At 58.8% G+C, this 115,343-nt stretch carries 101 protein-coding genes and 2 riboswitches (2 of these 103 cut by a window edge); of the genes, 35 read left to right on the top strand and 66 right to left on the bottom strand.

Annotated elements, in window-relative coordinates:
- The 16 genes from cas1c to K5554_RS04985 all read right to left on the bottom strand — a co-directional run.
- Positions 1-1,024: the 5' portion of a type I-C CRISPR-associated endonuclease Cas1c gene (gene cas1c / locus K5554_RS05060; RefSeq protein ID WP_221040053.1), read on the bottom strand. The gene continues 8 nt to the left of window position 1, outside the view; 1,024 of the gene's 1,032 nt are visible here — the first part of the coding sequence; it begins with the start codon at positions 1,022-1,024; its stop codon lies beyond the left edge, outside the window.
- 25 nt (positions 1,025-1,049) lie between these two features.
- Positions 1,050-1,688, bottom strand: a complete 639-nt coding sequence (gene cas4, locus K5554_RS05055; RefSeq protein WP_221040052.1) for a CRISPR-associated protein Cas4 — start codon at positions 1,686-1,688, stop codon at positions 1,050-1,052.
- 1 nt (position 1,689) lies between these two features.
- Entirely contained in the window at positions 1,690-2,598 is a 909-nt protein-coding gene (gene cas7c / locus K5554_RS05050; RefSeq protein WP_221040051.1) for a type I-C CRISPR-associated protein Cas7/Csd2, read from the bottom strand.
- 15 nt (positions 2,599-2,613) lie between these two features.
- Positions 2,614-4,296, bottom strand: coding sequence for a type I-C CRISPR-associated protein Cas8c/Csd1 (gene cas8c / locus K5554_RS05045; protein ID WP_221040050.1), 1,683 nt, complete (start codon positions 4,294-4,296; stop codon positions 2,614-2,616).
- Positions 4,297-4,320: 24 nt separating this feature from the next.
- Positions 4,321-4,959 carry a type I-C CRISPR-associated protein Cas5c gene (cas5c, locus tag K5554_RS05040; protein ID WP_221040049.1) on the bottom strand — a complete coding sequence of 213 codons (639 nt, stop codon included), beginning with the start codon at positions 4,957-4,959 and terminating at the stop codon, positions 4,321-4,323.
- A gap of 27 nt (positions 4,960-4,986) precedes the next feature.
- Positions 4,987-7,137, bottom strand: coding sequence for a CRISPR-associated helicase Cas3' (cas3, locus tag K5554_RS05035; RefSeq protein ID WP_221040048.1), 2,151 nt, complete (start codon positions 7,135-7,137; stop codon positions 4,987-4,989).
- Positions 7,138-11,859: 4,722 nt separating this feature from the next.
- Positions 11,860-12,582, bottom strand: a complete 723-nt coding sequence (cas6, locus tag K5554_RS05030; RefSeq protein WP_370636964.1) for a CRISPR-associated endoribonuclease Cas6 — start codon at positions 12,580-12,582, stop codon at positions 11,860-11,862.
- 33 nt (positions 12,583-12,615) lie between these two features.
- Entirely contained in the window at positions 12,616-12,879 is a 264-nt protein-coding gene (cas2, locus tag K5554_RS05025; protein WP_221040046.1) for a CRISPR-associated endonuclease Cas2, read from the bottom strand.
- 2 nt (positions 12,880-12,881) lie between these two features.
- Positions 12,882-13,874, bottom strand: coding sequence for a type I-B CRISPR-associated endonuclease Cas1b (gene cas1b / locus K5554_RS05020; RefSeq protein ID WP_221040045.1), 993 nt, complete (start codon positions 13,872-13,874; stop codon positions 12,882-12,884).
- A gap of 18 nt (positions 13,875-13,892) precedes the next feature.
- On the bottom strand, positions 13,893-14,399 hold the full coding sequence (cas4, locus tag K5554_RS05015; RefSeq protein ID WP_221040044.1) for a CRISPR-associated protein Cas4: 507 nt from the start codon (positions 14,397-14,399) through the stop codon (positions 13,893-13,895).
- A 3-nt stretch (positions 14,400-14,402) separates the two neighbouring features.
- Positions 14,403-14,582, bottom strand: a complete 180-nt coding sequence (locus tag K5554_RS05010) for a hypothetical protein (protein ID WP_221040043.1) — start codon at positions 14,580-14,582, stop codon at positions 14,403-14,405.
- Between the two features lie 72 nt (positions 14,583-14,654).
- Positions 14,655-17,090, bottom strand: coding sequence for a CRISPR-associated helicase Cas3' (gene cas3, locus K5554_RS05005; protein ID WP_255565586.1), 2,436 nt, complete (start codon positions 17,088-17,090; stop codon positions 14,655-14,657).
- Entirely contained in the window at positions 17,084-17,782 is a 699-nt protein-coding gene (gene cas5 / locus K5554_RS14675; protein ID WP_370636963.1) for a CRISPR-associated protein Cas5, read from the bottom strand. Before cas5 ends, cas3 (K5554_RS05005) begins: the two co-directional genes overlap by 7 nt.
- Before the next feature lie 81 nt (positions 17,783-17,863).
- Positions 17,864-18,823: a CRISPR-associated protein gene (locus tag K5554_RS04995; protein ID WP_221040040.1), complete on the bottom strand. Its 960-nt coding sequence runs from the start codon at positions 18,821-18,823 to the stop codon at positions 17,864-17,866.
- A 132-nt stretch (positions 18,824-18,955) separates the two neighbouring features.
- Complete coding sequence (locus K5554_RS04990; RefSeq protein WP_221040039.1) at positions 18,956-21,202, bottom strand: hypothetical protein; 2,247 nt, start codon at positions 21,200-21,202, stop codon at positions 18,956-18,958.
- Positions 21,203-21,508: 306 nt separating this feature from the next.
- A complete protein-coding gene (locus K5554_RS04985; RefSeq protein WP_221040038.1) occupies positions 21,509-22,255 on the bottom strand; it encodes an HIRAN domain-containing protein in 747 nt (248 codons plus the stop codon).
- 303 nt (positions 22,256-22,558) lie between these two features.
- Here K5554_RS04985 and K5554_RS04980 point away from each other — a divergent pair, with 303 nt between their 5' ends.
- The 10 genes from K5554_RS04980 (at position 22,559) to K5554_RS04935 (ending at position 31,979) form a co-directional block, all read left to right on the top strand.
- Positions 22,559-22,768, top strand: coding sequence for a helix-turn-helix transcriptional regulator (locus K5554_RS04980; protein ID WP_255565585.1), 210 nt, complete (start codon positions 22,559-22,561; stop codon positions 22,766-22,768).
- 277 nt (positions 22,769-23,045) lie between these two features.
- Complete coding sequence (locus K5554_RS04975) at positions 23,046-24,716, top strand: FAD-dependent oxidoreductase (RefSeq protein WP_221040037.1); 1,671 nt, start codon at positions 23,046-23,048, stop codon at positions 24,714-24,716.
- 19 nt (positions 24,717-24,735) lie between these two features.
- Positions 24,736-24,960 carry a sulfurtransferase TusA family protein gene (locus K5554_RS04970; RefSeq protein ID WP_221040036.1) on the top strand — a complete coding sequence of 75 codons (225 nt, stop codon included), beginning with the start codon at positions 24,736-24,738 and terminating at the stop codon, positions 24,958-24,960.
- 13 nt (positions 24,961-24,973) lie between these two features.
- Positions 24,974-25,453, top strand: a complete 480-nt coding sequence (locus tag K5554_RS04965) for a DsrE/DsrF/DrsH-like family protein (protein ID WP_221040035.1) — start codon at positions 24,974-24,976, stop codon at positions 25,451-25,453.
- Positions 25,454-25,743: 290 nt separating this feature from the next.
- Positions 25,744-27,516 carry an ABC transporter ATP-binding protein gene (locus K5554_RS04960; RefSeq protein ID WP_221040034.1) on the top strand — a complete coding sequence of 591 codons (1,773 nt, stop codon included), beginning with the start codon at positions 25,744-25,746 and terminating at the stop codon, positions 27,514-27,516.
- Complete coding sequence (locus K5554_RS04955) at positions 27,482-28,333, top strand: energy-coupling factor transporter transmembrane protein EcfT (RefSeq protein WP_221040033.1); 852 nt, start codon at positions 27,482-27,484, stop codon at positions 28,331-28,333. Before K5554_RS04960 ends, K5554_RS04955 begins: the two co-directional genes overlap by 35 nt.
- A gap of 37 nt (positions 28,334-28,370) precedes the next feature.
- Positions 28,371-28,925, top strand: a complete 555-nt coding sequence (locus tag K5554_RS04950; RefSeq protein WP_221040032.1) for a hypothetical protein — start codon at positions 28,371-28,373, stop codon at positions 28,923-28,925.
- 23 nt (positions 28,926-28,948) lie between these two features.
- Positions 28,949-29,716 carry a creatininase family protein gene (locus tag K5554_RS04945; protein WP_221040031.1) on the top strand — a complete coding sequence of 256 codons (768 nt, stop codon included), beginning with the start codon at positions 28,949-28,951 and terminating at the stop codon, positions 29,714-29,716.
- 456 nt (positions 29,717-30,172) lie between these two features.
- Complete coding sequence (locus K5554_RS04940) at positions 30,173-31,615, top strand: flavocytochrome c (protein WP_221040030.1); 1,443 nt, start codon at positions 30,173-30,175, stop codon at positions 31,613-31,615.
- A gap of 19 nt (positions 31,616-31,634) precedes the next feature.
- The gene (locus K5554_RS04935) at positions 31,635-31,979 is read left to right on the top strand and encodes an FMN-binding protein (RefSeq protein WP_221040029.1); all 345 of its coding nucleotides are present in this window, start codon (positions 31,635-31,637) and stop codon (positions 31,977-31,979) included.
- A gap of 235 nt (positions 31,980-32,214) precedes the next feature.
- On the opposite strand, the gene K5554_RS04930 is transcribed toward K5554_RS04935, so the two are convergent.
- Positions 32,215-33,867 (bottom strand): amidohydrolase, encoded by a 1,653-nt coding sequence (locus K5554_RS04930; RefSeq protein ID WP_221040028.1) that lies wholly within the window; start codon positions 33,865-33,867, stop codon positions 32,215-32,217.
- Positions 33,868-33,905: 38 nt separating this feature from the next.
- A complete protein-coding gene (locus K5554_RS04925) occupies positions 33,906-35,291 on the bottom strand; it encodes an APC family permease (protein WP_221040027.1) in 1,386 nt (461 codons plus the stop codon).
- 188 nt (positions 35,292-35,479) lie between these two features.
- Positions 35,480-35,665: riboswitch (Lysine riboswitch) on the bottom strand.
- Between the two features lie 225 nt (positions 35,666-35,890).
- Here K5554_RS04925 and K5554_RS04920 point away from each other — a divergent pair.
- The 6 genes from K5554_RS04920 to K5554_RS04895 all read left to right on the top strand — a co-directional run bounded on the left by K5554_RS04920 (position 35,891) and on the right by K5554_RS04895 (position 41,094).
- Positions 35,891-36,556: a GntR family transcriptional regulator gene (locus K5554_RS04920; protein WP_221040026.1), complete on the top strand. Its 666-nt coding sequence runs from the start codon at positions 35,891-35,893 to the stop codon at positions 36,554-36,556.
- Between the two features lie 80 nt (positions 36,557-36,636).
- The gene (locus K5554_RS04915) at positions 36,637-37,449 is read left to right on the top strand and encodes a carbon-nitrogen family hydrolase (RefSeq protein WP_221040025.1); all 813 of its coding nucleotides are present in this window, start codon (positions 36,637-36,639) and stop codon (positions 37,447-37,449) included.
- A gap of 18 nt (positions 37,450-37,467) precedes the next feature.
- Positions 37,468-38,154, top strand: a complete 687-nt coding sequence (locus K5554_RS04910) for a DUF2848 family protein (protein WP_221040024.1) — start codon at positions 37,468-37,470, stop codon at positions 38,152-38,154.
- Positions 38,155-38,229: 75 nt separating this feature from the next.
- Positions 38,230-39,264, top strand: coding sequence for a DctP family TRAP transporter solute-binding subunit (locus K5554_RS04905; protein ID WP_221040023.1), 1,035 nt, complete (start codon positions 38,230-38,232; stop codon positions 39,262-39,264).
- Between the two features lie 69 nt (positions 39,265-39,333).
- Complete coding sequence (locus K5554_RS04900; RefSeq protein ID WP_221040022.1) at positions 39,334-39,810, top strand: TRAP transporter small permease; 477 nt, start codon at positions 39,334-39,336, stop codon at positions 39,808-39,810.
- 3 nt (positions 39,811-39,813) lie between these two features.
- Positions 39,814-41,094 carry a TRAP transporter large permease gene (locus tag K5554_RS04895; protein WP_221040021.1) on the top strand — a complete coding sequence of 427 codons (1,281 nt, stop codon included), beginning with the start codon at positions 39,814-39,816 and terminating at the stop codon, positions 41,092-41,094.
- A 62-nt stretch (positions 41,095-41,156) separates the two neighbouring features.
- Here the strand turns inward: K5554_RS04895 and thiC are convergent, their stop codons facing one another.
- From thiC to thiD, 4 genes are all read right to left on the bottom strand, one after another.
- Entirely contained in the window at positions 41,157-42,464 is a 1,308-nt protein-coding gene (gene thiC, locus K5554_RS04890; protein WP_221040020.1) for a phosphomethylpyrimidine synthase ThiC, read from the bottom strand.
- A gap of 31 nt (positions 42,465-42,495) precedes the next feature.
- Positions 42,496-43,011 carry an energy coupling factor transporter S component ThiW gene (gene thiW, locus K5554_RS04885; protein WP_255565513.1) on the bottom strand — a complete coding sequence of 172 codons (516 nt, stop codon included), beginning with the start codon at positions 43,009-43,011 and terminating at the stop codon, positions 42,496-42,498.
- A gap of 67 nt (positions 43,012-43,078) precedes the next feature.
- Positions 43,079-43,903 carry a hydroxyethylthiazole kinase gene (thiM, locus tag K5554_RS04880; RefSeq protein WP_221040019.1) on the bottom strand — a complete coding sequence of 275 codons (825 nt, stop codon included), beginning with the start codon at positions 43,901-43,903 and terminating at the stop codon, positions 43,079-43,081.
- A gap of 34 nt (positions 43,904-43,937) precedes the next feature.
- Positions 43,938-44,732 carry a bifunctional hydroxymethylpyrimidine kinase/phosphomethylpyrimidine kinase gene (thiD, locus tag K5554_RS04875; protein WP_221040018.1) on the bottom strand — a complete coding sequence of 265 codons (795 nt, stop codon included), beginning with the start codon at positions 44,730-44,732 and terminating at the stop codon, positions 43,938-43,940.
- Positions 44,733-44,805: 73 nt separating this feature from the next.
- Positions 44,806-44,910: riboswitch (TPP riboswitch) on the bottom strand.
- A gap of 493 nt (positions 44,911-45,403) precedes the next feature.
- On the opposite strand from thiD, the gene K5554_RS04870 reads away from it, so the two are divergent.
- The 6 genes from K5554_RS04870 (at position 45,404) to hydF (ending at position 50,713) form a co-directional block, all read left to right on the top strand.
- Positions 45,404-46,285, top strand: coding sequence for an ABC transporter permease (locus K5554_RS04870; protein ID WP_221040017.1), 882 nt, complete (start codon positions 45,404-45,406; stop codon positions 46,283-46,285).
- Entirely contained in the window at positions 46,267-47,004 is a 738-nt protein-coding gene (locus K5554_RS04865) for an ABC transporter ATP-binding protein (protein WP_221040016.1), read from the top strand. The genes K5554_RS04870 and K5554_RS04865 overlap by 19 nt, the downstream gene beginning before the upstream one ends.
- Before the next feature lie 3 nt (positions 47,005-47,007).
- Positions 47,008-48,006, top strand: a complete 999-nt coding sequence (locus K5554_RS04860; protein ID WP_221040015.1) for an NrtA/SsuA/CpmA family ABC transporter substrate-binding protein — start codon at positions 47,008-47,010, stop codon at positions 48,004-48,006.
- Positions 48,007-48,039: 33 nt separating this feature from the next.
- Positions 48,040-48,288: a TM1266 family iron-only hydrogenase system putative regulator gene (locus tag K5554_RS04855; RefSeq protein ID WP_221040014.1), complete on the top strand. Its 249-nt coding sequence runs from the start codon at positions 48,040-48,042 to the stop codon at positions 48,286-48,288.
- Between the two features lie 10 nt (positions 48,289-48,298).
- A complete protein-coding gene (gene hydE, locus K5554_RS04850; protein WP_221040013.1) occupies positions 48,299-49,375 on the top strand; it encodes a [FeFe] hydrogenase H-cluster radical SAM maturase HydE in 1,077 nt (358 codons plus the stop codon).
- Positions 49,376-49,444: 69 nt separating this feature from the next.
- The gene (gene hydF, locus K5554_RS04845) at positions 49,445-50,713 is read left to right on the top strand and encodes a [FeFe] hydrogenase H-cluster maturation GTPase HydF (protein WP_255565511.1); all 1,269 of its coding nucleotides are present in this window, start codon (positions 49,445-49,447) and stop codon (positions 50,711-50,713) included.
- A 24-nt stretch (positions 50,714-50,737) separates the two neighbouring features.
- On the opposite strand, the gene K5554_RS04840 is transcribed toward hydF, so the two are convergent.
- The 3 genes from K5554_RS04840 to K5554_RS04830 all read right to left on the bottom strand — a co-directional run bounded on the left by K5554_RS04840 (position 50,738) and on the right by K5554_RS04830 (position 54,465).
- Positions 50,738-51,490 (bottom strand): IclR family transcriptional regulator, encoded by a 753-nt coding sequence (locus K5554_RS04840; protein WP_255565584.1) that lies wholly within the window; start codon positions 51,488-51,490, stop codon positions 50,738-50,740.
- 23 nt (positions 51,491-51,513) lie between these two features.
- On the bottom strand, positions 51,514-52,986 hold the full coding sequence (locus K5554_RS04835; protein ID WP_221040010.1) for a four-carbon acid sugar kinase family protein: 1,473 nt from the start codon (positions 52,984-52,986) through the stop codon (positions 51,514-51,516).
- Between the two features lie 174 nt (positions 52,987-53,160).
- Positions 53,161-54,465, bottom strand: a complete 1,305-nt coding sequence (locus K5554_RS04830; RefSeq protein WP_221040009.1) for a DUF362 domain-containing protein — start codon at positions 54,463-54,465, stop codon at positions 53,161-53,163.
- Positions 54,466-54,690: 225 nt separating this feature from the next.
- Here K5554_RS04830 and K5554_RS04825 point away from each other — a divergent pair, with 225 nt between their 5' ends.
- Positions 54,691-54,972 carry an AbrB/MazE/SpoVT family DNA-binding domain-containing protein gene (locus K5554_RS04825; RefSeq protein ID WP_221040008.1) on the top strand — a complete coding sequence of 94 codons (282 nt, stop codon included), beginning with the start codon at positions 54,691-54,693 and terminating at the stop codon, positions 54,970-54,972.
- A gap of 309 nt (positions 54,973-55,281) precedes the next feature.
- Here K5554_RS04825 and K5554_RS04820 read toward each other — a convergent pair whose 3' ends face one another.
- The 3 genes from K5554_RS04820 to K5554_RS04810 all read right to left on the bottom strand — a co-directional run bounded on the left by K5554_RS04820 (position 55,282) and on the right by K5554_RS04810 (position 58,548).
- Positions 55,282-56,265: a D-glycerate dehydrogenase gene (locus K5554_RS04820; RefSeq protein ID WP_221040007.1), complete on the bottom strand. Its 984-nt coding sequence runs from the start codon at positions 56,263-56,265 to the stop codon at positions 55,282-55,284.
- Between the two features lie 493 nt (positions 56,266-56,758).
- Positions 56,759-57,685 carry a hydroxyacid dehydrogenase gene (locus tag K5554_RS04815; RefSeq protein WP_255565583.1) on the bottom strand — a complete coding sequence of 309 codons (927 nt, stop codon included), beginning with the start codon at positions 57,683-57,685 and terminating at the stop codon, positions 56,759-56,761.
- A 116-nt stretch (positions 57,686-57,801) separates the two neighbouring features.
- A complete protein-coding gene (locus tag K5554_RS04810; protein ID WP_221040005.1) occupies positions 57,802-58,548 on the bottom strand; it encodes an MBL fold metallo-hydrolase in 747 nt (248 codons plus the stop codon).
- Positions 58,549-58,698: 150 nt separating this feature from the next.
- Between K5554_RS04810 and K5554_RS04805 the strand changes: the two genes are divergently transcribed.
- The 7 genes from K5554_RS04805 (at position 58,699) to K5554_RS04775 (ending at position 65,790) form a co-directional block, all read left to right on the top strand.
- Complete coding sequence (locus K5554_RS04805; RefSeq protein WP_370636951.1) at positions 58,699-60,108, top strand: sigma-54 interaction domain-containing protein; 1,410 nt, start codon at positions 58,699-58,701, stop codon at positions 60,106-60,108.
- 133 nt (positions 60,109-60,241) lie between these two features.
- Positions 60,242-61,513, top strand: a complete 1,272-nt coding sequence (locus K5554_RS04800; RefSeq protein ID WP_221040003.1) for an Nramp family divalent metal transporter — start codon at positions 60,242-60,244, stop codon at positions 61,511-61,513.
- A 3-nt stretch (positions 61,514-61,516) separates the two neighbouring features.
- Positions 61,517-62,380 carry a DUF6282 family protein gene (locus tag K5554_RS04795; protein WP_221040002.1) on the top strand — a complete coding sequence of 288 codons (864 nt, stop codon included), beginning with the start codon at positions 61,517-61,519 and terminating at the stop codon, positions 62,378-62,380.
- 627 nt (positions 62,381-63,007) lie between these two features.
- The gene (locus K5554_RS04790) at positions 63,008-63,649 is read left to right on the top strand and encodes an isoprenylcysteine carboxylmethyltransferase family protein (protein ID WP_221040001.1); all 642 of its coding nucleotides are present in this window, start codon (positions 63,008-63,010) and stop codon (positions 63,647-63,649) included.
- Positions 63,650-63,688: 39 nt separating this feature from the next.
- Complete coding sequence (gene lgt / locus K5554_RS04785; protein ID WP_221040000.1) at positions 63,689-64,522, top strand: prolipoprotein diacylglyceryl transferase; 834 nt, start codon at positions 63,689-63,691, stop codon at positions 64,520-64,522.
- 21 nt (positions 64,523-64,543) lie between these two features.
- Positions 64,544-65,065, top strand: a complete 522-nt coding sequence (locus K5554_RS04780) for a hypothetical protein (protein ID WP_221039999.1) — start codon at positions 64,544-64,546, stop codon at positions 65,063-65,065.
- On the top strand, positions 65,062-65,790 hold the full coding sequence (locus tag K5554_RS04775) for a cytochrome c biogenesis CcdA family protein (protein ID WP_221039998.1): 729 nt from the start codon (positions 65,062-65,064) through the stop codon (positions 65,788-65,790). Before K5554_RS04780 ends, K5554_RS04775 begins: the two co-directional genes overlap by 4 nt.
- Positions 65,791-65,899: 109 nt before the next feature.
- Here K5554_RS04775 and K5554_RS04770 read toward each other — a convergent pair whose 3' ends face one another.
- The 13 genes from K5554_RS04770 to K5554_RS04710 form a co-directional block, all read right to left on the bottom strand.
- Positions 65,900-67,060, bottom strand: coding sequence for an aminotransferase class V-fold PLP-dependent enzyme (locus K5554_RS04770; protein WP_221039997.1), 1,161 nt, complete (start codon positions 67,058-67,060; stop codon positions 65,900-65,902).
- Positions 67,053-68,078 (bottom strand): ThiF family adenylyltransferase, encoded by a 1,026-nt coding sequence (locus K5554_RS04765; protein ID WP_221039996.1) that lies wholly within the window; start codon positions 68,076-68,078, stop codon positions 67,053-67,055. Before K5554_RS04765 ends, K5554_RS04770 begins: the two co-directional genes overlap by 8 nt.
- Positions 68,079-68,602: 524 nt before the next feature.
- Positions 68,603-70,963, bottom strand: coding sequence for an aldehyde ferredoxin oxidoreductase C-terminal domain-containing protein (locus K5554_RS04760; RefSeq protein ID WP_255565509.1), 2,361 nt, complete (start codon positions 70,961-70,963; stop codon positions 68,603-68,605).
- Between the two features lie 93 nt (positions 70,964-71,056).
- Positions 71,057-72,337, bottom strand: coding sequence for an aspartate aminotransferase family protein (locus tag K5554_RS04755; RefSeq protein ID WP_221039994.1), 1,281 nt, complete (start codon positions 72,335-72,337; stop codon positions 71,057-71,059).
- Positions 72,338-72,355: 18 nt separating this feature from the next.
- A complete protein-coding gene (locus K5554_RS04750) occupies positions 72,356-73,336 on the bottom strand; it encodes a 2-hydroxyacid dehydrogenase (RefSeq protein ID WP_221039993.1) in 981 nt (326 codons plus the stop codon).
- A 203-nt stretch (positions 73,337-73,539) separates the two neighbouring features.
- Positions 73,540-74,817, bottom strand: a complete 1,278-nt coding sequence (larA, locus tag K5554_RS04745; RefSeq protein WP_221039992.1) for a nickel-dependent lactate racemase — start codon at positions 74,815-74,817, stop codon at positions 73,540-73,542.
- The gene (locus K5554_RS04740) at positions 74,818-75,666 is read right to left on the bottom strand and encodes a dimethylarginine dimethylaminohydrolase family protein (protein WP_221039991.1); all 849 of its coding nucleotides are present in this window, start codon (positions 75,664-75,666) and stop codon (positions 74,818-74,820) included. It abuts the gene before it with no gap.
- Between the two features lie 18 nt (positions 75,667-75,684).
- Positions 75,685-76,626, bottom strand: a complete 942-nt coding sequence (gene arcC / locus K5554_RS04735; protein WP_221039990.1) for a carbamate kinase — start codon at positions 76,624-76,626, stop codon at positions 75,685-75,687.
- A gap of 14 nt (positions 76,627-76,640) precedes the next feature.
- Positions 76,641-77,579 carry an ornithine carbamoyltransferase gene (argF, locus tag K5554_RS04730; protein ID WP_221039989.1) on the bottom strand — a complete coding sequence of 313 codons (939 nt, stop codon included), beginning with the start codon at positions 77,577-77,579 and terminating at the stop codon, positions 76,641-76,643.
- Between the two features lie 49 nt (positions 77,580-77,628).
- Positions 77,629-79,005, bottom strand: coding sequence for a YjiH family protein (locus tag K5554_RS04725; protein WP_221039988.1), 1,377 nt, complete (start codon positions 79,003-79,005; stop codon positions 77,629-77,631).
- Positions 79,006-79,200: 195 nt separating this feature from the next.
- Positions 79,201-79,875: a GntR family transcriptional regulator gene (locus K5554_RS04720; RefSeq protein ID WP_221039987.1), complete on the bottom strand. Its 675-nt coding sequence runs from the start codon at positions 79,873-79,875 to the stop codon at positions 79,201-79,203.
- Positions 79,876-80,628: 753 nt separating this feature from the next.
- On the bottom strand, positions 80,629-81,039 hold the full coding sequence (locus K5554_RS14670; RefSeq protein WP_221039986.1) for an FCD domain-containing protein: 411 nt from the start codon (positions 81,037-81,039) through the stop codon (positions 80,629-80,631).
- On the bottom strand, positions 81,008-82,075 hold the full coding sequence (locus K5554_RS04710) for an Ldh family oxidoreductase (RefSeq protein ID WP_221039985.1): 1,068 nt from the start codon (positions 82,073-82,075) through the stop codon (positions 81,008-81,010). Before K5554_RS04710 ends, K5554_RS14670 begins: the two co-directional genes overlap by 32 nt.
- 316 nt (positions 82,076-82,391) lie before the next feature.
- Between K5554_RS04710 and K5554_RS04705 the strand changes: the two genes are divergently transcribed.
- Positions 82,392-83,435 (top strand): TAXI family TRAP transporter solute-binding subunit, encoded by a 1,044-nt coding sequence (locus tag K5554_RS04705; RefSeq protein ID WP_221039984.1) that lies wholly within the window; start codon positions 82,392-82,394, stop codon positions 83,433-83,435.
- A 141-nt stretch (positions 83,436-83,576) separates the two neighbouring features.
- Positions 83,577-85,529: a TRAP transporter permease gene (locus tag K5554_RS04700; RefSeq protein ID WP_221039983.1), complete on the top strand. Its 1,953-nt coding sequence runs from the start codon at positions 83,577-83,579 to the stop codon at positions 85,527-85,529.
- 79 nt (positions 85,530-85,608) lie between these two features.
- Here K5554_RS04700 and K5554_RS04695 read toward each other — a convergent pair whose 3' ends face one another.
- Together K5554_RS04695 and K5554_RS04690 are read right to left on the bottom strand one after the other, a co-directional pair.
- Positions 85,609-86,805 carry an alanine--glyoxylate aminotransferase family protein gene (locus K5554_RS04695; protein ID WP_221039982.1) on the bottom strand — a complete coding sequence of 399 codons (1,197 nt, stop codon included), beginning with the start codon at positions 86,803-86,805 and terminating at the stop codon, positions 85,609-85,611.
- A gap of 106 nt (positions 86,806-86,911) precedes the next feature.
- A complete protein-coding gene (locus K5554_RS04690; protein ID WP_221039981.1) occupies positions 86,912-87,637 on the bottom strand; it encodes an HAD family hydrolase in 726 nt (241 codons plus the stop codon).
- A 177-nt stretch (positions 87,638-87,814) separates the two neighbouring features.
- Between K5554_RS04690 and K5554_RS04685 the strand changes: the two genes are divergently transcribed.
- Positions 87,815-87,973, top strand: coding sequence for a hypothetical protein (locus tag K5554_RS04685; RefSeq protein WP_221039980.1), 159 nt, complete (start codon positions 87,815-87,817; stop codon positions 87,971-87,973).
- 97 nt (positions 87,974-88,070) lie between these two features.
- Here K5554_RS04685 and K5554_RS04680 read toward each other — a convergent pair whose 3' ends face one another.
- From K5554_RS04680 to K5554_RS04660, 5 genes are all read right to left on the bottom strand, one after another.
- Positions 88,071-88,778 carry a zinc metallopeptidase gene (locus K5554_RS04680; protein ID WP_221039979.1) on the bottom strand — a complete coding sequence of 236 codons (708 nt, stop codon included), beginning with the start codon at positions 88,776-88,778 and terminating at the stop codon, positions 88,071-88,073.
- Positions 88,779-88,907: 129 nt separating this feature from the next.
- Positions 88,908-89,153, bottom strand: a complete 246-nt coding sequence (locus tag K5554_RS04675) for a hypothetical protein (protein WP_221039978.1) — start codon at positions 89,151-89,153, stop codon at positions 88,908-88,910.
- A gap of 96 nt (positions 89,154-89,249) precedes the next feature.
- Entirely contained in the window at positions 89,250-89,396 is a 147-nt protein-coding gene (locus K5554_RS04670; RefSeq protein ID WP_221039977.1) for a hypothetical protein, read from the bottom strand.
- A gap of 17 nt (positions 89,397-89,413) precedes the next feature.
- Positions 89,414-90,229 (bottom strand): lipid II flippase Amj family protein, encoded by an 816-nt coding sequence (locus tag K5554_RS04665; protein ID WP_221040520.1) that lies wholly within the window; start codon positions 90,227-90,229, stop codon positions 89,414-89,416.
- A 92-nt stretch (positions 90,230-90,321) separates the two neighbouring features.
- Positions 90,322-93,117 (bottom strand): phosphodiester glycosidase family protein, encoded by a 2,796-nt coding sequence (locus K5554_RS04660; protein ID WP_221039976.1) that lies wholly within the window; start codon positions 93,115-93,117, stop codon positions 90,322-90,324.
- A 170-nt stretch (positions 93,118-93,287) separates the two neighbouring features.
- Between K5554_RS04660 and K5554_RS04655 the strand changes: the two genes are divergently transcribed.
- A complete protein-coding gene (locus K5554_RS04655) occupies positions 93,288-93,749 on the top strand; it encodes a YbaK/EbsC family protein (RefSeq protein WP_221039975.1) in 462 nt (153 codons plus the stop codon).
- A gap of 13 nt (positions 93,750-93,762) precedes the next feature.
- Positions 93,763-95,019, top strand: a complete 1,257-nt coding sequence (locus K5554_RS04650; protein ID WP_221039974.1) for an MFS transporter — start codon at positions 93,763-93,765, stop codon at positions 95,017-95,019.
- Positions 95,020-95,204: 185 nt separating this feature from the next.
- Here K5554_RS04650 and K5554_RS04645 read toward each other — a convergent pair whose 3' ends face one another.
- From K5554_RS04645 to K5554_RS04560, 18 genes are all read right to left on the bottom strand, one after another.
- Complete coding sequence (locus K5554_RS04645; RefSeq protein WP_255565581.1) at positions 95,205-96,413, bottom strand: IS110 family transposase; 1,209 nt, start codon at positions 96,411-96,413, stop codon at positions 95,205-95,207.
- 310 nt (positions 96,414-96,723) lie between these two features.
- Positions 96,724-97,980 (bottom strand): group II intron reverse transcriptase/maturase, encoded by a 1,257-nt coding sequence (ltrA, locus tag K5554_RS04640; protein WP_370636950.1) that lies wholly within the window; start codon positions 97,978-97,980, stop codon positions 96,724-96,726.
- Between the two features lie 775 nt (positions 97,981-98,755).
- Positions 98,756-99,463, bottom strand: a complete 708-nt coding sequence (locus tag K5554_RS04635; RefSeq protein WP_221039972.1) for a B3/4 domain-containing protein — start codon at positions 99,461-99,463, stop codon at positions 98,756-98,758.
- 86 nt (positions 99,464-99,549) lie between these two features.
- Entirely contained in the window at positions 99,550-100,827 is a 1,278-nt protein-coding gene (locus K5554_RS04630; protein WP_221039971.1) for a TRAP transporter large permease, read from the bottom strand.
- A gap of 56 nt (positions 100,828-100,883) precedes the next feature.
- Positions 100,884-101,360, bottom strand: a complete 477-nt coding sequence (locus K5554_RS04625) for a TRAP transporter small permease (RefSeq protein ID WP_221039970.1) — start codon at positions 101,358-101,360, stop codon at positions 100,884-100,886.
- Positions 101,361-101,445: 85 nt separating this feature from the next.
- Complete coding sequence (locus K5554_RS04620; protein ID WP_221039969.1) at positions 101,446-102,474, bottom strand: TRAP transporter substrate-binding protein; 1,029 nt, start codon at positions 102,472-102,474, stop codon at positions 101,446-101,448.
- An 18-nt stretch (positions 102,475-102,492) separates the two neighbouring features.
- Positions 102,493-103,518, bottom strand: a complete 1,026-nt coding sequence (locus K5554_RS04615; RefSeq protein ID WP_221039968.1) for a zinc-binding dehydrogenase — start codon at positions 103,516-103,518, stop codon at positions 102,493-102,495.
- A gap of 106 nt (positions 103,519-103,624) precedes the next feature.
- Complete coding sequence (locus K5554_RS04610; protein WP_221039967.1) at positions 103,625-104,566, bottom strand: transketolase family protein; 942 nt, start codon at positions 104,564-104,566, stop codon at positions 103,625-103,627.
- Between the two features lie 3 nt (positions 104,567-104,569).
- Positions 104,570-105,400 carry a transketolase gene (locus K5554_RS04605; protein ID WP_221039966.1) on the bottom strand — a complete coding sequence of 277 codons (831 nt, stop codon included), beginning with the start codon at positions 105,398-105,400 and terminating at the stop codon, positions 104,570-104,572.
- Positions 105,390-106,463, bottom strand: a complete 1,074-nt coding sequence (locus K5554_RS04600; protein WP_221039965.1) for a LacI family DNA-binding transcriptional regulator — start codon at positions 106,461-106,463, stop codon at positions 105,390-105,392. Before K5554_RS04600 ends, K5554_RS04605 begins: the two co-directional genes overlap by 11 nt.
- Before the next feature lie 37 nt (positions 106,464-106,500).
- The gene (locus K5554_RS04595) at positions 106,501-107,499 is read right to left on the bottom strand and encodes an ATP-dependent 6-phosphofructokinase (protein ID WP_255565506.1); all 999 of its coding nucleotides are present in this window, start codon (positions 107,497-107,499) and stop codon (positions 106,501-106,503) included.
- 245 nt (positions 107,500-107,744) lie between these two features.
- Positions 107,745-108,392: a stage II sporulation protein R gene (gene spoIIR / locus K5554_RS04590; protein WP_221039964.1), complete on the bottom strand. Its 648-nt coding sequence runs from the start codon at positions 108,390-108,392 to the stop codon at positions 107,745-107,747.
- Between the two features lie 303 nt (positions 108,393-108,695).
- Positions 108,696-109,802 carry a fructose-1,6-bisphosphate aldolase/phosphatase gene (gene fbp / locus K5554_RS04585; RefSeq protein ID WP_221039963.1) on the bottom strand — a complete coding sequence of 369 codons (1,107 nt, stop codon included), beginning with the start codon at positions 109,800-109,802 and terminating at the stop codon, positions 108,696-108,698.
- 148 nt (positions 109,803-109,950) lie between these two features.
- Positions 109,951-112,173, bottom strand: a complete 2,223-nt coding sequence (locus K5554_RS04580; protein WP_221039962.1) for an ATP-dependent RecD-like DNA helicase — start codon at positions 112,171-112,173, stop codon at positions 109,951-109,953.
- Between the two features lie 14 nt (positions 112,174-112,187).
- A complete protein-coding gene (locus tag K5554_RS04575; RefSeq protein ID WP_221039961.1) occupies positions 112,188-113,609 on the bottom strand; it encodes an MbcA/ParS/Xre antitoxin family protein in 1,422 nt (473 codons plus the stop codon).
- A gap of 75 nt (positions 113,610-113,684) precedes the next feature.
- Entirely contained in the window at positions 113,685-114,113 is a 429-nt protein-coding gene (gene fabZ, locus K5554_RS04570) for a 3-hydroxyacyl-ACP dehydratase FabZ (RefSeq protein ID WP_221039960.1), read from the bottom strand.
- Between the two features lie 211 nt (positions 114,114-114,324).
- Complete coding sequence (locus K5554_RS04565) at positions 114,325-114,966, bottom strand: histidine phosphatase family protein (protein WP_221039959.1); 642 nt, start codon at positions 114,964-114,966, stop codon at positions 114,325-114,327.
- A gap of 14 nt (positions 114,967-114,980) precedes the next feature.
- On the bottom strand, positions 114,981-115,343 hold the 3' end of the coding sequence (locus K5554_RS04560; RefSeq protein ID WP_221039958.1) for a hydroxyacid dehydrogenase. The gene runs 618 nt beyond the window's last position; only the last 363 of its 981 coding nucleotides appear in the window; its start codon lies off the right edge, out of view; it ends in the stop codon at positions 114,981-114,983.

The following is a 115,343-nucleotide window of genomic DNA, read 5'->3' as shown; positions in this document are numbered from 1 at the left end:
AAGTAAATGGCGGGTACTCTGGTAAATCACCCCGTAGTGTCCGGGCCAGCAGGCGCGCTTGGATATGCGGCATCATTCCCAGCGGCTCCGCTCGCTCCAACAAAGGGTGCGTAACCGTTTCCTGCTTCCTCTTTTGATAAGCCACCGCCACCTCCCTTCGCCCACTGTCGTTTAAGTAGACCGAACCACCGGGTCGCTCTTCGAAGTGATCGGGTGTAATCTGCCGCCGGTTCACGAGGGTTAAGGCGACGCGGTCGGCCAGAACAGTGCGGAACTCCTCCATTAAGTCTAGGGCCAAGGCAGGGCGCCCCGGACGCAGCGTGTGGAGGTACCCTACCTGCGGATCAAGTCCAACTCCTTCCGCCGCGGCCAGGCAATCAGTTAAAACAAGCGCGTACAAAAAGGAAAGCAAAGCATTGATGCGGTCCCGTGGCGGGCGTCGGGTTCGTCCCTTAGGGGTAAATGCAGCCCGGTCGGCACGAATGAGTCGGGCAAAAGAGCTAAAGTAGGTCCGTGCAGCCTCACCTTCAATGCCGCGCACCTCTTCTATTGCGGTGCTTCGTTCTAGATGCGACAAGGAACACGCCAGCCTATTGGCGGTTTCCCGCAAACCAGCTTCGTCTTCTTTTTCTTCTGCCTCTCGCGCCCCCCGCAGTACTATCGTTCGCGCGTTCCTTATTTTACCCGCCACCAAGTTGCGCGCAATGGCCAAGGTCTTTTGTGAATCGTCAAGGGCCTTATGTTGAGCGCGTCGCAATAGTACGTTGCCGGTAGTAGGTCCCACTACACGGGCTTTAAAGCGTCCGACATGATCCAGCATGACGATAAAGCGGCCATCGTCGGCACAGGCGTGTATGACCCCTGGGCTAATCAAAACGTTCCCTAAACAGATAATCCCGCCCAAATGGTGCAAGGGTACCTGCACCTGCGTTGATCCTTCGACCTCTACCTTGAGGGTTTCGTGATCCAAACGCACGTAGGCACCCTGTGTCATTACGTAAAGTGTGTTTAAGAGCTGCTCCATGTCCTTCAACCCTTTTCCGTTGGTCCTAAAGCCGGAAAAGGCCGGCCACAAGGGAACGCGCTTTGGACCCGTCCCCAATGGCCGACGGCATGCAGACGGCATTTAAAGAGCAGTTCCGGCAGCGTTTATCGTTTGCAGGAGGTGGCAACTCTCCAGCAAGCAGCATGGCACGTACGGCAGCAGTTATCGCCTGTACTTTGCTGCGCAGCTCTGACGTAATGGTAATCTCATACCGCCGGTGTGAGTTGTGGCAGTAGACCGCCCCCTTCGGTACGGCAATCCCCGTCATTTCCTCCAGGCAGATGGCCTGCCCGCCCAATTGTACAGCCGCGTGCTCGATGTCCCGTTCCCGGTACTTACCATACTTATACTCGACCGGGTAGGGTACACCCTCGTGAAATTCAACCAGATCCGCCTGCCCTACGAGCCCCAGCCGGTTACTCCACAAGGCCAGCGAATGCTCTACTCGCACACCCTCTTCCGAAAAAGAGTCAACCTCATGCACGCGTTGGTGCACAGCCCTGCCCCGCAAGGTGTAGATGTTTTCATCGAAGGTTTGCTCAACGTGAATGAGGGCACATTGGCGCGGACAGTAGCTGTAATGCTCTAGAGCAGAGAGAAAGACGGGTTCAAAGCCCGCAATGGTATAATCCTCGTCTTCCATGTCAGCCCACCAGGCGAGTCAAGGTCACACCAGCAGGCAGGTTCTCCTCCTCCACAGTAACATGGTAGTCCGCAAACGTCCTGGGAGGAGTCGTGGAAACGCGCTTAACCTTGACACGTTCAAAGAGGTCCTGCGCCGGCGCATTACCCACAGGTTTTTCATGGCTGAAGACGTAGAGCCCCCGGCAGGCCATAAGTCCCCGGCTGGCAGAACGGTCTAGCTCCCACATATGTTCTAACGCTTCCCACAGAACCTCCAGGTCTTCGCTGTTCATGCCGGTATCTTGAGCAAAGAAGGGGCTAAAAAAGCCATACCCCAGATAAAGCCCGTAGGGAACTACGGCTTTGCGCCCCATTTCCGTAACCTTGCCTTTTCCTTCCTTACCATCTTCACTGACTTGAACTTCAGCATCTTCAGGGCGGGTAACAGCAACTCTGGTAATCGAAAGATCGAGAGGAACAATAGGATCAATAGAGCGGGCAAAGGTAAGCTGCACGGGACCCAGGACTTGGCCACAGTTCACCTCCGTGGTCATCACAGCACCGAAGGTACGAACATCAAAGAAGTTTTCGCACATCCAGGCCCGGGCCTCGCTGACCGTGGCACGATCTTGTTTGCTACCGGAAGGTTTTTTGCCAATGGCCTTGTAGGCGCGCTCGTGCTGGAGATTGAGAATGCCATGATGTTCTACGTAAATCTTCATGCGCTCTTCATTGCCCCGCGTAAGGTCCACCCAATCGCGAATCTTCCGCTTCAGGCACACATCGGTTACAAGCCCTTGCATGGTTTCAGGGTCAACGCGCGGCAGGTTCCCGGCATCAGGGTCACCATTTGGGTTCCCATCTTTAACATCGAACAACAGTACAAAGTCGTGGCGCCGGTTCGTATCCAAATACACCTTCTCTGTCATCTGCCTTCTTCCTCCTTATTCTTCATCTTCAGGATGGTCTTTGGCCGCTGCCGTGACACCCGCCGACCACCCGGCTGCACGCTGATGGTAGTAGCCAAGTGCAAACAGGGCCTGGTCCTGCAGGTTCAGGGTTGCCGGGAACATCTTCAGCCCGGCTAAGACTTCTTCCAAAAGGCGCTGCAGAACTGTGTAAGCACCCTTCTTATCCTTGCGCAGTTTGGCCAGATGGGATTGCGCCGTTCTAAGCAGGCGGCCGTAAACAGAAGCCGGGGCGGAAGACGCAGTGCCGTAGTAACGGTCCACGATAGTAGCCTTGATGCCCGGCAAGGCCGCCTCCTGAATAAACTCCAGGACGGCAAGGAGCCTGCCACTCAGATACGCCGGGTTACGGTTAGCAAGGTCGAGCTGTTCCATATAACCATCCTCCCTCGTCCCCTTTTCTTGACTGAGCAGCGCCATTTTAATAACGCAGGCGCGTGGTCGTGTAACTCGTTGCTCCACTGCCGACCGGCGCACGGCTTCGTAAAGGATCCACCTGGGCAGAGGCGTACCTTTAAGCGCCAGGTTGACAAAGGCTTCTGGAATGTTCACTCGAATGTCTTTGCTGGCTGCTACCAAGCTGGCCGTTAACGGGAATAGGCCCACCGGTCGGCCATCGCGGTCGGCCAGGCGTTGCAACCGGAAGTACCAGGCCAGGTTTTGCTGCACTTCACCTACCGTCGTGACCAGCCAATCACGTACTGCTACCCGGCCACCACTGCTGGAAAGGGCTATAGCATAGAAATCCATCGGGTTGAGTGGCATGGCACCCCGGGTGCCGTACACCGAACGTAGAAGGGCTTTAACATCACCAGGCTCGGGCGACGCAAGGATACTCACCGGTGAGAACCCCTGGTCTTCTCGAGTCCAAAACAGGTAGACGCAAGGGCCGATGGTAAGATGGGTATCTTCACCACGAATCAGTTGTTCCAGCGCCCGCCCGTAGCCTTCCGCGCACTCCCGGCAGATAGGAGCAACCAATGACGCCTCTAGCCCATACGATTCAAAAGCAGCCGCGTTTGCCGAAACCAGCGCCATTCCGGAGGGCTGTCCGCCCGGGATGCCTTTAACCTTAATGGGCTGGCGCTTCATGGGAGGTTTAAGCTGTCCGCAGACCAGGCACTGCGCCAGTTCTTCGGATGATGCCTGCGTCTGGGCCCAGAATTCCCGTACCCTCTGAAGGTCTATGGGCATGGTCCCATCGACAACAAAGGTGACATTGTCGCCGGAGGAAATGTCGGCCGGAAGGGACAGCGTTGTCAAGTCCAAGTTGTCCAAGAACTTCTCCACGGCTAGGACCTCAGGCACGCGCGTAGCCCGCACACACTCCTTGATCAAGGCAACGAAGGCATTATGGCAGTCCTGCGCTCGTTTCTTATCTTTAGGCTTGGCGTCTTCCTCAATAAAGCCGAGCACATAATCCGCCCGGTCAGCCAGCAGCTTGGGCTTGATACCATAGGCACGAACCAACGAGGGAGCAGGGTACTCTTTTCCCCGGTCGTTCTTCTTTTTCGTTCCGCTCGAGGTAGAGACAAAGCCCAGAAACTTCCCTTCCTGGTCGAGATGAATCAACCATTTGATCGGGGTGGCCAGGTACATGGGTGGTAGATCGGCCGCCGGCGACCGGGCGGCATACTCTTTGAGCTTCTGCAGCAGCATACCCGCTCACACCTCCTTCCCTTCTTATAGTTCCTGCGGTATATCAAGGATGCCGCCTACCAGCTTTGCTCGAAAGAAGCGCGGCTTCCCGCGCCCGGATCCGTCCGGAGCATAGTCGATGTCAAAAAGCATCAGCCCCAGGTCCTCGGTAAGCGGGAAAGGTTGCTCACGCCCGTCCGGTGGGCTAAAGAAGGCGGCAAATTCGCGGCAGCCCAAGTACGGCTGGTGACGACACTGCCCCCGGGCAACGCGCCGCCGGAACTGGTCACGGTACTTGGCCGGATCAATCCCGCTCGCATGATGTGCCAGGTCCACGTCTGCCCACACCAAGTAAGCCACGTCCCTGAGCGCCAGGGTGTGCCGCTGGGCCCGATCCAGGTCGGCATAATAGCCGTGGTCCGGGCCCCAGCCCTTGACCGAAGAAACTGCCACCTTATTGTTGACCTCGTTGCGCAGCAGAGAAAAATAGCGAATGGGTTTGAGAACATCAATCCTCTTCACCCGCCAGCGAAACTCCGGTTTCCAAAAGATGGCTTCCAAAGCCCCGCGAGCGGCGGAAGGGGTCAGCACTGGGTAGCTTACGCGTTCCACTTTCATTTCCGGCCGGGTAAAGCAAGCAAAATCTCCCCACAACTTGACAACCAGCGGAGCATCTTCGTACATCCTTTCACCTCCTTTCAGTGTGCCAACCTATCCAATCAACTCGGCCGGGTCATGGTGGGACATGGTTAAGCCGCGTAGGCTGTCATACCCACCCAACCACTGCCAAAGACCCGGCGCCAGAGGAGCAACCTCCCCTTCGCTCTGAAGGCGCGGGAGCAGGTGCCGGTTAACCGCCACCAGGTACGGTTGGAGCAGCCGCAGCAGGCGCCGGCTGGGGCCGCTGTGTTTTATGGCTTCAATGTGACTGTTCACTTCCTCTACATCGCCGTAGCGCACGATTACCTGTTCCGTGTCATCAGCTATCAAACGAAAGCGATGGGCAACCTCGGGGTAATTTAACTGCCGGCGAAGCTCTTCAATACCGTAGCTATCGAGTTCCGCCGCCTGGTACAGCAAGCGGAAGTAGGCTGTGACAACGTCGAGCCGGGACAGGTCCATCTCTTTATCATTTCTCAACATGGTAGTAAAGGTTTCCATGCCCGCCCGGTAAGCGCCCCGCGGCATGCCACCGGCTTCGGGGTTGAAGATAATCACTCGCCCTGTGGGCCTTTTACCTTCCCGGTTGCACCGGCCAGCGGCCTGAATGATTCTATCCAGAGGCCCTACAGCCCTAAGAACAGTGGGAAAGTCTAAGTCCACACCGGCTTCCACCACCTGGGTGGAAACAACCCGGCACGGGTCACCAGCCGCAAGCCGTTTTCGAATATTTTGTAAGACGTCACGGCGATGAGCGCCGCAAAGAAGCGTTGAGAGGTGATACAGTCCCTCTTCCTCACCCAGGGCATCCAGCAGAGCAACAGCGTCTTTCTTGGTGTTGACTACCGCCAAAACTTGTTCCTCTTCACGCATTACTTCCGCGACCCGTTCCCAGCTCCACGTCTCCTCAGCCGACGGGAACTCATAGGAAACCCTTTGGAGAGACGTAAAGTAATGCTGCGGATTGCGTACGATCTCGCGGACGTTGCGAAGTCCCCGGCGTAGTGGTCCTTCCGCCAGGGCTGGTTGTGTAGCTGTGCACAATACAATGCTAACATGGTAATAATCAACCAGTTGCTGCAGTACCTCCAGAATGGGCGATAAGAGGTTGGTGGGAAGCGTCTGGACCTCATCTAGGATGAGGACGCTGTCCGCGATATTATGCAGTTTACGGCAGTGTGTGCCCTTGTTGGCAAAGAGGCTTTCGAAAAGCTGCACTGTGGTGGTAACAATAATCCGGGCATCCCAGTTTTCAGCGGCCAAGCGCGCCCTGAGCTCAGCCAATGAATTCTCGTCGTCCTCATTTACAGGTACCGCACTGTGATGTTCCAAAACCGCCTCCGGCCCAAAAATCTCGCGGTAGACATCTGCCGTTTGTTCTATGATGGAGGTATAGGGGATGGCAACGATCACCCGTTCGAAGTGGTGGGCAAGAGCATGGCGCAGGGCAAACGCCATTGCCGAGCGCGTTTTCCCACCCCCCGTGGGCACGGTTAGCGAAAAAGCACCTGGTTCCCAGCCGGCAGCCTCGACACAGTATTCATAAATCTCGCGGCGTGCTTTATTCACTGGGCCGTCCTTGCGCCCCATAAGGTGGGCCTGGTTTTGGGCAAAGCGGTCCCACAGCTCCGCAATGTCCAGAACCGATCCGCGTTCCTCAGCTTTTTCCGGTTCAAAGTGAGCCTCCGTATCAAGGAAGTCAGCATCCACCAATGCGCTGTAAAGAAAGCGGATGAAGAGCTCTGTCTTAAGCCGGGCGTCGCCCCCTGGTTGCAGCAAAAAAGATGGCAGTAAATGCTTGGCGTCTGGTACCTGTGGCAGTTCCCCTGCATCTTTTTTAGCAGAAGCCAAAGCTTCTTGAGCAAGCTTCTGCTCGGCGGGTTGGCTTAAACGTTCTTTTAGTTCGGAAGCAGCCGGCAAACCACCATGGTGTCCGGCAATGATAAACGCCAAAAGATCCAAGAAGCGCGACGCGTAAATGGCGCCAACCGCTGAGTGCTTGGGGCCATGCCGCCGTAAACCTTGCAGATATTCTTGAAATTGCGGATGATACTTGCCAAGGTCATGAAGCAACCCCGCTACATAGGCCAACTGCGGAGCACCCAGGGAAAGAGCAAAGGAACGAGCAAGGGCAGCCGTAGCGGTCAAGTGCTGTCTCAGGTCGTGGGTCTTGTGGTATTTATTGCCGGAATGAGCCAGCACAAGTCTGCCTCCTTTGAACTTACTTCGTTATACTAGTACTTCGACATATTTGAGGTAAATCCTTCTTCATCAGGAAGTCTTTTCTGACTAGGTCAATCTTTCAGCCAAAGTCGCTTTGGGCTTAGGTTATTTAGCTGGACTCCTTTCTCTTTTTCTTCAATATAACAAACTCACCCCGTCATCTGCGGACGGGGTGAAAAACTTTTGGGGTAAACTTTTGAGTCTGGAGAACGAGGCCGGTGAAATTGCGGCCCGGCAGGACCCGCGTTTCCATCCCTCGTAGGTAGGCCCAGAACCAAAAGTATTACGGTTGCCAGGAATCTTGGGTAGGCTCAGAACGTTGGGCCGCAGGTGGGTTATAGCAGATACAGTGAGGGTTTCCATTCCTCGTAGGTAGGCTCAGAACACATTGCTACCGTAGCTATGGAAGCTCGTTTATCCGGTTTCCATTCCTCGTAGGTAGGCTGAAGACAGGTACGCCGAGCAGCTCCCCACCATCATTACTTCGTTTCGGATTCCTCGTAGGTAGGCTGAAGACGCCCTCCTGGACATGGTGGTCCAGGGGCTTAACCCAGGTTTCCATTCCTCGTAGGTAGGCTGAAGACCACCTCCAACGCATCCCAGGTGAGGGCCAGGCCGTGTTTCCATTCCTCCGTAGGTAGGCTGAAGACTTGGGCCGCAGGTGGGTTATGGTAGGTACAGCGATGGTTTCCATTCCTCGTAGGTAGGCTCAGAACGGGCTTCATGCCGGCAGACACTGTAGAGCAGCGAAGGTTTCCATTCCTCGTAGGTAGGCTCAGAACTCCGGACGAGGTATGGGAGCAAGTGAGACCACACATGTTTCCATTCCTCGTAGGTAGGCTCAGAACGCCACGGCAAAAAGCTCGGTCTTGGAGCTTGCCAGGGGTTTCCATTCCTCGTAGGTAGGCTCAGAACACAGCAGCTGGAGAGGGGCCGAGGTAAATGCCATAGGTTTCCATTCCTCGTAGGTAGGCTCAGAACGGACGGTCAGGATTGACCGGGATGGCCTCTTCTACGTTTCCATTCCTCGTAGGTAGGCTCAGAACCACCCATTGTTTGAAAAACCGGTAGCTACCCATCTCAGGTTTCCATTCCTCGTAGGTAGGCTCAGAACTTCCAGCGCATGGGGATTACCCCTGACGAGTTCTACTGGTTCCAGTCCTCGTAGGTAGGCTCAGAACCACCTAGCGAACTGCGTGAGGCTGTTATTTTGGCTGGTTTCCAGTCCTCGTAGGTAGGCTCAGAACGCGCGGTCGGTTGCTCTTGGGATTGCGGTTGTAAGTGTTTCCAGTCCTCGTAGGTAGGCTCAGAACCTGCATCCCGCAGAATCTGCGCCTTGACGAACGCAGTTTCCAGTCCTCGTAGGTAGGCTCAGAACATCCGCGCCGTAGTAGTCGGAGACCTGCGAGCCAAGTTTCCAGTCTTCGTAGGTAGGCTCAGAACGTTGACATTCAAGGATGAACGCCCCCAGTTGGTGTGGTTTCCAGTCCTCGTAGGTAGGCTCAGAACCATTCCTGGTGTCAGGATTTTCGAGACTGAAACGCGTTTCCAGTCCTCGTAGGTAGGCTCAGAACGGAGAGGCGGCCACACCGCGAGAGGCGCGCCAGCGGAGTTTCCAGTCCTCGTAGGTAGGCTCAGAACCACAACACGACCACCAAAACCAGCTACAGAAGACCGTTTCCAGTCCTCGTAGGTAGGCTCAGAACCTTTTCCCGACCAGCGCTCCAGAACCTCAGCCCCTGGTTTCCAGTCCTCGTAGGTAGGCTCAGAACCTGGAGCTGACACTGTGCCATGGACTGGTGTGAGTGGGTTTCCATTCCTTGTAGGTAGGCTCAGAACGACACGACGTCGAATCTTGTCATTTTCTGCACCGTAGTTTCCATTCCTCGTAGGTAGGCTCAGAACATGTAAATCATAATCATGGTAAACACGGTTGCTGCGTTTCCATTCCTCGTAGGTAGGCTCAGAACTGCCTTTGCGGTTATCAGGAACATTCGCATTACGAAGTTTCCATTCCTCGTAGGTAGGCTCAGAACTCACGCCCCCAGCGCTTCCGGCTGAACATATGCGCGTTTCCATTCCTCGTAGGTAGGCTCAGAACCAATTACAGCGCAAAAAAGAAAATGGTCGAAAAATGTTTCCATTCCTCGTAGGTAGGCTCAGAACTCCGGGTCCGCGTCCCCAACCCGCTCCCAGCTTTCGCGTTTCCATTCCTCGTAGGCAGGCTCAGAACTAACTGATTCGCCGGACTTCCTAGCAAAAGAAACACGTTTCCATTCCTCGTAGGTAGGCTCAGAACGGTCGGCTTTCGATGGCCAGGGGTGAGAGGGGTGAGTTTCCATTCCTCGTAGGTAGGCTCAGAACTGCGGGTGGGGGCGTGGCGGGCGATTTCCACCCCCCGGTTTCCATTCCTCGTAGGTAGGCTCAGAACCCGCGCCCGCCGCGCCCTCCGCGCCTGTTCCCGCCGCGTTTCCATTCCTCGTAGGTAGGCTCAGAACCCTCAGTATGCGCGAAGCATTCGGGGCCATGCCCAATTTCCATTCCTCGTAGGTAGGCTCAGAACCTCGCTTGCTCGTGCCAGTCGTACTCGTCCTTACCAATTTCCATTCCTCGTAGGTAGGCTCAGAACTCCCAGTCCTGGACGATGATATATCCGTCCCCATGGATTTCCATTCCTCGTAGGTAGGCTCAGAACGTCGCAGGGCTGGTCCTGCGGCTGGAGAGCCTCATCGAGTTTCCATTCCTCGTAGGTAGGCTCAGAACGATGAGAAGCCACTAAGTTTTGTGTGTGGTGTCAGGATTTCCATTCCTCGTAGGTAGGCTCAGAACGAACACGATGGGCGTTGAGAGCGTAACAGATGCCGGGGTTTCCATTCCTCGTAGGTAGGCTCAGAACCCGCTGGGGCAACTTGCCTAAGCGCGGGCGCTCCCGGTTTCCATTCCTCGTAGGTAGGCTCAGAACAGGGAAACTACAATCGAGGAGGACTTTCAGACCTAGTTTCCATTCCCCGTAGGTAGGCTCAGAACATAGGGTACCAAACCACAGCCATCACAACGAAAAAGGTTTCCATTCCTCGTAGGTAGGCTCAGAACGCGAGGAGCATTAAAGAGGCAAAGAAAATGGGAGTTAGTTTCCATTCCTCGTAGGTAGGCTCAGAACCCGCGCCGAGTACGTAGGGCGCGGCGGCGAGGAGCATGCTTCCATTCCTCGTAGGTAGGCTCAGAACTCACCGATGCTCAGCTAAAGCAAATTATCGACACCAGTTTCCATTCCTCGTAGGTAGGCTCAGAACTACTGGTTCCAGAAACCGAACCAGGCCCGCGGGCCGGGTTTCCATTCCTCGTAGGTAGGCTCAGAACGAGGCGAAAGGAGAAATGACAATGCTTCTTGATGCGTGTTTCCATTCCTCGTAGGTAGGCTCAGAACGGTTGTTATGGGAGCTACGACAATTGGGAGGTATGGTTTCCATTCCTCGTAGGTAGGCTCAGAACTAGCCTCCCTCGCCAAACGTTCCTGTTGCCTGTAAGGTTTCCATTCCTCGTAGGTAGGCTCAGAACACTCCTTTATCTACCCCTTATATGAGGCTGGGATGGAGTTTCCATTCCTCGTAGGTAGGCTCAGAACCAGATTCGTGGCCTCAGTCATGCTGGCCGCATCCGGTTTCCATTCCTCGTAGGTAGGCTCAGAACGCAGCGGACGTTGCCAACTTCGCGATGATGATTGCAGAGTTTCCATTCCTCGTAGGTAGGCTCAGAACGTGGATGCACTGGGGGAAAACGCCCTAGACGTTATCCGGTTTCCATTCCTCGTAGGTAGGCTCAGAACCTTCCAGCATGGCCCTTTCCGATGGTACTGCACATGTTTCCATTCCTCGTAGGTAGGCTCAGAACGGGGTGACGGCCGTCACCAACACCGCTGCTTTCGCGTTTCCATTCCTCGTAGGTAGGCTCAGAACGGCCAGGTGGTGGACACGATGCTACGAACCTTTTTCAGTTTCCATTCCTCGTAGGTAGGCTCAGAACCAGGCGCGGCTAGAGAAGTTGGAGGTGCAGGTAGCGGGTTTCCATTCCTCGTAGGTAGGCTCAGAACGAGCGAAAGAACGCATTGATTTCCTTGACCTTTTTGTTGTTTCCATTCCTCGTAGGTAGGCTCAGAACGGGCAAATAGATGGATCGGGCGAAAATGTCATGCCAGTTTCCATTCCTCGTAGGTAGGCTCAGAACCTACGGCACTATCCCCTATTTGGGGGGCGAATGGAGTTTCCATTCCTCGTAGGTAGGCTCAGAACGCTGTATGCGCAGAAACTGGCCGCTGGGCGGGCCGAGTTTCCATTCCTCGTAGGTAGGCTCAGAACAAGCTGCAGCCTCTTTGGCATAAGTCTCTTTGAGCTGTTTCCATTCCTCGTAGGTAGGCTCAGAACTAGGGGAGCGCAAGGGCCGGGTAGTAGTGCGTAGGGGGTTTCCATTCCTCGTAGGTAGGCTCAGAACGCGTGCCCGGAGCGAAAGCGCCCCCGCCCGGGACGAGTTTCCATTCCTCGTAGGTAGGCTCAGAACCCGTCGCGGGGCTGAAAATACTGGCCTTTTCCTTACGCCTTCTCGGCTCTTTTGAGTCAGTCTGCTTGGGAAAAGGCCGTAACTCCGGTGTTTGTGCTGGTGTCGATCCCCCCGGTTCTTGACACTACTGAGGATCGACGACAAGGGCTAAATCAGCTCCAGCATCCCAAAGCCCTGGCTGTTCTTGGCGCCGATACCGCAATCGAGTGCCACCTGCAGCATAGCGGGGTCACCTTCAAATACATATTGTCCCAGCCAGCCTTTGACCACGGTATCTTTGAAGTAAAGCACCTTTTGATCACTGCTTCGTACCCGGACGGACTTGAGGGCGATGCTTTCGGTAATCTTGGGACCGAGGCCGAGGAGGGCCGCCTTTCTCCCCAGGTTTACTTTTATCTGCTGGGCGAACTCAGGTTCTGAAGGGTGGTAGTAATACGTTTTCTTCTTACCTTCGGAAGTAAAAAGAGTTGAGTAGACGGTCACGGGCGAGATGGCTGTGAACAGTGCACAGTTGCTTGGGAAACCGGCGGCCTTTTGTACAGATAGGCCGCTGAATACGAGCTTCACACCTGCAAGGTCGATGGTAGGCGTACGCAGAAGCCCTTCAGCCAGCGCTTCGATAAAACTGTCATGGGGACTGGCGACCTTGACGGCGACAGGGGCGCGGAAGACCAGGCAGCCATTCTTAACCTCAATCACCTTTCCCAGCAGGCGCGAAAACACGAACAACCTCATTGCGCGGCCGCTGCTGGTGTAACCTTCATCGTGCAAGTGAGGCAGTGTCGGCCGAATCAGTGCGTAGATAAGGCCCTGCACCGCCTTGTTGTAATGCAGGGGTACCCCTACGTGCTCACGGCCATCCGCCGGCACGAACTCTATTTGGACCCGCACAAACACCGCTCCTCAGTAGATTTTTTCTTCCCCACCTTTGACGATCCCCATGGACTCCCGCTCAGAATACTTCGTGGTGCGAAAGGTATAGAAGATTATTGAATCCTCTTCATTATTAATCGTCCGCGCCAGCTCGGCCTTCAGCATTCTAAAATAGGCTTCCGTGATCTCCCCTTCTAAGACGGAGTTCTGGACCCAGTACAGGTACTTACGGCTGATTTTAAGAACCTTGGCAACGCGCTTCTGGTTAACGTCATACACCTCGATGACAAACACGTTTACCACCTAGCCACAAAGGGCTCATACTTGCGCTCGCCCATCAGGTGCTTCTCCAACTTATACAACTCCATCCGCACCAGGCGGCGGTAAGTTACTTCACGCCCCAAGTCACGGTGTTTGAGGGTGGTCAGCATCTTCTGCTCGAACTCTTTGATGAACGTGGTCCGCCCCTTTTGGGTCAACGCCATACCGTTAAGATGCTTCTCAAAGTCGGTTTTCTTCAGCATGTGCTTTCCTAGTAAGGTGAAGATGACTCGATCTACTATGATTGGTTTAAAGATCTCAGCGACATCGAGCTGGAGGGAAAAACGGCGGAAATTGGACGCGTGCAAGAACCCGATTCTCGGATCAAGATGAGTACGATATATCTCGCTCAGTGTAGTGGTGTACATGAGGGAATTACCGAAACTGATTAAGGCATTGAGCTCGTTGCCGGGCGGGCGTTTGCTCCGTTCCACAAAAGGGAAATCCGGGTCCCCGATGATGGTGTCGAAACTGCCGTAATAAGCGTCCCGAATATTACCCTCAACGGCCATAAGCTGTTCAATGGTACTTGTCGACTCCAAGGCGCTTCCCAAATCATCTATGTGCGCGATGGTGGCACCCACCTGCTTCTCCCGTCGTTCGTAGTACACGAGAACCTGTCTGATGTTCTTATAAGCTCCGGTCACGAAAGAGCGGGCCAGTTCTAACCGCCGCACGGGGTCAGTATAGTGCTCCACCTGCTTGACGATCATGAAACCGGAATTGAGGTGTTGCCGGGGGTAGTAAGTCCCAGTGTAGTAACCATAGTGGTTATAGAAGTGCAGGATAACCTCTTTCTCAGCGAGGAATTCCAAAAGCCGTTTGTTTAAGTCCATTTCGCCTAGGATGTGTACCTCACTGATATCTTCAATAGGGAGAAAGCGTTTCCCTTCCTCCGTTATGAGGCAAAGGGTGTTGGATTCCCGCTTCAATTGGCCGTCCTTAAAGATATAAATAGACTTCTTCATGCCTTCTACCCCCGGCTGCTACGCCCAGCAGAATTCCGCATACGCACAATGGTTACACCGCCGCGTTTTCACCGGTGGATCTGGAGCAGGCATGGAAACAATTCTCTTCACCCCGGCTATGGCGTTCTCGACTTCTCTGATGCCTTCTTCATCCAGTACGATCTCTTCGTTGCGTTTCTCCTCCGGGAAGAACAGCATCCCCTTGATGTCCACTCCGTACTGTTTAAGGACATAGAGGTAGTACTTGAGCTGCAACCGAGCACTTGCCTCTGACCGGGATGATTTCTTGATTTCACCGACGAGAGCGCTGCCTTTAGCCCCGCGTACCAGGTCAATCTTGATGTTGCCGATGAGGATCTCATGCTTGTCGCGTTGATAGGTGCTTTCATGTATAAAGCGTCCCAGGACAACATTGTCGTCCTGTTCATCGGGGGTGAGGTGACGCGCCATCAGCCAAACCTGGCGGTGACACACTGTGTAGTACCAGATCAGGGTACCGTTTACCGGCAGATCGTGGTCGGTCACCACTCACCCCTCCAGCAGCTCAGCCATTTCCGGCGGCACAAACCCCACATCTGGCCGGTAAATCTGCCCGATCCCGGCGCCACGCACCACCCACTGGCCCGGTCCGGCAGGATAAACCTCTTCCTCATCCATAACCATCGAGCCGGTGCGCTGAAACCACTCGTCCAACAACTTTGGCGGCACCGGGACTGCCCGCATAGACAGTTTGCGAAAAATCCTCCGTACAAGAAAGCCCTGCTCACAGAACGCCTGTACTTACAAGATACTATCTGACACATCGTATCCATGTCCGACTTTGTGGGCGAGTCCAGTCTCAGGGCTATAAATCTTCACATCCACTATCCGGCATATGCCGATTTCCGGAGCTGGAACCACAATATGTCCCGCCACTCTTGGATCTAGCGAGACGACGAAATGTTGGAGGAGACCTATGAACCTTTTCCGTTCCGCAAAACTGAGCTTTGCCCAGTACCGTTTGTCCAGATACTTCTCATAGAGCTCCTCACATCCGCCGGGTGCAAAACTAAGAAGGAGATCCCACATCCGCGGCGACAGAAACTGCTCACCATATGGTACAAACGTATCAATGTGAGGGTAGTCAGGACCAAACGGGTCCTGGCTAGCCAGCGCACTCCATTTCCCGCAGGCCGCCTCGACTAGTGCCTCAAGCGCGGCAGTGTTCGTGTTGCGTGTCATGACATTGTGGTAAAACTCTTGTACCACTTCCAGTGTCTGAGGTTCCTCCCATGAAGGGTGGCGGGAAAGGCTCTCGTCTGTTTCCTGTGCTGCGGCCCCCGTTCCATACACATACCTCCGTGTATCTAGTTCGCCACCGCGCAGGAATCTAAAAACCATTACGCGAGCCAGACCCCCTTCCGCATGCCTGTTTACCCTTCCGGCAGACTGAACAATAGAGGGAATCGTCGACGTTGCTCTCAACATGGAACGAAAACTCAGGTCTACACCACATTCCAGAACCTGTGTAGAGATCACCATTACCTTGTCACCGGACTCTAGCCGGGAGGCGATCTCTTGAATACGGTGGGCCTTATGCAACGGCGTCATACAACCGGTAAGGTTGTAGCAGGCAACGTCTGCGGGAAGGCTTTCCTTCACTCTGGAGTAGATAGACGCAGCATCCGCTACGGTGTTCATGATTACCGCTACACTGCCGGACCGTTCGAGTTCTTCGATAGCTGCATGCGTCACACCTTCCTCATCAAGCGGGTCAGGAACGCTGCAAATCTCATATCTGCTCGGCGATTCCACGTCCGGCGCGAGTGGGATGATGTTGCGGCTAATTCCAGATTCCAATGGCGGTAATGTAGCGGTCGAAAGGAGTATCTGGCACCCATAAACCTCAGTCGCGGCCTGAAGCATATGCAAGAATAGATTCCATACCGCCCCGTCGATAACCTGAGGTTCGTCGATTATTAAGAAGGCCCGACATAGGCCGTTAAGTCTCAAGGTGTGTTGAGCCCTTACTGGGAATAGTGCCCGGAAAAGCTGGTTGAATGTAGTCGTCACGATTGGAGCTTGCCAGGACTCCAAGAGGAGGGAATCAAAGGTTTCCAGTTCCTCCTGAGCAAGCATGGATAGGTGATGGTGCTGGAGCACTTCAAGCCCTGTTGCATTTCTGATATTCTGAGTGGCCTGGGATAGGATGGATAAATAAGGTGCGACATATAAGATCCTACGACACCTTCCGCTTGCACACGCCGCCAAAGCTATTCGTAGCGAGGTTAAGGTTTTGCCCAGCCCAGTGGGCAAAACCAGGGTATAAAAGCCTTCGCCCGGAGTCCTGTTATACGCTTCGCAGCATACGTCCTGCAGGTGTCGCCTCTGTTCCAGAAGGTTGGCCGTTCCTTTACTGGATACAAGAGCTGCTGCCCCCTTGGCTTCACAGAATCTCAGGAGTCTGTGGAGACCGTGGACGGCATCATCACACGTCAGCCCAGAACTGTTCATCTTCGCAGCATCATACCTGTCTGCGACTATCAGCCCGCAAGTGCGTTCCCGCAGGCATCGCTGTGCGGCCAGGTGATACCTGTCCTGTGAGGAATTGATCTGATGTCGAAGCCTTGCTTCTCCCCTGCCCACCCTTTCTTCCCAGGTCTTCTCCGCCCCTCTCAACCATGAGAATACCTCATCGGCGAGAGCATCTGAATTGGATGCACAAGGATGCAGGGCACCTCCGGCGCCAAGCTCCGGAAAGAACATTTCAACAAATGTCCATATTCCGCCAAGGTCGCACTCTTCGAGGTCTTCTTTAGAGAGGGTGTTGGCCCACGGGGGGGCCAGGTTGTAGTCACTTAGTTCTCTGTGGTGGTCATAGATGTCATAGCAAAGTGCAGTAATTAAAAAGTGCAATTCTCTTAGCTCGCCAGGTGGCAGGTGTAGGAACTTGAGGAGAGTTGTCGCACAGTAGTAGAATAGCGCAGCCCCAAGGGGGGCATGGTTCACCGAGCCCCTTTTTTTCGTTGCTGGCTCATTTATATATTCCTGCCAGCGCGCTCTCGCTTTGCCAGCGTCGTGAAGCAGTCCTGCCAAAAACTTCAGGCGGGAGGGAGGATCCCCGGTGGGATCCCCCCATGACCTGGCAACAGCCAAGAGGTGGTCTGCAAGTAGGTTCTGCCCTTTGCTTGGTTCATCGTGTGGTCGCGCTATGCATTCTAGGAACGGGACTACCACAGGCAAATCACCTCTCCCTCTGGCAAAGTGCAAAAACGATAAGGATGCGTGCCAGTAGGTGGGGCCGGCTGAGGTACGAAGCTGTATCTCTGTCCGCACACCTCATATATGAGGTTGATAGTTCCTCTGAATTCCCGTTCCCCCAGATGCTCATACTGGAGCCCACCCACACGCCCATACTGGAGTCCCGCCTGAAGGATGAGCCTGGCGATGGCCTGGCTTGGCACAACAGTATAAGTAGTTAATTCCTGTGGGTAAGGCGGGAGTAGCTCATCTGCGTCAACCGTACCCACATACCGGGGGAACGTCAGGCAGTACGCGCTGCCAAGATACGTATGATAACAACTGCGTCCAGTTGAAATCATGTCGCGTAGGCGGTCCAGGTGCTCGCCAGCATAGTATATGCGGTAACTCGGCCGGACGACCAGTTCGATTGAAGTGGGACGGTTGAATTCCGGCCCGTTGCCGAGCCACCCTTTGCCGAGCATGGAGAGTTCCTGGGACACGGTGGCGACCCTAGACATTAACCGGATCCCAATCCAGTTCTCCCCGCGGAGTTGTTCAAGCCCCAGTATTGAACCCAGAAGTCCCCACAGGGCGGTACGCGTTATCAATGGATATGACGCGTGGGTGACGGTCGTATCGGGCCGCCGGAAATGGCCAATCTCCCCCTTCAGGTCGAAGACAAGCACCTCCAAGCGATTGTCACCTCCAATCCCGAACCCGGGAAGGTCCGAAGCCCGGCCTGCGCTTTGTCGCAGTACCCCGTAGTGTTACCATGGCGTGCAATGCTCTGCCGGAAGATCCCCATTCATTTTAACTTCTGGATGAGTCCAATAGCGCACCCTCGCAACCTTAGGGCAGTTGCGGATAACTCTACCAAGGTCAGTTACGTTAAGTGCGATGTCCCGAATCGAAGTTGGAGGGATGCTCCCAAGCCAGACGCTGCGCTCAGGGTGGATCTTGATGTAGTCCTCCAGGTACCCAATCCGGTAAAAAGGATCTGAATACTCGACATGGATTAGGAAGAGGGGTTGTTGGATACCCCGGCCCCTTGCCTGCCGGTGCTGAGTGCCTTTCCAGAGCCCTTCGAGGAGAAGTTCAACATCATCTGGGCTTACTCCGGTTTCAGCTGCAATTGAAGCATTAATGACCCCGGGCATCGCGAAGACGGCAAACGGGAGAGTGTAAGTTGTCCAAATCGTTCCCTGCTGGCTCCCCTTTTCCTTGCCACTTTCCCCTTCTTTGATATCTTTGCTCGGCATGACTACGGTCCCCTGCACATACTTGGTTTGGACCGGATGCAGGGAATGAGCCCATCCGAACTGAACCGGCCCGGTCTGGTGGAACGTCCCGTTCTTCACGCTGTACACGGCCCCGAATACGCGCACGTCGAACGCTACCTCCATAAGATTTTTCCGCACATCCGTCTTGGAACTGCGGCCTGCACGTTCGAGAATCCTTTGGGCCAGTGTTCCCCTGCCAAGCAGCTCACCGTCTTCCGTCCGTTCCTCACGGCAAAAGACGAAGTCCTTTTTATCCCCGCCACCATCGGGGTACTTGGCCAGTACGTAGTCCCTAACGTCCCTCTTGATGCTAACATCTGAAAGGGAGATGCGTCCGTCCTCCTCCCCGAATATACGTCGAGCGTCGCTGTCATTTAGAGGATCGCGATTGGGAATCCCATCCTTTACACACTTGACGAACAAAATCTCGGCACTGTTGATTGACATCTCGTTTACCTCCTCCTTCTTTAAAATGGAACTTTGATTCCCTGCATTGTCCTTCTTGTATACTCAGAGCCCTTGCTTGGATTCCCACTCCCGTTGAATACTGACCCAAAGGCAGCACTCGAGTTCGTAGTATCAAGATTCTTCAGCCTTGCTTGGAGCCCCGGCCAACTCGTACCCCGCCCAGAATGCTGCCATAAAGGCATCTCTGTTCTTCGCAATGTCTGTCCGGAGCTTACTGTATTCAACAAGCACAATCCCAAGGCGTTTCCTGAAGTCTGAAGTGAGGTGCATGTCAAGCCGCCGCGCATATTCCTCCATCTTCGAGAGGCCCTGCTTCCATATGCTATCCGGGCCAAGGTCACTTCCAAAGGTCATGACCCTGTGCTTGAGGAAGTCCTTTCCATCATCCCCAGTTTTAGTCGCCTTCCAGTATTGGCGGGAAAACAAGGAAATAAGGTGTCCACAGCCGAACCCTAGTTCCTCCGAATCCACAAAGGCCATCTCTTCTGCCGGCACCTTCTCCAGCATGTGTTGTAGTTCCTTCCATTCCCTCATTCTGCGATCACCTCCGTTGTTTAGTAAGAGATCGGCTTGGTAATTCCCAAGCATCTGTCGCCGTGCCTTAGGGTCATTAAAGTCTCCCATGAGTTCAGCAGTGTATTTCCTTAGAAGTTCATCAAAGGTCAGGTAGAAGATAACTTCCTCTATTAGGCTGCTGCGTGTATCCGGGAGCCCATGGCTTAGTTGTCCCATCCGGGCCGCGCTATTTGACAAGAACCTTTGCCGAGAGATAGGGGCTCTGTGCATAAAGCTCGCAAGTGTACTCCACAGATATGGGGCGCCGAATGCCGCATTTAGTAAGTAAGGTAGCGAAGAATACCTTATACGGAGGAACGCCGCCTGCCTATCTGAAACCTTGCCGTAAATGTGCTTTGCGACTTCCAGAGCGTAATCTCCAGAGTGTCTCGCAAGGTTAGTCAGGCTTCGTGCTGTTGACGGGATCACGTCCTCGACCGTCGCTCTCAGGTGAATATCCCCCCTGCCGGGGTCGCCTGAATAGTATGTGAGGGTGAGGCGGTAATCGTCCTTGGAGAATTCCTCAGGCAGCACCATCTCAAATCCCGTAATCTCTCCAAGATGCACGTCCAGCTTATTTCTGTGCTCATCCCGCGTCAGCATCCGCTGCAGCCCGGTAGCAAATCCCTCGGAGTCAACTTGCCCCGGCGACTCATCTAACAGCGGAAGAGCGTACGCGCACCCGAAAATTGTCGCTGCCCTTCCTCCTTTGCGCGATGTCTCCTTGCGGCGTGCACTTGCCACCGGTGAAAAGATCTCCCTGGTCAACCAATCATCAAGCGGCGCTGCAAGTTTCATGAACGCGTTAGCTCCGTAAACAAAAGACATATAGCATTCCGGACATACAGCTATCCCTTTGACCATATCCTTTTTCCGGTTCCATGTTATCGGTTGAGGGCAACTCCATTCTGGCAGGAACCACGGCCAGGCTTTGCAGTAGGCGGAAACCGCGTATCCCGTATTCCCGCAGAAAGCGCAGGTAGCTGTGGAACCCCGAATTTCCCCACCCTCCTTTCCTTCACCGAGTCTGCCCGCAATAAATGCTTTCAGTGCCTTATCCAGGCGTGCCACAATCTGCTTTCCAGGTGAGAAAAGGCTTGGTCCTATATTCGCAAGGTAAGGGTCTCCCTGGGGAATTCGATCCCTCAGTTCATATATGGTATCAGCCCCAGGTGCGGTCAGAACGACGAGCCCCATGGCTTTCGCCTTATCTCGGAAGCTGAACCTTTGCGAAGCCCTGTGAATTTCCCTTGCGACAACCTCTATCTGTTCGTTTGAAAGCCCCAGCCCGGGAGTTCTCTTAAGTCTGCCCGCAATAAATTTCCTTACTAGTTTGGGATCGTTAGGGAACTCTTTCAAGTCGCCGTCATATACCGGATAGATCGGAATTCCATAACACCCTTGGGCTTCTCTAGGATTGCCCCCCTTAGGTAAGACAAACGGAGCCCCAACCGCTCTCTGGATATCAGGCATGAAAACCTCTTTAGTCTTGGTTTTGGCTCTGGCCCTAGACTCTGCTCGTGACGTCGGTTTCTTCTCTGGCCCCGCGTCATCCTCAGACCCATTTGTATTCTCACTGGTGGAGGCTGATTCAACGGTAACGTAGTCTCCCCATTGCTGTACAGGCAGAACACAAGCCCGAAAATCCCCGTCAAGTCCGGACATTTCGACTACCATGACGTGGGCCAGGAAGTTTCGGGCATTTGGAGACGCAACGTCGGATATGAGTCTGAGGACCTCCCCCGGAGTTAGGCCCGCTTGTGCCAGAGGCCTTCCCAGCCTTATAAGTCCTTCGATTAGCAAATAGGCACCTCCTCAAGTTCAACGCATCCCAATTCCTGGCCATTTCGTCTGAACACCACATCTTGCAGTTAGTTCTACAATTACCAGACTTCGCCAAAAACAACCGCATTCCTGCCTTTTCCCCTAGCATGAGTACTTCTTTCCCATTGCAGAGAGAAACGGGGGGGATTGGAGTCGGCTGGTTCCACACGGCCTAGTCCGATTACACTTTAGCAAAACCACTCCGTCATCTACGGACGGGAGATGTGCTCGGAAAAGTCTTCTCCTCCATGCAAGTTCCAGGTCTTCCCAGTAGTAGAATTGGCTCTAGCGCCCGGGAACTAGTAAGGGGGCACTGGTAGAGGCAAGGGAATTTAGGAAGACGCTGCAGGAGACCGAAACCTGATAACTGGGCTTGGTCTCGGCCACCTGGCCAGGGGTGAGGCCCAGCTCCACGTGGATGTTCACCCGCTGGTCAAGTGGGTAGGTCTCACCCAGGACATACGCAACGCGGGCGGAGGCGGCGGTGCCGGCGGCGAGGCGGGGAGCGAGGGCGGCGGCCAGGCTGCGGCGGAGAAAGCCGATAGACCCGCCGGTAGGGGTGAAAACGTGGATGGCGTTCGGGTCGTAGGGGTTGGCGGGTTCGGGGACAAGAAGGAGCGGTGTTCCTTCCTTAAGCCCTTTGGCCCGTGCCCAGCGTTCACCGTGCTCCACTCCCACCACGCGCGTGGCGAAGCGAGTGGCGCGGGCGTAGTAGTCGTGCAGGTGGGCGATCTTAGGGCCTAAAAGAGCGCCCCACATCAGGTCCAGTGAGCGCTGGTTTTCCCAGGAGAAGGCCCCCCAGTGGTCTTCGGCCAAAGCGTTAAGGAGAATGTCTTGGCCAAGGCAGGCCTTAAGAAGCTTCAAGTGCCGCTCCCCCCAGCGTTCCACCTGGCGGAGCTCCCAAAGGGCCGCCGGGATAACGCCGCGTCGCAGGAGGGCCACCGCCTTGATGAGGTGGGGCAGGTCAAAGTCCGTATCCCCCCAGCCGTCCAAGAGCCCTTGACTTAAGAGTTGGGCCAGCAAATCATGCATGGCGCTAGACTCCCTTCGCTTTTTCTTCCAATATAGCAAACTCACCCCGTCATCTGCGGACGGGGTGAAGAACTTTTGGGGGAAAACTTTTGATAGGTTTTTGACAGGACCGAGCCGGCGGGTGTATTGTGATATCGGGATATTTGGATATTGGGATATTACGATAGGGGGGCTGGTACTTGCTGGGCGAAGAGCGACGCAGGCGCTATGAGGAAAAGGCCGCTCTCTTGAAGGCCCTAGGGCACCCGGTGCGCCTCTGTTATTGTGACCAACCTCTTGGGGCGTGAGTGCAGCGTGGGGCACATGCAGGACTGCCTGGGCCTGCCGCAGTCCACGGTGTCGCAGCACTTGGCCATCCTACGCGGGCGCGGTATCATCCGCGGCGAGCGCAAGGGGCTGGAGGTGGTGTACCGCGTGGTGAGCCGGGAGGCGGCGCAGGTTGTGCACCTGCTGCTGCCGGAGGGCGACAACCTGACGCTGCAGGACGAGGAAACGCACCAGGCCCGGGAGTAACCGCACCCGGCCGGACCCGCCCGCAGTCGGCGAGGGCTGCAGGCGGAAGCGCTGGGCGCATGGCAGCCCAAGTTCGGTGCAGCAACAAGGCAATAAGGTGACCTCTGTAGCGGTTCGGCACAGCAGGGCCCGGGAAGTCTTTACCGCTCGGCGCTCGTTTAGCGAGACACTTCTTTCCACCGACCGGCGTCTCTCGTGGTAAGAGGCCGCAAGCGTGCGCTGAGGCAACGCATCCCAAGCGAAAAGTCAGCAGCGACACGAAGGGAGAGGAAGAAAGATGGCGAAAAGGCTCGTGGTGATCGGTGCTGTGGCTTCGGGAACCAAGGCCGCGGCCAAGGCGAAGCGGGAGCACCCGGACTGGGATGTCACCGTGCTCGAGAAGGGGGACGACATCTCCTACGCCGGCTGCGGTCTCCCCTACTACATCGGCGATGTGATCAAAGAGCGCAAGGAAGTGGTGGTGAAAACCCCGCCGGAGCTCAAGGCCTGGCTGGGCATCACAGTCCTCACCGGGCACGAGGCCCTTAAAGTGGATACGGCGGCCAAGGAAGTTACCGTGCTCGACAAGAAAACGGGCGAGAAGAAGCTCTTCCCTTACGACAAGCTTATCTTCGCCACCGGTGCGGTGCCGTTTGTGCCGCCGGTGCCGGGGATTGACCTGCCGCAGGTGTACACCGTGCGCGAGGTGGTGGACGCCGACGCCATCCGCGAGCGCCTGGACAAGGGGCTGGTACATCAAGCGGTGGTGGTGGGCGGCGGCTTCATCGGGCTGGAGGTGGCCGAGAACCTGGTGCAACGCGGTGTCAAGACCACGCTGGTGGAGCTTCTGGACCAGGTGCTTCCCGGCTTCGATGCGGAGCTCGCCATTCTGGTGCAGAAGCACCTGGAGGAGAACGGCCTCACCGTGATCACCGGCGATAAGATCACCTCCTTTGCGGCGGATGAAAGCGGCAACCTGAAGGCCGCCGTGACGCCCACGCGGGAAATTCCCTGCGACCTGGCGGTATGGGCCACCGGGGTGCGGCCGAACACCAAGCTCGCCGCCGAAGCCGGCGTGGAGCTCGGGCCCACCAAGGCCATCAAGGTGAACGAGTACATGGAGACGAACATCCCGGACGTGTACGCGGTGGGCGACTGCGCCGAGAACGTGCAGCTGGTCACCGGCAGGCCGGCCTGGATGCCCATGGGCTCTACCGCCAACAAGATGGGCCGCGCGGCCGCGCTCAACCTGGACGGAGCCGCCGACAAAGATTCACTGCGCGGCGTGCTCGGGACCACGGTGGTGAAGCTCTTCGACATGAACGCCGGAAAGACCGGCCTCTCGGAGTTCCTGGCGAAAAAAGAGGGCTACGATGTAGAGACCGTGCTGGTGCCGGCCCACGACCGCGCCCATTATTACCCGGGAAATCACCTCATCCTGGTGAAGCTGATTGCCGATAAGGCCACCCACCGTGTCCTGGGCGGCCAGGTGGTGGGCGAAGGGGTCATCGACAAGCCCATCGACGTGCTGGCCACGGCCATCACCCTGGGCGCCAAGGTGGAAGACCTGGCCAAGCTCGACCTGGCCTACGCACCGCCCTTCTCCACCGCCATGCCGCCGGTGGTGACCGCCGCGAACGTGCTCCTCAACAAACTCACCGGCCGCATGAACGGCATCAAGCCCCAAGAGCTTAAGGCCCGCCTGGATTCCGGCGACCAGGACCTGGAGATCGTGGACGTGCGCAAGGAAGAAGAAGTTATCCTGGGCAAGATCCCCGGCGCCAAGCACATTGTGCTCGACGAACTGGATGCTCGGGCGGGAGAGATCGACCGCAGCAAAGAAGTGGTGCTCGTCTGCAAGGTGGGCCTGCGCGGGTACCTGGCGGCCATCAAGCTGAAGGCCCGGGGCTTCGAGCGCGTCACAGTCCTTGAGGGCGGCATGACAGCCTGGCCCTACGCTACGGAATAAAGCGCGAGGAGGGAAAAGTGTGGCAGACAAATATGTCAATGCACGTGGCCTGCAGTGCCCCGGCCCCATCGTGCAGCTCTTTCAGGCGGCCAAACAGGCCGCGAGCGGCGATATCCTGGTGGTGGAAGCCACTGACGGCGGCTTTAAGAAAGACGTGGTTGCCTGGTGCAAAAAGACCGGCAACGAGCTTCTCTCCCTGGAGGATGATGCCGGCGTGCTGCGGGCCCACATTAAGAAGGTCTAGGGGGTGAGAAGCCGTGCGGGAAGACAAGAAGACCCTCATCGTCTTCTCAGGCGACCTGGACAAGGCCATGGCTGCCTTTATCATCGCCACCGGAGCGGCGGCCATGGGCAACGAGGTGACCATGTTCTTTACCTTCTGGGGCCTTAATATCCTGCGCAAGGCCAAGCGCGTGCAGGTGAAAAAGAACTTCCTCGAGAAGCTCTTCGGCTGGATGATGCCGCGCGGGCCGGAGAAGCTGGGCCTGTCCAAGATGAATTTCGCGGGCCTGGGGCCGTGGATGATGAAACTCATGATGCGCCAAAAGAACGTGAACACCCTGCCTGAGCTCATCGAGCAGGCGCAGGCCCTGGGCGTCAAGATCATCGCCTGTTCCATGTCCATGGACATCATGGGCATCCACCCGGAGGAACTCATCGACGGCATCGAGTACGCCGGCGTCGCCTCCTATCTGGGCGAGGCCGACGAAGCGAACGTGAATCTCTTTATCGCCTAGAGCTCAAGCAAACTCTCAGTTCTCTCTTGCAAGGGGATGGGTAACCACGCGTTATCCATCCCCCTTGTTTTATCTTAGCCCCGTCCGCCGGCGGAAGACAAGCTTCCATTTTGTCTTCCCTCACGGGATGTCGATACTTTTCGGAAGGTGATTAGTGCATTCGGCAAGAAGCAAAATGATGGCTTTTCCTGTCGCCGGCTTTTCTGCCGCCTATTTGCTTTTTGCTTTTTTATCCCGCAAAGGTATACAGTATACGTCAAACCCTAACAGTGCCTTAGGGAGGAAGACCGATGAGAGAAGTTCTCGTCAACATGCAAGGAGTTACCTTTACTTATGAAGGGAGCTCCGACCCCGCCCTGAAGAATGTCGACTTTACTCTTCACAAAGGTGAATTTGTCCTCCTTACCGGACCCGGCGGGGCAGGCAAGACCACCCTGTGTTCCTGCCTTAACGGACTCATCCCCAACTTTTTTATGGGCAGATTCAGCGGCAAGGTAGAGGTGTGCGGCCTTGACACCAAAAAAGTAAGCATCGGCCAGTTGTCGCAAAAGGTCGGCCTCATCTTCCAGGACCCGTTGAGCCAACTGGTCTGCAACACAGTCATCGACGAGGTGGCCTTTGGGCCGGAAAATCTAGGGGTACCCTCGGCGGAAATCGAGCAGCGCATTCGACAAGCCATCGAGGCTGTGCGGCTGAAAGGTTTAGAGGACAAGCAACCGACCGGTCTGTCGGGCGGACAACAGCAGGCGGTGGCCCTGGCCGCCATATTGGCCATGCTGCCGGAGGTCTTTGTACTGGATGAGCCCACCGCCAACATCGACCCCCTGGGCAGTAGGCAGGTGTTCAGCCTGGTGCGCGAACTGGCGCGACAGGGTAAGACTGTCCTTTTGGTCTCCCACAAGATTGAGGATCTGGTGGACCTGGTGGACCGCATGGTGGTCATGGACCAAGGTGAAATCATCGCCCAAGGACCTCCGCGTCAGGTGCTCCAGGACACCCGTCGGTTGAAAGAACTGGGCCTGGCGCCGCCTCAAGTGGCCGAGTTAGCCCTAGAATTACGCAAGGCCGGCTTGGTTAAAGACGGTTTTTACCCGATCACAGTCGAAGAGGCCCTGGCCGGGTTGCAGCCGCTCGCAAGCGTCCGCTCCCCCCTCCCGTCGCCCAAGTCCGCGCCCGCGAATGAACCGAGGGCCGCCGGAACCCGGGACGGCGCACCGCCGGCCATCGAGGTTAGGGATCTGCACTTTCAATACCCAGGTAACGGCAGTGATGCCTTAAACGGCATTAATCTAACCATCGAGCAGGGAGAGTTTGTCGGCATCATCGGCCAGAACGGTTCCGGCAAGTCCACTCTGGTTAAGCACTTCGATGGATTGCTCATGCCGTGTGCCGGGTCGGTTAAGATTTTCGGTCAAGAAACGCGCGCCATGTCTCCTAAGACATTGGTCAGCAAGGTGGGGTACGTTTTTCAGAATCCCGACTTACAGCTTTTCAAGAGCGTCGTGCGTGAAGAGCTGGCCTTCGGGCTGCGCAACATCGGTCTGGGCGAGGCCGAGATCAATCGACGCATTGCTGAGGCCGCCCAAGTCATGGGGATCACTGACGTACTGGACCGCAACCCCGACTCTTTGGATAAAGGCCGGCGGCAGCGTGTGGCGGTAGCCTCGGTGTTGGCCATGGGGTCGGATATTTTGGTGGTGGACGAGCCTACCACAGGCCAAGATCCGAAACGGGCCCGGGAGGTTATGGAAGAAGCCCGCCGGTTCAACGCCTTGGGCAAGACGGTTATCGTCATCTCGCACGACATGAAGCTCATTGCCGAATTCGTGCACCGGGTGGTCATCATGAAGGCGGGCCGCATCCTATTCGATGGCAATGTGCGCGAGGCCTTTGCTCAAGAGGACATCCTAACTGACACCTGTTTGGATTCACCGCAGATTACCCAGTTAGGGATTAAGCTGGGGGCTGGTGTCGTGCTTACAGTTCAGGAGTTGGCAGCCTACTTGCAGAACAAAGGAGGTGAGATCGATGGGCCTGACAGGGATCGACTATCTGCCCGGTAACTCCTGGCTGCACCGTTTGGATGCGCGCACCAAGATTATCTGGTTTATTGCGCTCACCATCCTCATGCTTTTCCTTTCCGATCCTCTGTGGTTGGCGCTCCTTACGCTCTTGGTGTACAGTTCGCTCTACCTTTGCGGCATTGACCGCGAACCAGTGCACAGTTTTCTGCGCGGCCTTACCCCCATCTGTGTCATCTACTTCCTCTCCAACCTCTGGCTTAATCCGGCGGCCAGCGCAGCCCTGGCCGATCCGCGCAACATTCTCTTTTACGTGGTCCCACCGCTGCGGCTGCTCCCGATCACCGCCATCGGTATTCTGGTATCCATCGCCATGTTGCTCCGCCTACTCCTCATCGTCCTGGCGGTGCGTCTGCTCACCCTTACCACTCAAATCACAGACATTGTCCGCGGCCTCACCAAGTGGCACCTGCCGCCGGCCGCCGGCATCGCCGTAGGTATTGGTTTTGGGTTTATACCCGTTCTGGTCCGTACAACGCGCACCATCACCGACGCCCAAAGAGCCCGCGGCTGGGCGGGTGTAACCTCCGGCAGCTTCATCCAGCGTACCAAGGCGTTGCCCGCTCTCCTCTTACCCATCATGTTCTTCGCGCTGAAGAGCGCCCAGAATATCGCCGTGGCTATTGAATCCCGCGGCTACGGTTACAACACCCGGCGGCGGACCTGGCGGGTGGAACCCCGGTTCGGCCCTGCCGACCGCACCGCCTTTCTCCTGCTGGCGCTTATCGCCCTGGCGATTATCCTGCTCCGCTGGTACGACCTGGCCAGTTGGCGCTTTACCCTCGGTCTTTTCAGCTGATACATTATTATAATAATTACGAAGGGAGATGCACTCAGTGCCTAACACAGACGCTGAACCCGCCCGCCGCGGCCTCTTCAAGGATCCGGACACCCGTTATCCCGTTTGGCGTTTCGGCTCACGTGAAATCGGTTTTGCCGCCGCCTTCGGTGGCCTTGGTTTCGCCCTTCGAGCGGCCGGCGTCATCATTCCTGTCTTCGCCACCATCAACATCGACCCGCGCGATCTAGCAGCCTTAATCGGTCCTGCACTCGGCGGCCCCATTGCCGGCATCATCATCGGTGTGCTCTGCGGCGCCGCTTCCGCCCTGCCGGTGGTGGACGTAACCGCGGACGTGTTGCTCGGCTTCGCCCAGGGCCTGGTTTTCCGTTACCTGCGTCACCCGTTCTATTACCTCGGCCTGGCCTTCAACCAGTTCGTTCTTTGGCCGTTATCGTACGCCATCCTTCTCGGCCCGGTCTTGGGCGTTATGCCTTTTAAGGCGGCCCTGGTGGTGGTGGAACTCATTAACCTGGTGTACTTCCCCATCGCCATCTTCCTCATTGAACTTTTGCGCAAGTACAATCCCACCATGCGCAAGCTCCTTGAGTAGTTCTACCCTGAGGAGGTCTTAACGTGTTTCTTCCCGAGCTGACCTGGCCGGAGGTCGCAGAGGTACTGCAGAAAACCAAAACAGTGCTGGTGCCGGTGGGTTCCACCGAGCAACACGGGCCGCACCTGCCCGTCAACAACGATGCCTTTACCGCCGAGGCGCTGTGCCGCAAGATAGCCGCCGCCAGCGAGGCAGCCGGCATTCCTGTGGCCGTCAGCACCTGCATCGCCATCGGTCTGTCGGAACACCACATGGATTTCCCTGGTTCTCTGACTCTGTCGCCCGAAACTTTCCAACGCGTGGTTAAGGAGGTTTGCACCTCCCTTTACCACCACGGTTTCCGGAACATTGTGCTCGTCAACGCCCACGGCGGCAACAGCAGCGCCCTCGCCCTCACGGCCAGCGACCTGGCCCATACGTACCGCGACGCGAAGTTCATGCTGCTCGAGTGGTGGCACCTCATCGGCAGCACGCTGCAAAAGGTGGTTGAGACCGGCCTGTTCCACGGCTGTGAGGGTGAAACCTCCCTTTCGCTGGCCTTGGGGCAACGGGTCCTCATGGATAAGGCTGAGGCCGTGCTGCCAGAAAGCAGCTCCGCGTTTGTGGATTACAATCTGTTCACCAGTAAGCCCGGACTCGGCTGGACGATCAGCAGCATGAAGGACATAACTCCAACAGGCGTGGTGGGCGATCCCACGAAGGCTACTCATGCCAAAGGGGACGCTCTGCTGGCAGCAGTGCTCAAGCTGACGACTCAACTCATGGCTGAGTTGGCCGCGGGCATTAACTAGCAAGCCTGAAGACGAAAACTGGGTCTGCCTCCTCTGAGGCAGGCCCCTTTTTTTGAAGTGCCTGGATGTGAACTGACTATGGTGGAGATTGTGAGGAAAGGTCGTTGGGCACTCACAAAGCACAGCACGTCACCTGTTACTCCGGCGCGGGGCGAGCGATCGTGAGGAATGCGCAGCTCTCTATTGCCTGGCAGGGTATGATATTGATTTGTCAAACATTTGATATAAGGCTGTTTTTCCAGCAGGAATCTCCGCCTTGATAACGAATACACAAGAAGAAAAGGAGGTGCAGATACCAGACCTATCTAGGCGCAACAAGGGATGGCAGTGTTTCGAAGCGGCAGGCTGAGGGAGGGTCTTTATCGCCGTAGGTCTAACAATGAGGTATAAGATGTAGTTAAGTTTTTCACAATGATCTCGTAAACCAGTACACAGCATTTCAAGGAGGAGACCCAGTTGAGGAATAAGCTGTTTAGAGCCCTCTCATTCGCCCTGGCTGTCTTTCTTACACTTGGGCTCACCGGTTGTGAAACAAGCAAGGACTCCGGGCAGTCTTCTGCAGGAGGCTCCGGTAAAGACTACGATGTGGTAGTTGTCGGGGCCGGCCTGGGCGGCCTCACAAGTGCCGTCGCGGCAGCCGAGAACGGCGCCAAAGTTGCGCTGCTCGAGAAGCTGGCCTTCGCGGGCGGTAACTCCATTCTCTCAACAGGAATCTTCTATGTGGGGAATACTTCGATTCAGCGCAATGCGGGGATTAAGGACTCAGCTGAAGCCTTCTACAAGGACGCTATGGACAAAAGCGGAGGCAGGCGCGACCCTGAACAGGTGCGCATGATCGCCGAACGTGGCGGTGAGACAATTGACTGGCTCATGTCTTTGGGCGTCAAGTTCTCCGATAAGGTGACCCCCGTTATGGGGAGCTCGGCGCCCCGAGCGCACCAAGCGCTTCCAGACGCATCGGGGCCGATCTCGGCCCTGGTGAAGGCGGCAGAGAGCAAGGGAGTTGAAATCTTTTACGAAACCCCGGCCGTCGCCCTTATTACAGACGGCAACGGTAAGGTCACCGGTGTGGAAGCGAAGAACAAAGAAGGGCAAGTTCTTAAGTTCAACGCTAAGAACGTAGTCCTGGCAGTAGGCGGCTTTGCAGCCGATCCGGAACGTTTGGCGAAGTACACACCCGCGGCCAAAGGTGTTATTTATGCGGGCAGCCCCGGCACAACCGGGGAGATGCTTGATGAAGCGCTTAAGCTGGGAGCCGACACGGTAGACCTGGACGTGCCTTGGCTCACTCCCACGGTTGAAGTGGACAAGAAGCAACTTATCACGTCGTTGGTTCTTTCCAAGGGTGCCATCTTGGTGAATTCTCAGGGCCGACGCTTTTCCGACGAAACGGCATCTTACGCCGAAACCGCCCAGAAGGTACTGGAACTGGGTGAGCCTTTCGTCTACGAGGTCTTCGACAGCCGGGTCAAGGAGCTTGTCTATAAGGTACCGGAATACATCAAGAAGGGCATGGTCACCGAGGCCGCAACCTTGGACGAACTGGCCGAGAAAATGGGCGTTCCCGCTGACAACCTGAAGGCCACCGTTGCAGAGTATAATAAGGCGGTCAGAAAGGAACAGCCGGATCGGTTCGGGCGGGAAATCTTCGTTGAGGAACTAAAAACGGCTCCTTTCTACTTCATCAAGGTCAAGACAGGTACGATCATGACCCCGGGCGGCCTTAAGATCAATGCCGCCTGCCAGGTACTGAATAAGGACGGCTCTGTTATTCCGGGCCTCTATGCTGTGGGTGAAACGACCGGCGGTTACCGGGCCTACGGCTACATCGGCGGTGATTCACTGACACATGCGGCCGTCACCGGCAAGGTCGCGGGAACCAATGCGGCAAAAGAGTAAAAGGGTGGGAATCAAAGCAATGAAAAGATTAGCAGCGGCAGTAAGTTCGGCATTGGTCCTAATGTTGATCACTTCCGGTTGCGCTCCGGCAGCGAAGTGGAAAGACGGCACCTACAGCGGCAGCGGTAAAGGAATGGGCGGCCCGATCGCCGTTACAGTAAAGGTCGAGAAGGGTAGAATCACGGCCGTGGACGTCACCCAGCACCAAGAAACACCGGGCATCAGCGATTCCGCCATCGCCAAGATTCCTCAGCTCATTGTTGAGAAACAATCCACCGATGTGGAAGCGGTGAGCGGGGCCACGTACACCAGCAACGGGATCAAAGAAGCTGTCCAGAACGCTTTGAGCCAAGCCAAGAAATAGGCCTTCCTTTGCAGTTCCAACCTTCACCCCGTATCGTTTACGCCAGGCACAGGCGCGGGTCAAGCAGCCGTACTTCACCGGCGCCTGTGCCTGCAGTCCAAGAAGAAAAGCCGAGGACCTGTCCCGCAGTGGGGGCAGGTCCTTACGCTTGGAGGAAACCGGGAAGTCCAACACCGAAAACGGGAGAACCGTTTCCCGGCCAAGGGGTTTCTTAGGAATCTGCCGGAACGCGCTCCTAAGACCGCCGGTACACCACCCGCCCGGCAGAGATGGTGAGGCGCACGTCGTTGGCCAGGGCGGTTTCTTCCGGGGCGGCCAGGTAGTCGCCGGCGAAGGCGGTGAGGTCGGCCAGGTAGCCGGGGGCGAGGCGGCCGCGCTCGCCCTCGGCGCGGGCCACGTAGGCCGCACCCTCAGTGAAGAGGCCGAGGGCCGTAAGGGGCGCCAGCTTCTCCGCAGGCTGCCAGCCGCCCGCCGGGTTCCCGGCCGGGTCGGTGCGGGCGATGGCGGCGTGCAGGCCAAGAAGCGGGTCGAGCGGTTCCACCGGGCAGTCGGAGCCGCCGGCCAGGTGTAGACCCCTCGCCAGCATGGACTTCCAGGCGTAGCTGGTGCGCGCCCGCTCCTTCCCCACCCGGCTTTCCACCATGGGCCAGTCGGAGGCGACGAAGCGCGGCTGCACGTCCCCGGCTACGCCCAGCGCCCGCATCTTCTCCCAAAGGGCGGGGTTCATGATCTGGCAGTGCACCAGGCGATGGCGCGCGTCCGGTCGCGGGTACCTGGCCTGGGCCGCTTCAACGGCCTCGAGCGCCAGGCGCGCCGCCCGGTCGCCGATCACGTGGACAGCCACCTGAAAGCCGGCCCGATGCGCCAGGGTCACCATTTCTCTAAGCTCTTCCGCGGCGAAATTCATCAACCCCCGCTCGCCCGGCGCATCGCTGTACGGCTCCTCCAGCGCTGCCGTGCGGGCTCCTAGAGAGCCGTCAGAGACGATCTTGATGGGTCCCAGGCTGATCAGCTCCGAAGGGGACTGCCAGTCCTGCGCCGCCGCCAGCACGTCCTTCAGTTCCCCCAGGGAGCCCACGAGGAGCGCCATCCGGATGCGCAGGGGGAGTCTGCCGCCCTCGGCCAGGGCGGTGTAGGCCGCCGCAGCGCGCGCAAAGCCGCCGGCCGAGCCTAAGTCGTCTGAGTGGGCCTCGGTGAGCCCGGCTTGAGCGGCACGCGCCGTGGCCAGCGCCAGGGCCTCCTCCAGGTCGGCCGGCCCGGCGGCCGGAATGGCCCGCTGCACCAGCCCGATGGCTCCCAGCTCAAAGACAATGCCGGTGAGCTCGCCGCCCTCGCCCCGCTGCAGCCGGCCGCCCTCGGGATCGGGGGTGGCCGCCGTGAGCCCGGCCGCCTCGAGGCCCCGGCGGTTGAGGAGGGCGGCATGGCCGCAGATGCGCGAAAGCAGCATGGGGTTTTCCGGCGCGATGCCGTCGAGATCTTCCTTCCGCGGCAGGCGCCCCTCAGCCAGGAGGTTCTGGTCCCAGCCGCGTCCCAGCACCCAGCGGCCGGGCTTGATCTTGCGCTGCGCTACAAAGTCGGCCACGCGCCGGCGCAGCTCTCCCACCGAGCGCACCCCGCCCAGGTCCACCTGGTTCAACGCGAAGCCGTAGTGCAGCAGGTGCAGATGGGTATCGGTAAGCCCGGGGACCACCGTCAGGCCCTGCGCATCGATAACCTCCGTCTGGGGTCCCAGGTAGGCCTTAAGTTCGCTTTCCGTGCCCACGGCCAGCACGCGGTTCCCCCGGACGGCCACCGCCTCAACTTCCGGCTGCTCCGGCACCAGGGTGAGCACGCGCCCGCCGCGCAAGACTAAGTCTGCTTCCATAAGGAGGGGCGCCGACCCGGCCAACGCCCCCAACACCTCCTTGCACAAATTCTCTTCATTGCTCATTCGTGCCCTGAGGCAACGCCCTCCGCCGCCAGGCGTGCCTCGCGCCGCGCCTGGGCCGTCTTAAACCAGTAGTAGGCCGGCACGCCCAGGGCCGGGATCACCAGGCCGAAAAGCGAGGAACGCGGATCCTCTTTGAGACAATTGATCAAAAGGAAAAGCGAGGTGAGCACGGAGAGGACCGGCACCACCGGGTACCCCCAAACTTTATAGGGCCGCGGCAGGTCGGGATACTTCTTGCGCAGGATGAAGATCGAAACGATGGTGAGGGTGTAGAACACCCAGCCGGCGAATACCACCATGGTGGTGAGCTGCTGGAAGGTTCCGGTGTAAAGAAGGATGATCGCTACAACCGCCGAGGCGATAAGCGATGGGATGGGCGTGCGGTAGCGCGGGTGCACTTCGGTAAAGAGCGGGAAGAAGAGCCCGTCTTTTGCCATGGCGTAGTACATGCGCGGGAATACCAGCACGCAGCCGTTGGTGGAGCCGAAGATGGAGATGAGTGCGCCCAGGGTTACCAGGGAAGCCCCCCAGGGGCCGAAGATGAGTTTGGCCGCCGCGGCCGCCGGCTTGGCGTCCTCGGCAATGGCAGCCGCAGGAAGCACTTTGAGGAGCGCGAAGTTGAAAAGAACGTAAATCGCCGTAACGCCGCCGATGGCGATGAGCAGGGCCAGCGGCAGGTTGCGCTGCGGGTTCTTGATTTCCTCAGCGATGGTGTTGACGTTGCTCCAGCCCTCGTAAGCCCAGAGCGAGGCGATGAGGGCCATGCCGAAGGAGCTTATGAGGCCCGCGCCGCCGGGGAAGACCGTCATGGTGTTGCCGGCAGAGCCGAAGATAAGGCCCGCAGCGATGATGATGACGATGGGCAGCAGCTTCGCCACCATGAGGACGTTTTGCACCTGCCCGCCCAGCTTAACGCCCAGGGCGTTGATGATAGTAAGGAAAATGATGGTGCCGATGGCGAGCATCTTGATGCCAAAGGGGCTGAGGGGCACAACGGCGCTGAAATAGGTGGCGAAGGCCACCGCCAGGGCGCTGATGGAACCGGACGCCGAGACAAAGAAGGCCGTCCAGCCCTGGAGGAAGCCAAAGAGCGGCCCGTACGCCTCGCGCAGGTAAACATAGGCGCCGCCCGCCCGCGGGATGGAGGCGCCCAGCTCGGCGTAACAGAGACCGGCCAGCAGCGTAATAATGCCGCCCGCCAGCCAAGCGAGGAGCGCCAGCCCCGGTGCCAATTGCGAGCGCTGCAGCACAAAGGAACCCAGGAAGAAAATGCCGGAGCCGATCATGATGCCGCCGATGATGGAAACGCCTTCCCAGAGGCCCAACTCCCGCTTGAGCTCCGTGTCCAAGCTGGCAAGCTCGGCAATCTTGGCATTGCTCATGGTTTTCCCTCCCTCAAATCCTCTTAAACCAGTGTTTTGGTGTCGGCCCCGCTTCCGAGGTGGCGTTCCTTCGGGGTTGCCCTTGCCTGGGCCGCGCGGCAGGCGCCGCCGGCAAAATGGGTAAAACAAAAGCCAGGCAGACAGGCCCGGCCCTGAAGGCGCGTACAGCCCATCCCTCCTTTCCCCTGCGGTGAGATAGCTCACCACCGCCGGCCCGGGGAAGCCGGCGGTGACAGTCCGGCAGTTCTTAACTGCCGACCCAGCTCGGGGTTCCGGTGCGGCACCCCGGCTTCGGCGGCGGCCCCTTTCCCCACCCCTCGTCGCTGCCCTGCTCCGGGTGGCTACTCTTGACCTGCCGCGCCTCTACCTCACCTCAGCGGTGCCCAGCACCCGAAGGACTGAGATGAGGCATTGATATTATATTTGTTCATTATGATAACCCCTTAAAGAACAACCGTCAAGAGAAAATAGGGATTTTCTGGTGGATACCGGGTTAAGTTTTGTACCTTAAAAAGCAGGGTTTTCCCGTAACTGTGGCGAATACCAATTTACATATACACATTGTATACAGGTTGTATGGGGAGGTGGAGGGATAGGTTATGGGCCAAGACCCTGCTTACCGTTCGTCTAAAGAAAAGGCCTATAAGCTCATCAAGCAGGCCATAATCACCCGGGCTTTCGCCCCTGGTCAGTTTTTAAGTGAAAATGAACTCTCTAATTCATTCGGCGTCAGCCGGACGCCCATTCGTGAAGCCCTGCAGGCCTTGGAGGTTGAAGGTTTCGTAACGCTCATCCCGCACAAAGGAGCGCAAGTGGCCGAGATTTCCCTGAAAGACTTGGATGAAGTGTACGAACTAAGGTTGGTGCTGGAGCGCTTGGCCGGGCAGAAGCTGATCGAGCGCAGCAACGAAATCTGCCTGCAGCAAATGACCGACGTCCTGGGTGTGCAGACAGAGCTGGCGCAACGGCACCAGTCGGTGGAATTCATCGCGGCCGACCGGGAGTTTCACCTGGCCCTGGTGCGCGCAGCCGGCAATGAACGCCTCTACCGCTTTTACGACAGTTTGCGCGATCACCTGTTGCGCCTCGGGCTGGAAGCCATCCAGACACCTGGTCGCATGGCCCAAGTACTGGTTGAGCACCAGGCCATTCTTGCCGGGTTGAAGGAGGGGTCGTACGCCAAGTTCAACGATGCCATAACGGCTCACCTGAGTATCACCAAGCTGGCGGTGGGCAAGAACCTGCCGAACCTGTGGCGCCCCTAGCGCCGTGCCCGCTTGCCCGCTGCTTGCCAAACTACGCTGAAAAGACGCTGTTTACTGCGCTTGTAAGGAGGAGTGAGGGTATGTCACAACTGAGAGTCAGCGTGATCCAGATGCAGGTCGAGTTGGGTGAGAAAGAGCGCAACCTGGCGCACGCCGCTGAGCTGATCGCGCGCGCGGCCAAGGACGAACCGGATGTGCTTCTGCTCCCGGAGACATTCAACGTGGGCTTCTTCCCCACTGACTTGGCGGCCCATGCCGACGCCGCCGAAGAAGGAGAGAGCCGCCAGCTGCTGTCCGGGCTGGCGCGCGAGCACCGGGTGAACATTGTCGGCGGTTCGGTGGTACGCTTCGGCCTGGACGGCGAGGTGCGCAACACCACCTACGTTTTTAACCGCGTGGGGCAGGAGGTGGCTCGCTACGACAAGATTCATCTCTTCTCCCCCTCGGGGGAAAAGGACCGGTTCGCCGCCGGGACCACCCCTTCGCTCTTCACCCTGGAGGGCATTTCTCTGGCCAGCATCATCTGCTACGACCTGCGCTTTCCTGAACTTGTGCGTGGCCTGGCCCTGGCCGGTGCCCAGGTGCTCTTTGTCCCGGCGGAGTGGCCGCACCCGCGGGTGGAGCACTGGCGCACGCTCTTACGAGCCCGGGCCATCGAGAACCAGTTCTTTGTGGTCGCCTGCAACGCCTGCGGGCCGGTAGGCAACCTGGTCAACTCCGGTCACTCCGCGGTCATCGACCCCTGGGGCGAGGTCCTGGTGGAAGCAGGAGAAGAGGAGGTGATCCTGAGCGTCAACCTGAACCTGGACAGCGTCGCAGAGGTGCGCCGCCGCATCGCTGTCTTTGCCGACCGCCGGCCGGAAGTGTATGCTCCCGCACCGCAATGCAAGTAAACGAGCAGGAGGAACAACATGCAGCAATTATCCTTTACCATCGCACGGCCGCAGCGCCCACCGGAAACCATCGTCTACCCGGTAAGCCTGATCCTGTGTCTCGGTTTCGCCGGCCGGGATCAAGACAAGGTACGCGAACATATCCGTGAACTGGAAGCAATCGGCGTTGAATGTCCGGCCAAAACACCGGTGATTTATCCGGCAGGCGGTCTGCTTGCCACCACGGACAGCGTCATTCAAGTAGTCGGCGGCGAGACCGGCCCGGAGGTGGAGTTCGTCTTTCTCCCCTACCAAAGGCGCCTGCTGGTCGGCCTGGCCAGCGACCAGACCGACCGCAGTTTGGAAAAAACGAGCATCTACAAATCCAAGCAGATTTGCCCCAAACCGCTTAGTAACATCCTCTGGGACTATGAGGATCTAACCGATCATTGGGATAAGTTGGTTCTTCGCGGCTGGGTAGGGCCGGAAGGGCAAGAGACGTTATACCAAGACAGCCCGGCCAGTGCCCTCCTGCCGGTGCCAACCCTTCTGGAACATGTACGCCAAGAGTATCCCAATCTTGAAGGCGCCGTCATCCTTTCTGGAACAGTACCAACCCTCGGTGGGCTGGCGACACCTGCACGGTTTACCGCGCTCTTGCACGACCCGGTATTGGGGCGGGAAATTCGGCTCACCTACGGGGTGCAGGACCTCCTGGCCAGGTAAAGGAGGTGAGGTGGTTCCAAGAGGTTATAGCCACTAAGAGTTCATAACACATTGGACATGAGAGGGGATACGAAAGTGAAGCGCCAGGTTGTACTTATAGCAGTGGGTCTCTTGATCGCCGCCGTGGCCTTAGCAGGTTGTGGTGGACAAGGCCCGACCGGGCAGGGCGGAAACGCTCCGGCAGGTCAAGGGCAAGCCACGGGAAGCGTGGTAATCAAGTATGCCGTTGTCGGCCCCGACGAACATCCGTACACCATCATGGCAACTAAGTTCAAAGAGTTGGTAGAGGCAAAAACTAATGGCCAGGTACAAGTGACCATCTTCCCCAACGCCCAGCTCGGCAGCGAGCGGGAAATGGCTGAAGGTGTGCGCATGGGCACCATCCAGATGACCACCGTCACCACCGACGGCACGCTCCCCGCTTGGGTTCCAGAGCTACAGATCTTCAGCCTCCCTTATCTCTTCCGCGACCGTGATCACGCCTACAAGGTAATGGACGGCGACATCGGCAAGGAATTGGGCGATAAACTCCTGGCCCAAGGGCTGCGTTCACTCGGGTTCTGTGAACTTGGCTGGCGGCATTTCACAAACAACGTACGGCCCATTTTGAAACCGGAAGATGCCCAAGGTCTTAAGATTCGTGTACAGGAGGCCAAGGTTTGGTTCGGTCTGGTGAAGGCTCTGGGGGCGACCCCGACTCCCATTCCCTTCGGTGAGCTCTACACTGCGCTCCAGCAGCGGACCGTCGATGGAGAGGAAAACCCCGTGGCAACAATCCGTTCGATGAAGTTTTATGAAGTGCAGAAGTACCTCACCCTGGATGGCCATACCTACTCGCCCGGCAGCGTGCTTATTAACTCTAAGTTCTATGATGGACTCAGCCCTGACATCCAGAAAGCCATTCAGGATTCAGCCACCGAAGCCATTCTTTATCAACGTCAGGTTATTGCGCAGAAAGAAACAGAAGACCTCCAGTTCCTCAAGGACAAAGGAATGGAGGTTGCGGAACCGGACCGCAATGCCTTTGTAGAAGTCACGAAAAACGTCCCCGAAGAAGTTGCCGACATGGTACCGCTTGAGCTAGTCGACCGCGTGCGCAACACCAAGTAGGGGCTGGGCCTCCCTAAAATACCAGGGGGCGGGCTCTTACGGCTCGCCCCCTCATCCGGAGGGACTGTTATGTTGAACCGGCTCATCGACACGGTGGTTGATACAGTTCTCGCCATCTCCCTGGCCGTAATTTCTGTTGTAACCTTTGCCGAAGTCGTTTCGCGTTACTTTCTGCATTTTTCCATCCCCTGGTCCATGGACGTAGTCCGCATCGCCTTCGTTTACTGCGTGCTTTTCGGCGCGGTCGCAGGGGTGCGCAATAAGGCACACCTTAATATCGACGTGCTTCTGGTAAACCTCTCGCCTTCGCTCCGTCGGTATGCCGACCTTTTCATCAACCTTTGCATCGGCTTTTTCTTCGTAGCTCTTACCGTCCTCGGCGTGCAGTTTGTCGGCCAAGCGGGAACCCAGACCATGCCGTACACTCTATTGCCCATGCGGTACCTCTACGCCGCGGTGCCTCTATCCGGCATTCTGATGCTCTATTACTTGGTACAACAGCTATCGTGTGATCTGCGGCCGGGCAACAAGGAAAAGGTGGTGTAGCGCGTGGGGCCGGGAATTATTGTGCTGCTTTTCGGCGCTTTCTTTCTCGGTATTCCTATCAGTTTCGCCCTGGGGCTTACGTCCTTAATTGGCCTTGTCACAGCCGATTACCCGCTGACTGTAGTGGTGCAACGTATCTTTACGGGAATTGATAACTATGCCCTCATTGCCATCGCCCTCTTCATCTTCGCCGGCGACCTGATGGCGGAAGGGGGCATCTCACGCAGACTCGTTAGTTTTGCCAATGCCATTATCGGGCACTTTCCGGCTGGGCTTGCCATGGTGAGTATTCTGGCCTGTATGTTCTTTGCTGCCATCACTGGTTCGGCCATTGCAGCGACCGCGGCTATCGGCGGCCTGATGATCCCGCTTATGGTGGAGGAAAAGTACGAGGCCCGTTTTGCTGCTCCACTCCTGGCCTGCGCCGGTTCCATCGGGCCGATCATCCCGCCCAGCATTCCGCTTCTCGTTTTCGGCCAGCTGGCCAACGCTTCCGTAGCCCGCCTCTTCGTAGGCGGCTTTGTACCCGGTATCTTGATGGGCCTTGGGTTAATGGTCCTGAGCTACTTCATCGGCAAAAAACGCGATTACCGGGGGCGTGAGCACTTCTCCGGCTGGGGCGAGATTTTCCGCACCGGCAAGGAAGCAATTCTAGCGCTTATAACCCCCTTGATAATCATCGGCGGCATCGTCAGCGGCATCTTTACGGCTACCGAATCGGGCGCCATTGCTGTGGTGTACTCGCTCATCATTGGACTCTTTATCTACAAGGAGCTCACCTGGCGCAAGGTCTGGGAGCTGCTGAAGAAGTCCGCCATCTCAACGGGAACCGTCTTAATTGTGGTGGCCTGTGCCTCACTCTTCATCTGGTATTTAACTGTCAACCAGATCCCGCAAGCGGTGGCACAGATGATGCTGACCTTTATCCATAGCCGCTTTATGCTCCTTCTGGTCATCAACGTCATTCTGCTCATCGTGGGCACCTTCATCGACACCATCAGCGCTGTGGTCATTTTCGGCCCGCTCTTTCTCCCGCTCACCCAGGCGTTCGGCGTCGATGTAACCCACTACGGGCTGATCCTGGCCGTGAACCTTACCATAGGCATGTGCACCCCGCCGCTGGGAGTTGACCTCTTCGTAGCCAGCGCCATCGCGAAGGTCTCCATCCGCGAGATGTGGCGCGACCTAGTGCCGATGCTGGGGGCGTTGATTGTGGTCCTGCTGCTTATCACCTATGTTCCGGGCACGGTGCTGTGGCTGCCAAACGTGCTTGGAGTCAAATAAGGGTAGGAACCGACGTCGCCCGGGTCAAAAGCCGTTCCCCCTGCGCGGGGGGGACGGCTTTTTTACTGGCAGCTTTCCAGGTCTTTGCCCAGGTACTCGCCCACAAGGCGCATGGCGCAGTACTTGCCGCACATGGTGCACTCGGTTTTGCCGGCGGGGTTGCGGTCCTGCCGGTAGCGGCGGGCTTTCTCCGGGTCGATGGCCAGGGCGATCTGGGCCTCCCAGTCGAGGGCTTTACGGGCGCGGGCCATCTTGAGGTCCCATTCCCAGGCGCCCGGGACGCCCTTCGCGAGGTCGGCCGCATGGGCGGCGATGCGCGCGGCGACCACGCCTTCGCGCACGTCCTGGTCGGTGGGCAGGCCCAGGTGCTCGGCCGGTGTCACGTAGCAAAGGAAGTCGGCGCCGGCGACGGCGGCCATGGTGCCGCCGATGGCGGCGGTGATGTGATCGTAGCCGGGGGCCACGTCGGTGACCAGCGGCCCGAGCACGTAAAAGGGCGCGCCGTGGCAGAGGCGCTTCTCAAGCTCCATGTTCGCCCGGATCCGGTTGAAGGGAACGTGCCCCGGCCCCTCCACCATCACCTGGACTCCGGCCTCCCAGGCGCGCTCCACCAGTTCGCCCAGGATAATCAGTTCCTGGATCTGCGCGCGGTCGGTGGCATCCGCCAGGCAGCCGGGCCGCAGGCCGTCGCCCAGGCTGAGGGTCACGTCGTGCGCGCGGGCGATTGCGAGCAGCCGGTCGTACTGTTCATAGAGCGGGTTCTCTTTCCCGTGGTGCAGCATCCACCCGGTGAGGAAGGCCCCGCCGCGGCTGACGATGTCCGCCGCACGACCTTCCCGCTGCAGCCGCCCGATGCTCTCCCGGGTGACGCCGCAGTGGACAGTCATGAAGTCTACGCCGTCTTCGGCCTGCCGTTCGATTACCTGGAAGATGTCTTCCGCCGTCATGGCCACAATGGCCCCGTACTTCTCCTGGGCCTCCACCGCCGCCTGGTAGATGGGCACGGTCCCCACCGGCACCGGCGCGGCCTGAAGCACCGCCTTGCGGCTGCGGTCGATGTCGGCGGCGCAGCCGGTGGAAAGGTCCATCACGGCGTCCGCCCCGGCCGCCACAGCGAGCTTGAGCTTGGCGATTTCCTTGCCGGTTTCCGGAAAATCCGCGGAGGTGCCGATGTTGGCGTTCACCTTGGTCCGCAGACCTTTGCCCACGGCCAAGGGATCCAGGCTGGTATGGGCCGGGTTGGCCGGCAGGCAGATGGTGCCGCTCGCCAGCCCGGCCCGCAGGGCCTCCGGGGTGACCCCCTCCCGGGCTGCCGCCCGCTCCATCTCCGGGGTGATCCGGCCCGCGAGGGCCGCTTCGCGCTGCGTCATGATCTTACTCCTTTCGTGTTCGCGAAGTAGTTTACTGTTCCTGGGAGGCGGCGTGCGGCTGAACCGCGCTGTGCCGGCGCAGGGAGGCCGGCAGGGCGGAAACGATGGCAAAACCGACGATGGCGCCGACACCGCTTGAGAGCGCAAAGGGGAAGACGAACATGAAGGCGGCGCCGGAGGCCCCCAAGAGGTACTTGGCCACCGGGTAGGCCAGGAGCGCGCCGAGCAGCCCGGTACCGACGAGCTCACCCACGGGCGCAGCCCAGGTGCGCCCGGTGAGGCGGTAGAGCGTGCCGGCCAGCAGCGCCCCCACCATGCCGCCCGGGAAGGCCAGGAGCGACCCCACGCCTAAGAGGTTGCGCAGCAGCCCGATGAGAAACGCCACCACCACGGCCCGTTCCGGGCCGAGGAGCACCGCCGCCATCACGTTGATGGCGTGCTGCACCGGCGTGGCCTTGGCCACGCCCACGGAAAACCAGGCGACGCGCGCCGTGGCCGTCCCCAGCGCCACCAGGAGGGCCATTAAGGTAAGCTCACGGGTTTTCACGGAAGCACACCGTCCTTTCGCAAATTGTCCATTGTCCTCCACCGTCCCGCGCGCGGGCGAACCGCCCTCACACCAGGGTAAGGCGCGCCTGCTGCACCAGCTGCGCCGGCGTGAGGCGGTAGGCGGCATCAAAAAGGTGCGCCTGGAAGGTGCCGGGGCCGCTCGCCCGCTCTGCGGCCAGCTCGGCCGCCACGCCGTAGGCCATGAGCGCGCCGGCAGCAGCGACGAAGGCGTCCTCGGCGGCGGCAACCCACGCTCCGATCACCGCCGTGGCCATGCAGCCGCTACCGGTGATGGCCGTAAGCAGCGGGTGGCCGTTCTCCACCCGGGCCAGGCGGCGGCCGGAGGCAATGAAGTCCCACCTTCCCGTCACGGCGGCTACGGTCTGAAAGCGGTCCGCCACCGTCCTGGCGATTTCTGCCCGCCAAGCCGCATCCTCCGCCCGCGCCCCTTCCTCCAGCCGGCTGTCCACGCCGCGCGGCCGCACCGCCTCCCCGGCCAGGGCCCCCATTTCCGCTGCGTTGCCGCGAATGACGGCAAGCTTGAGCTCGGTGACGAGCTCGTGAGCGAGCTCCTGGCGAAACCGGGTGGCGCCCACACCCACCGGGTCCAGCACCACCGGGATACCCCTGCGGTTCGCCGCCCGCCCGGCGCGCAGCATGGCTTCCCAGCCGGCGCGCGACGGCGTTCCGGTGTTAAGAACCAGCGCCTGGGCCTGGGCCACCATCTCCTCTACCTCTTCTGGTGCATCCGCCATAACCGGGGCAGCGCCGAAGGCCAGGGTGATGTTCGCCGTGATGTTGGCCACCACGGTGTTGGTGATGTGGTGTACCAGCGGACGCTCCTGCCGGATCCTTTCCAGGATGGCTCCTACGTTTTCCTCAAGGGTCATAAGCATCCCCCTCTTCCCCGTTTCTTCTTCGTTCTCAATGTGCCTCGAGCCAGGCCAGGTGGTTGGTGGGGCCGTGGCCGTGCCCCAGGGGAACGGCGGCACGGATGGCGCAGGCGGTGAAGTCCTTGGCCCGGCGCACAGCGGCCGGAAGTTCCAGTCCCTGCGCCAACCCCACTGCCAAAGCGGCGGAGAAGGTGCAGCCGGTGCCGTGGGTGTTCTTGGTCGCGCAGCGTTCGCCCTGGAACTCGTGGAAAGCAGCGCCGTCATACAGGAGGTCGAGCGGCGGGCCTGCCAGGTGGCCGCCCTTGATCACCACAGCGCGTGCCCCCAGGGCTACAATGCGCCGGGCCGCTTCTTTCATCTCTGCCGCTTTCCGGATGCTCATCCCGGCCAGGACCTCGGCCTCGGGCAGATTGGGCGTCACCACCGCCGCCAGGGGCAAAAGTTCCGCCTTCAGCGCGGCCTCGGCCGTGCTTTCCAGGAGGCGCGCACCGCCCTTCGCGACCATCACCGGGTCCACCACCAACCGGCTGAGGCGGAAGGGCCGGATCCTCTCGGCCACCGCCCGAATGATCTCCGCCGAAAAGAGCATGCCGGTCTTGGCGGCATCGGCCCCGATGTCCGTGAGCACCGAGGTGATCTGGGCCGCCACCGCCGCCGGGCTCAAGGGGTAGATCCCCTGCACGCCCAGGGTGTTCTGCGCCGTCACCGCGGTGAGGGCGCTCATGCCGTAGGCGCCGAGCACGGTGAAGGTCTTGAGGTCCGCCTGGATGCCGGCCCCGCCGCCCGAGTCGGAGCCGGCGATGGTGAGTACACGGGGTAAAGTCATGCTGGTCCTCCTTACGTCAGGGCAAGGGCCGGGGGAAAATGGAAACCGCCTTCCCGTAAGGAAAGGCGGTAACTTTGCTGCTGCACCGCTTCCCTACGCTGGTATTACCCAGATCAGGTCACAGGGTCAAGGGACGGCTCCCTTATCTCAGCCCGTGCGGGCTCCCCTAGCAGTTGCCCTATGCTGTTGTCAGCCCCATTATAGTCCTTGCTGGTAGAAAAGTAAATGAGTTTTTACACCGTACAGGCTGACAGAAAGGAATTCCGTAGAACTGCAAGGCCGGCCAAGACGTCTTGAACCCTGCCCCGCCAAAGTCTGCCCCCGTCCCGAGCTCCGGCCCTCCCTCTCCACCGTCCGGGAAAATGGCAAGGTGATCGAGACAACCATGACGTTGGGATTTCCGGCCCGCGACGTGGAAATCAGCGAGCACAAACTGTAACCGGCGCGGCCTCCCCCCGACCTACCGCCGGATCGTGACTTTTTTTCGCAGGAGACATGAGAAAAACCCCTTGCCAAAGACAAACCCATGCTGCTAAACTTATGGTAAAGATAGTTACATGGCTGACAATCCTGACCCGGGTACGGTGCAGCCGCCCCGAGAAGGGAAGCCACCCATCCCGTTCCTGCGACCAGGGGTTGCACCCTGCCGCCAAGGGAAGGAGGAAAAAAGCATGGGACTCAGGAAGGCCCCTCTGGTTGCCGTGCCGGCGTCGCCGGCGGCCGGAGTGCGGCCTTTTTGGCGTTTAGGCCGGAGAATGCTGCTCCCGGCGGCGCTGGTGGCCGGCTGGTGGGCCGCCGCCCGCTTCGGCCCCTTCACCCCCTACCTCCTGCCTGCACCGCCCGCCGTAGCGCGGGCGCTGGGCGAGCTGATCGAGAGCGGTGAGCTCTGGGTGCACCTTACGGCCAGCCTGGGGCGGGTGCTGGCCGGGTTTGGCCTGGCGGTGGTCCTGGCCCTCCCGCTGGGGCTTGTGGTGGGGCTCTCACGCCGCGCGCGGGAGCTCCTCGCCCCTACCCTGGGCTTTTTGCAGCATGTGCCGCCCATAGCCTGGATACCGCTCTTCATCCTCTGGCTGGGGATCGGGGAAGCCTCGAAGAACGCGGTGATCGCCTACGCCGCCTTCTTTCCTCTTTTTCTCAACACCCTGCACGGCATTGCCGCGGCCGACCCGCGCCTCATTGAAGTGGGGCTCTTGTACCGCCTGCCGCCGCTCGCGCTCATCCGCGAGGTGTACCTGCCGGCCGCGGCCCCGGCCATCTTCACCGGCCTTAGGCTCGGCCTGGGCTACAGCTGGCGGGCGCTGGTGGCGGCGGAACTCATCGCTGCCCCGAGCGGTCTTGGGTACCTCATTGTAGAGGCCCGCGAGCTCTCGCAACCGGCGGTCATCCTGGGCGGCGTGGCCGTGATCGGGCTGGTGGGCCTCTCCCTGGAAGCGTTCCTTGACTGCGCCGAGCGCCGCCTGCGGCGCCGGCCGGCGCTCCCGGCCGGCCGCGGGGAACCCGCCCGGGCGCAGGCGGCGGCAAAAGGAGGGGCGCCATGCCGTACCTGGAGGTAAAGGGGATCGAAAAGGCCTTTTGCCTGGATGGGAAGGCGCTCACCGCCCTGGCGGGCGTTTCTCTGTCCGTGGAAGCAGGTGCAGCGGCGGCGGTAGTAGGCCCGAGCGGCTGCGGCAAAACCACCCTGCTGCGCCTCATCGCCGGGCTGGACGTCCCGAGCGCCGGCAGCGTGTTCCTCAAGGGGCAGCCGGTGGCGGGCCCCAGCCGGGCCTGCGGGCTGGTCTTTCAGGAGCCGCGCCTTTTCCCTTGGCTTACGGTGGCGGAGAATGCGGCCTTTGGCCTGCGCGGCGTGCCGGGGCGCGTGCGCACCGAGCGCGCTGCGGCGGCGCTGGACCTGGTGGGCCTTACCGCCTTCGCCGCCGCCTACCCGGACCAGCTCTCAGGCGGCATGGCGCAGCGGGCGGCGCTGGCCCGCGCCCTGGCCCCGGCGCCCGAGCTGCTGCTCCTGGATGAACCGTTTGCCGCCCTGGACGCCATCACCCGCAGCCGCCTGCAGGGCGAGCTGGTCCGGCTCTGGCAGACCACCGGCGCCACCCTCCTTCTCGTCACCCACGACATCGAAGAGGCGGTGTTCCTGGCAGGCCAGGTAGTGGTTCTAACCGCCCGCCCGGGGCGCGTGAAGGAGGTGGTGGCTATCGACCTGCCTTACCCGCGGGACCGCACCGCACCGGCCTTCGCCGCACTGCGGCGCCGGATTTTGGCTCTTTTGGAGGTATAATAGATGGCAAGAAAAATCATCGCCGGCCTGCTCTTCGTTCTCTTGACCTTAAGCCTGAGCGGCTGCGCCGGGGGAACGCCACAGAAAGGGGCCCTCCCCCGCGAAATCAACGCCACCTACGTGGCGCTGCCGCTGAACGTGCCCTCTATTGTGGCGAAAGACCAACAGCTCTTTGAAAAGGCTTTCCAGCCGGACGGTATCACCTTCCGGTATCACAACATCGTCGCCGGGCCGGCGCAGACGGAAGGGCTGGCTGCCGGCTCGCTGGACTTCGCCTCCGTGCTCGGCGGCACCTCGGCCCTGCTCGCCCGCGCCCAGGGCGTCGACCTTAAGGTGATCGCCAACTACAGCATGTCTCCACGCGGCTTCGGCATCATTGTACCGGCCGCCGCGCCCATAAAGTCTGTAGCCGATCTCAAGGGCAAGAAGGTGGGCACCGCCAAGGGAACCATCGCCCACCAGCTCCTGGCCGCCGCCCTGGCCAAGGCCGGGCTTTCCACCCGTGACGTGCAGTTTCTCCACATGGAGCTCGCCGACGCCGCCACCGCGGTGCAGGCCGGGCAGCTGGATGCGGCGGTGGTGGGCGAGCCGCTGCTTACAAAAGCCGTGGCTTCCGGGAAGGCGCGCCTCCTCACCGACGGGGAGGGGCTGATCAACGCGCAGATTGTGGTGGCGGTGCGCGGGGAGTTTGCCAAGAACTACCCGGACCTGGTGCGGCGCTACCTGAAGGTGCAGCAGCAGGCGGTGGACTTTGTGCGTGCGCACCGGGCAGAGGCCCTGGCCGCGGCGGCCCGGGAGAACAACATGGACCTGAAGGCGGTGGAGGCAATCTTCCCCAAGTACGACTTCTCGCTGGCACTGGACGACAAAGCGGTGCAGGAGCTCAAGCACACCGCCGGGTTCTTGAAAGAGGTGGAGCTCCTCAAGCCGGACGTGGATGTGGATAAGCTGGTGGGCGAGCTGGTCGATCCCAGTTTCTTGCCGCAGGAACCGGCGCAATGAGCTTTATCCCGAGCTGATCAAGGAGGATGCAGATTGGAGAGACGGCTGGGTGTAGTTGGAATCGTGGTTACTGGCCGGGAGAATGTGGCCCCCCGGCTCAACGCCATCCTCACGGAACACGGCGAGATCATCGTGGGGCGCATGGGCGTTCCCTACCACGAGCGGCAGGTTTCGGTGATCGCCCTCATTGTGGACGGCACCACGGACCAGATCGGTGCGCTCACCGGTAAGCTGGGTAGCCTGCCGGGGGTTACCGTAAAGAGCGCCCTCACCCCCAAGTGAGGCCCATATCATGGAAGATTCTTTTCGAGCCATTCTTTCCCGGGCGGCTCAAACGCACCGCCTCACGGCAGCGGAGATCATCCCCCTGCTCGCGGCCCGGGGCGAAGCGGAACAGGCCCTCTTTGCCGCCGCCGACGCGGTGCGGGCTAAATGGGTGGGGGACGATGTGCACCTGCGGGGCCTGATCGAGTTCTCCAACTACTGCCATAACGACTGCCTGTACTGCGGCCTGCGGCGCAGTAACGGCAGAACGCGGCGCTACCGCATGGAACCGGCGGACATCGTGGCTGTAGCTAAGGCCGGGGTGAACCTGGGGTACCGCACCATCGTGCTGCAATCCGGGGACGACCCCTGGTACACCAGTGCCGTGCTGGCACAGGTGGTGGAAGAGATAAAAAAGCTGGGCGTGGCGGTCACGCTTTCCATCGGCGAGCGGAAAAAGAGCGAGTACCGTGACCTTAAGCTCGCCGGCGCCGACCGTTTTCTTCTCAAGCAGGAGACGGCCGACCCGGAGCTTTACGCCCGTCTTCACCCCGGCCAGAGCTACCACCACCGCGTGGAGTGCCTGGAGTGGCTGGCCGAGCTGGGCTACCAGGTGGGCTCGGGAAACATGGTGGGGCTGCCCGGCCAAAGCCTGGCCACCCTGGCGGAAGACCTGCTCTTTCTGCAGGCAAAGGCGGTGGACATGGCCGGCATCGGCCCCTTTATCCCGCACCCGGACACACCGCTCGGCGGCTGCCGGCCGGGAGACGTCGGCCTCACCCTGCGGGTGCTCGCTGTAGCCCGGCTGCTCATCCCCTGGGCGCACCTGCCTGCTACCACTGCGCTGGCCACCCTGGACAGCGAGGGGCGCGAGAAGGGCCTCCGGTCCGGGGCCAACGTGATAATGCCCGACCTTACGCCGCCACCCTACCACGATGCCTACGAGATTTACCCGGGGAAAGGGGCGCCGCTACCGACGGATTATCATGCGGCGGTAAGAAAGCTGGTGGCGCGGGTAGGGAGGCGGGTGGCTGCCACCGTAGGGCATAGCGTTAAACCGGGGCAGATTAAGAGGCATGGGGACAGGTCGGCAGTCCAGGGATAGATGTGCGATAAACGAGGGCCCGACCTGTCCTCAGGGAGAACCCGTCCCCGATCGAAAGGAGGTATAGTTGTGGCTTTCGAAGAACCTGCTTTTAGCACGGCGCCGCGCGGGATACGCCTGCACATCGGCCTCTTCGGCCGGCGCAACGCCGGCAAATCCAGCCTCATCAACGCCCTCACCGGGCAGCAGGTGGCCATTGTCTCGGAAACCCCCGGCACCACCACCGACCCGGTGTACAAGCCCATGGAGCTGCAGCCCCTGGGCCCGGTGGTCTTTATCGATACTCCGGGCCTGGACGACGTGGGCCGCCTGGGAGGCCAGCGCGTGGCGGCCGCCAAGAAGGTGCTCACCAAAGTCGACCTGGCCCTCCTGGTGTTGGAGGCCGGGCGCGAACCCGGCCGGGAAGAAAGGGACCTCGTCCGGCACTTCCAGCAGGAAAAGATCCCTTACCTTATCGTCCTTAACAAGCAGGATCTCGTCCCTTCTACTCCAGCCGGTAAGGCTGCCGCCCCGCCGGCCCTTCCCGGAGAAACCTGGCTGGTGAGCGCCTGCACCGGCGCCGGCATCGAGGAGCTGCGGGGCCGCATTAAGGAGGTCGCCCCCCGGGAAGCGCGCAGGGAGACCATCCTGGGCGACTTGATCGCACCGGGTCAAACGGTGGTGCTCGTCACCCCCTGCGACATTGAGGCCCCAGCCGGGCGGCTCATTCTCCCCCAGGTACAGACGCTGCGGGACATCCTCGACCATGATGCCCACGCCGTAGTGGTAAAGGAAGATGGGCTGGCCGCCGCCCTGGCCGGCCTTAAGGCTCCACCCGCGCTGGTGGTGACGGACTCCCAGGCCTTTCCCCTGGTGGCCGCTGCGGTGCCGCCCAGCGTGCCGCTCACTTCTTTCTCCATCCTCTTCGCCCGCTACAAGGGCGACATCGCCGGCCTGGTGGCCGGTGTGGCCGCCATCCCCAATCTTAGGCCGGGCGACCGGGTACTCATCGCCGAGGCCTGCACCCACCACCCCATCGGCGACGACATCGGGCGCGTCAAGATCCCGCGGGCGCTGGAGCGGATCGTCGGCGCCAAGCTCAGTTTCACCTGGTACGCCGGCAGCGACTTCCCCGAGGACCTGGCCAGCTACCGCCTGCTCATCCACTGCGGCGGGTGCATGATCAACCGGCGCGAGATGATCACCCGCCAGGCCCGCGCTCTGGCCGCCGGCGTGCCCACGGTGAACTACGGCGTTTTCCTGGCCTATGCCCAGGGCATCCTGCCCCGCACCCTGGCCCCCTTGGGGCTGGCCCACCTGGTCCCGCCCCTCCCAGCGGCAGCCGCCGCCGGCGCTTAAAAAAAGGAACGGGGACAGGCCCGGTCACCCATTCCAGCCTAAATCGCGCGCGATGGCGGCCGCCTTCTCCAGCAGCCGAGGGAGAATCTCTGCCTGGCGTGCCGGGCCCAGGCGGGAGGCCGGCGCCGAGACGCTGAGCGCCGCCACCACCCGGCCGCGGTAGTCCCGCACCGGCGCCGCCAGGCAGGCCACATCCCGCTCCCTTTCCTCCCGGTCCAGGGCATAGCCCTGGGCCTTCACCTTTTCCAGCTCCGCCGCCAGGGCGGCGGGGTCGCAGATGGTAGCCGGCGTAAAGCGCTTGAGGCCGGTGCGCGCCAGGATGTCGGCCCGCTCCGCCGCCGGCAGGTACGCCAGGAGCACCTTGCCCACGCCGGTGCAGTGGAGCGGCGCCCGCTCGCCGATACGGGTGAACATACGCACCGTGCGGTCGCACGGCACCTGGGCCACGTAAACGGCGCTGTCGTCTTCCAGGATCACCAGGTTCACGTTCTCCTGCGCTGCGCGCATGAGCTGCTCCATGTGCGGCAGCGCCACCCGGGCCAAGTCCACCTGCTGTACGGCCGCCTGCCCCACCTCCACCGCCTTGATGCCCAGCCGGTAGCGGCGGCTCACCGGGTCCTGCTCCACAAAGCGGCGGGCCTTCAAGGTGGCCAGGAGATGGTGGCAGGTGCTCTGGTTAAGCCCCAGTGCGCGGCTGATCTCCGCCAGGGGCAGGCCCGCCTCCGGGCCTCGGGCCAGAACGAGCAGAATGGCCAGCGCCCGGTCCACGGACTGCATCACGAACCCCGCTCCTTCCCGGCTCACGCTCCGGCCCCCGGCTGCGGCCCGGGCGCCGCCAGGGTTTCCACCACCTCAAGGAGCGTCCGGTCCGTGCCCACATTACCGGGAAACACGACATAAGGCAGGCCGGGGAAGCGCGCCTCCTCGCCCAGGCGCCACACCGGCACGCCGGGCCGGATTTGCCCCAGTACAAGGGCCCTCCGCACGCCAAGGCCCTGGGTGGCAATGTCGCTGGACGTGATACCGCCCTTGGCCACAATGAAGCGCGGGGTCACCTTGATGCATCCCACCAGAGCAGCCAAGGCACGGGAGATGCTACGGCTGAGGGCCAGTCCTTCCTCTACGCCGGCCCCGCCGAGCACCGTGCGGCTCGTCGCCACTACCGCCACGCGCCCGTACCCCAGTTCTTGCTCAAGGAGCGCGGCGACGCGGGCAAGCTCCGCCGCGCGCTCTTCGGGAAGAAGCAGCCGGGCGGCACGGAGCTCGTGGACGGGATAACCCGCTGCGCGTAGCACCGCAAGCTGGCGGTTCGTCCGCTCCACGTGGGAGCCCACGACCACCAGGCCGCCGCTCCCTTCCGCGCCGGGGAGGAAGAGATCAGCCGCCCCCAGAAGGGGCCGGTCGGTGATCCCGCCGCGCACCTTGGCAAAGGCCGCCGCCGTGCGGTAAAGGAAGTGCTTCCCGCCCTCCTCCACTGCCAGCAGGCCGCGCACGATGATGTCCAGGTCTGCATAGCTTACGGCGTTCACCACCACCGGCTGGCCGCGGCGCACGCCGTCCAGGTATTCGGCTACCTTGTCCGGGCCTCCGCCCCGCACCGCCGTGAGCGGCACGGAAAACACGTCTTCCCGGCGCCAGAAGCCGCCGCTTTTTTCCTCCACCCACGCCTTAAGGTCTGAGCTCTTGTACCCGAAAGCTGGGTCGCGGGCAAACTCCGTCTCGCCGGCGGGGAACACCCGCTCGCCCTCGCCCACGTAGTGGATGTCGCCCACCGTGTAGCGCTCCCCCTCGGGAAAGGCCGGCACCAGGAGGTGACCGGCCAGGCGGCGGTCGTAGGCCGCTTCCCAGAGGCCGGCCAGCGTGAGAACCTCGAGCGGGTAGTGGCCGCGCAGGGTGGAATCGCTACGGCTCAAGAACACCACCGGCCGCCCCCGGCGCCGCGCTGCCTGCAGCACGGCGGTCCCCACCGCCTCGTTCACCGCCCTGGCAGCGGAAGCAGCCAGGCTGCGGGAGTTGGTAAGGATGAAGGCCAGGGGCTCCTCCTCCCGCACCAACTCCTCCGCCGTAGCGTCGTCCCAAACGGTGTACACGCGCACGCCGTGTACCGTCTGTACCCCGGTGGGGTCGTCGTCCAGGGCCACCACCTTAGCGCCGGAACGCACCACCAGGGAGCGGATCGCAGCGCGCAGGCCGCTCGAGTCGCCTTCCGGGGGCAAGGCGGCGAAAAATTTCACCCGCTCTGCTCCTTCCACACCGATCCCCTCTTTCAGCATCTGAAGTTCTCTTTCATATTCTCCTCGGATCGCCGTTTTTCCTGCGCAGTTTTATCATGCCCGGCGGTACCCTTGCCACCGGCGGTTCTGGGGCGCACGACCGCCCGGTTTAACCCGCCACCTGGGGCAAAAAGAAAGCCCGGGCGACGCCGGGCTGAGGGCACGCGAAGACAGCTACTTTTCGTCACGCGCCAGGGCCTGGAGATCGGTGTTGAGCTGGGAAAAGATGTAGACCGGCGCGCAGCCGGGGTAGGTGTAGCAGCGTTTGGCCAGGGACATGGCTTCTTCCACCTTGTCCCGGGAGGGAAAGTACTGCCAGCAGTCGCCGCAAACGAAGAGGTTCTTGCCCTCGGCGTAGGCCGGGTCGAAGTCCGGCACGCCGCCGGCGATGAAAACGCACTCACCCTTCTTCGCCACGAAGGCCGGCACGTCGATGCCGCTGTTCTTAAAGCTGTCCAGCGCCCCGCGGATGTTGGCGTAGCAGCCGCTGCAGGTCTGCTGCACGATCACCGTCAGGCCGGGGTACATGCCCACCGGGTTGTCGTTGGGCCGCTTGAAGCTGCGGCGCACCTCGTCCCTGCACTCGCCCACCACTTCGATGGCGCTAAGGTCCGCCACGCCCAGCCCCTCGCCGGCCGCGATGCGCACGGCGGGAATCTCCACCGGCTCAAAGCCCATGATGTAGCTGGTCACAGCGTCCACCGCCACCGTATCCTGCCCCGCGATGATAAGGTTCATCTCCACCGGCGTGCCGGCGTGCGGCCCCTGGCCCTCCATGCCGATGATGCCGTCGATGATGGTTAGGTCCGCCTTACGCACCCGGTAGAGGTCGGCGAACTTCTGACCCAGGTCGATGCGGTGCGCCCCCTGCTGCTGGCCGCTGGGATGGCGGTTGGGGATGATGCCGTTCCAGTTCTTAAGGCCCAGCGTCACCGTACCCGCCAGGTGCACCTTCATCTTGGGGAGGTTGATGACCACGTCGGCCTCTAGGAAGGGCCGGAACACCTCGGCCCGCTTAAATACCTTGGCCTCGGGGATGTCCACCACCACGGTGGCCGTCTCGTCGAAGTAGATCACCTTGTCGGCGCCGCCGCGCCAGGCCGCCTCTTCCATGCCGGAAACCTGGAAGGCCGGTTTGGCTTTGCCCACGTGCTTGCCCAGCGAGGGATTGTCGCCCACCCACACCTCGCCGGCCTTGGAATCCTCCTTAACGTAAGCCGTTACCGCCTCCACCGTGCGCGGGTCCACCACGGCGAAGCTCTCCGGCGGCGCCTGGAAGGCCAGGTTCGGCTTGATCAGCACCCGGTCGCCCGGCTTGATGATAGCGTCCAGGCTGCCGATGGACAGCTCTACAGCTTTCTTCACCGCCGCGCGGATGGCCGCCACGTCCTCGGCGTAGCGCACGAATTTCCCGCCCATGAACTCGGCGTTACCCTTAACGCCTTCCGCCTTGACCACCGCTACCTTCGGTTTGACCATGCTCTCCCCTCCTCAGCTGTTTTGCGCCGTTGCGACTCCCTCTGTACCCCTTCACCTCCTTTCTGTCGCACTTATCATTATTTTCCTTCTTCTACCTTCTTTTCTGTTTTCCTTCTCATGTGTATTAGGCTTCCATTAAACTTATGCGCCGGCCTGAAATTGACACAACTTCTCGGTTACATCTATAATTACCGTAGAACAGTAATGCTGAAAGGAGGCTTTGCAGTGGAAAAGGTTATTGGTAATGTAGTGGTGCAAAAGCGCGGCCTCGTCAGCCTGAGTCAAGCCAAGAAATACCTGGGCATTAAAGAAGGAGATATCCTGCAGGTGGCAGTAGAGGATAATCGTCTCGTCCTGGTGCCTATGAAACTAGTACCAGCCGATCAAGCCTGGTTTTGGACGGAGGAGTGGCAGAAAGGAGAGCAAGAAGCACAGCAGGAAATCGAACAGGGAAAAACCAAGTCCTTCGATAGCATGAAGGAACTGCTTGAGGATCTGGAGAAATGAAGTTCGAGCGTACCGAGCGTTTTAAGCGGCAATACAAGAAGCTGACCGAACCACACAGGGCGCTTCTTTATCGGGCGCTCAAGCTTTTCGCGACTGACCCATACCACCCGTCGTTGCACACCAAGCGCGTACAAGGAACCAAGGACATTTGGGAAGCGCGTGCTTCCGCCGCCCTCCGCTTCACCTTCCACCGGCGAGAGGATCGGATCATCTTGCGTACGTGTGGACTACACGATACAGTGTTGCACAAGCCGTAAGAGAATAAAAACCCCTGCAGCGAACTGCAGGGGCTTATTCGTGTCGGGGAATTCATGCCCGGCGCCGGTCCCAGACCTCGCGGTTCACCAGGTTGGGCGGAAGCTCGCCGCGCAGGGCGGCAGCCGCGTTCTCCGCCGCCATAGTGGCCATGCGGGTACGGGTGGCCACGCTGGCACTGCCGATGTGAGGCAGCAGGATGACGTTGTCCAGGGTTAAAAGCGGGTTGTCCCGCCGCGGCGGCTCCGGGTCCATGACGTCCAGGCCGGCGGCAGCAATGCGCCCCGTCTTTAGGGCGGCGTAGAGGGCGGCCTCGTCCACGATCGGCCCGCGCGCCGTATTCACGAGGACAGCGGTGGGCTTCATGCGGGCGAAGGCATCGGCGTTGAAGAGGTGGCGCGTCGCAGCTGTGAGCGGCACGTGGATGCTGATGAAATCCGAGCGGTGCAGCAGCTCGTCAAAGGACGCATACGCTGCCCCGAGTTCTTTTTCCAGCCCCTCCTGGCGGTGGCGGCTGTGGTAGATGACTTGCATGTTAAAGCCGCGGGCGCGCCGGGCCACCGCCGCCCCGATCCGCCCCAGCCCCACCAGGCCGAGGGTAGCACCGTAGACGTCCTGCCCCAAAAGGAGTGTCGGCCCCCAGGTCTGCCACCTACCGGCGCGCAGGAACTTGTCCGCCTCCACGAGGCGCCGCCCGGCAGCCAGGATGAGGGCGAAGGCCAGGTCGGCCGTGGTCTCGGTGAGCACACTCGGGGTGTTGGTGACGAGCACGCCCCGGGCCGTGCAGGCCGGAACATCGATGTTGTCGTAGCCGACGGCGTAGTTGGCCACCACCTTAAGGTGCGGGGCGCGGTCCAGGAGTTCGTCGTCCACGCGATCGGTAAGGAGCGGCACCAAAGCATCGCAGTCTTCTACTTCGTTAAGGAGTACATCCCGCGGGGGCGGCAGCTCCTCCTCCCAGACCTTAACCTCCGCCGCCCGGCGCAAGATGGCCAGGCCCGGCTCGGGGATGCGGCGGGTGACAAACACTTTCGGCATATAGGTACCTCCCCTGTCGGCAGTTTTTCGGGGGCAACGGCTATAACGCAACATCAACAATACTTTTTTCGACACCGGCGCCGGAAAACCTGCCGCGATCGCAGTAGTTTCCACACAAGAACGGCAGACCCGGGTGCCACACCTCCAGGGAAGGAAAGAGCCTCGGCCGCCAGTTATTGCCGAATAAATATACGGACCAGTAGAGGGCCGTTTTTCTTTAAGAAAATCCCACTAGCCCCGAGGGGAGGTGAGGCACTATGGTCCGGGTGTCAGACACTACTCAGATTGTAATAGCTGTTCTGCCTCTGGTATCCACAGTGATCTCCATCGTTAACCTGAGGAAATAAGATGCTCCCTAATCTGCCAGCAACAGATTAGAGAGCGTCCGAACCCGGTTCGGTGGGGCAACCACGCAGCTTAGTTTTGCCCTGTCTTTTTGGGCAGGGCTGCCGGCACTTATTGTTCGCTCCCTGGGCGCAGCTGCAGCGGGGAGTCAACGTGCGCCCGGGACGATGATCTTCTTGATCTCTTCGGCCAGCCTAAGGCCGATGCGCCGCTGGGCCTCGTGGGTGTTGCCACCGATGTGCGGGGTCACCACCACGTTGGGGAGCCCAAAGAGCTTGTTCTTCCCCGGCGGCTCCGTCTCCATCACGTCACCGGCAAAGCCGCCCAGGTGCCCGGAGGCGACGGCCGCATACAAGGCTTCTTCGTCCACAATGCCGCCGCGCCCGGCGTTCACCAGGAAGGCGCCTTCCTTCATCTGCGCCAGCTCCTCGGCACCGAGGAGGTGGTACGTGTCCTTGGTGAGGGGCGCGTGGATGCTCACCACATCCGCGCGGCCGAGAAGATCCGGTAGGGAGACCAGCTCCACCTTGAGGGCGGCCACCGCCTGCGGCGTAAGGAAAGGATCGAAGGCGATGACATCCATGCCTATGGCCTGGGCGATGTGCGCTACACGCGAACCGATCTTCCCCAGGGCAATGATGCCCAGGGTCTTTCCTTTGAGCTCATGGCCAATAAAGGCGTGCTTATTCCACTGGCCTTCCCGCACCGAGGCAAAGGCTGGGTTGATGCGCCGGGCCAGGTTGAGCATCAGACCGATGGTGAGCTCCGCCACCGAGTCGTTGGAGGCATCCGGTACGTTGAGAACGGCGATCCCTTTTTCTTTGGCGTAGTTCACATCGATGTGGTTCAGCCCGATGCCGTTCATGGCAATGACCTTAAGGCGCGCGCCGCGGTCGATAACCTCGCGGTCGATCTTGTGCTTCACCCGCACCACCAGGGCATCGTAATCCCCGACGATGTTGAGCAGCTCCGCCCGGTCCGCGTCAAACGCCAGTTTCACCTCTGCGTATTCCTGAAAGCCGGCAACGCCCGCCGGATCGATGGGCTCGGTGACGAGCACCCGTGGCCGTTCCATTTCCGTCAAGCTACCCCCTCCAACAATTGATCCCCTATGAATTCGCCAGAGAGCTGCGATTTCCTGCCACCCTTTTGCCAAATCACGTACAGAAGTAAAGCGTTGAACAAGGTGTTTTAGTCTAACGTTATCCTCAGGATACCGGTATGCCCCCCGGCCAGGTAGGTTGGGTTCACTTTTAAGCCGGGCGGAAATGCTATTTCTACGCTTGGATGCCCCACAGGAACGAAGGATCGTCCATCGCTTCTTATCAGCGCATCATGTCCGGGTACCAGCACGCCCTTCAGTTTTTGAAAACGCGCGATGGTATTGGCGCTGGCCTCTCTGTCGAGTGACAGGTCTACTGTTCCTGTCGTTAGTTCAGCCCGGTTTTTCACTGCATCTCCGACAAGATACCAGCGCTCTCCCCCATCATTCACCACTAGGGAGGCGCTGCCTGGAGTGTGCCCGGGTGACAACAGCGCCGTAACCCCAGGGACCACCTCCTGGCCGTCCTCGACAAGTTGCACTTTGCAGTGCTTAAGGTGTTCAGCCTCGAGCTTGGAGAGAAAGGGATCACTGGTGCATTGTTGTGCCCAGATAAACTCTCTTTCAGTGAGGCAGAAAACAGCCTTAGGGAAAAGTGCACAGTTGCCGCAGTGATCATAGTGGAGGTGACTTAGAAAAACCATGTCAATATCTGCCGGAACAAGACCGTGTGCTCCCAGCGCGGCTGTCAACTGTGTTCTCGCGCCCTGGCCCCCCGTGTCAAAAAGAATCCTTTTGTCCCCCACTTCAACCAGAGAAACTGTACTCCATCCCAGATAGCTGAGATCGGCCTTCCCTGGGAAGCCTGGTAAGAGAATCTTTACACGATGTTTCAATGGTTACCCTCCCTTCTATTAATCAGGTGCATAAATCATGCCAACTCTAGGCACTGCTGGTCTTCGTTCCGTCTTAAGTATCTTACAGTGTTGGTGCACCATTGCACCAGAGGTACAACTTTGATATCATGCTCTCGGAGGGATGGATGCGTGCGGTATACGAGTGGATCTAATGAACGTGAACTTCTTCTTGAATTGGAGGGAGTAATGAACAGCTCTTATGACGGTCTCTATGTGACGGATGAAAAAGGAACTACTCTTCGGCTCAATCCCGCTTTTGAACGGATAACTGGCCTGAAAAAAGAAGAGCTCTTGGGGAAAAATGTCCGCGACCTTGTCAAAATGGGGGTGCTTTCACAGTCTGGAACCCACAAGGCTATCGAAGAACAAAAACCCGTAACAATCCTGCAGACAATTCAAGGCAAAAAAGAGATCTTGGTGACCTGCACACCCATTTACAATGATCAGGGTAAGTTGTTCCGTGTCTTGACCAATGCAAGGGACATAACAGAACTGAACGCTCTAAAGAGACAACTGGAAGTATCCAGAGAACTGACAAACCGCTATCATACAGAATTGCAGTTGCATCGTGAGTTGAAAGCCCAAAACATCGTTGCTGAGAGCCCGGCCATGAAACGAGTCATTGAAATTGTCAGGCAAATTGCTGGCATGAATGCAACTGTTTTGCTTCTAGGCGAATCAGGGGTAGGCAAGGAGGTCATTTGTGACTTAATCCATTCCTTGAGTCACGTGCATAGCGGGCCGTTAATAAAGGTAAACTGTGGAGCCATCCCACGTGACCTTTTTGAATCGGAATTCTTTGGCTATGAAGCAGGGGCTTTCACCGGTGCTAGAAGTAAAGGGAAACCTGGTTTCTTCGAGCTGGCCAAGGGAGGCACCATTTTTCTTGACGAGGTGGGTGAGCTGCCACTTGAGGCACAATGCAAGCTGCTTCGAGTACTAGAAAGTAATGAACTGGTACGTTTGGGTGGAACCAAACCAATTAAAGTGCACGATGTGAGGATCATTGCAGCCACCAACCGCGATCTCAAAAAAGAAGTGGACGCGAAACGATTTCGACAGGACTTGTATTACAGGTTGAACGTTGTATCAATAGAAATTCCGCCCTTACGAGATAGGCCACAAGATGTGTCTGCATTAATAGCGTATTACCTGGCAGAATTCAACAACAAGCACCAGAAGAGGAAAACCCTTTCCCCTGAGTCATATAAGGCCCTTCTAGCATATACCTGGCCGGGAAACGTACGCGAGCTTAAGAATACAATTGAGCGCCTGGTAGTCCTCAATCCTACACCAGAAATACGCTTACAGGACCTTCCAGCAGATATGCAGCAAGTTGAACCGCGTTCTTTAGACAATGGCACCGGTATATCAATAGAAATTTCCAGCATCCTCCCTCTCCGCAAAGCCGTTAAGCTGTTAGAAGATCAGTTAATAAGATATGCGGTAAGCAAAACGAACAGTATTCGCCAGGCCGCAGCAGCATTAGGAATCAATCACTCTACCCTCATCCGTAAGATGCAGAAACGCAGTGGTTGAGCATTGCACCAATGGTGCATTGCTCAACCACTTTTAGGTTTCCACGCGCTTCAAAAGGCGTTGGCCCTGAAGCGATAGATGGCATGAAAATTGCAGTACTCTTAAACATGTAATCATTTAAGGGGGGTCTGTGATGAATCAGGAACCGGTTGCAGCCGCATCCCAGGTCACCAAGAAACAGTCGATCTGGTCCTACCTGAAGCAAGTCGGTCCAGGAATGTTGGTCGTAGGGGCATTCATCGGAACAGGGACAATAACCTCTGTAGCTGTTGCTGGAACAAATTACGGTTATGACCTGCTCTGGGCCGGAGTCACCGTTGCCATTTTGCTTACGATAATCCTACAAGAAATGTCGGCCCGTCTTGCCCTCGCAACTGGCCAACCCCTGGCCACGACCATTCGGCACCGTCTTGGTTTATTACCTGCAATTATTGCCATCTTAGCTATCGCGTTTGGCAATGCCATCTACTCTGTGGGCAATGAAAACGGTGTTGGTCTTGCCTTAGGAGCCCTGTTCCCTGCTGTTCCCAAAGTCTTTTGGATGGTATTGGTCACCTTCCTTTACTGGCTCTTGTTGATGACCGGCCGTTATAACCTGTACGAAAAATTCATCACCGGGATAGTTGCCTTGATGGGCGTCGCTTTCGTCATTGACCTCTTGGTGGTTAAGCCGGAAGTTGGAGCAATTGTTAGAGGGTTAACCATTCCAATAATTCCGGAAGGATCTATGATGGTCGTACTAGCGCTAATTGGAACAACGGTGGTGCCTTATAACCTTTTCCTGCAATCCGCAGGAGTGATCGAACGCGGCTGGCATAAGGATCCTCTAGGTAACCTCTCCTTGATGCGGGTGGACACTATCTTCTCCATTATTGTAGGTGGTATTGTAACCGCCTCAGTGGCCATCGTGGGTGCCGCCGTTCTTCACCCCCTCCACATTTCGCAAGGACTGGAAATCAAGAGCGCGGCAGACATCGCTCTGACACTTAAGCCTCTCCTGGGACAAGCAGCCTTTGCGTTTTTCTGCCTTGGCTTGTTCGGCGCTGCAGTCTCTTCCATGCCCATGGCCTCCCTTTCTGCCGCTTATGTTGTCACCCAGAGTTTCGGTTGGCCAAACAACCTGAAGGACTGGAGGTTCCGAGCCGTTTTTACCGTTGTCGCCTGGGTACCTGTATTCTTTGCCGCAGTTACCAAAAACCCAATCTGGACAATTATTTTTGCCCAGTCTGTTAACGGCATTATCCTTCCGGTTGCTGCTGCGTTTGTTCTCTATCTGATCAACAAAAAAGAGGTCGCCGGAGAACTAAAGAACAACACCTTGCAAAACCTTCTGGGCTTGATAGCCGTGGGTGTAGCTTTGTGGTTAGGCTTGCGGATGATTCTGACTGCGTTGGGAGCAATGTAGACAATGCCTGAAGACGAAAACGCGATTCTTGAAGGCGTCATCGATTTCCATGTGCACTCTCGCCCTGACACTGTAGAGAGAATTGCTGACGACCTTGAATTGGCACTAGAGGCTAAAGAAGCAGGCATGCATGGAATCGTCCTCAAAGCCCATGGTGCCAGCACCGTAGAAAGGGCTTACCTGGCCTCCAGAGCGGTAAGAGCCTTCGATGTTTTTGGTGGAGTCTGCCTCAATGCTTCTGTTGGCGGATTGAATCCAGAACTGATTAAAAGGATGATTCAGCTTAAAGCGAACACTCCGTCAGGACAACGAGTCGGAATGGTTGTCTGGTTACCTACGCTCGATGCTGAAAACCATATTGCCCACGGCAGTCACTCCAGTACCCCGGTACCGGTACGTGTGAAAGGAGATCCTGCTCCCGGCTTAATTGAGATCCTAAAGCTTGTGGGGGAGTATAACCTTATCCTGGCGACAGGTCACCTCTCCAGCAAGGAAACACTATGGGTTATTGACCTGGCGAAGTCCCTTGGAGTAAACAAAATCGTCGTCAATCACCCGGAATTCAGCGTAACTCGCATGACACTAGAAGACCAGGAGGCAGCTGCGGAAAAAGGGGCTTTTCTCGAGCACTGTTACTACCCATTAACTCCTGTTGCCCAACACGTACGCCCCGAGGAAATTGTGAAGAGCATCAAACAGGTCGGTGCCGGGCATTGCATTCTGGCATCCGACCTGGGACAGTATGAAAACGTGAAACCTATTGAAGGCCTGCGCTCCTTCATCAGAACCTTACTCCATTACGGGTTGACGTGGGATGAAATTAAGCTAATGACTAAGACCAACCCCGCTGCTCTCTTGTACTCGTAGCTGTTCATCTGAGACAACCGACCGGTTCACAGGCAAGCGTCGATAGGAGGGAGCGACAAGCCACCGTCCTCTCACATCATCGTACGTGCCGTTCACTATATGGCGGTGAACCAAGCTTGACGAATGCCTTGGTAACGTGCGGTTAAACTCATAAGGCCCTGGGCTTTCCCCCAGGGCTCTGTTCATCGGAGCCATCGATCATCTGGTATTCGCCGCCGCGGCCGGAAGGGAGGGCAGTCTCAGGCCTTCAACTAGTATATCTACGCTGGCATCGGCCGGAAGAGTCAAAAGATGCAGATAGATTTTCTGCGCCAAGTGCAATTCATTCGCAACGTCAGCCTTCAAAACAAGAAAGCCGAAATCGCTCTCTTCGGTGGACGAACCTTGACTACGAGAGCCGAACAAAATAGATGGAGATTTGGAGAAGGCTTTGGTTTTTGTCGCTCGCCGTGCCCGAGCATGGTAACAAACTCTCCTGTTGCCACCTCGAGGTTACACGCTTGCAAGCTCTCCATTGTCAATGGCAGTATTATCCAGCAAACTGTTATTGACTCTGACTACCAACCAAGGTATACTAACCTTAGCGCTACCCTGTACCCGTAGCTGGTAGCTTGAGGAGGCGGTACCTTGCGTTGGGACTACGGCTACTGGAACATCGTCCTGGCTAATGTTCTCTTCATCTCGTTCTTTCTTCTCGGGTTTTTGCGGCCTAAAGGCAGAGCTGAATGGCGGAACCTCGGCTTAGTAGAGGCCTTCTTTGTCGCGCTCTACGCAGAAATGTACGGTTTCCCGCTCACGATTTATCTTTTGACCTCGGTATTCGGCATGAGGTTGCCCGTGCTTAGCCCCTTTTCCCACACCAGCGGTCATCTTTGGGCCACCCTGGTGTTGGGCAGTCGCTTCACCAACGCGATTTGCACGTTGGGCAGCTACCTCCTGTTCGGCGGTCTCGTTATTCTAGGTATCGGGTGGTTCCAGATTCACCGCAGCCGCGGGCGCTTGGTCACCTGGGGGCTGTACCGCTTTATTCGCCACCCGCAATACCTGGCGCTGTTCCTAATCACCACCGGCATGCTGATTCAGTGGCCGACTCTGCCCACCCTCCTGATGTGGCCGGTCCTACTCGTTATGTATTCCCGGCTGGCACTCGAGGAGGAAAAAAACCTGCGGGCGGCGTTTGGCGCAGAGTATGAAGCCTACCGCAGCCGCACACCGGCCTTTTTCCCCCGCCTTTGGCCGAGCCCCACCCAGAGGGTTCAGGAATCGTAAGCGGCCGTGCTCCAGCTCTCACAGTGAAAGGATGGTAGCATGCGTCCCGTCCTCTTTACTGTAGGTCCCTTCGCCATTCACACCCTGGGGTTCTTTATCGCCCTCGGAGCTGTGGCGGCAATACTTCTCACCACACGCGAAGCTGAGCGCAAAGGGCTAAGCAGCGAGAGAGTCATGGATCTTCTAGTCTTTGTCCTCCTCGGCGGACTCCTCGGTGCGCGTCTAGGCTACATCGTGGTATACGCCCCCGGTTATTACCTGGCCAACCCTCTGGAGGCGTTGCGCTTTGACCTGGGTGGCCTTTCTATTCACGGTGGGATCGCCGGAGGCCTCCTGGCAGCCCTCGGGTACACCCGGCGCCACTCGTTACCTTTCTGGACACTGGCCGACGCAGCGGCCCCGGGGCTGATTTTGGCTCAGGCCATCGGTCGCACAGGTTGCGACGTGTTCGGTATTCCCATGGCACGGCCTTGGCCTTGGGGAGTCAGCAGCGGTGGTACGCTGCTTCACCCGGCCCAAGTGTACGAGTTCTTACTTGATTATCTGCTCTTATATTTCCTGTGGCGCCGGCGCACCCGGGTGCGTTTTCCAGGCCAGCTCTTCCTTATGTACGTGATAGGCTTTGCCACTATCCGCGGGGTCGTCGAGTTCTTCCGTTCCAACCCAGTGCTTTTCGGACCGTTTACCGTGGCCCACGCAGCAAGCCTGGCGTTTATCCTTGCCGCTCTTGCCGCTTGGCGCCGCCTGGCTGCAACCCCGGCACCAGTGCCGGTGTCCGGGTCCGATGTGGCAACCGGGCCCGCTTGGCGGGTGGCACTTACCACCTTGGTACTCGCCATCACTTCGCTCCTTTTTTTCTATCTCGTGCGCTAGCTTTTTAAGGGGGGAATCAGTGTGCGGCGTATAGTAGTCGCGGTACTTGTTCTCGCCGCCCTGGCCGTAGCCGTGGCAGGCTGGAGGTCGCTCTCCCGAGGTCCGAGCGCTGCAGCCGGCCAAGGCGGCGGCCCGGGCGCGGCGCCGGAGCCCCAGTATACGCAAACCGACAGCCGGAACGGGGTCTTTGTTACAGCCACCTTGCTGGGAAAAGGCGAGTCTGAACCTGGCCGGCTGGCCTTTCGTCTGACCCTGGAAACACATTCCGGCGACATCACAGCCTACAATCCGGCAGCAGGAGCAAAGCTGGTTACGGCCGACGGCCGGACAATCACTGAAGGATTCTCGTGGATCCCCGAGAGTGAAAACAGCCACCACCGTTTAGGCGTTCTATCCCTGCCTGAAATGGACTCAGAGGGGCATCCTTACGTGGGGGCGGACAGCAGTTCGCTGAAGCTGATTTTGGCAGGGCTCAAGGGAGGGCCGGCGCATTCCTTTGCGTGGGGGAAGCTCGAACTCGCCGCCTGGAGAGAGACACCGTGAGCGCTCTTTATAGCATCGCCTTCCTGGCCGGTGTCGTCTCGTTTCTTTCCCCGTGCATCGTCCCTATGCTCACCGCGTACTTCTCCTTGATTTTAGGCCTGTCACCTGACCGGTTGAACGAGGTTGAAGCAGCGTCTAAACAGCGCGCTGCGGCCAATACCCTCTTCTTCAGCCTGGCCTTCACGCTGGTCTTCACCCTGGCGGGAGGAGCCGCGGGTACAGTTGGTCTCTTCTTGCTGCAATACATGACAGTTTTCAACTGGGTGGGCGGCATCTTCTTGCTGCTCCTGGCCCTCAACCTCTTGGGTGTGAGGAAGCTCCCTCATTTCAGCCATGTTATGCCCGCCCGGCTCACGGCACAGGCCGGCAGGCCCTCGGCGTGCTTCGTGGGCGGGCTCTTCTTTGCCATCGCCTGCTCGCACTGCCTGGGGGCAACCCTCTACTCCATTCTGCTCGCCGCCGGCGCCACCGGCTCGCCGTCCTCAGGAATGCTGGTCATGTTCCTCTTCTCCCTCGGCCTGGCCGTGCCTTACCTTCTGGTCGGCCTCTTTCTCGACCGGGCGCTGCCAATCCTTAAACGGAACCAGGTTTTCACCGTCATCACTTCGCGCGTCTCCGGTGCAATGCTGCTTTTCTTCGCCGCTTTGCTCCTTAGCGGCCGCTTCACCCTTCTTACCAGTTGGGCGGCAAGAATACTACCCTTCTCCTTGTCCTTGGGAATGTAATATGCACACTGCGGCCCTTGTCCTGCCATCAGGCAAAACAAGGGCCGCTTATACTGCGCACCGAATGCTATATGTTGTTTTTTCAGCAGCAGCGCCGCACTCTTGGGGCTTACACCAAGCGGATCTGGCGAACGGCCGTGAGCAGCCGTTCGACGTCCGGTAGGGAATTGAAGTAGCCCACGCTGGCCCGCAGCGTCCCCTCGGGAAACGTGCCGACGGCTTTATGAGCAGCCGGTGAACAATGCAGGCCCGCTCTTACCCCGATGCTGAAGGCCTGGTCGAGTATTGTTCCGAGGAGGGCTACATCCTGCCCATCTACGGTAAAGGAGACAATCCCCGTTTGCGGGTCTTCAGGGTCACAGTACAGCCTTACTCCCGGGATGGTTTGGAGCCCAGCGGCTAAAGCCCGCGCCAGTTCCGTTTCCTTGGCGGCCACCGACTCGACGCCCACGGATTGAATGAAGCGAACCCCCGCCGTAAGGCCCGCAATGCCGGGTAGGTTGGGTGTTCCGGCCTCTAAAGCCCACGGTAGAGCTTCGGGCTGGAGCTCGTCTTCGGAATGCACGCCGGAACCGCCTTCGCGGAAGGGCTTTACCCGCAGGTCCTGGCCGACGATCAAAACGCCTACGCCCATCGGTCCGAACAACCCCTTGTGCCCTGGAGCCGCCAGGACGTCCACACCCAGCTCCGCCATGTTTATATCCGTCTTTCCAGCGGTTTGCGCCGCATCCAAGACCAGTATGCCGCCGGACCGGTGCACGGCTTCGGCCATCGCTGCCACCGGCTGAATGCGGCCGGTTACGTTGGAAGCATGGGTGACCACCGCGACGTCAACCCCCCGTCCGCACAGTTCCCGCCAGTGGTCGAGATCTACTTGATGGTCCGCCGTTCCCCGCGCCACCTCCACCCTCACACCTGCCCGGCGCAGATTATTTAGGGGCCGCATCACAGAGTTGTGCTCATACGGACTGGTTAGGACCCGGCTGCCGGGTTTTAAGAGGCCTTTGAGGGCGATGTTCAGAGAGTCCGTGCAGTTCAGGGTGAAGACGACGTGTTCCGGCGCAGGTGCGTGGAAGAACTGAGCCAGGGTTAACCGGGCTTCATCAACGGTTCGTTCCGCCGCGATGGAGAGCCGGTGCGACGATCTTCCCGGATTCGCACTCAGCTCCCGCAGGCAGTCATTCACAGCCTTATAGACATTTTCCGGCTTCGGCCAGGTAGTTGCGGCATTATCCAAATACACAAAGTCATCTTTCATCAGCTCAGCCACCGATATACCTCCCGTAGAGGCTTTTCGCGATTTTGGGGTCATCCGTACCGAACACTATGGCCCTGCCGTCTCGAAAAACCACCAGCTCACATTGCCCGACCTTGAACTTAAGGAGATACTGGTTGCTTTCTATCGGGACGGCCTTTTTCAACCTATCCACAGTGGACTCAAAGTCAAAGCTGCGGGCGACGGCAGGCACCACCTGGATGGCGTTGCGGCCGCAGAGGGAGGTCGTTGTAAGCGGAGCATTCCTGTCAAGGAGGCTGAACTCCCTGCGCCCGCAAACCCGGCACTCAAGATTGCGTTCGGCTGGGACAAAATGCACGTCATTGAGCCACAGATCAAGAAACATCAGCCGGCGGGAAACCTCCTCTTTCCGGCCGGCCAGTATCTTAAGCGCCTCAGCTGCCTCCCAGGAGGCCACAGCAAAGGCCACCGGACCGAGGATGCCGACAGTATCACAAGTGTTTGCCGACGTCATGGCAGCCGCATCTGGGAAAAGGCAGTTGTAGCAGGCGGTCTCTCCGGGCACAATTGTGGCTGCGGTCCCGTAAGTAGAGACGCAGGCTCCGTGAATCCAAGGGATGGTCATTTTTACGCTGGCCTCGTTGACCAGAGCCCGGGTGTAAAAGTTGTCCAGGCCGTCCACCACAACCGTGGCTCCGGACAGTATCTGTTCGATATTGCCCGGGTTCACATCGGCGACAATGCTTTCGTAACGGATTTCCGAGTTCACACGCGCAAGATGCCGGTGCGCCGCCACCGCTTTAGGCAGACACTTCCTGGCGTCTTCTTCCTCGTACAGACCCTGTCTTTGCAGGTTGGTCCAGTCGACGAAATCCCGGTCCACCAGTCTCAAGGTCCCGACCCCTGCCCGGGCGAGCAGGTTGGCGACGGTGCTGCCCAAAGCTCCCAGACCGATCACTACTGCCGTCGCTTCCTGAATAGCCTTTTGCCCTTCCACTCCGATTCCTGGAACCAAAATCTGCCGGGAATAACGGGATTCTGCAGGGAGCAAAGCCCCACCTCCTTGAACCTAACATCAAGCGGAAGTGCGCCGGATCATGTTCCGAAGTACGCTACCCGGGTAGTGTAATCATGTTAATTATAACATCAATAGTCTGAGATGCGGAAGGTTCAGGAGAAAAAATGGGAACACCATTATGCCTGAGGATGCGGACTGTATAAGCGCAAAAAACAGCCCGCGGCGCGTTGGCGCGGGCTCAAGATCTCGAGCGGGGGTATCCCCCTTCCCGCAGACTCCCTGCGGCCTCGGGGTGATCTTTGTCTAGCCGCGTGGCCAGGGCTTTGAGACTTTCCAGAGCACGGTCGGTGAAGTTAACCATGAAAACACCTAACCTAGTGGGACGCCGCCGGTATGCGAGGTACGCTTTGAAACGTGCGCCTGGGAGCCGATCAATCATGCAGCCGCAACGAGCAGTAGTTCGCCGTGCACTAGCACTAGAAGCACCTAGAGAACTGGCGCACTTGGCCCGGCTGCTTAGAAAGCCTTTGGTCGATAGGAAAGCTGAAAAGCGGAAGTTAATAAGGGATAGATTCAATTGCATACTCTTTAAGGCCGAGTTCACGTAGTTTTTCACGCGTTGGGATCCCTTCTTCGCTCCAACCCCGGTAGGCATAGTATTCACTGAGCATTTTGCCTAGGGGCGGCAGGTTGTCTGCTGCACCGCCGCTCCCTCGCTTGTGAGTCAGGATGCGAGGTGGCAGCGTGTCGTCCTTGCAGCTGCTGCCGCAGCGCACGTTATACAGGCGCTTTAGGTTAAAGATGCGCTCCCCTGTCTTGAGGAATTCCTGTAGCGAAACATCCCAACCAGTTACGTAATTGAGCCATTTGATCATGTGGGTGACCTTCACCCCGCCCGACAAAGAGAACTTGCACATTTTTAGTGCGTCCATCAGGCACATAAGGTCTTGGCACTTGGCCGTCAGCTCACCCTTGCCCTCAACGCCGAACCGATCCTGGATCTCGTCGTAGCCGAGCTCGGGCATGGTGACGCTCTTCTCGAACATATGGGTGAAGCCCTGCAGGTGGCATGCTCCCCTGTTCGAGGTAGCATACCCGACCGCCACGCTGTTATAGGCACGCGGGTCATGCGCGGGAAATTCCAGGCCCTTGACATGAATGGCGTATTCCTCCGCCCGGGGACCCAAAGCCTGGGCCGCCGCTCGGACTCCGTCCGCCAACAGCCGGCCGAGCCTCTCGCGCCGGGCAATGGCCTGCACCAGCGTCAGCATTGCTTCAGCGCTTCCCCACTCGAGCTTGAGCCCGTCGGTATCTTTCGCAGTTATCAGGCCATGCTCCCAGCACTCCATGGCAAAAGCGACGGCAGAGCCGGTGGAGATGGTGTCCAGCCCGTAACGGTTGCAGTATTCGTTGGCCAGGGCTACGGCTTCCAGGTCATCCACCAGGCAGAGGGCGCCAAGTGAAGCCAGGGTTTCGTACTCCGGTCCACCCTGTTCGACTCCGGCGTACTCCCCGCGGCCTAGCTTGACTACCCGGCCGCAACCGATAACACAGGCTCCACAGTGGTAATTCCGTGTCAGAATGCTCTCGGCCATACGCTGGCCGCCAATCTTAGCTGCTCCTTCCGGCCAACTGCCCTGATACCAGTTGCGGATGGGCAGGTCGCCCAGCTCCTCCATGGCCTGGAGGCCGCCGGCCGTGCCGAAGCGGGCCATACCCTGGGTTCGCTCCGCAATGGTCCTGGCCATTTCTTTGGTGAGCCCCTTAAGGCTTTCGGCGTCAGCCACCGGGAGCCGTTTGGTTCCATAGACGGCAAGGGCTTTAAGGTTCTTGGACCCCATGACGGCACCCAGACCACCACGCCCGGCCGCCCGGGCGTCGCGCCCATCGCTCATTACAACGGCTAGCTTCACCAGGTTTTCGCCCGCAGGACCGATGGAGCTTATGACAGCCTTCGAGTGGGTTTCCGCCTTGAGCAGTTCGGCCGTCTCAAACGTGTCTTTACCCCAGAGATGCCGCGCCGAACGGATTTCGACCCCGTTTTCGTTAACCCATAGGTACACCGGATCGTCGGCCCTGCCCTTGATGAGGATACCATCATACCCGGCTCGTTTCAGCATGACGCCCCAGGTGCCACCCACGTCCCCCTCGCCCCAGATCCCGGTAAGGGGCGAGCGCGCCACCACGGCATGCCGGCCCGAATTCGGAACGATTGTACCCGTAAAGGGACCCGTCATAAAGATCAACAAGTTGTCCGGCCCAAGGGGATCAGTACCAGCACCGGTTTCCTCGAACAGATACTTGGCAGCGAGGCCGCTCCCCCCAACAAACCTCCGCGCCGCACCCAGGTCCAAATCCTCGGTCCACGTTTTACCCTCTGTCAAGTTTACCCTTAGAATCTTGCCGGTGTAACCGCCGACCATGATTAATTCCTCCTTATTAATCAAGTAGCCTCGTTGCCTGCCTAAACCACCCAGCCATTTACACTTATCCTCTAGGTACACTCTGGCTCTAGCCGCCGGACGCCTGTCGATCCATCTTCCGGCAGTGCATTGGTACCTAGTCAGCGTGTGATCCTCGGGAAAAAGCCCCGCCGCTGAGGCAGGGCTTGGCGTAACCGACTGGGTCGCTCTCGGTGCGATAATCTTCTTGACTTCTTGTACCAACCTTAAGCCAATGTGCTGCTGAGCCTCGTGGGTGTTACCGCCAATGTGCGGGGTGACCACCACGTTGGGCAGGTTGAAGGGCTTACTCTTCACCGACGGCTCCGTCTCCATCACCTCACCGCTAAAGCCGCCCAGGTGCCCGGAGGTAAGGACGGCATACAGCGCCTCTTCGTCCACAATGCCGCCCCGTCCTCCGCTGCCCCAGAAGCAAGAATTGCTCGGGCCGAGACCGCTCTGAAAGACACAGCACACCTCTTAGTGGCACTGAGCATCTGGCCGCACGGCAACATCTATAAGTAAGCAGTGTGTGGTGAAGCGTAAACCCGCCTTTGAGGGATCTTGGCTTTATCTGCTCGCCACAGTAGCTAGGGCCTCTCCAAGAATTTCTGTAGCTTGATCGATCTGTTCTTTTGTGACGATGAGGGGTGCGATGAACCGGATGACGTTCTTGTCAGCGCCGCAGTTGAGGAGGATCAGGCCGCGTTCCAGGCAGGCCGCCTGCAGGTGCCTCACCAGGTCGGTAGCCGGCTCCTTGTGGGGGCCCACAAACTCGGCACCGATCATGAGGCCAAGGCCGCGCAGGTCGCCCAAGCAACTGAAACGCTCCTTGAGCTCTTGAAGGCGCGCCATGAAGTAGGCGCCCTGCACGCGCGCGTTCTCCACCAGCCCACCCTGCAGGAGGTCCAGGGTGGCTACGGCCGCCGCGCAGGCCACCGGGTTGCCGCCGAAGGTGCCGCCGTGCGCCCCGGCCGGCCACTTTTCCATGAGTTCCCGCTTGCCGATGACGGCACTCAGGGGGAAGCCGGAAGCGATGCCTTTGGCCACCGACATGATGTCCGGCCGGACGCCGAAGTGTTCGTGGGCAAAGAGGCGCCCCGTGCGGCCGAAACCGGTCTGGATTTCGTCAAAGATCAGCTTAATCCCATGTTCATTGCACACCTGCCGTACCGCGCGCACGAACTCGACCGGCGGAACGATGTAGCCGCCCTCGCCGGCCACCGGTTCCATGATGATGGCCGCCACCTCTTCCGGATCCACCAAGTGCTTGAAGATCTTCGTGAACTGCTGGGTGCAGGCAAAGTCGCACTGGCCTGCTTCTTGCCCGAAGGGGCAGCGGTAGCAGTAGGGGTAGTCGGCGAAGTAGACGCTGGGAAGCAGGCCCTCGTAGTGTTTGCGGTAGGCGGAGTTCGAGGTGGTAAGGGAAATTGTCCCCAGAGTACGCCCGTGGAAGGCGCCCTTGAAGGCGATCACGGCCGGCCGCCGCGTGACGTACTTGGCCAGTTTCACCGCGCCCTCGTTGGCCTCGGCGCCGCTGTTGCTGAAGTAGACCATGGTGTCGCCGCCGGTGGCCGCGACCAGCCGCTCGCCGAGCGTCACGTACGGTTCGTACCAGGCCACGTTATGGCCGACGTGAATGGCCTTCTTGAGCTGCTCCTCCGCCGCGTGCACTACCGCCGGGTGCCTATGCCCGGTGTTCGCCACTGCCACGCCGCTTGCAAAGTCCAGGTACCGGCGTCCGTCCTCGGTATAGACATAGGCGCCCTCGGCACGCACTACCCCGAGCTGGGTACTGCGACCCGCGGCCGGTGGGAAAACCTTTTGTGCACGTTCATACATGGTTAACATTATCTCTTCCTCCATTTATTAATTATTAATAGATTCTTTTTCCTGGGCATTCACAACTACTCGCTGCTCATCTACGAGGAAATCTGCTATTTGCTGTACAGCGGTTTGCAGTAGGCGCTGGATCGCATTTCTTGTGGCAAAGCCGATGTGGGGAGTAAGCACCACGTTGGTTAACCCTAGGTATGGGTTATCGTTACCTGGCGGTTCTGTAGGGAAGACGTCTAATCCCGCTCCCCTGATTCTTCCCGTTCTCAAGAGATGGGCCAAGAATTCATTATCCAAAACCTCACCTCGAGATGTGTTAATAACGACTGCGTCCTTTTTTAGCAATTTAAGTACGTCCGCATTCACCACGTTCTGTGTCTCTGGAAGTCCAGGCAAATGAATGGTAAGGTAATCGGCGGTTCTTACAACATTGCGTAGAGACATGAACTCAATTTGCTGGAAGCCGGGCCATTGTTGCGGTGGCACATTGTCATAACCGCATACCCGCATACCTAACTGTAACCCAATTTCTGCAACCCTGCGGCCAATTCTCCCAAGTCCAACGATCCCCAGCGTGCTGCCCGCCAGTTCCACTCCTGCCAAGCCACTTTGGTCCCAAATACCCCACAGTACCCTTTGGTGTGCCTCGCAGATATGGCGGTTAACAGCTAGCATCAGGGCCAATACATGCTCGGCCACAGCGTTGGTACCATAGTCAGCCACATTCATGACAGCAATACGCAGCTTGTTTGCAGCTTCCAAGTCTACATAGTCCCACACCCCCGTTCCCAGAAAACAAAGAAGTTTAAGATCCGGGCAGGCACTCAGGACCTCCTTGGTAAAATGGGACAGTCCAAAGCAGACAACGGTGGCATCGTGGACACGTTCTAGCAGCTCGCGGTTATTCTTTGGCACCGTCGTGTAGACCGTTAATCCACCAAACCGTTGTAGGGGCTCCAGCAGCTCTTGATACTTGGCACACTCCACATCGTCTAGAAAGACGATCTGTTCCATACTCCACACTCCTCAGCGTATCGTAACAGGCACCGCACCACTACCATGTAGGAATTGGGCCGGAATCCGAATGTACAAGTATACGTATACCATCAGGGTACCGCGCAGGCACTTGCTTGCCGACCAAGGCGAGAATCTTCATCGCCCAGCCCGGCACTCTTTCTGATGTCATTTGCTATGAAAACCATTTTGCTGGCACGTTCCTACTCTACCACAACAGGGGCAATCTCACCGCCACGGAACATTATTCCTATAGTCGATCGGCTGAAAGCCGATGACGATAACGCGGCAGACAAACTACTTATTTTGCTTAACCCTAGGCTTTTCACCATTTCCCGCGTTAGACCCCGAGAACAAATAAGGATCTCCGCCTTCTCCCGGTCTTGAGCGACTTCGCGCGCTACAGCCACTTCAGCCGTTGGCATGATATCTCCTTTTTCAACCAACATGTCCATTTCGGCCGGAGTGTATCGTGCAATTTGCATTAAATCGTCGTGTCCAGTCCCGATTCCTTCAGGGCACCGGGCTAGCAATACAATTTTCCCTCCTGGCTTTACTAAGCGCGTGGCTGTGGTGAGCGCTTTCGACGCTTGCCAAAAGTCCTGATCCATCGGATACGCATCGACTACTACAATATCACACGTTCCCTTGACTTGAGGGCACATTAATGTTCGTGCCACTTCCACGGCTTGTTTATGAGCCGCCAAGGGATGACCTGCGTGCACCGAAACCAAATTACCCGAGAAATCTACCACCGTGTTGACGATATAATCGAGGCTTGTAGTCAAGGCGGCTTCTTCCACTTCCCGTCGGATCGGGTTATCCAGCTGGCCCAAAAACCGTGGAACATGTTTAGCCGCAGTGAAATGCAGGTGGTCAATAGTCTCCTGACCACTGATACCAGGAACTATTGCTTTGCAGCCGCCGCCCCAACCAACGTTAACGTGAGGGACTACATTTCCTAGCGCTATTTTAATATCTGCCTCCATGTAGTACTGATTCAATACAAGGGGCATCCCATCTCCAATCGACCCTACTTTGACCAAATCCTTAGTTTCCCGCGATTTGTGTTGAACTACATTTACGGCTGCAAATACATCAGCACCTATCCTCCCAACAAGCTGAGGTTCGGCCACAGGGGCATGCGACCCGGTGGCCACTAACAGGATTATGTCGTCCAATGAAACTCCGGCACTAGACAGTTGGGAAAGCAATTCCGGCAGGATCAACCTGACCGGCGTAGGTCTGGTAACATCGTCAATGACGATCACTGTACGACGCCGCTCGACCTCTTTTCGTCGTACCACGTTCGTTAGCTCCAGACCGTATGGGTTCGGCGCAGCCAAGGCTGCCCTTACTAAAGCCTGGGAGTCACGAACGTGACAGTACTTTTGGGGCCTTATTATCCATTGAATCTGATGTTGGGGAATAATAACAGATTGTTGCAGCGCCGGAAAATACATCTCCAGGTCAGCAGTCATTTAAGTTTCATCTCGCTCGATGGGGAAGCTCATGCACCGTGGTCCACCACCGCTTTTTAGGCATTCCATAAGCGGCAGTTCTAGAACGTTTAACCCCAAAGCCCGCAATCGCTCATTGACCTTTCGCGCTTTTGGATGAGAAAAGATAGTGTTGTTGCCAATGCTTAACAGGTTACACGCATGGTCAAATACTTCTGAAGGCGAAACATTGATAAACGTAAAGTTGCGTTTCTTAAGCTCTTTATAAAACTCAGGAGATACAGCTTCGGTGCAGATAACACAAACTTGAGGAGCAATGATATTACAAATCATATCTAGATGGAGGTAATCTTTGTCGAAGTCCACTGGCATTAATGTAATTCCGGTATCTGCCAGCAACGCCTGTAGCCAGTGCACACCGATCATGTTGGTCCGGCAGCCAATACCAATGCCGGCAAAGTCTTTGTCGACATACATGAAGTCACCACCTTCAAAAGTGCCAAAGGGCAATTGTGTCAAGATGGGAATTCTCTTTTCATGTAAGGCTTGCTCTGCTAATCGGTGCTCACCCCAATGCAATTCACGCAGATATCGGCCAAAAATGATACCCTTGGGCGTAGTGACCCCTAGGTCCCGGGTGTTGACTTCATACGGATAGCGTTTACTAGTGGGGGCCAATAGTACTTCTACCCCGTATTCTTGAAAAGCTCGAACGAATTCGTCATGCTCGCGGCATGCTTGTCCTACGTTTACCCCTTTCTCTTTGTTATTCGCTGCGATAACGTTGATGGGAACAGTAATATCTAGATACTCTGGTCGGCAAAGCAAAACCCTCTTAAGTGGACCATATTCACTATTAACAAACGGCATTGAGCAAACTCCCCCTTCTTATGCGACCACATGCGTACCACACTTTCCTTCCAAGGCAATACTGGCTTCTGATAGCGCCGCTATTATTGCTTCGCCACCGCACCTCTCAACAAATTGGACTGCAGCTTTTACTTTAGGGAGCATGCTTCCCTCGGCAAATTGCTTTTCTTTAATGTATTGCCGCAGGTCCCTCGACCTGACATAATGGAGTTCCTTGGCTTTTGGTGTACCATAATTCAACATCACGGCGGACACGTCAGTTAAAATCATTAAGCGTTCAGCGCCAACAGCTTCAGCTAACCTCGAAGCAGCCAAGTCCTTGTCGACTACCGCATCCATACCCTCTAGCGAACCATCTTTTTTTTGTACCACTGGCACACCGCCACCACCGCAGCAAATTACCACGCTTCCGGATGAAAGAAGCACCTTAATAGCGTTCTTTTCTACTATGTCAATCGGTTTCGGGGAGGCGACTACCCGTCGCCATCCCCTGCCACAGTCTTCCTTGAGAGTCCAACCTCGTTCTTCTCGCAAACGTTCGGCCTCGTACGTGCTGTAAAAAGGCCCAACCGGTTTACTTGGTGCAGCAAAAGCTTGATCTTCGGTATTCACCACTGTTTCTGTTACCACTGTTACAACATCTCGGTCGATACCGCGCCACCGCAATTCGTTTTTTAATGACTGTTGTAACAGGTACCCTAAAAAGCCCTGACTTTCCGCTCCGCATACTGCTAGTGACATAGGTGGTACTGTATGTGCCGCAATTTCATTTTGTAGAAGGATATTGCCTACTTGGGGTCCATTACCATGGGTAATTACCAGTTCGTAACCAAATGCTATGAGATCTGCTAATCCCCGACAGCTAGATTGGATATTTGCTAATTGCTCTTCAAGAGTACCCCGTTCTCCTTTACGCAAGATCGCGTTACCACCCAGAGCAACTACGATTCGATGTTTCAATGTTAAACTCTCCTCTAATAGACCACTGCTGCTAAGACGGCTTTTTCGGTATGCATACGGTTTTCGGCTTCATCCCAGACCACAGAATGCGGTCCTTCAAGAATCGATTCGGTCATTTCTTCTTCTCGATAGGCGGGTAAGCAATGCAGGAATATAAAATCGTCTTTGGCTACCTTTACCTTCTCCTCGTCAATGCGATATGGAAAGAAGATGGCTTCCCGTTGCTTTCGTTCTTCTTCGGTTGTGCCCATGCTATGGTAGGTATTGGCGTAAATGACATCTGCATCGCGCAAAGCCTCACTCATGTCGGTTGTAAGAACTACTTTTGTACCGTTCTTCCGCGCTGTTTCTTCGGCAAACTCAACTATTTTCGGATCCGCTTTAAGCCCTTCAGGATGGGCAATAGCAATGTCTATGCCCATCAGCGGGCAAGCGATAAGCAGGGAGTGGGCCATGTTAAAAAGATCAGCAGCAAAGGTCAATTTAAGCCCTTCGAGACGTCCCTTTTTCTCCCTGATGGTCATTAGGTCAGCCAATATCTGGCAAGGATGCTCTTGGTCAGTAAGGGCATTTATTACAGGGTTTTTCATATAGTGTGCGAATTCTTCCACCCGCTCTTTGCCGAAGGTACGGATGACCAAAGCGTCACAATAGCGGTCGATGACCCTTGCGGTATCTTTAATAGGCTCCCCGCGGTTAAGTTGCATTTCATCGGGCCGCATGTAGAAGCTTTGACCACCCAGTTGAGCAATTCCCGCCTGAAAAGAAAGGCGAGTACGTGTGGAGTTTTTTTCAAAAATCATGGCTATGGTCCGGCCTTGTAAAGGTTTGGGGTCGTCTCCAATTGCATGTCGTCGTTTTAACTCAACTGCCAAATCCAAAAGCTCATAGACTTCTTCCCGTGTAAAATCCATCAAGCTCAGGAAATCACGGCCTTTAAAATTGTTCTTCATAGGTAAAGCCTCCTTACTAACAGAATCATGCCTAAACCCACCTTTCGATTTAGAAGACCAGATGTGCCGCCAGTGCAAGGACTGGAATGCAAACTAACGTTCTTTCTAGAAAGACAAGAACAAGATGGGAAAAGTTTACTGGAATCTCACACATTAATATAAAACTACCTACCTCGGTCATGTAGATAATCTGAACCACAGACAGACCAGCTATCACGAATTTAGCAATTGGGCTTACGAGTGTACTGGCAACTACCGCCGGGATGAACTGATCAGCAAAACCAATGATAGTTCCAGGAGCAGCCGCAGCGGCTTCCGGTACCTGGAAAAGCTGCAAGAGCCAAACCATCGGGGTAGACAAATATCCAACAACAGGAGTATAGGTTACTACCATTGTACCGAGGGTACCGAGCGCCATAGACTGAGCCACAAGACCAAACACAATACCAATAAACACTTTGCTACCCTCGATCACGATTGCTTGATAAATGCTTTTTTGTTCTGCACGTTTAAGGGCTTGTTCTAAACCCCATCGCGTCCGACTTATTCCGATAGGAATTTGTTCGTTGATTCTCTTCCCTACCGGACCATAGTAGTCATCAGGGATTCGAGAAAGAGGGGGCATGCGTGGCACGACAATCGCCGCCACAACCCCAGCCACTGCAGTCGCTAAATAAAACTGAGGAAAAACATTTGCAATACCAGCAGTATTAGCTATCACTAGACAGAAAGGAAGCGAAACAGCTGAAAAACATGTTGCAATAACGGCTGCTTCACGCGCGGTGTAATAGCCGGTTACATATTGCCAACGGGTGATTTGGACGCCTACATTACAATTACCGACCCAAGAAGTTAAGAGATCAAGTGCGGAACGCCCTGGCAAAGTAAACAAAGGTTTAATGAAGCCACGAATCAGCACGCCGACGAAATCCATGATTCCAAATTCCGTAAGAAGTGGCATCAGATAAGAAGCTACAAAGAACCAGACAATTAACATACCAAGCAAGCTGAAAAGCATTAGACCACCGGTATCATCGGAGATGATTGCCTCCGGCCCTACCTGCAATAGTGTCATGGTAGCGAAAATGGCTCCTAACCACCGAATAATGAACCAAAACGAAGATACCTGAAACAGGTCTTTAAGAAACGCATTTTCTGTAATTTGTTTTACCTTAAACGTAGTTCCTAGAGTAGTGCAAATAGCGGTAATCCACATGGCAATAGTAGCTACGGTAGGTAATGATGGTTTAAGCAGCTTTGCCAAGCTTTCAGACATAACACCAATTGGGATGTTCCAATTGCCATGCCAGTATACTGGGCATAGGAAGAAAAACAGGCCAAGTCCAGACGTCAACAAAAACTTCCACAACACCGTATTTTGATTACCATGCGCTACAGACGGTCTTGTCACCTCGACATCATTCACAAGCTCGCCCCCTTCTACTTTCCACTGATTCTCCTGCCCACAGTCTATATGTTTTCCTCTTACCCCTCCTCCCTGTTTCTTCTCATCTGTACTTGAATACGTATACAAGAACCGCGCTAACTTTAAAAGCTTGTATACAGTAAGCAAACACATACACATGTGAAGAGACACATTGTTTGTAATGGGCTTCTCGTTCTACGAAAGTTTTTTAGCCTCAGCTTCTCTAATACTTTGCAAAACACTCCGTATGTGGGCAATAATCTTCTGCTCAACAAGCGCTGGATCTCCTTGCTCTAAAGCATCCAAGATATCCTTGTGTTCTCGCAGTGCCTTTGCCGCTCTACTTTGGATAGTATTAGATAGTATCTCAAAACGTAAGATGCGATCTTGAAGGCTCAGGATGATCTCATATAACTCTCGGTTCTTTGATATACGGGCCAGTTCAGCATGAAACAGCATATCTGCTTCAAGAAATGGAAGATAGTCTGCGTTAGCCAAAGAATCTCGTTGTTGCTGTAGAAAATGCTTCATTTGTACCATTTCTTGTGCTGTAATGTTTTTGGTAGCCAACTTTGCAGAGACACCTTCTAGAGCCTCACGTACTACAAAGAGGTCTTCCACATCCTGTAACGAAATATCTGCCACCATAGACCCCCGCCCAGGTATATTAGAAACGAGTTTTTCCATTGCCAGGCGCGACAAGGCTGCTCTAATTGGAGTGCGGCTAATACCAAGATCAGCAGCAAGCTTTTCCTCAGAGAGGATTTCACGTGGTTTAAACTTATTGTTTACAATAGCTTTTTTTAAGATAGCGTAAGCTTGCTCCGCCAGAGTATCTGCGTTGTTTTTCAACCTAGGTAAAACAGCCAAAGCTATTTCCTCCTAAAACCTGTTGCTGTGCTTGTATACGTATTCTATATCCTCGCCCAAATTCCTGCTCTCGTAACCTAAAATTTTTTTCTTACGACGTAGATTGTTTCGCGGCCTCCAGTAAGCAGAACCAGTTCCTTTTTAAGGTCTCTTCACGCTTGAAGGGCCTGCGTGGTTCCATTTCCATAATCAAAGTGGATCTCTTTCTGGTTATATGTTTTGCATAAGGCTCATTCTGTAAAAATAGCCGGCAAGGGCACACTACCCCGCCGGCCAAGAACTGCGAACCTTGCGTGCCTCTACCCGCAACGGAACGAGACTGCTCTGTCCGTTAGTGACATACCAGCCACAAGAGCCGATCTCCCAGAGATCGCATCCAGCGACTACCAAGCAAAAGCTCGACAGGTTCCCCGCAACTGAACGAATACCAGACTTCCCCAGCGGAACCAACCAGTTCCAATCTCCGTAGCCCGAATCCTCCGACCGCGGGACAATGAGCCTTGACATACGATCACCTCTTCCTTTCGCTGTCCCTCTTGCGGGCAAAAAAAGCTCCTTTCGCCGCACCTCCAGGAGTGAGAGCGAAAGGAGGCAGACATAAGAATGTTGCTTCTGGAAGAGAGCTGCTCAAACACTGTACATGTACTAACCAAGACAGGCACTCCGAGTTTGATCCAAGCGAAACAGCCTGGGTAATGTCCTGACGATGCTGGCCAAAATTGAGAGACCTGAGCTAACTTAGAAGTGACCAACTCAATAAGTTCTGTACGCGCGCGGCCTTTCCACGCGAGACATTGAAGAGGCCTTTAAGAGCAGCACCGGTGACAACCTCATTAGCCGAACGCAGTCAGCCAGGTAATGGAATCCTTTTGGCGCCTTTTCGGGTAGGTTGCGGGCAAGGATCAGAAACCGCTGCACCTGTGTGTTCAGGTTGGTTATGATGTCGGCCAGGAGCTCATTTCCCGTAGCCACGGCCACCCGGCGGTGGAAGTCGCAATCGAGCTGCAAATAGCCGGCATAATCCCTGTCTTTAATGGCCTGTCCCTGGCCTTCCAGTGTCTCCGCCAGCTCGGCCAGGTCTTCTTCGTAGGCGCGCCCGGAAGAAGGTCCGGCAGATCGAAGTCCGGGAGGCTTAGGCGAAAAGGGTGTCCACGGTGGCTTCACCGCCGACGAGGCCCAGGTCGCGCGCCAGGTTGAGGAGGTTCTGGGCCACCACAGGGTTCAGGTCGATACCCTTTTGGGCCCGCTCCTCTGTCTTGGTGTACTCGATCTCGCCCGGGAGGAAGAGCTCTTTAAAGCCTTCCGCCGGCTCCGAGTTCTTGATGCTCAGGATAAGGCTGTCCATGGTATTCTTGAACTCGCTGAGGGGCCGGAAGCTGTTGACGTCCAGGGCGAGCATGAAGTGCCCGATGTTCTGAGGCCGATCCAGATCGCCGAACAGGGATCCGGTATGAGCCCCGAAGGCCGCCCCGCTGAGCACCCCGCAGAGGATGTCCAGCACCAGCGCCAGGCCGTAGCCCTTGGGCCCGCCCATGGGAAGCAGGGTGCCCTTGAGAGCCTCTTCCGGTTCCTGGGTGGGCCGGCCGTCCTTGTCGATGGCCCAGCCCACGGGAATCTTTTCGCCTTTGCGGGCGGCGATCTCAATTTTACCGCGCGGTACCAAGCTGGTGGCCATGTCCAGAACCACCGGACGCTGGCTGCCGGCCGGGATGGCAATGGCCAGGGGGTTGGTGCCGAGGAGCGGCTGCTTACCGCCGAAAGGTGCCATGAGCGGTGAAGTGTTGGTGCCTACCATGCCGATCATGTCCTCTTTGAGGGCCATCATGGCATAGTACGCGCCGATGCCGAAGTGGTTGGAGTTTTTCACCCCGACCACAGCCACGCCGTGCTGCCGGGCCTTTTCCAGGCAGAGCGTCATGGCCCTATGGCCCACCACCTGGCCCAGGCCGTTGTCACCGTCCACGACGGCCGCGCCGGGACGGTCCCGCACCACCTTGATGTCAGGCCGCTTGTTGATGAGGCCGAGTTTGAGCCGCTTAACGTAAATCGGCAGCCGGGCCACGCCGTGGGAATCGATGCCCCTCAGATCGGCCTGCACCAGGATTTCTGCCGTCGTCTCAGCATCTGTGGCCGGAATCCCAAGGCTCTCAAACACCTTCACCGCAAAGCTCTTAAGCTGTTCGCCCGTGACATGCGCCACTGCCCATACCTCCCAGATAAAATATCGAACAGGCATAGTTTCTCCCTTTTCTTCATTTTTCCTCCCGGGGTTCCAATTTTTGTGCACCCTGCCACCCCAAAAGGAAAGGAGAACTTTTGCGCGGGATTACTCCACCTACCCGGGAAGGAGGAATTAGGCATTTTACGGCGAATACAAGAGATATTATCCAATAAATTGTCACTTTATTGTCAGGGGCTGTTTGTCTGTGTGTTGGTAAAGGTGGCTCAAGGGGGGTGATTATGAAGTAAAGCATAATCTTGTATTTAATTCAGTTAAAGTGAGGGGGTAAGTCAGCATGTTTAGGTCCAAATGGCTGAAGATCAGCCTTGTTCTCATCGTTTTGGTCGCCCTCCTCGCCGGGTGCAGCAGCGCGCCCAAGCAGGAAGCCAAGGGCGACCAGGGGCAGCAGAGTGCCGGGCAGAAGGAAATCACGCTTAACATCGCCACCGCAACGACCGGCGGCGTGTACTACCCGCTGGGCGGTGCGTTCGCGCAGGTCTGGAACAAGTACGTACCGGGTGTTAAAGCCTCCGCTCAGGCCACAGCCGGCACACCGCAGAACATCGAGCTGATGCGGGCCAAACAGGCCGAGATCGCCTTCGGGCAGAACGGCGTTTCCTATTACGGTTACAAGGGCACAGAGCAGTTCCAGGGGAAGGCCTATCCGGAGCTTCGCGCCATGACGGCCCTCTACTCCAACGTAATGCAGATTGTGGCCCGCAAGGGCGCCGGCATCAAGTCCGTGGCCGACCTGAAGGGCAAGCGCTTCGCCCCCGGTGCCGTGGCCAGCGCGACGGAAATCAACAGCCGCGAGATCCTCAGCGTCTACGGCCTGAACTACATGAAGGACAAGGGTGAGGTTAACGTAAAGGCCGATTTCGTCGACTACAACGCCGCCTCCGACCTCTTGAAGAACGGCCAGGGCGATGCCTACCTGATCGCCGGCGGACTGCCGACGGCGGCGGTCATGGATACCTGTGCCTCGGCGGACGTTGAGGTGATTTCTCTCGAACCCGAGAAGATTAAAGAGATTACCGAGAAATTCCCCTGGTATTTCGAGGTGGTCATTCCGGCCGGCACCTACAAGGGCCAAGACAAGGACGTGCACACCGTGGCCGTCTCCAACCTGCTGCTTTGCCGGGCCGACCTGCCCGATGATCTGGTTTACAACCTGACCAAAGCCCTTTACGATCACCATGATGAACTGGTGGCCGCCCACAAGGCCGCTAAAGAGATGACCATCCAGAACGCCCTCAACGGCATGACGGTTCCCCTTCACCCCGGCGCAGCCAAATACCTGAAAGAACAAGGGCTGAACGTAGACGTTTCGGTCAAATAAGGTGCAGGTGTATAGAAGAGAGAAAGGAAGCCTGCCGTAGTTTTGGCCAAACCCGAGTTGCCTGGGGCACCCGTCCCAGGCAACTCGAGTATTCGCCACCTTTCCGTCTTGCGTGAAATGACTTACAAGGTGGGATGAACGATGGACAGCGTTAACCAGGACGAGTACAGCCTGGTGGACACCAGTAAAATTGTGGAGGAGTTCCAGGCCGAGTCACGCTTCAGGCGCTACACCGGCGTGTGGGCCAAGGTGATCAGCGTCATCGCCATCGTCATGTCGGCTTTTCATCTCTACACGGCCGGCTTCGGCACCCTGCAGGCGATGAAGCAGCGTTCCGTACACCTGGCCTTTGTCCTCGGCCTCATTTTCCTGCTCTATCCAGCCAGCAGAAAAACAGCACGCCGCAACAAGCCTACCTGGCTCGATATCCTCTTCGCCGTCCTCGGCATCATCGGCGGCCTCTATAACTTTCTTTACTTCGACACCATGGCCATGCGCGGCGGCATAGCCAATAACTTCGACTACTTCTGGGGCGTCGTCACGTTGCTCCTTATCCTGGAGGCCGCGCGGCGCTGCATCGGCAAGGAGCTGCCGCTCCTTTCGCTCGTCTTCGTCGCTTACGGCCTTTTCGGCAACAGGATTCCCGGTATCTTCGGCCACACCGGCTTTACCTGGGACCGGATCGTCTACCACCTTTACTTCTCGACCGAGGGTATTTTCGGCGTCGCCCTCAGCGTTTCGGCAACGTACATCTTCATGTTCATCCTTTTCGGGGCCTTCCTGGGTGAGACCGGCATGGCCAAGTTCATCAACGACATCTCCATGGCCCTGGCGGGCGGCTCCGCCGGCGGGCCGGCCAAGGTGGCCATCTTCGCCAGTGCTCTCCTGGGTACCATCAACGGCAGCGCCGTGGCCAACGTGGCCACCACCGGCGCCTTTACCATCCCCCTTATGAAAAGCATCGGCTACAAGCCCCACTTTGCCGGGGCGGTGGAAGCCGTTTCTTCCACCGGCGGGCAGATCATGCCACCGGTTATGGGGGCCGCCGCCTTCGTGATGGCCGAGTTTCTCGGCATGCCCTACGCCAAGATCATGATCGCCGCCATTCTGCCCGCCCTGCTCTACTACCTGGCCGATTTTGTGCAGGTGCACTTCGAAGCGGTGAAGATCGGCCTGCGCGGCCTGCCGCGCAGTGAGCTTCCCAGCCTGCGCCAGGTGCTGCGCACGCGCTGGCACCTTGCCATTCCCCTCCTGGCCATCGTCTACCTGCTGCTAACCGGCAAAACGCCGCTCTTTGCTGCCTTCTACGGCACCCTCATCACCATCGTCGCCAGCTGGTTCAAGAAGGAGACGCGCCTGAGCCTGGCCGGCCTGCTGCGGGCCATGGAGTCCGGTGCGCGCGAGGCCATCACCGTGGCCATCGCCTGCGCCGTGGTCGGGTTTATCGTAGGGATCGTCACCTTAACGGGTATCGGCCTGACCATCGGCGACAACATCCTGGCGCTGGCCGGCGGCAACCTCCTGGCTACCATGTTCCTGACCATGGTTCTGTCGATTATTCTGGGCATGGGTCTTCCCACCACCGCCTGCTACATCGTAGCGGCTACTGTGGCGGCACCGGCCCTTATCAAGATCGGCGTACCCGACCTGGCGGCCCACATGTTCGTCTTCTATTACGCCTGCCTGGCCAACCTTACCCCACCGGTGGCCCTGGCGGCCTATGCCGGCGCCGGGATCGCGGGGGCGAATCCCTCGAAGACGGGTTGGACGGCGGTGCGCCTGGCCATCGCCGGGTTCATCATCCCCTTCCTCTTCGTTTACTCGCCTATCCTTCTCCTTCAAACGCGCAACACCCCGGCACTGGTGCAGGCAATCGTCACCGCCATCTTAGGGGTGACTGCCCTGGGGATCGGCGCCGAGGGCTACTTCCTGCACCTTACCACCCTTGTGGAGAGGGCGCTCTTCTTCGCCGGCGCCTTCGGCCTGATGATCCCGGGCGCCTACACCGACCTGGCCGGCCTGGTGCTGGTTGCTCTGGCCGTGGCCAGCCAGGTGCTGCGCTCCCGGCGCGGCCTCCCCGCCAAGTCGGCCTAGTACCGGAAAGAAACGCCAAGAGGGACGGAAGCCATGCGCTTTCGTCCCTCTTTTGTCCTGAGCGGTTTCCGGCCGGCCCCTACCTGCCCGCGCCGTACACGGCGTCGGCCGCTTCCAGCGCTGCGCCGGCCGAAGCCTTGTGGCCCTGGGCACTCAGCGCCGCGGCCAGGGCGGTAAGGAGCAGGGTGATGGTGCGCCGGTTGGAGTTGTAACCCATGAGGCCCACGCGCCAAATCTGGCCTTTCACCGGGCCGAGCCCGCCGCCGATTTCAATCTTGTATTCGTCCAGGAGGAAACGGCGCACGGCGGCATCCTCCACCCCCGCCGGGATGCGTATGGTGACCAGGCTGGGCAGCCGGTGCCCCTCCTGGGCGAAGGGCGCCAGGCCCAGCGCCTGGCAGCCGGCGATGAAGGCACGGGCGTTGAGCTCATGGCGTGCCCAGCGCGCTTCCAGGCCCTCTTCGGCGATGATGCGCAGCGCCTCGCGCAGCGCATAGAGCATGCTGATGGGCGCAGTGTGGTGGTAAAATCGCTCCTTGCCCCAGTAGCGCTCGATCATGGTAAGGTCCAGGTACCAGCTGGGCACCTTGGTTTTGCGCCGCTGCAGGACGGCCCGCGCCTTTTCATTGAGGGTAACCGGCGAAAGTCCGGGCGGGCAGCTCAGGCACTTCTGCGTGCCGCTGTAGGCCGCGTCCACACCCCACTCGTCGATGAGCACAGGCGCCCCGCCCAGGGAGGTCACACAGTCCACCGCCAGGAGGGCGCCGTAGCGGTGGGCGATGGCCGCCAGGTCCGTGAGCGGTTGAAGAATCCCCGTAGAGGTTTCGCCGTGCACCACCGCCAGCAGCTTGGCAGCCGGCATCTCCTTAAAGGCAGCCTCCACCGCCTCCGGCTCGACGATGCGGCCCCACTCGCCCTGGACCACTTTCACCTGGGCACCGCTCCGGCCGGCGATGTCCACCATGCGCTCACCGAAGACGCCGCAGACGGCCACGATGGCCTTGTCCCCCGGCTCGAGCAGGTTGGAGAGGATGGTGTCCATACCGGCGCTCCCGGTACCGGACATGGCCAGGGTGAGGTTGTTCTCCGTCTGAAAGACGTAGCGCAATAGTTCCCCGGTTTCGTTCATAATCTCGAGAAACTCAGGGTCCAGGTGACCCAGGAGCGGTGTGCTCATGGCCCGCAGCACCCGCGGGTCCACCCCGCTCGGCCCCGGCCCCAGGAGGAGCCGCTCGGAAGGGGCCAGCTCGCCATACTGCTTCTTAAGGGTCAGCAACTCGACACACTCCTTTCATATATTGAAATTGGATTTCATGTCTATAAACCATATTCGTCGTCACCCGCAGTGTTCCTTCCGCCCCACCGATTTTTTCCTGTCCTCCTTAAGCGCGTCCCAGCTCTTCCCGCACCCAGGGCAGAATGTCCTCCCAGCAGTGCAGTTCCAAATCACAGGGCACCGCATCCGTGCGCCCGTGCGGATTGAACCAGAGGGCGTGCATCCCCACCGCTCGGGCTCCTTTAACATCGGTCCGCGGATCGTCACCGATGTGCGCGGCCTCCTGCGGCTCAACCCCCAGGGCCGCCAGCGTGCGCTGGAAGATCGCTGGGTGCGGCTTGGCCACCCCCTCCTCATTGGAAAAGGTGAGGTGCGTAAAATACCCGGCCAGCCCCAGCCGTTCGAGAATGATCCGGGCGGTGCTCCCCGGCGTGCGCCCGGTGTTGCAGATAACGGCCAGCCGCAGCCGCCGGCTCAGCTCCGGCAGCACCGCCGTGACCCCCGGCACAGGTTCCGGCATCTCCTCCAAGGCCGCTGTTATGTACGCCGCATGGACCGCCTGTACGAGGTCCGGCGTGAGCTCAACGCCCAGCCGCGCCAGTATCCAGGCTACCTGCTCTTCCGGGGGCGTCTCCCGCCCCTCCTTAACCTGGCCCGCCATCACCAGGTCGCGGCAGGCGCCGGTGGCCTCCGCCACCACCGCCCGCGGCCTTTCCTGGCCGTACGCGCGCAAAATCCGCGTAAGCCGCTCCATCACCACCCGGCCGGTGGTTTCGGACCCCTTCTCGCGCACCAGGGTATTCCAGTAATCACAGGTTAATACCTTGAGCACAACCCCACCTTCCTCCCTACATAGCCGGTCTGCTCACGTCCCTCGCCTTCATGTTCTCCACTTTTCCCGGCAACACCTGCTTCCGGCAAGGCCGGTGATAAATCTTCCTTCCGATGGCTGATTATTGCCTGTTTCGGGCATGCTATGGAAGAAGAAGGATTCTTTGGAGGTGAAAGCGTGACTTACGTCTGCAGCGTCTGCGGCCGTCAATCCCGCCTGCCCGACTACTGCCACGGCCAGCCCATGAGCGTCCAAAGCACCTACACCTGTCCCAACTGCGGCGCCACTTCCAGCACGCCGGGCGTCTGCTGCGGCCAGCAGATGGTCCGCAGCTGACCGCCGAAAAAAGCGGGCCAGTCCCACACAGAGAAAGGGTCACCAAAGGGTGACCCTTTCCCGTTCCTGCCAACTTAACTCCATTTCCAGCACCCTGTCAGTCGTTGCGCCGTCCGAGAAAACCGGCCAAGAGCAGCAGGCGGACCAGCTGCAGCACCGCCGCCAGGGTGGCGGCCACGTAGGTGAGCGCCGCCGCGCTGAGCACAGCCCGTGCCCCCGCCATTTCCTGCCGGGCCAGGATACCCTGTCCTTCGAGCAGCGCCAGGGCGCGCGAGCTGGCGTTAAACTCCACAGGGAGCGTCACCAGCTGAAAGAGCACCGCGGCGCTGAAGAGGACAATGCCCAGCTGGAGCATGAAGCCGCTCTGGAAGAAGAAGCCGAAGAGCGCCAGCGGCAGGCCCAGCTGTGAGCCGATATTAGCGGCCGGCACCAGGCTGCTGCGCACACTCAGCGGCACGTAGTCGGTGGCGTGCTGGATGGCGTGCCCTGTCTCGTGGGCGGCCACTCCCAGGGCCGCCAGCGAGTCGCCGTAGAAAACCTGCTGTGACAGCCTCAGGGTACGGTCGCGCGGGTCATAATGGTCGGTTAAGGTGCCGGGAATGGCCTCCACCCGCACCGTCTCCAGCCCCCGCTTCCTGAGGAGCTCGCGGGCCACCTCGGCCCCGGTCATGCCGCTGGCGGAACGCACCCTGAGGTAGCGCTGGAAGGTGCCCTGCACCTTGAACTGGGCATACATGGCCAGGAGAATGGCCGGCAGTACGATGATGATATACGGGTCGTAGTAGTAAGGAAAGAAAAGTGGCATATCCGCACCTCCTCGTGAGCTTTGCCAACCTGCTTACACCATACACAAAAGCGTGACGCAAGTCAACGCCCGTCTGGGACTTTAGGCCGGCTAGAACTGCAACCAGCCTCCCTGGTACCTGGTTTTTAGCTACCCCCTGGGTGTATACGGCTTCCCATTGAGCAGGAGACGGCCTTCCTGGGCAAACTCCGCCAGTTGGGCAAAAGACAGCAGGTGAAACTGCCCCCCATCATCAAAGAACTTGATGATGTTGCCCGTAGTGCCGATGATCCGGTAGCGGTGCGCCGGGTTTACGGCGGCGTCCGGTTCGAAGCCGATGGTATCCCCCACCATAAGGACTGCCTTGATGGCCTGGGCCAGCTCTGCGGCCTGCATACACTCGCCTCCGCTCATAGTATTCGCCCTGGGCAGGGCTAATTCCTAGCTAATTTTGGCAAGGAAAAAAGGCCTTTCGGCCTAATGTTGCCTGCATCACTGCGCCCGTTTCGTCTTCTGCAACGCCGCCGTCACCTCGCGGCAGCGCCGGTAGAGCCGCAGCCGGGCGGCCATCTGCTTGACGGTGAGCCCGCGCACCTTATTCTTCCCCCTTTTGGTCTTCCCACCAGGAAGTATCACCAAAAAGGAACGGCCTTAACCTAATGCGCGGCCAGCGCGCGCGTCGCCAGGACCACCAGGTGCGCCGCCGGGAAAAAGAGCACCTGTCCGAGGAGCGTTCCCGTCACCTTGCCTAGGACCAGGAAGACCACCATGTTCGTTACATCCCGGGCCGGCCGCAGGTTCTGCAGGGCCTGGTCGGTGATCAGCGCCGCCTGCGGGTCCACCAGCAGGGCGTAGAGGATGGTGGCCACCCCGTTAATCAGCCCCGACAGCTGGCTGGCCGTCAGCCGGTAGGCCGGCAGGAGAACCCCGCCGTAAATGGAGGCCAGCACGCCGATGGTGTAAACGGAGGTGATGAACACGTTCAGGATAAGGAAGAGGCGCGGCAGGTTGCCCACGTCCAGGTGGCGCCTGGCCTGGGCCACGTGCGGGACGGTGACGCTTTCTTTGAGCGTGCGCATGCCGTGACGGGAAATACCGTGGTAGAGGAGGCGCGGCACCGAACCGGCGTTCTCCAGGTGACGGATGGCGCGCACAAAAACGTTGACAAAGGTCGGGATGAGCGCCGCCCCCACCAGGCTCCCCGTGGTGGCCGCGAAGATGATAAAGCGGAAAACCCAGGGCAGGGGCCCGAGCTCGTGGGTGTTGATGGCGCGGTCCACCACCGAGCCCAGAAGCGGCGCCTGCACCATGTTGGCTGTGCGTGAAACCAGAACGATGATGTTAAAGAGAGAAAGCGCGAGAGCCAGGCGCTTGGTCCGGATGCCTGAGATACGCACCGAATAAGAGAGCGTGTCCACGGCGTGGATAACGGCGGTGAGAAAGAAGATGGCCAGGACGCGCTCCGAGAGCACTGCCAAGGTAGAACCCCTCCTTGTACCTGTACCCCCTTATTATACATCAGCCCCGGCGACTTTACAGGGGGTGGGACAAAGAAGGTGAACAGTCACAGCTTGAGCCCGGTGTAGGTCGCCTTGTTGCCGCTTAGGGTCACCAGCGCGAGGTGCGGTGCCGCCGGTGGTGCGGCCGCACCTAGACGCTGGTAGCGCACCCCATCCTCCCAGGCCGTGCCGCTGGCGGCACCGGGACTAAAGGTCCAGACGGTGGCCCCCAGCCGCTCCCTGCTCTCGGCGAGCCGCTGCCGCAGGAGCTCGGCTTCCGGCCGGCTGCTGAAGCCGTCTTCGCCGGGGAAGGGGTAACGGTCCAGGAAGACAAACACCTGCCGCCTGCCCTTAAGCGCGGCCAGGTCGCTCTGCAGCCACTGCCACTGGCTGCCGTCGCCCTGGACCAGCGAGCCCCCGGCAGCCTTGAGGGTGTAAAAGGTGGCCGCGCCTGCCTCCCAGCGTGCCGCCGCGCCGGTGGTCTTAATGGGGATGCCCAGGGCTTTCTCCCAGCTGGAGCGCGCCGCTTCCGTCAGCGGGCTGAGGCTTACCAGGAAGGCCACCTGGTTTTTCTTCAGCGCCGTCTTCAGACCCGGCAGCCACTTCAGCCCTTCCGGCTGCGCCGGCAGGGCGGCGGCCACCAGGAAGCGCTGGCTGCCGGCAGCCGGCGCCTTGGTGTAGTGAGGATCGGGCAGGGGGCGCTGCGGGCGCGCCAGGTCGCCCTTGAAGGGCAAGGCTGTAATCGCGGTGAGATCGTCCAGGTAGATGCGCCCGGCGTCCTTCTTGCCGGCATCCGGCTCCACCAGGTAGATGCGTTTCAACACGTAGGGGCCCGTCCCCGCCGGCAGCACCCCTTCCACCCGCTCCCAGCCGCTCCAGTCCACGCTCCGGGCCAGGTCCACCGGGAACTCGCGCCCGCTGCCGTCCGCCACCAGGGCGCGGAGCCAGTGCTCCCGGCCGTCGCCGTACACCCAAAGCGCCAGCTTTTCCGTGTACTGGGGCAGAGCCAGGCCCTTGTCGAACACCACGTAGGCCGCCCGCGTCCCGCTGCCGGCGGTGAAATCGTACTCCAGGCGCAGGGAATGGTTGTGCCCGTGGAAGGGTTCAGGGAAGGTGGCCAGGGCGATGCCCCCCTTGACCTCCTGCGGGTAGCCGGCAAAGGAGATGCCCTGCAGGAGTTCAAAGTAAAGCAGTGGCTTCTCGCTCGCGCCCACGCTCACCAGGGTGCGGGCGCTGAGGTTGGCAAAGCGGGCCTCAAGTGCCCCGCTGGCAGGCGTGCCGGCGGCGGTAAGCCTGCCGCCGGCCACCGTGCCCACCTCGCCCAGCACCCGCCAGGTTACATCGGCCGGGTCCAAAAGGGCGCGAAAGCCCTGCCCGTCGCGGGCGTAAACCGTAAGCGGCGCCGCTTGGCCGGGCGCCAGCGTCAGCTGCGCCGGCGCCACTTCCAGGCGGTAGGCCGGGCCGATCACCTGAATAGGCAGTTCGCCGCTGGCACCGCCCAGTCTGGCCACAATCTTGCCCCGGCCGCTCCGCGCAGCGGTGAACACGCCGTCCTTCACCGTCCCCAGGCCGGCCGGCTCGACCTGCCACTTGAGCTCAGCCACATCCACCGGCACAGGGTTGTAGTTGGCATCGAAGCCCTTAACGGTGAGGCTGCGTCTACCCTGCAGCACCACGCGCGTGTCGGCTGCCTTGAGGGTGAGGCCGGCCAGCTCCCCCTGGGGCGCTGCGGTAAAGAGGCCGATGCCGTCGCCTACCGGCCGTTCTACACCATCGGAAGGACGATTCACCAAGCCCGCCGCCGCCTCGCCGGGCAGCCGGGCCAGCACGGTGGTGGAACCACCCCCGTCCAGGTTTAGGGCCTGGTAGGCCCCGAGCTTGAGCAGGAGGGCCGCAAACTCCGCCTGGGTGAGGCCGCGGCTTTCCTCCTGCCGGCCGTCCACCGCCACCAAAAGGAGCTCCCGTCCATCCCGGCTGAGCGCCACGGCGCTGCGGGGACTTGTGCCCTTCACCTCGTGGGTGAAAGGAACAATGCGCCCATCCTGCACCAGCACGCTGCCTCCACCCAGGGCCCAGGCCAGGTCCTGCCAGGAAGGTGTGGTGCTAAGGTGCAGCTCAACCGGGGACCCCACAGGTAGGTGGGCGGAGAGAAACTCCGCCGCCGGCCCGGCGCCCACCAGCACCATCGCCCCGGCCGGGATGGCCACGCCGCCGTTGGCGGGCAGCAGCTGCGTTACCCGCCCGCCGCTCACCACCGCCGCCAGGCCGTCCTGGGTGACGCCCGCCGGCGTGGTGGGACCCCAGCGGCCGTCGTAGGCATAAAGTTCACGGTAGCTTTCCCCCGGCTTGTTGAAACCGGCTACGGAAAAACTGGTCCCGTCCGGTGCCACCACGCTTCCTTGAAAGCTCCAGTGCGCCAGCAGGGCGCTCCCGTCGCGCCGCAGGCCGAAGGCGGCCAGGTCGTGGCGCCTGGAGGGGCTGGAAAGAAGTTCGCCCGCTTTCACCACCGGGCCGATGGGCGTCCCGAAGCCGCGCCCGAAAAAGAAGTCGCCGTTGATGGCCGCCACCGCCCCGGCGCGCTGGGCCATCTGGCTCAGGCGCTCGCCGGCGGCCAGGCCGGCGCTGGGAAGCATCAGGTCCACCCGGACATCGCTGCGGCTAAGATCCGCCCGCAGCACATGGAGCTTCAGCCACCCGGCCGGGGTAAACTCCCAAGACTGTTCATAAGTGATCCCCGGCGCCACCGGTTCGACTCGGTTTTCCTGGTAGATCACAGTGCCCGGCGCCGCCAGGGCGGAAGCGGCGACCGCCAGCAGGGTTAAAACGGCCGCCAGTAACGGAAACACTTTACGCAATGACAATTCTTTTCCTCCCCTAGCACACTTTATCTGTAATACATTTCGTTGCCGGAGGAGTAAATCCTATCCTGGCAGCCCCTGGTTCAAGTCCTCCGCCCGCACCGCGGCACCGTTGCTTTTTCTCATCGCCAGGGTTAAGATTAAGTAAAGACAAGCAGGGAGGTTCGCCCAGAATGGATCCCCACGAACGCATTCAGACCTGGCTCGATAGCTTCGGGCTCGGGCTTAAGGTGATCGCCACCCCCGCCGACACCGCCACCGCCGAAGCGGCGGCCGCAGCCCTGGGCAAGGAGGTGGGCCAGATCGCCAAGTCGCTCCTCTTTCGCGTCGGAGACCAGTATATCATGGTGGTGGCCGCCGGCGACGTGAAGATCAAAGCCGGAGCGCTCAAGGCCGTGGCCGGCGGCAAACCCCGCCTTGCAACGCCGGCGGAAGTGGAGCGGGTTACCGGCTACCCCGTGGGCGGTGTCTGCCCGTTTGCGCTGCCGCACCCCCTGAGGGTGCTCCTGGACCGGAGCTTGGCCCGTTTTCCGGTGGTTTATGCCGCCGCCGGCACGCCCCACTCGGCCGTACCTGTAACGCTGGAGCAGCTCCAGAAGCTTACCGGCGGCGAAATCGTCCAGGTTACGGCCTAAAGGAGTGTAGGACATGTTCTGGCGGCGCAACCTTTATGTGCTCTGGACGGCGCTCTTTTTCGGCATGCTGGCCACCACCTTGATCCTTCCTTTTCTTCCTCTTTACGTGGAGGAACTGGGGGTCACCGACCAGGATGCCGTAGCTATGTGGTCGGCCCTTCTTTTTTCCGGCAACTTCCTCACGCAGGCCCTTTTCTCACCCCTCTGGGGCTCGCTGGCCGACCGTTACGGCCGCAAACTGATGGCCCTGCGTTCTTTTCTTGCCGTTGCCATCTTTAACTACTTGATGAGCTACACCGCCACGGTGGGACAGCTCCTTGTGGCGCGCGTGCTCATGGGGAGCCTGAGCGGCTTTATCGCCGCGTCGGTGGCCATCGTGGCCACCGGCACGCCGGATGAGCACCTGGGCTACGCCTTGGGGTTTCTCCAGACGGGTCAGGTGGCCGGCACCGTGGTGGGGCCTCTGGTGGGCGGTTTTTTGGGCGAATTCCTGAGCTTTCGCATGGTCTTCCGCGTGGCCGGAGGCATGGTTTTCCTCTCTTTCCTCCTCGCCCTCTTTCTGGTCAAAGAAACCTTCGTCCGCTCCTCCCGCACCAGCTCCGGCGGGCTCTTGGCCGATATGAAGCTGGTGGGAACGAACCCGGGGCTGCTGCAGATGTTCGTGGTACTGCTCCTGGCCCAGTTCTCCATCCAGATCGTCGAGCCGATCCTCACGGTTTACGTAAAGTCCCTGCAGGGCAGCGAAGAGCACCTGACTCTGGTGGTGGGCATCATCTTCGCCGCCACCGGCTTGGCCAACGTCGCGGCTTCACCCTTTCTCGGCCGGCGGGGGGACTGCGTGGGGCACACGCGCATTCTTTTCTTCACGCTGCTCGGGGCCGGCATCTTCTACCTGCCGCAGGCCCTGGTGCGCTCGCCCTGGCAGCTCCTCGCTCTGCGCGCTTTGCTCGGCGTTTTCATGGGCGGCATCATCCCCTGTGCCAACGCCCTCACCGGCACCTTGGTGGCGCCGGAGCTGCGCGGGCGTGCCTACGGTGTCACCTCGAGCGCCGTGGCGTTGGGGAACCTGATCGGCCCGCTGGCCGGCGGGGCGCTGGCCTCTCTCTTCGGCCTGCGCTCCATCTTTCTGGCCACCGGACTGCTGCTGGTTGTGGACGCCTTCTGGGTACGGCGCGCCGTCCGGGCCGCTGGGCTTTCCCCGCTGGGCATACCGAAAAAGCAGCGTGGGCAGGCGGCCGCCGCCCACTCGTCACCGCCCTCCGGCCGCTAGCAGCCGCTCCCAGCCGTACCATTGTGCGTTGGCATCCTACCCTGTCTCGGCACCGTTCATCCCGAGCGGTGATTCCTAAGTTCTCGCGACCATGCCCAAGCCAAGAGAGCCCGGCATAGTCGGTGTGGAAAAGGGTATCGAGTAGACCCTCTATGTCAATAGGTGGTGGCGCAAAGTTGTTTATGCTAGGCTGCACGAGCTTGGTGGGCTGCCCTAGCGTTCAAGAACTCGGTCGGGTTGTACTGTTCATGCTTAAGCCACATGGCGTGGATAATTCGAACCCAGATATTTGACAAAGCACGGACAGCAACACTGTGACTTTTGCCCTCACGTCTTTTGCGCAGGTAGTAGTCTTTGGCCCACAACTCGGTACGTGTCGACTGCCAAGCGAAGCTGTGGAGAGCAGCGCGAAAAGGCTTCACACAGGCATAGCGTTTGTGGGCTCGGCTGTAGCGCCCACTCTGGAAGGGAACAGGAGAAGTCCCTGCAAGGGCAGCCACGCTCTCATATGAGGCGTAGCGGTTACGATCATCGCCCCATTCTGCCAAGAGTCTTGGCGCCAGGCGCTTCCCGGCCCCAGGAAGGCTCTGGAAGATCTCGTTGTCAGGATGAGCGGTAAAAACCTTGTCAATCGCCTTGTCGTATTCCCGAATAGCGTCAACAAGCGGGGCCAACTGGGCGACGATGGCTAGCATGAGCCTAGACTTAGCCCGCTTAGTCACCGGATCTGCATGAAGCTGGGGCTCATGGGCCTTAACGGCGATGTGCTGCGCGGTTTCATTGGGGCGTGGATGCCGGAACTTCTTCAGAAGGGCAGCGATCTCATCCGTGTGAGCCGCCCTAACTGCCTCCAGTGTAGGGTAGGCCTGCAAAAAAGCTAACGTAACCGGTTGCTGGAGCTTAGTGAAGAACTCTAGGGCTACTGGGTAATAGGCTTTTAGGCAGGCTGTTAGCTGATTAACCAAACGGGTTTGCTGTTGGATTAAGGCCATCTGATCCTGAGTCAAAACCTTGAGTTCTTGGATCATGGGGTTGTCCGGCTTAAGAAGTCGCAGCTCATCGAGTCCCTTCAGGCCATGCCGGGCGAGGATGGCAGCATCAATGGCATCTGTCTTAGCCCGAGATGGCTTGCGGTGCCGATCTACAGTCTTAGGGTTGACTGGATAGACTGGGAAGCCCGCTTCCAGCAAGGTAGTAACCAGAAGACCGTGACGGGTTTCAATGATACAGGCAACATCCTCTGGACGCCCGGTCAAACCCCTAAGCCGAATTATGAGTTCCTTGAGGCCGGCCAGAGAGTGCGTCACGCGAAAGCCGGCTTCTAGAGATCCCGTGGGACCCAAAATGACCACGTCGTGGTGGTCGTCGGCCCAATCGATGCCGGCGAAAAACACACCTATCAACCTCCCGCCTCTCTTTGGGCTTGGCTTCGGGGCACGGCATGGCCTAATACACCGGCGCTCACAGCGCGACCCTCTATAACCCGTGATACCCGAATAATGTTCCGGGGAAGGACGGTCTACTCGAAGCGGTCGAGCCGTCAAGGAGGGGTAGCCTTTCCCCGGAAAACCAAGTCTCAGTTAAAAGTTCTGCTATGCTTTCCGATACCCTGCTAGTTCTCCTAAGTTAGTTTAACGTATTAGGAGGGGGCGGCTAGCCCCCGTCCTCTCACACCACCGTACGTACCGTTCGGTATACGGCGGTTCACCAAGCTTGACGAATGCTTTGGTAACGTGCGGTTAAACTCATGAGGCCCTGGGCTTCCCAATAGGTGATGCCCAGGACCCTGTTCATTGGCCCATGGGCCATGCGCCAGGGTCCTTTGCGGGCATTGGCAAGCTGGTGAACAACCCGTTCTGGTAGACCCAGTGCGCGAAGTTCGCGGTAGCGCGTCCGAACCCGTTTCCACTGCTTCCAGAGGCACATGCGAAGGCGGCGTCTCAGCCACTCGTCGAGGTTCTGAAAGACGCTGGGAGTTTCAGCCAAGGCAAAGTATCCGAGCCATCCGCCCAGGTAGGCATTGATGCGCCGGATCCGGTCGGCCATGCTCACGGGTTTGCTGCGGGAGGTGAATTCCCGGATCTTGTTCTTGATCCGTTGGGTGGTCTGCGGAGCCAGGCGGATGAGGATTCTCTCCTTGCTCTTGTACATGCTGAATCCCAGGTACTTTAGCTTCCACGGCCGGTCCACGCTGCTCTTTTCTTCGTTGACCTTGAGTTTTAACCGTTTCTGCAGGAAGTCGCGGATACTCTGCATGACCCGCTCGGCCGCCCGCCGGCTTCGGACATAAATGTTGCAGTCATCGGCGTAGCGGACGAACTTGTGGCCCCGCTTCTCAAGCTCTTTGTCGAGGTCGTCGAGGTAGATGTTGGCCAGTAACGGGCTTAAGGGACCTCCTTGAGGGGTGCCCTCTTCTGTCCGTACGACCACTCCGCCAAGCATGACCCCGGCCTGCAGGAAGCGGCGGATTAGCTTTAGGACTCTCTTGTCCTTCACCTTCCTGGCCACCCGGGCCATGAGGATGTCGTGGTTCACTCTGTCGAAGAATTTCTCGATGTCCATGTCCACGACCCAGTCGTATCCGGCTTCTACGTACCGACGCGCCACTCTGACCGCATCGTGGGCTCGTCTACCGGGTCTGAACCCGTAGCTCGCCTCGGAAAATGTCGGGTCAAAGATGGGCGTAAGTACTTGCAGAAGTGCCTGTTGGATCAGGCGGTCTAAAACGGTGGGAATCCCTAGAAGCCGCGTGCCTCCGCCTGGTTTCGGGATTTCGACTCGGCGGACCGGCTTTGGCTGGTAGGTCCCTTGGAGGAGCTGTTCTCGAACTTGGGGCCAGACTTCTCGCAGGAGGTCGCGTAGTTCATCTACTTGGACTCCGTCGATTCCGCCTGCTCCCTTGTTCTCCTCGACCTGCTTCAGTGCGGCCCGCATGTTCTCCCGGGCCACCACCTTCTCCATCAGGCCGTCACCTTGGTCCTCGCGAGGTGATCTTCCGCTTCGTGCCGACGAAAGGCTCCGCCCTTCTGCGGTCCCCCGCGTATTCACCGCTTCCTCCCGCAGACAGGCCCTCTCTTGGGTTTTCTGCTTTCTTTGCCTTCCGTGCGAACTCATCGGGTTCACCTCTGACTTGATGTTCGGGCCTTTCCTGGCCGGGTGTGCGCTGTTTAGGTCCGGCCTATCCGTTTGCTGCCTCTTTCGTCTGGCAGTGCCTCACTAGCCGGGCCGTGCATCGCTCTTCGTTCCAGGTACTATGCCCTCTGCTGACTCCTGCCGGTTCAACCGGGCCTCTCGACCCGGCTTGCCAGTACCCCTGGCGTACCGACAGCACCCACCTCCGGTGGGTCCCCGCCCCGGGTAAGGACGCTGTCTTTCCCTCCATCTACCCGCCCCATATACTCTTGGCAGCCTTCGAGAGCCGCGACTTTGCGTTGTCATGCACGCTCATCCGGCTGCCACTAGCCTCGCCTGGGGTTCGTGGTCCTCGGGCCGGAGGTTTGCCGCCGGCTTCCTTCAGCACCCACCTTCGGTGGGTACCCGACCTCGCGGTGGACACCCTTGCCTTAAGCTACGGCTACTGCTACCCTCGCCGTTCGGGACTTGCACCCTAGAGACAGCGCCCATGCCGGGCGCACATGAAAAAAGAGACGGCGCCTGCCGCCTCTTTGCTTTTCAGCCCGGAGGTGTATCCGGCCTTTCAACCGGTGACCGGGCCGCAGTGTTCTTGTGACAGCGGTTAGAGCAGATCGACGCTGGGCGTCGCTTTGTCCACCCAGAGCACGCGCGTTGTGGCACCGCAGTGCTGCTCAAGAAGCGCCGCAAGTTCCGCCCGGGCCGCCTGCGCCGCCTTGTCCGTGACACCGTAGAAGGCGTCGATGGGGAAGAACAGCGTGCGGCTCTCCGGCACCACCTTGGCCTTCTCCCCCTGGCGCCACACCCACTTGCGCGTGCGAATCTGGTTGCCGGTGGCGTACACCACCTCACCCTCGTCCACCGGCTCCGGTTCGGTGGACCCGAAGGGGACGAAGATGTCACCCGGCCGGGCCGGGCGGATCTCGATGTCGCCCGGCAGGATTGCCATGTCGTGGGCGCCCATGGGGAGAATGTACTTTAAGGAGAGAGCGTTCACCAGGTCCACCACTTTGTTGATCACGGGCAGTTCCGGCTTTTTCGCCGTGCGCTTGGCCAGGGCCTCGATGGAGCTGGGGTACTTGTTCGGGTTGAGCCCCAGCTTGCGGAAGGCCTCGCGCCACACCTTAACATGCGGGTGCTCACGCACGTCCGTCCCGCCCAACTCCTGGGCCAGGGCCAGCGCCTCAGTACGCACCAGGTTCGTAATCTCGGTGCTCTCCCCCTGGTTGTCCACGTTCTGGGCCACCACCACGCCAAAGCACGCCTCCGGAAAGAGCTCAAATATCTCCCGCGCCACCGTAAACCTCGTCACCCGTGCTGCCCCTCCTCCGAAAAGTATTGCCTTTATTCTACCACACGGGGGAGGATTCACCAAACTACTGTGATTAAAGGAGACATTTACACGCCAAAAACACTGGGCATGAACGTAACAAGGCTTGGGAAAACCGTAATCAGAATAAGGATAGCTATCATAGCCCCCAAGAAAGGAAGGACCGTTGGAAAAATCTCGCGGATTGTACGTTTCGTGATACTACAGACGACAAAGAGTGTAACCCCCACAGGCGGTGTGGCCATGCCAATAGCCAAGTTTACTACCATCATCACGCCAAAGAAAACCGGATCCACTCCCATTGTCTTCACCAATGGAAGCAGGATCGGAGCCAGCATAATAATGGCAGCATTAGTCTCTATAAACGTGCCCACGATCAACAGCAAGACGTTGATTAACATAAGAATGACTGTGCTGCTTCTTGATATACCAAGAAAGGCCTCACCAATCATCTGAGGTACCCGAGCGCTGGTAAGTATCCAGGCGAAAAGGGATGCCGTTCCTATGATCAACATGATAGTACCAGTACCAACCACTGTTTCGATAAGGATATCTGGAAGTTTTTCCAGTGTCAGGCCTTTATAAACGAAGAAACCCACAAATGCTGCATACACAACAGCAATGGCGGCTGCTTCCGTTGGAGTAAATATCCCGCCGAGAATCCCGCCAAGGATTATCACAGGCATGACAAGTGCCCATACTGACTCTTTGAACGACTGCCACACCTGAGCCAAGGTTGCCCGTGGATCTCCTGCGTATCCCCGTTGTCCGCCGATAAAATACGCTACAGCCATCAAGGAAAGGCCGACCAGTACTCCGGGAATGAACCCACCCAAGAAAAGATTGCCGATTGATACACCAGCCGTGACCCCATATATGACCATAGGAACACTCGGCGGAATAATTACGCCAATGGATCCGGCTGTGGCCTGGACTGCGGCAGCATAATCCTTGTCGTAACCCTTACCCAACATGGCTGGGATTAGTACCCCACCAACTGCCGCCGTATCAGCAACGGCAGAGCCGGATATACCGGCAAAAAACATACTCGTCACGACAGAGACCATGGCTATACCCGCGCGGATGTGTCCTACTAATGAGCTAGCAAAACGAACCAACCGGGTAGAAATGCCTCCGTGCTCCATTAATTTACCTGCCAGAAGAAAGAACGGCAGTGCCAACAAGGGAAAAGAATCCATGGCGCTATACATGCGTTGAGAGATTAAGGCAATAGGCATGGTGCCCGCAAACAAGAGCGCAGCAGTAGACGCCATACCCAGGGCAACCCCAACAGGTACGTTGAGAATAATCAGGAGGACCAGTGCACCAAACAGAACTCCTATCATAGGGCTCTCACCTCATCTCTGCTTGTCAAAGCCTGCCCTTTAGTGGGGCATAGTGGCTATTTACCCTTAGGACGGAATAGTTGCCGGAGATGGTCTAAAGAAATCAGGAGCAGCACCAGCCCGCTAATAGGGATAATGGCGTAAACCCATGACATCGGAAGCTGCATGGCAGGAGAAACCTGGTCTGCCGCTGAGCGCCAAAGCCCCAGTCCGCCCCAGCCAAGAAATGTCCAAAACAGCGCCGTTATCACAATCGAAATAGCAGTAACCACGCCGCGTATTGTATGTGGTAGCATGCTTACAAAAGCATCCACGCTGATGTGTTCTTTCCTTTGAAGTCCAATTATGGTCCCCAAGAACGCCACCCAAACGAGCAAGAACCGCGCAGCTTCTTCGGCCCAGCTCAACGAATGATGAAACACGTATCTCATTACCACTTGGGCGGTTACGATGGTCACCATCAGAGTCAAAGTCACTATCGCACCTGTATTCAGACAGGCGCTCAAGAAAGTACCTGGTTTCTCTTGCTTCATCTACGTCCCCTTCTTTCGACTTGTGATGCGGCCCTGGGAAAAGGGCATCCCAGGGCCGCACGGTTCCAGACGATTGTCTGGCCTTCTACTTGGTGTTAACGGCCTTATCAATCAAATCCTTACCAATAACTGGCTCGTATTTCTGCCAGACCTGCTGCACAGCTTCCCGGAATGGCGCCAAATCAGGCTTAGTAATCTCGATGCCTTTCTCACGAAGCTTGTTTTCAGCGTCCTTGCTCTGCTCTTGATACACTTGGCGTTGATAGTCCCTAGATTCTGTAGCCGCCGCTGCCACGGCTTCCTGAATGTCCTTAGGAAGGCTGTTCCACGTTTTTAGGCTTATTGATAGCGGGGCCGGGTCATAGATATGATTGGTTATAGCAATATACTTCTGCACTTCCCACACCTTCGAGTACCAGATGTGGATCAAAGCATTCTCCTGACCATCCATGGTACCTTGTTGAAGCGCAGTATAAACTTCACCAGACGCCATGGGAAAAGAGTTGGCTCCCATAGCTTTCAGCGTATCTAGGTATATTTCGGCTTCCGGTGTGCGGATCTTCAGCCCTTTAAGGTCGGCTGGAGAGTTGATCGGGCGTTTGTTGTTCGATACTTGACGAAAACCATTTTCGTAAGCTGCCAATACTTTTATCCCGTTTTGTTCCAACAGCCCATAGAGCTCTTGACCAATCGGCCCATCGGCAACTTTATAGGCATGTTCTGAATCGCGGAAGATATATGGTAGACTGAAAAGTGATAGCTTCTTTTGATAGTTTTGCGTAACGCCAGTGCCAGTTAGAGCCATCTCTAGTGTACCAAGTTTGAGTCCTTCCAGCATGTCACGTTCATTCCCGAGCTGGGACGACGGGAAGACCTGCACTTCCACTTTACCATTCGTCTTCTGCTCCACCAGCTCTTTGAATTTCAGAAGTCCAAGATGATAAGGATGCTCTTCTGAAAGCACATGACCCACACGCAGTACAATTGGTTTCCCAGATTCTTGCTGTTTATCCGCAGTTCCTTGTCCTGCCGGCTTGGATCCCGAACAGCCAGTGATCACAAAAGCCATTGTAACCAATAACGCAAAGGCCTTGACATAGAAGCAACGTCTCACGTAACTAACCTCCTAGCGTTAGAATTGTAAGAGGACCTTAATGGAATTATCAAGTTTTTTCTCGACCATCTCAATTCCTTCAGCAACGCGTTCAATCGGTAGGACATGAGTAATCAATGGGCGGGCGTCCACGGATCCAGTGCGCAGAGCATTCAGGACCTGCTCAAAATCCATTCGCGTGTACATATTACAGCCTAGAAGCCCAATTTCACCCACTTGTAGCTTGCTAATCTCAATTCGAGGTGCAGTATCAAACAACCCGATCTCTACAATGCGCCCTCCTCGCCTTACCAACTGCAAAGCTTGCTTAAGAACTGGCTCTAATCCAACAGCAATAGCAACACAATCTGCTCCAAGCCCGCCAGTGTCGCCCTTTACCGTGCCTGCGATGTCCTCTGTCTTAATATTAAGAGCGCGGTCGGCTCCTAATAGTCTAGCAACTTGAAGGTTGAAATCCATCGCGTCCGTTACGACAATGGTCCCAGCTCTGGCCAAGCGTGCCGCCAACACCACAGCCAAGCCGATTGGTCCAGCGCCCAAGACTACAATTGTCTCACCAGGCTGTAGGTTAGCTACACGTATGGCATGCATGCCAACCGCTAGAGGCTCCGTAAGCGCGCCCAGTTCATTGTCCACTTGATCAGGCAACTTAAGGACTGTTTTCTCAGGAACCTTAATGTACTCCGCAAACGACCCTACCCACTCTGGGGTACCGAGAATCCTTTTCTTAAGGCAAAGATTGTACAAACCTGCCTTGCAGTAGTAACAAGTGCCACAACCCACGTGTGGTTCTACCGTAACCCTGTCACCGACGCTGACAGACGTCACCTTGGCCCCCACTTGAACAACCTGGCCAGCCATTTCATGCCCTGAGATGACTGGTGGAACGCGCCACGGGTGTGTGCCCCTGAAGGCATGCACTTCCGAACCACAGATACCTGTGACCGACACTTTTATCAAGACTTCATCTTCTGCAGGCAGGCCAGGGTCAGGCACTTCTTGAAGCTCAATTTTATAAGGTTCCGGTATCACAGCAGCCTTCAAAAATAGTCCCCCCCTACGTTGAAATGCCGATGCAACGTTTTTCCAATTTCACCTCCCTCACTGGGGCTGTCACGACTTGCACGAGAGACTCTTGCAGTACGGCTTTCTATGACACTTTCTTGCTAAGTGCAGCCTCAGCCGCCCGCTTGATATCTTTTATCCCCAAGCCGTACTTCTCTAGGAGCAACTCATATTCCCCGGATTCCGCAAAGGTATCGGGGATACCGACGCGTTTCAGCGGGACAAGGCATTCCTCGGCCACTACTTCCGCCACGGCGCTGCCCAGGCCACCGTAGATGTTGTGATCCTCAACGGTAACCAGCGCGCCGGTTTCTTGCGCGGCCTTGACCACTGCTTCCTTATCCAGCGGTTTTAAGGTGTGCATGTCCAGCACGCGCGCGGAGATTCCTTCCTTGGCCAATTCTTCTGCAGCTTCCGCTGCCCATGCCACCATATCACCGATGGCGATCAAGGTGACATCGGAGCCGGGGCGAAACTCTACCGCTTTGCCGATGCTGAACACTGTGTCTTCCGGATAGATGACAGGCACTGGATCACGCGTCAGGCGCACATAGACCGGGCCGTGCATTTGCGCCGCCGAGCGCACCAGGGAACGAGTGGCCACGGCATCCGCCGGCATCAGCACGGTCATGTTGGGGATGCTGCGCATGATTGCCAGGTCTTCAATCGCCTGGTGCGTCGGCCCGTCGTTGCCTGGAGTTAAACCGCCATGGCTGGCGACTATTTTGACATTGAGGTTCGGGTAGCAGATGAAGGTTCTTATCTGTTCGCACGCGCGCATGCTGGCGAAAACCGCGTAGGTGCTTACAAAGGGCAGCTTACCCGTTGTCGCCATGCCGGCCGCAGCGCCCAGCATGTTTTGTTCTGCTATGCCCATTTCAAAGAACCGGTCCGGAAACTCTTTGGCAAAGTAGAGCGTCTTGGTGGACTTAGCTATATCGGCCTCAAACACTACCACGTCCGGATTCTCTCGTCCCAGCTCCACTAGGGTGCGGGCACAAGCCTCGCGTGTTGGAATTCGTTCCATTGGCTATTTCACCCCCAGTTCCGCCAACGCCTGTTCAAGCTGGGCGTCATCCGGCGCCATGCCGTGCCATTCCGCCTTGTTTTCCATGAAGGAAACACCTTTGCCTTTTACTGTGTGAGCTATTATGCAGGTGGGCCAGTTGGCGGTCGCACGAGCTTCGGACAGCGCCCTGAGGATTTGGGCGATGTCGTGCCCGTTGATCTCCAGCACGTGCCAGTTGAAAGCCTTCCACTTGGCACTGAGGGGATCGAGCGGCATCACCTGGTCAACAAAGCCGTCAACCTGCAGGCGATTGTAATCCACAATGGCCACCAGGTTGTCCAGCTTATACTTGGCCGCAGCCATGGCCGCTTCCCAAACCTGGCCTTCGTCCAGCTCACCGTCGCCCAAGAGTACATACACACGGAAGTCCTTCTTCGCCAGTTTGCCGCCGAGCGCCATGCCGACACCGCAGGACAGGCCCTGGCCCAAAGAGCCGGTGGTCATGTCCAGCCCGGGTGTTTTCTTCATATCGGGATGGCCCTGCAGGATACCGTCGATGCGGCGCAACGTCGCAAGAGTCTCCACCGGAAAGAAGCCGCGCTCGGCCAAGCAGGCATACCAGACTGGACAGGCATGGCCTTTCGAGAGGATAAAACGATCCCTATCCGGCCACTTCGGGTTAAGCGGGTCAATACGCAGTTCGTGAAAGTAGAGGGTAGTGACGATGTCCGCTGCAGAAAGCGACCCGCCCGGATGGCCTGAGTTCGCAGCATGGATCATCTTCAGGACATCCACCCTTATTTGCCTGGCCCGCGCCTCCAGCCTTTGCACAAGATTCTCATCAGCTGTCATGTTCTTCCCTCCCTGGTGTACACGGTGCTAAAGCTCGGTGGTTTTTCACTTTTCCGGCAGCCCCACAGGATTGGCGTACAACCAGCTCGGCAGCGAAGACAACGGGTTGCACGGTGAGCTGTCGCTCCCGCCGGCCTTCAATAAGATCCAAAAGGATTTGCGCCGCTTTTTCCCCAATCTCCAAGGGATGCTGGCGCACGGTGGTCAAAGGGACGGGAAGCATGCCGGCAAAGTCGATGTCGTCGAAACCAACCAGGGCGATATCGGCCGGGATGCGCACCCTTTGTTCTGTAAAGTACCGCATCACCCCGAGAGCCACCACGTCGTTGGCAGCCAGCACAGCATCCGGGAGCGGGTCAAGCCGCAGCAGGTCCTGAGCCCGCCGGTAACCATCTGCGTAGCCGCCGCGCGTCTCAAGCACGTATTCTTCGTGCAGCGGCAGGCCGGCCGCCTGAAGTACATCGTGGTAAGCTCGGAGGCGTTCCTCTGCCGCGTAGCCGCCGCGGGTTCCCACGAGGAAGGCGATGCGCCGGTAGCCGAGCTGGACAAGATGTTCCACCGCCTGCTTGGCGCCGCCGTAGTTGTCGCTTACTACGCACTCTACGGGGAGATCCGGGAAAAAGCGGTCGATGAAAACCAAAGGGAACTTGTCCAACCACAGGTCAACGAAATGCTGCTTTTCTTTTTGCAGCGGTACCACCAGCATACCGTCCACCTGCTTTTCGCGGAGGAAGCGGACGTATTCGATCTCTTTTTCCTGCCGGTGGTCCGAGTTACAGACAACCAGGCTGCAGTGAGCGTCGACGGCCACCTTTTCGATTCCCTTGGCCACCTGCACATAGAACGGGTTGGCCATATCGGGCACCAGGAGACCTATGCTCTGGCTCCGGCGGGTCACCAGCCCTCGGGCGAGGGCGTTGGAGCTGTAGCGGAGCCGTCGGGCCAGCTCCAGGATGCGCGCCCGGGTTTCTTGGCTCACTCCCGGCTGTCCGTTCAAGGCGCGCGCCACGGTGGTGTGCGAAACCCCCGCCAGGCGGGCAATATCTTTGATGGTAACGTTCAACAGGCCTCCCCCCCTTCCCGCTTTTCTATCTATCTACTCAGGCCGGTACGTTAAGGGGATACGTTAACGTGTGCTCGGCCAGCTCGGCATTGGCAAAGTGAGTGACCAGCCAGTAGAGGTCTAGATCTGTGTCTTTCCTTACACCTTCGCCAGGAAAAGCTATCGGCCGGACTTCTCCGTGCACGATGCCCATGTACTTACCGCTGCCGCCATCGAGAAGAAAATCCACTGCAGCCACGCCCAACCGAGTGGCAAGAATCCGGTCCGCCGGTGTGGGCACGCCTCCCCGCTGTAGGTGTCCAAGGATGGCGACACGAGGTTCAATACTAAGTCTGGCCTTGATCTCTTGAGCAATAGCGCATGCCCCGCCGGCCCCCTCGGCCACGAGGAGGACGCTGTACCGGCTCCTTACAATACTGGCGCAGATGGCATCTAAGTCATAAGGTACCTCAGGGATGATGGCCCAGTCTGCTCCGCTGGCCAGTCCCGAATACACCGCGATTGCCCCCAGATCCCGCCCCATTACCTCCACCACGAAAACTCGCGGTTCGGCAGTAACAAGGGAAGTGGCAGTGTCCTTGACGCGGTCCACCGTTTCCACCACTATACTGACCGCCGTGTCAAAGCCGACCGTGCTTTCGGTCCCAGGAATATCGTTGTCGATGGTGCCGGGAATCCCGGCGACTTGAACGCCCAAGGCCGCCAGGCGTGCGGCGCCACGGAAAGAACCGTCACCGCCGATGACTACCAGAGCACCGATGCCTTCTCTTTGTAACTGTGCATAAGCCTCATCCAGCCCCGGTTTTGTCGCGAATCGGGGAGAACGAGTGCACTGTAAGACAGTACCCGCTTTCCCGATAATGTCTCGAACGTCAGCCGGGCCAAGCGGGCAAAACTCGCCTGCCAACAAACCCTCGTATCCACGGCGAATTCCTACCACTTCTGTTCCCCGCTGGCTTGCTCGGAGTACTACCGCCCGAATGGCGGCATTCATTCCCGGTGCATCACCGCCGCTGGTTAAAACGCCAATACGCACGTTCTCACCTTTCTCCTGTTGAGGACAGAGATAGTAGTGTTGCTTTATGTATTGCCGCGATTCTTCTGCTGGAGTCTCTTGGTTTAACGTTCACCTAATTCCAAGTAAGGGAATTCGACATGTAGTGGTAAAATCCTGCTTCCCAGCAAAAGATATTTTTCTTCGGGAAATAACCAACCTAGAAGGCAATAAAAGAGCCCCCGAAGGGGCTGGAGAAGGATCCGCTAGGATCTCATCGACGTCAATTAATTTGTGCGGCTGGTAGAAGCCAGGGTGTGGCGGTGTGTAAAGCGTTGCCAGAGCTCGGCCAACTTGAAGCGGACGGCCACCGGCCGCGACTCTGTTGGGGCGGTGGTGCCGCCGGCGGTACCCAGCGCCGGGGAAGTTACGGGAGCGACGCCCTGACCGACGCTGGCGTCCACGAAGCAAAGCGGCGGGAAGAGGACGCACCACCAGTTGGCGCCTTTACCGGCGCCCAGGACCACGCGCAGGGCACGGTAGCGGCCGGCCGGGAGGCTAAGGGTGCCGTAGCTGCGCTCGGGAAATTCATAGACACCCACCTCGGTGTGGCTGCGGTAGCTTACTCCCTCCGCCTGCAGCACCCGGTCGGCTACCTGCTGGATTTCGCTCAGATGGGTGGTAAGAAGAAGCTCGGCTTCCGGTTCGCTCTCGGCACCCCGGAAAAGCGCCCCGGTCTCGGCGACGATGCGGTCGCGCACCTTGAGCTTTACAGCTTGATCGGCGGGGCTGTCGCTGTTGGCGACGACGTGCAGGCGGATGAGATCCCGCCCCGCCGGGCTGAGCGCCAGGGCCGGGGAATGGGCGTGGTAGACAAATAAAGCCGCTACTGCCAGAGCGGTGACGAAAAGCGCGCTGCGGGCCGCCTTAAGCACCTGTTTTTCCCCCTTAATAGCTCCCCGGCAGGCCGGGCCCTCGCCGTCCGGCCCGCCGGGAAAGAAGTTCCAGTACGTATTATTACCAATAAGGGGGAAAGGCATACATAAGCGCGGTACGGGGACAGGTCGGCAATCCGGGGATAGATGTATGGGAACAGGTCGGCAATTCGGGGATAGATGTATGGGGACAGGTCGGCAATCCAGAGCATAGACGAGGGCCCGACCTGTCCCCAACGATAAAAAAAAGGCGGGCTGCCCGCCAGGAGCAATCCCGCCAGGGGAAACGTTGTCGGCTTGAGGCTACTCGATGGGCTGGAAGCGGCCCTTGAGCTTCTCCGCCACCAGAGGCAGCGTGGTGTATTCCAGGTGGTCCAGGGCCAGCCGGTGGGGCTCGAAGGGGCCGAGGCGCCGCAGGTAATCGGCCAGTTCCAGCGCCTTTTCGCGCGCCCGGTCGAAGCCCTTGTCGGCGAAGAAGTCCACCGGCCCCACCAGGCGGCCATTGCAGAGCTGGAAGCCCAGCGCCACCACGCGCGCCGGCCCGTCAAAGCGCGTCGGCCGGCTGTCCGCCTCGGCCACGGGAAGGAGCGGGCCGTAGTGCGAACCACGCATCCAGCCCGCCACCAGGTGCGGCTCGGCAAAGGCCTCGAGCACCTCACCCACCGCCGGCAGGCCGTTCTGGCAGCGCACGATGCACACCGGATCGTCCTTTCCTACGTAGCGGCCGGCGATCTGGTTCAGGCGCTGGGTGCTGGTGGCGGCGGCGAGTTCGCCGTTTTTCTTGCTGTAGACGCGTTTGATGCAGTAGCGGCCCGGGGACCCGATGAAGACCAGGAGGTCGTAAAGCTCCTCCGGCAGGGAGAAAGTAACCTTCTTGTGCTCCACCAGGTCGTGGACCTCAAAGATGAAGCCGTCGTGCATCTTGGGGTCGATCACCAGGCCGATGGTGGTGAAGGGGTCGGCGAACATCTTGTAAAGGGGCAGGTTCCAGGCGCCGGGATCGGTTTTATCGGCCATGAAGACCACCACCGGCTCACTGGGCCGTTCGTTAAAGGTGATCTCCGCCACCCCGGGGCCCATGCCCTTGACGTTGCCGGAGAAGGCATCGGACAAAAGGTCCTGCCCGGCCGCATAGAGCTTAAGCCGCCGCGCCACCTCCGCCGCGGCCATGAAGGCGTCCCACGCCAGGCCATGGATTTTCTCGCTGTCGCTACCCCGGTAGTGGGTCATAATGAGCTCGATGTCGTCGCCCACATTGGCCACATGGTAATCGGCCAGGAGCTGGTCCTCCGTGGCCCGGGCCAGGTGCTCCTTCACCACAGTCAGCATATCGGGATGGGCCTGCACGTGGCCGACCAGGCTACCTACGTCGGCCTTAATCACGCTTAAGGTTACCGGTTTGGTTTCCATGTTTTCCTCTCCCCTTAAACATTTTACCCATTGGTATGTCTTAGTGCTTTTATCTGGGTGTAATATGATATGCTGTAAGGTAAATGTGCTATGCTATTTACGTATATTAGACGCCGGCAAGGGTTTTCCTGCCGGCGGGAAGAAGTTTTTATTGTGCGACACCGGCTCCGCGCAGGCGCTCGTCCAGGGCGGTGTAGCGTTCCTGCACGGTGCTGTTGGCCACGGCGCGCACGAGGGCGCGGCGACTGCCGACCAGCATGACCAGCTCCTTGCCGCGCGTCACCCCGGTGTAGAGGAGGTTCCTCTGCAGCATGTACCAGTGCTGGGTGCTGAGGACAAAAATGCAGCAGGAAAACTCGCTCCCCTGTGCCTTGTGCACGGTGGCGGCGTAGGCCAAGGTGAGCTCGTCCAGTTCGGAGCGGCCGTAAGGGACAAGCAGCCCGTCAAAGTCAACGAGCAGGGTGTCCTCCTCCACGTCCTCGTCTTCACGCGCCAGGATCACGTCCACCACGCGGCCCTGGTTGCCGTTGAAGACCCCTTTGTCGTAGTTGTTGCGCACGGCCATCACCTTGTCGCCGGTGCGAAAGAAGCCATCGCGGAAGGGGTACTCTTTCTTGCCCGGCGCAGCCGGGTTGAGCTTCTCCTGAAGCAGTTTGTTCAGGTTTTGCACGCCGGTGACGTACTTATGCATCGGGGCCAGCACCTGGACGTTCTCGAGCCCGAAGGTACCCACCATGCGGCCGGCCAGATCGAGCACAGTGCGCACCGTTTCTTCGGGGTCCTCAGAGCGCAGGAAGTAAAAGTCGGAGGCCGGCTTCAGCACCAAACCCTGCCCCTGGTTGATGCGGTGGGCGTTCACGGTGATGAGCGACTGCTCGGCCTGCCGGAAGATCTGGGTGAGGCGCACGGTGGGCACCAAGTCGCTGGCGATGATGTCCCTAAGGACGCTGCCCGCCCCGACGCTCGGCAGCTGATCCTTGTCCCCCACCAGCACCAGCCGGCAGGCGGTGGGCACGGCCTGGAAAAGCTGGTAGGCCAAAAGGACATCCACCATGGAGAACTCATCGACGATGACGAGGTCGGCCTTCAGCTGGTTTTCGCTGTTATACGTAAAGGTGGGCTCGCCCTCGGCCAGGGTGTAACCCAGGAGACGATGGATGGTGCTGGCCTCACAGCCGGTAAGGTCGGTCAGCCGCTGCGCCGCCCGCCCGGTGGGCGCCGCCAGGAGAATGCGCACGCCCGGCTCCAGCTCGGAGAGCACGCGGATGAGGCCGCTGACAATGGTGGATTTGCCGGTGCCGGGGCCGCCGGTGAGCACGGTCACCCCCTGGAGCACCCCCTGGCGCAGCGCCAGCTCCTGGGCCGGGGCAAAGGTGAGCCCCAGTTCGGCCGCCGCCCGGCGGATGGCCGCCTCCAGCTTGGCAGGCGGCACCCGCCGCTCGGCCTTCAGCAGCCGCTGCAGTTCCCGGGCCACGCCCCGCTCCGCCTGGTAGAGGTAGGGCAGCCAGAAGCGGTCGCCTTCCACCACCACCTCGGGTGAGCGCTGGCTTAAACCGGCCAAGGCGGCCTGCACCTCGTCTTCCTCCACTGGCTCCTCCTCGCCGGGCGCGTTCACCAGCTTCAGCGTCTCCGCCACCAGTTCCTGCGCCGGCAGGTAGCAGTGCCCGGCACGGGTCGCCGCCTGGCGCAGGGCATATAGGGCGGCCGCGGTGAGGCGCTCCGGTGCGTGCCGGCGCAGGCCCAGCTCGCAGGCCAGGCGGTCGGCGGTAAGAAACCCCACCCCAAAGATGTCGTCGGTTAAGGCGTAGGGGTTGTCCTTCAGGCGGGCAATGGCCTCCCGCCCGTAACGGCGGTGGATCTTGAGGGCCAGGCTGGTGCTGACGTGGTGGTGGCGCAAAAAGACCATGAGGCGCTCTACGTCTTTATGTTCATTCACGGAGCGGGCAATCTTGCCGGCGAGCTTTTTCCCCACCCCCGGTACCTGCACCAGCCGCGCCGGCTCCTCGCTGATCACCTTGAGGGTATCCGTGCCAAAGTGTTCCACCAGCCGCCGGGCCAGGCGCTCACCCACCCCGGGGATGAGCCCGCTGGCGAGATACCCGACAATCCCTTCCTCCTCCGCCGGCACAATCTCCTCCAGCGCGCCGGCGGCGAACTGCTGCCCGTACTTGGGGTGGCACACCCAGTCGCCGTAAAAAACGTAGCGGCCACCTGCGCGCACCGTGGCCAGGTGACCGGTTACGCGTACTTCCCCCTGCGGGCACTTGAGCGCCGCCACCGTGTAGCCCGAGGTAGGGTTGCGGAAAACAATCGCCTTGACCTCGCCGGTTAGGGTGGCCTCGCCGGCTGGTTGGCCGGCCGTCTCCTGCATCGTCTCACCCCCCGCTAGCGCAAGAAGCGGAGCAGCTTGCTGTACGGGTCTTCTTGCGTGGTGTAACGCTGGTCGAAGTTCTCCAGCTTGAGCGTCTGCCAGATGCTGCGGAAATTGCTGGAGATGCTGGTGGCCGCCACACGATACTTGCGGCTCAGTTCTTTTTGCGTGACACCGCTCATAAACTCCAGCCGAGCCATCGTGTATTCCAGCGCCGCCAGCCAGGTCTCACGCTTTTTCACCTCGGGGCGCGCCGTGCGGCAGTAGTCCGCCCACAGCTGGACGGCGTTTTCCACCTGCGGCTTGAGGTAACCCGCCTCCGCCAGGCGCCGCCGGAGCTCCTCGGCCACGTTGCTGTACACCGGGTGCGACCACTTGATGCTGGGGCGCTCCACGCAGGCGCCGTCCTCCGGGGGCAGGTTCAAAGCCTGGCGCAGGCGGCTGATGTCGTAGTGTATCTCTCCCGCCTGCTTCTTGCGTTCCTCGATAAACTCCAGTTCCTTCAGCATCTCCCGCACCCGCCGCCGCCCCGCCGGGCTCTGGCAGTACTGCCGGGGCGTGGAGCCGCGCAGGCTGGGATGGGGGGTATCCGGCCACTGCCGGAAGTACTCCTCGTAGTACTGGCGCAGGAGCTTCTCCTTGAGCTCCGGCGACAGCCCCAGGGGTGCCCGCGGGGATTTCCCCTCGTCGCGCCAGAGCAGCTCCTCCTCGCGGCTGAGCTCTTCCTGGCCGGTGACAAAGAGGCGGGCCACGGTGATGTTTAAGCTGTAGCCGCGCTCCCTGAGGTAGGCGCGCCAACCACCGCCGCCCCGGCGCTGGCGCTGCCAGCGCCGGAAGTCGGCCTGGGCCTGGCGCAGGATGTCGCGCTTGAACATGGGGGGCACCTCCAGGGCCGCACCGGAGGGCTGGTAGGTCTCGCCCACCGGGAGCACCCGGCAGAGAAGCAGCGACCAGAGAGTGACGCCCGCCGCCATGTTCTGGTCGGCGATGCGGATGCGCTCGCCGGTGAAGAGGTCCTCGGCCCAGACCCCTTCCTCGTCGATGCGGTTCACTTCAAAGAGGGAGATGTTGGTATCCTGCCACGCGGCCAGCACCTGGCGCTCCAGCTCGCCCAGGTAGGCCGCCTCTTCGCGCTGGAAAACCTCGATGAGGCGCTCCCCCTGGGGTGCCAGACGGTAGTCGTAGACAAACCACTCAATGAAGGAGATGAAGGCCGCTTCTTCCTCGGGGTCGAGAATTTCGGCCGCCTCTTCAGAGAAAAAGATATGGAAGGCGCGGTCGAGGTCGGCCGCAAAACGCTCGTCCTCCGCAAAGTCCACCAGGGAATCGTGCAGGTCCTGGGCTACCCGCTCCAGTTTGGGCCGCAGGAAGTCGTAGACGCGCGGGGAACCGGCCACTGGCGCCCGCGCCTGGCGCTGCTCTTTAGTTGTCGTCATAGCGATCGCTTCCTTTCCCAAAGGATCGGGCACCTTACCCTACCAGTATACTATATACGCTGCCGCCGGCAATGGCTAATCCTTGGCCAGTGCAAAGGTGAACTCTCCCTCCGCCGCCAGCTCCTCACCCACGTAGGCGTGCCCGACGCCCTTGCCCACCGTGCCGCGCAGCTTGGTGAGCTCCACCTCCAGCCGCAGCTGGTCGCCGGGCACCACCGGGCGCCGGAAACGGCACTTATCGATGCCGGCAAAATAGGCCAGCTGGCCCTTGAACTCGGGCAGGCTGAGCAGCGCCACGGCCCCGGTTTGAGCGAGGGCCTCAACGATGAGTACCCCCGGCATCACCGGTTGTCCGGGAAAATGGCCTTGGAAAAAAGCTTCGTCGGCGCTCACGTTCTTCAAGCCTACCGCCCGCCTGCCGGGCTCGAGCTCCAGCACCCGGTCGAGCAGCAGGAAGGGGTAACGGTGGGGCAGGATGGCCTGGATGGCCTGGATGTCCAGCATGGTTACCCGCCTTTCATTATTACTCTATCCCTGGCTGCAACGCAAGATGCCAGGATGTAAGCTTTACCTTTCATCCCCAGTCATTCGCCATCTTTGCCTTTTTTCCTCCCGGATAAACAAAGAAAGGGGCCCTTGCGGTACCCCGTTTCACCTAATGGGGACTTACCCGGCCATCAATTCTTACCCCACTACAGGCGTGTCCCCTTTTCCACTACAACGCCTTTTGCTCCAGCTCCGACACCAGGTACCCCAGATGCGCCGTGCTGTTAAGGAGCGCCACCCGGAAGCCGCCTGCCGCCTCTTCCAGCACGTTGAGGCAGGCGTTGTCCTGCTTGATGCGCCAGAAGGCCTCTTCCCCCAGCCCCAGTGCGGCAGCCAGGAGTACCTTGTTCACCGCGTCGTGCGCCACCACCAGGATGGTCTCTCCGGCGTGCCGCGCGGCCAGGGCGGCCAGGGCGGGCCAGGCCCGCTCCCTTACCTCCTTGAGGCTTTCCCCGCCCGGCATGGTCACGCGTTCCGGCCGGGTCTTCCAGAGCCGCAGGCGCTCGCCGTCCGCCGCTGCCACCTCTTCATGCCGCCTGCCTTCCCAGCTGCCGTGGCTGATCTCCCGGAAGGCCGGGATAAGCTCCACCTTGAGCCCGTGCGCTCCCGCCGCCAGCGCCGCCGTCTCCCGCGCCCGCGCCAGCGGGCTGGCATAAACGGCGGCCAGGGATACAGGCGCCAGAGCCGCGGCCAGGCGGTGGGCCTGCTCCCAACCGCGGGGCGAGAGCTCTGTGTCCTGCTGCCCCTGAAAACGGCCCTCCAGGTTCCACCTGGTTTCCCCGTGGCGCGCCAGGATTACCCGTGTACCCATGCTTTCCCTCCCCGCTAGATGGCGCGGGCCGCCCGGCAGCCCCTAACCTCATCCCAGTTGAGGGCGTACCGCGGGCGGCCGCCGGCCAGGGCAGCCGCCACCTGCTCCGCCGCCTGGACGGCCACATGCACCTGGGCCTCGCGCGTGGAGGCCCCCAGGTGCGGGGTGATGATGATGTTGTCCAGGCCCAGGAGCGGGCTGTCGGTGCAGGGCTCGTGGGCCAGCACGTCCAGGGCGGCGCCGGCCACCCGTCCCGCTTTCACCGCCGCCGCCAGGGCGGCTTCATCCACAATCCCGCCGCGGGCGGCATTGATAATGCGTACCCCCGGTTTCATGGCCGCCAAGGCCGTCGCTGAGATGAGCCCACGCGTCTCGGC

The organism is Gelria sp. Kuro-4 (genome assembly GCF_019668485.1).
Lineage (GTDB): Bacteria > Bacillota > DTU030 > DUMP01 > DUMP01 > DUMP01.
This window is presented reverse-complemented; position numbering and strand designations above follow the sequence as displayed.

What these genes read in the sequence shown, in the direction of transcription:
- K5554_RS04815 (WP_255565583.1), bottom strand. Translation starts at nt 57,685, where the DNA reads ATGGAACGGCCACGGGTGCTCGTCACCGAGCCCATCGATCCGGCGGGC.
- K5554_RS04925 (WP_221040027.1), bottom strand. Translation starts at nt 35,291, where the DNA reads ATGAGCAATGCCAAGATTGCCGAGCTTGCCAGCTTGGACACGGAGCTC.
- K5554_RS04565 (WP_221039959.1), bottom strand. Translation starts at nt 114,966, where the DNA reads ATGGGTACACGGGTAATCCTGGCGCGCCACGGGGAAACCAGGTGGAAC.
- fbp (WP_221039963.1), bottom strand. Translation starts at nt 109,802, where the DNA reads ATGGAAACCAAACCGGTAACCTTAAGCGTGATTAAGGCCGACGTAGGT.
- K5554_RS04870 (WP_221040017.1), top strand. Translation starts at nt 45,404, where the DNA reads ATGGGACTCAGGAAGGCCCCTCTGGTTGCCGTGCCGGCGTCGCCGGCG.
- fabZ (WP_221039960.1), bottom strand. Translation starts at nt 114,113, where the DNA reads ATGCTGGACATCCAGGCCATCCAGGCCATCCTGCCCCACCGTTACCCC.
- larA (WP_221039992.1), bottom strand. Translation starts at nt 74,817, where the DNA reads ATGACTGCTGACCTGGAGATGTATTTTCCGGCGCTGCAACAATCTGTT.
- K5554_RS04655 (WP_221039975.1), top strand. Translation starts at nt 93,288, where the DNA reads ATGGATCCCCACGAACGCATTCAGACCTGGCTCGATAGCTTCGGGCTC.
- K5554_RS04900 (WP_221040022.1), top strand. Translation starts at nt 39,334, where the DNA reads ATGTTGAACCGGCTCATCGACACGGTGGTTGATACAGTTCTCGCCATC.
- K5554_RS04865 (WP_221040016.1), top strand. Translation starts at nt 46,267, where the DNA reads ATGCCGTACCTGGAGGTAAAGGGGATCGAAAAGGCCTTTTGCCTGGAT.
- K5554_RS04700 (WP_221039983.1), top strand. Translation starts at nt 83,577, where the DNA reads ATGGACAGCGTTAACCAGGACGAGTACAGCCTGGTGGACACCAGTAAA.
- K5554_RS04610 (WP_221039967.1), bottom strand. Translation starts at nt 104,566, where the DNA reads ATGGAACGAATTCCAACACGCGAGGCTTGTGCCCGCACCCTAGTGGAG.
- K5554_RS04910 (WP_221040024.1), top strand. Translation starts at nt 37,468, where the DNA reads ATGCAGCAATTATCCTTTACCATCGCACGGCCGCAGCGCCCACCGGAA.
- K5554_RS04935 (WP_221040029.1), top strand. Translation starts at nt 31,635, where the DNA reads ATGAAAAGATTAGCAGCGGCAGTAAGTTCGGCATTGGTCCTAATGTTG.
- K5554_RS04955 (WP_221040033.1), top strand. Translation starts at nt 27,482, where the DNA reads ATGGGCCTGACAGGGATCGACTATCTGCCCGGTAACTCCTGGCTGCAC.
- K5554_RS04835 (WP_221040010.1), bottom strand. Translation starts at nt 52,986, where the DNA reads ATGCTGAAAGAGGGGATCGGTGTGGAAGGAGCAGAGCGGGTGAAATTT.
- K5554_RS04740 (WP_221039991.1), bottom strand. Translation starts at nt 75,666, where the DNA reads ATGCCGTTTGTTAATAGTGAATATGGTCCACTTAAGAGGGTTTTGCTT.
- K5554_RS04985 (WP_221040038.1), bottom strand. Translation starts at nt 22,255, where the DNA reads ATGCATGATTTGCTGGCCCAACTCTTAAGTCAAGGGCTCTTGGACGGC.
- K5554_RS04755 (WP_221039994.1), bottom strand. Translation starts at nt 72,337, where the DNA reads ATGTTAACCATGTATGAACGTGCACAAAAGGTTTTCCCACCGGCCGCG.
- K5554_RS04650 (WP_221039974.1), top strand. Translation starts at nt 93,763, where the DNA reads ATGTTCTGGCGGCGCAACCTTTATGTGCTCTGGACGGCGCTCTTTTTC.
- K5554_RS04630 (WP_221039971.1), bottom strand. Translation starts at nt 100,827, where the DNA reads ATGATAGGAGTTCTGTTTGGTGCACTGGTCCTCCTGATTATTCTCAAC.
- K5554_RS04830 (WP_221040009.1), bottom strand. Translation starts at nt 54,465, where the DNA reads ATGGTCAAACCGAAGGTAGCGGTGGTCAAGGCGGAAGGCGTTAAGGGT.
- K5554_RS04995 (WP_221040040.1), bottom strand. Translation starts at nt 18,823, where the DNA reads ATGTCAATCAACAGTGCCGAGATTTTGTTCGTCAAGTGTGTAAAGGAT.
- cas4 (WP_221040052.1), bottom strand. Translation starts at nt 1,688, where the DNA reads ATGGAAGACGAGGATTATACCATTGCGGGCTTTGAACCCGTCTTTCTC.
- K5554_RS04580 (WP_221039962.1), bottom strand. Translation starts at nt 112,173, where the DNA reads ATGCAGGAGACGGCCGGCCAACCAGCCGGCGAGGCCACCCTAACCGGC.
- K5554_RS04675 (WP_221039978.1), bottom strand. Translation starts at nt 89,153, where the DNA reads ATGCAGGCCGCAGAGCTGGCCCAGGCCATCAAGGCAGTCCTTATGGTG.
- ltrA (WP_370636950.1), bottom strand. Translation starts at nt 97,980, where the DNA reads ATGGAGAAGGTGGTGGCCCGGGAGAACATGCGGGCCGCACTGAAGCAG.
- K5554_RS04680 (WP_221039979.1), bottom strand. Translation starts at nt 88,778, where the DNA reads ATGCCACTTTTCTTTCCTTACTACTACGACCCGTATATCATCATCGTA.
- K5554_RS04975 (WP_221040037.1), top strand. Translation starts at nt 23,046, where the DNA reads ATGGCGAAAAGGCTCGTGGTGATCGGTGCTGTGGCTTCGGGAACCAAG.
- lgt (WP_221040000.1), top strand. Translation starts at nt 63,689, where the DNA reads ATGCGTCCCGTCCTCTTTACTGTAGGTCCCTTCGCCATTCACACCCTG.
- K5554_RS04800 (WP_221040003.1), top strand. Translation starts at nt 60,242, where the DNA reads ATGAATCAGGAACCGGTTGCAGCCGCATCCCAGGTCACCAAGAAACAG.
- argF (WP_221039989.1), bottom strand. Translation starts at nt 77,579, where the DNA reads ATGAAGAACAATTTTAAAGGCCGTGATTTCCTGAGCTTGATGGATTTT.
- K5554_RS04750 (WP_221039993.1), bottom strand. Translation starts at nt 73,336, where the DNA reads ATGGAACAGATCGTCTTTCTAGACGATGTGGAGTGTGCCAAGTATCAA.
- K5554_RS04915 (WP_221040025.1), top strand. Translation starts at nt 36,637, where the DNA reads ATGTCACAACTGAGAGTCAGCGTGATCCAGATGCAGGTCGAGTTGGGT.
- cas1b (WP_221040045.1), bottom strand. Translation starts at nt 13,874, where the DNA reads ATGAAGAAGTCTATTTATATCTTTAAGGACGGCCAATTGAAGCGGGAA.
- K5554_RS04625 (WP_221039970.1), bottom strand. Translation starts at nt 101,360, where the DNA reads ATGAAGCAAGAGAAACCAGGTACTTTCTTGAGCGCCTGTCTGAATACA.
- K5554_RS04980 (WP_255565585.1), top strand. Translation starts at nt 22,559, where the DNA reads ATGCAGGACTGCCTGGGCCTGCCGCAGTCCACGGTGTCGCAGCACTTG.
- K5554_RS04860 (WP_221040015.1), top strand. Translation starts at nt 47,008, where the DNA reads ATGGCAAGAAAAATCATCGCCGGCCTGCTCTTCGTTCTCTTGACCTTA.
- thiM (WP_221040019.1), bottom strand. Translation starts at nt 43,903, where the DNA reads ATGACCCTTGAGGAAAACGTAGGAGCCATCCTGGAAAGGATCCGGCAG.
- K5554_RS04705 (WP_221039984.1), top strand. Translation starts at nt 82,392, where the DNA reads ATGTTTAGGTCCAAATGGCTGAAGATCAGCCTTGTTCTCATCGTTTTG.
- K5554_RS04960 (WP_221040034.1), top strand. Translation starts at nt 25,744, where the DNA reads ATGAGAGAAGTTCTCGTCAACATGCAAGGAGTTACCTTTACTTATGAA.
- K5554_RS04840 (WP_255565584.1), bottom strand. Translation starts at nt 51,490, where the DNA reads ATGCAGTCCGTGGACCGGGCGCTGGCCATTCTGCTCGTTCTGGCCCGA.
- cas5c (WP_221040049.1), bottom strand. Translation starts at nt 4,959, where the DNA reads ATGTACGAAGATGCTCCGCTGGTTGTCAAGTTGTGGGGAGATTTTGCT.
- cas8c (WP_221040050.1), bottom strand. Translation starts at nt 4,296, where the DNA reads ATGCTGCTGCAGAAGCTCAAAGAGTATGCCGCCCGGTCGCCGGCGGCC.
- cas7c (WP_221040051.1), bottom strand. Translation starts at nt 2,598, where the DNA reads ATGACAGAGAAGGTGTATTTGGATACGAACCGGCGCCACGACTTTGTA.
- thiD (WP_221040018.1), bottom strand. Translation starts at nt 44,732, where the DNA reads ATGACTTTACCCCGTGTACTCACCATCGCCGGCTCCGACTCGGGCGGC.
- K5554_RS04795 (WP_221040002.1), top strand. Translation starts at nt 61,517, where the DNA reads ATGCCTGAAGACGAAAACGCGATTCTTGAAGGCGTCATCGATTTCCAT.
- K5554_RS04605 (WP_221039966.1), bottom strand. Translation starts at nt 105,400, where the DNA reads ATGACAGCTGATGAGAATCTTGTGCAAAGGCTGGAGGCGCGGGCCAGG.
- K5554_RS04820 (WP_221040007.1), bottom strand. Translation starts at nt 56,265, where the DNA reads ATGCCGAAAGTGTTTGTCACCCGCCGCATCCCCGAGCCGGGCCTGGCC.
- K5554_RS04575 (WP_221039961.1), bottom strand. Translation starts at nt 113,609, where the DNA reads ATGACGACAACTAAAGAGCAGCGCCAGGCGCGGGCGCCAGTGGCCGGT.
- hydE (WP_221040013.1), top strand. Translation starts at nt 48,299, where the DNA reads ATGGAAGATTCTTTTCGAGCCATTCTTTCCCGGGCGGCTCAAACGCAC.
- thiC (WP_221040020.1), bottom strand. Translation starts at nt 42,464, where the DNA reads ATGACGCAGCGCGAAGCGGCCCTCGCGGGCCGGATCACCCCGGAGATG.
- K5554_RS04920 (WP_221040026.1), top strand. Translation starts at nt 35,891, where the DNA reads ATGGGCCAAGACCCTGCTTACCGTTCGTCTAAAGAAAAGGCCTATAAG.